The organism is Curtobacterium sp. Arg-1 (genome assembly GCF_025643395.1).
In the GTDB taxonomy this organism is placed as follows: Bacteria; Actinomycetota; Actinomycetes; order Actinomycetales; family Microbacteriaceae; genus Curtobacterium; species Curtobacterium poinsettiae.
Genome location: NZ_CP095731.1, coordinates 1764043 through 1876313 on the forward strand (window position 1 = coordinate 1764043; position 112271 = coordinate 1876313).

A 112271-nucleotide genomic window follows, 5' to 3' on the forward strand; every position below is an offset into this window, starting at 1 on the left:
GGGCGCGCACAAGCCGCACAACCCGCCCTTCGTCCTGCTCGGTGCCGCCATCCTGTGGTTCGGCTGGTTCGGCTTCAACGCCGGCTCCGCCGGTGCCGCGAACGGCGTCGCGTCGCTCGCCTGGATCAACACGCTCGCCGCTCCCGCAGCCGCGGTCCTCGGCTGGTTGCTCGTCGAGAAGCTCAAGGACGGCAAGGCCACCTCTGTCGGTGCCGCCTCGGGTGCCGTCACCGGCCTGGTCGCGATCACCCCGGCCTGTGCCAACCTGACCCCGGGCTGGGGCATCCTGCTCGGCTTCCTCGCCGGCATCGTCTGCTGCTTCGCCATCGACTGGAAGTACCGCCTGGGCTTCGACGACTCGCTCGACGTGGTCGGCGTGCACCTGGTCGGCGGCATCTTCGGCACCCTGTTCCTCGGGTTCTTCGCCAACGACACCGGCCTGATCTACTCCGGCTCGTTCGAGCAGCTCGGCAAGCAGGCGGCCGCAGCCGGTGCCGTCGGCGCCTACTCGTTCGTCCTGGCCTTCCTCATCGGCTGGATCATCGAGAAGACCATGGGCTTCCGCGTCAAGACCGAGGACGAGGTCGCGGGCATCGACACCGCCGTCCACGGCGAGGAGGGCTACGTCCTGTACGAGCAGACCGACGACAGCCCGGTCAGCGTCCGCTAGTCACCAGGCACCACCCGTACGACGACGGGCCCCGCGCACACAGCAGCGCGGGGCCCGTCGTCGTGTCGCTGGGTCGCGTGTTCGACGTGACCACGGACGGGAGGCTCTCCACCGGTCACGGTCGGTCCGCCGCTGGCGCGTCGGCACGGAAGCGGCTTCGGAGGCGCGGTGCGGGTCGGACCCGCACCGCGCCTCCAGGCAGCTGGGCGCGTCAGCGACCCGTTGGTTCCGTTGGTTCCGCCGGTTCGGTTGGTTCCGCCGGTTCGGTTGGTTCCGCCGGTTCGGTTGGTTCCGCCGGCGACGTCACCAGGCGTAGTCCTCCGGCGAGGTCGTGTGCCCCGGGAAGATCTCGTCGAGCCGGTCGAGTGCACGCTGGTCGAGGCGGATGTCGACAGCGCGGACCGCGGACTCCCACTGCTCCATCGTGCGCGGGCCGGTGATCGGCGCGGTGACGCCGGGCTGGTGCAGCAGCCAAGCGAGGGCGAGCTCCCCGGGGGTGTGCCCGAGTTCCTTCGCGAAGGACTCGTACGCGGTGAGCTGGTCACGGTGCGAATCGACGTACTCGGCGCTGCGGCCGGACAGGCGACGCGAGCCGTTCTCCGTCTTCTCGATGACGCCGCCGAGCAGGCCGCCCTGCAGCGGCGACCACGGGATCACGCCGAGGCCGTACGCACGGGCGGCGGGCAGGACCTCGCGCTCGACGTCGCGGACCACGAGGTTGTAGATCGACTGCTCGCTGACCAGGCCGAAGGTGTTGCGGCGCTTCGCGGCCTCCTGCGCCTGGGCGATGTGCCAGCCGGCGAAGTTCGACGAGCCGACGTAGAGCACCTTGCCCTGCTGCACGGCGACGTCGATCGCCTGCCAGATCTCGTCCCACGGCGTCGCACGGTCGACGTGGTGGAACTGGTACAGGTCGATGTGGTCGGTCTGCAGCCGCTGCAGACTCGCGTCGAGCGACTGCCGGATGTTCAGGGCGCTGAGCTTGCCGCCGTTCGGCCAGTCGATCATCTCGCCGTAGACCTTCGTGGCGAGGACGGTCTTCTCGCGACGCCCGCCGCCCTCGGCGAACCAGCGGCCGATGATCTCCTCGGTGGCACCCTTGCCCACCGAGCCGCCGTACCCGTTGGCGGTGTCGAAGAAGTTGACGCCGAGCTCGTGGGCCCGGTCCATGATCGCGTGCGAGTCGTCCTCGCTGGTCTCCGGGCCGAAGTTCATCGTGCCGAGCACTGCTCGTGAAACCGACAGCCCTGTCCGTCCGAGGTGTGTGTAGTCCATGAGACGGGTCTACTCGTGACGCGCTGGTGGCGCCAGGCCCTGGGAGTACCGGTCGAGGGGTGGGGAGTAGTCAGGGAGGACCACTCGAGAGGAGCAGCCATGCCAGCCAAGGACGAGATCCCCAGCACCCTGCAGCGGTCCCCGGAGCACGCGCAGGAGATCTTCGAGAAGGCGCTCGACTCGGCGAACGAGTCGTACGGACCGGGCGAGCGCGCGCACCGCACCGCGTTCGCCGCGGTGAAGCACGAGTACGAGAAGGTCGGCGACCACTGGGAGGAGAAGGAGTCCTCCGGCCCGTCCGACTCCGGTGCCGCGGGTTCGCGTGGTGCTGGCTCGGACTCATCCGGGAAGACCGAGGGCGGTGTCGACGCGAACGCCTCGAAGGCACACCTGATGGACGTCGCGAAGCGGCTCGACGTGCGCGGCCGGTCGAAGATGAACAAGGACGAGCTGGTCGACGCGATCGGCAAGGCCAACGACCGTGCGACCGCCGCCGCGCGGAAGTGACGGTGCGAGGCGGGGCCTGCATTCCTCGGCAGGCATGCTGGCTCGGGGCGAGGGGGTAACGTGCCGACGGTGAACATCCCAGCACTCCGTGGCAGCCGGATCCTCGGGTTCGGACACCACCAGCCCGAACGCATCCTGACCAACGACGAACTGTCGACGATGGTCGACACGAACGACGAGTGGATCCGCACCCGCACCGGCATCCAGACCCGACGGATCGCCGGGCCCGACGACACCGTCACGTCGATGGCGATCGAGGCGGGCCGCCGTGCCCTCGCCGACGCCGGGGTGTCGCCCTCGGCCGTCGGACTCGTCATCGTCGCGTCCACCACGCACCAGGACCGCGCTCCGTACACGGCCGGCCGGGTCGCCGCCGCACTCGGCATGACGAACGGCCCAGCGCCGATCGACATCAACACCGCGTGCAGTGGCTTCGAGTACGCGCTCGGGCTCGCCGACCAGTCCATCCGGACCGGCTCGGCCGACGTCGCGCTCGTGATCGGGTCCGAGGTGCTGTCCGGCATCGCCGACTGGACCGACCGGTCGACCTGTGTGCTCGTCGGTGACGGAGCCGGCGCCGCCGTGCTCGGTGTCGCCGAGACGCCCGAGATCGGGCCGGTGTCGTGGGGGAGCGTGCCGCACCTGCTCGATGCCGTCCGCGTGGAGGGGTCGCCGGGGCGCTTCAACCAGGAGGGTCGCTCGATCTACCGCTGGGCCATCACCGAGGCGGAGGGACACGCCCGCAAGGTCGTCGAAGCCGCGGGGCTCTCGATGGACGACATCGAGGTGTTCGCGTTCCACCAGGCGAACCTGCGGATCATCGAGCCGCTCGTGACCGCGCTCGGCGGGGAGTCCAAGTTCGTCATCCGCGACGTCGTCGAGTCCGGGAACACCTCGGCGGCGAGTGTGCCGCTCGGGCTGTCGAAGGCGTGGGAGCGTGGTGACCTGCCCGAGGGGGTGCCGGCGCTGCTGTTCGGCTTCGGGGGCGGGTTCGCGCACGCTGGACAGGTCGTGACGACGCCCGTGCGGTCCTTCTAGGACACGGCCTGCAACAGACACAGACACAGACGCAGGAACGGCCCGGGCACGCTGCCCGGGCCGTTCCTGTGTCAGTGCTTGGTGCCCTGGTCCGGCGCTTCGTGCCGGGGTTCAGGGCGTCGTGCCGGGGTTCAGGGCGTCGTGCCGGGGTTGAGCGCGTCGTGCCGGGGTTCAGCGTTTCGTGCCGTGGTCGTCGTTGCCCGGCTCGGTCCAGAGGTCCTGGTCCTTGCCCGCGCCACGCTTCCACGGCAGGACACGCCGGGTCTTCTCGGCCGCGGGGGTCACGGTCAGGACGATCGGGAACTGCGCCGGCGGCATGCCGAAGCCCGTCCGTGACGCCTGGATGACCTTGCGACCCAGCGCGTGGTTACCGAGGCCACCGACGGCCGCTCCGATGCCGAACGGCAGGGCCCGACCGAGCACCGACCCGCCCTGTCGGATGGCGAAGCGCTTGATGAACTGGTCTCGGACCTGTCCGCCGATGCCGTTCACCATCTGCTTCGGGAGGGACGAGGTCACCATCTCGCCCCAGAACGCGGTCCGGACCTGGCCACCGGCGATCTGTCCACCGAGTTGCTTGATCAGCTGCGTCCCCGGGGCGCCGAGGATCATCGCCATCACCAGGGTGCGAGCGCGCTCGGGGTCGTCCAGGGCGATCCCGTGCACCTCGGTCACCGACTGGGCGAACAGCGCCGTGGTCTCGAGGAACCCGATCGTCTCCGCACCGCTCAGTCCGAGCGCGGCAACCATCCCGACGCCCGGGATCACGGCGCTCGCACCGACCGCGGCACCACCGGTCGTCACGGCCGTGAGGTACTGCCGCTCGAGGATCTGGATGACCTCGGCCGGCGTGGCATCGGGCTTGCGGCGGCGGATCGCCTTGACGTGCGCCACGACCGCCGGCCGCTGCACACTGATGGCGCGGTCGAGCAACTTGACCCATCCTGCGGGTTGTTGCGGTTGTGGTTGCGGGGTTCTGGAGTCGTCTGACGTGGGGGAGACCTGGGCGTTCGGCAGCGGCACGATCGCCTGGTCCTTCGGGGAGCGGGCCATGCGCTCACCGTACGCCGGGCATGTGGGAGGCTCGCTGGATGGGCGGCGACCGGACAGCGCGACCCCTCGACGTGGCTCGCCGCGCGGCCGGGTTCCTGCCCGTCCACGAGGTCACCGCGCTCGCACCGGACGTCCGCGTGCTCGACCCCGGGTCCGTCCTGATCGGGGCGGGCGTGACCGTCCTGCCCGGAGCCGTGCTGTACCCGTCCACGACCCTGGAGACCCGCGACGGCGGCCTGATCTCGGTCGCTTCCGGAGCACGACTCGGCCCCGGGCCGGTGACCATCGTCGCGTCCGCGGCGACCGTGCACGTCGGCGAGGACGCCGAACTCGGGCCCGGACCGGTGACGATCATCGCGACGGGATCCGACGTGGTGGTGGGTGGTCGCGCTCGCCTGACGGCCGGGTGTCTCGTCGAGGGGCCGGCGCGCATCGGCTCCGGCGCGCAGGTGCTCGGGCCGGTGTCCGTCCGGGACGTCGAACTGGCGGACGGCGGCGACCACCGCGAACCCGACCCGGACCACCGCGGCGGTGTGGTCAAGGGCACGGGGCCCGTCCGTGGTGTGCGCGTGGGGGTCGGCGAGGTCGTGGTCGGCGGGGTGTTGAACGGCCGCGGAGTCTCCGGTTCGCCGACGGTGGAGCGCCAGCGGGAGTACCACCCCGAGGCACCGCACCGCCCGCGCTGACCGTCCGTGGTGGGTCACCCGCACGGGACACCCGCACGCCGGAGGGCAGCCCGCACCCGGTCGGGCTGCATCAGGTCGGCCCACGAGAGCCGCACGACCGCGCGGACACCGGGGCACGACCGGATGAAGTCCTCACGCCGTTTCTCGCGCCAGTGCGCGTCCGCGGTGGAGCGCCCGTCGAGCATCACCGGGTCCTCGTACTTCGCGCGGCCGTCGACCTCGACCACGACGCCCTGGTCCGGGAACCAGAAGTCCACCACCGCCGTTGCCGATCCGGCCCGGGCGAACACGTGCTGCTGCACCGGCTCGGGCACGCCGAGCTCGCGGAACCGCACCCGGCACACCGACTCGGCCGGCGACCCCGACAGTGCCGACCCCATCGCGATCGCGAGGCCCGCCTTGCTGCGGGCTGCTGTCAGCGCTGCGAACTCCGCCTCGAGCGTCGCGCGATCGCTGAGCCGACGCGAGAGCACGGAGTCGACGACGGGCAGCGCCTCGAACAACGCGCGCGTCGCAGCGACGTCGATCGCGGTCCTCGCCGGGGTCGTCGTGGGTATCGAGTCCTCGTCGATCCTGACCGCGGGCGGCCGCATCTGCGAGCCGTGCCGGACGAACCACGCCGTGACACGAGTGTGCGTCGTGGTCGGATCGGAGAGGTGCACCTTCGGCGGTGCCGCTGCGACCAACGGCAGACCGAGGACGGCGCAGGCAGACTGGTGTGAGACGACGTCCGTGTCACGGATCCGGTGCGCCGAGGCCCGGACGAGCACATGGTGCTGCTCGCCGGGGTGCAGCCCGTCGAGGGCACCCGGGTGGACGAGGACGCCCGGACGGAGGCGTTCGAAGCGTCCGCGGTGAACGTCGCGTTCGAGGGCACGGCGTTCGGCGGAGGTCGCGCCCGATGTGCGGATCAGTTCGACGTCGTTCGCTCTGGACATGACACCAGGCTCGCCGAACGCGGAGATCCAGCACGCTCCGGACGCCGATCTGTGGAGACTCTGGCGGTAACAGCGCCCTGTGGAGGACTGACCGCCTGCAGTGCGTGTGCATGTTCCGACGATCCACGCGTCGAACGACTCGTGTGTTGTCGCCTGATGTGCGCGCAACTACTGCGTGTGCATGTTCCGACGATGCACGACGCGAACGACTGGTGGAATGTCGCAGAACGGGTGCGCCCGGCGCGACCGCGCGCGCTACACCCGCGCGAGCTCCGCCCGCAGCGGCAGGTCCTGCTCCTCGAGGATGATCTGCGCGCCCACGGCGGTGCGGGCGTTCACGACGATCGGCGCGAGCAGGTTGACCGTGGTGCCGGACGCCCCGGGGTTCGCGACCACCAGCAGCATCGCGTCCGCGGGGTCGGTCAGCCCGAGCGCGGCGGCCTGCTCGTCGGTGAGCTCGGGCGCGTACGACGGCAGGTGCACCGCGGCGTCGAGCAGGAACAGCCGCGCGTCGTCGCCGACGAGCGTGAACAGCCCCTCGGCGCCGTCGACGGGCGACAGGGCGAAGGCCGGCGCGGCAGCGAGTCCGAACGGCGGGACGGCGAAGGTCAGGGAGATGCTCATCGGAGGTAGTCCATCAGGGTCGGCTGCAGGACCTTCGCGGTGACGGCGAGGGCTGCCTGGTAGTTGGTCTGCTGCACCTGCAGGTCGAGGACGGCCTTGGCGAGGTCCACGTCCTCGATGCCGGCGCGGCGGCTCTCGAGCGAGACGGTCGCGGACTTCAGTGAGTCCTGCGCCGCGAGCGCGGCGGCGTGCCGGACCCCGACGTCGGCCTGGGCGCCGCGGACGGTCCCGAGCGCGCCGTCCACGTCGTTGATCCGCGCGTTCACGTTCACCCCGTTCTGCAGGTCGCTGACGATGGAGTCGATCACGGCGAACACCGAGTCGTCACCGGATCCGAAGACCGCGGTGCCGGTGGTGTCGACGCGGACGGTCGTGCCGTCACCGATCCGCCGGGACACGTCGGTGCCCGAGGCCGCCCAACCCGTGGCCGGGTCGTGGGCGGCAGCGGCGGTCGCCGACCCCGCGAACACCGAACGGGTGCCGTAGGTGGTGTTGGCTCGTGCCTCGAGGTCGGCCTTGAGCGACCGGAACTGCGTGACGAAGGCGTCGCGGTTCGTCTCGCTCATGGTGCCCGAGTTCGCGGCCTGGACCGTGAGGTCGCGGACGTTGTTGAGCACCCCGTACACGCTCGACAGTGCACTGTCGGTGGTCGCGAGCCACGCCGCGGCGTCGTCTGCGTTCCGCGAGTACTGCGCCGCAGCGGCCTGCTCCTTGCGCACCTGCATCGACGACGCGGTGCCGACGGGGTCGTCTGACGGCTTCTGGATGGCGCGCAGCGTCGTGGCCTGGTCGGTGAGCTCGGCGACCTTCGCGGCACCGGCCTGCAGCCGGGCCGAGGCGGCCGCCATCGACATCTGGGTGGTCACACGGGTGATCACGATCAGCCCCTCCCGACGAGTCCGACTCGGTTGATGATGGTGTCGAGCATCTCGTCGACGGCGGTCAGGACGCGCGCGGCGCCCTGGTACGCGTGCTGGTAGCTCAGCAGGTTCACGTTCTCCTCGTCGAGGTCGACGCCGGCGCTCGACTGCTGCTGGGTGCGTGCGTTGGTGAGCGCGAGTCCGGTCAGCGTCGATTCCGACGTCGCCGACCTGGAGGCGGTGCCCACCCCCGTCACGAACGTCGCCCAGACCTGGTCGGCACCGTCGGACGACGCCCCGAGTCGCGCGAGCGCGTCGGCGAACGAGTCGTCGAGTTCGCCCGCCGCGTTCCGCGTCGCCAGGCCGCCGGCGTCCGTGGGGACGACGCCGAGCGCCTGGGCGGCGGGCACACCGGTCGCGAGTGAGAAGAACGGTGCGCCCGTGGCGCCGGCCGGGGTGGTCCCGGTGGCGTGCAGGGCGTTCACGGTGGTGGCGAGTCGGGTGGCCACGGCGTCGTAGGACGCGGACGCCTCGGCGAGTGCCCCGCCGGTGCCGGTGCCGGACGCGGGCGCCAGGACGGCGAGGGCTCCGCCGATCGACCCGCCGCTCAGCCCGACGGCCCCGGTCGTGCCGGTGGTCCAGGTCAGGGTGACCGCGGTGCCGTCGGCCAGACGCTCGCCGCCGCCGAGGGCGACCGAGCGGGCGTCGGTGCCCTGCACGAGCGGGTTGCCACCGAGGAGCACGTCGACCGTGCCGTCGGCGTTGGTCCGGGTGGTGCCGCCGGCGAGCGTGGCGATCTGCTGCGTGAGCTGGTCGCGCTGGTCGAGCAGCTCGTTGGCGGTGCCGCCCGACGCCAGTGCGGTGCGGATCCGGCCGTTCAGGTCCGCGACCTGCTCCGCGGCGCCGTTCAGCTGGGCGACCTGGCCGGTCAGGGAGCCGCGCACCGACGACCACTGCGCATCGACGGCCTTCGATCCGGCGGCCAGGGCGGAGACGACGGTGCCCGCGGCCCCGAGCACCGCGCTCGCGGCACCGGGGTCGTCGGGGTGGCTGGCGAGCTCGCTCCAGGACGACCAGAACGCATCCAGCTTGGCGCTCAGACCGTCCTTGCCGGGCTCGTGCAATCCGGTCTCGAGGGCGGAGAGTGCGCTGGCGCGGGCGTCGGCGTACGCCGACGAACCGGCGGCGACGCGGACGCCGGCGTCGAGCGTCAGGGACGCCAGGCGGGCGATGCCGTCGACGGAGACGCCCTGGCCGGCGAGGGCCGCGGTGCCCCGCATGAAGCCGGTCTGGGTCGCGGGGACCGAGTTCTGCGTGACGCGCTGCCGCGTGTACCCGGCGGTGCCGGCGTTGGCGATGTTCTGGCCGGTGACGTCGATGCCGGCCCGGGCCGCGGCGAGGCCGGAGTACGCCGTCGCGAGGGATCCGAAGGTGCTGACCACGGTGTTACAGCGTCCCCTCGAACAGGCGGGCGCCGTCCGCGCCGGCACCCGACGTGCCGGTGGCGTCGTAGGTGGCGGCGCCGGTGACGGTCCCGGCCAGGGTCTCCTCGGTGGCCTGGGCGGCGGCACGGAGGAACCGGTCGTTCTCGTCGCGCAGCGCGCCGATCTGGGTGGTCAGCTCGACCATCGCGGTGAGGTGCGACGACAGGATCTCGCCCCACGGGCCGTTCGGCGCCGCGGCGACGACGTCCCGCAGGGGAGCGTCGGCGGGCACGCCCCACTCCTCGGCGACCTCGGCACTCTGCGCGGCGCGCTCGAGTCCGGTGCTGCGGAGCCGGTCGAGGACCTGCTCGACCTCGCGGCTGGCGTGCGACACCCAGCGGGAGCGGCCCGCGGTGAGCAGGAGCTGCTCCTCCTCGAGCTTGAAGGTGAGCAGTTCGAGCAGCTCGCGTTCGCGCCAGAGCACGGCGGACAGGTCGTTCACGCTCATCAGCTCCTCCCAGGTGGTGGTTCGTCGGGGTGGCCCCCGGTCCGTCATCCTGCGGACACCGGGACCTATCGACTCGGTGGTCGCGACCGTAAGCCCCGGCGGCCGAGTGCCGACTCAGTACTCGCCGAGACTGTGACCCGATGAGCCCTGTCGGGGGACAAGAACGGTCGTTCCCCACCCGGAGTCCCCAGAAATGCCGACCGGATCCGGGCCCTGACACCCCCGCACTGGGGACGCATGTGGACCCACTCAGCCCATTGCCAGCCGATACATTCAGAACGCACCCCGGGGGACGCCCGGAACTGCTCGGGAACGACACGGGGTGCTCCGCTCGGAGGGACCCGGGCGGTTCTTCGGCGTACGCACCGGCCATCCGAGGCCGGCGCTCGTCGCGCCCACGGACGGGTGAGCCGACACACGTCAGGTCGACCAGGGGATGAGCATGGACCGCACCGAACGCAACGCGATGATCGTGGAGCACCTCCCGCTCGTGGGCTACATCGTGGCCGACGTCCGCTCCCGGGCGACGCACCTGGACCGCGACGACCTCGCCGCCGTCGGGTCCCTCGCCCTCGTCGCCGCGGCCGATGCGTTCGACCCCACCCTCGGCGTCCCGTTCGGCGCCTACGCCCGCACCCGGATCACCGGGGCACTGGCCGACGACATGCGCTCGGCCGACTGGGCCTCCCGCGGCACCCGCAAGCGCATCCGCGAGACCCTGGCCACGCAGGAGGCCCTGTCGGCGCGACTCGGCCGGACCGTCGGTGCGCAGGAGATCGCCGACGCGATGGGCGTCGACAAGCAGACCGCGGTGGACGCGATGAGCGACGCCGCCCGCACCGTCGCGCCCCTCGACGAGACCGTGCACGACCTGGTCGCGGCAGACCTGCCGCTCCCGGGGGACGACCTGCTCGAGACCGAGAAACGCCGGTACCTCCGCGCCGCGGTCGAGGCCCTGCCCGAGCGGATGCGCTTCATCGTCGAGGCCGTGTACTTCGGCGACCGATCGGTCACCGACGTCGCCGCCGAGCTCGGCATCACGCACTCCGCCGTCTCGCAGCAGCGCTCCGAGGCGATGCGCCTGCTCCACGACGGTCTCGCCGCCCACTACGGCGACGGCACCACCGTCGAGCCCGCCAGCCGCACCACCGCGGCCCGTCGCAGTGCGTACCTGGCCCGTGTCGCCACGAACGCCGCCGCCGGTGTCGCCCGCGCGGTGCACGACGCTGCAGCAGGACCGGCCGTCGCGGCGAGTTGAGACGTCGGCGGAAACTTCTCCGCCGATCCCCTAACGACTCCCGGCGACCGGCCGAGAGTCATCCATGTCAGCCCACGGACGGGCAGACGCACGACCCACGTTCACGGAGGAAACCACCATGGGTATGTCCATCAACACCAACCTCTCGGCACTCAACACGTACCGGAACCTGAACTCGACGCAGAACGACCTGTCGAAGTCCCTCGAGAAGCTCTCGAGCGGCCTCCGCATCAACCGTGCTGCCGACGACGCTTCCGGTCTGACGATCTCCGAGGGGCTGAAGTCCCAGGTCGGTGGCCTCACGGTCGCCGCCCGCAACGCGCAGGACGGCATCTCCGTCGTGCAGACCGCTGAAGGTGGCCTCACCGAGACCCACTCGATCCTCCAGCGCATGCGCGACCTGGCCGTCCAGGCCGGCAACGACTCGAACAACGAGGACTCGCGGAAGGCGATCACCACCGAGGTCGGCGAGCTCACCAAGGAGCTCACCCGCATCTCGGCGTCGACCAACTTCAACGGCATCAAGCTGCTCGACGGCTCCGCCGGCGCCGCAGGGGTGCTGAAGTTCCAGGTCGGCGCGAACGGTGACGCGGCGAGCCAGATCGACGTGGACCTGTCGAAGTCGAACGTGGAGTCCGTGTCGACCGCGGTCGGCGCGCTCACCTTCGACTCGGCCACGAACGCTCAGGCTGCCATCACCGCGATCGACGAGCAGATCAAGTACGTCTCCTCCGCTCGTTCGACCATCGGTGCCATCCAGAACCGCTTCGACCACGCCATCAACGTGACGAACGTGGCCAAGGAGAACCTGACGGCTGCCGGTTCGCGCATCACCGACGTCGACATGGCACAGGAGATGGTCAAGTACACGCGCGACAACATCCTGAGCCAGGCCGGCACCTCGATGCTCGCGCAGGCGAACCAGAGCACCCAGGGCGTGCTCTCGCTCCTGCGCTAGCCATCACGCGGTCCGCCCTCCGGGCCCCCTGCGGGCACGGAGGGCGGACCTCGCCGTCCTGACCACCTCCACGACGCCAGGGAGTGTCGACGATGTCCTCGTCCGTGTCCTCGAGCACCAGCCTCGCGATCGACGGTCTGGTCAGCGGTCTCAAGACGACCGACCTCATCAACTCGCTGATGAGCGTCGAGGGCGTCCCGCAGACCCTGCTCAAGAACAAGCTCACCACCACCAACTCGTTCATCTCGTCACTGCAGACGCTCAACGGGTTGATCCAGGGGCTCGCCACCAAGGCCGCGGACGCCGCGAAGGCCTCGTCGCTGGACCTCTTCGCCGCGACGAGCAGCGCTGCCGGCGTCACGGCCCTCACCGGCACCGGCGCGACCGCCGGGTCCATCAGCTTCACCGTCGGATCGACCGCCTCGGCCCAGGTCGGTGTCACGGCTGCGATGTCGACGTGGTCCAGCGATGCGCAGCCGATCACGATCGTCGGCGCGGACGGCAAGTCGACCACGGTGACGCCGACGTCCGGCTCCCTCGACGACGTCGTGTCCGCCCTGAACAAGTCCGGTGCGGGCGTCACCGCGACGAAGGTCTCCGCCGGTACCGACGCCGACGGCACCAAGCTCTCCCGCCTGCAGCTCACGTCCGCGAAGACCGGGGCGGCCGGCGGGTTCCAGGTGTACCGGGGTGGCGCGGACGCCGTGGCAGCAGGCACCGCGACGAACGTCCTGACCGAGACCGGTGCCGCGGTCGTGACCGCGGCGACCGATGCCAGTGTCACCCTCTGGGCCGGCACCGCCGCCGCGCAGACGGTCACGAGCGCCACCAACACCTTCACGGGCCTCGTCCCCGGGGTCGACGTCACGGTGTCGAAGACCACCGCCGAGCCGGTCACCGTCACCGTCGCGCAGGACACCACGAAGGCCCAGTCCGTGGCCTCCGGGCTCGTCGACGCGATGAACGCGATCGCGGCCTACTACAAGACGAACACCACGGTCTCGAGCACGACCAGTGCCACGTCCGGCACCACGACGACCAAGGCCGGTGTCCTGACCGGCGACGGCGCCTCCCGCGACGCGGTGCAGCGCCTGACGAGCACGATGTCCGCCCCCGTCGACGGCAAGTCGCCGTCGACCATCGGCATCGTGATCATGAAGGACGGCACCTTCACCTTCGACCCCGAGGTCTTCCAGAAAGCCCTCGCGACCGACCCGAAGGCCACCCAGGCGATGCTCTCCGGCGTGGCCGCCAACGTCGGCGCCGCAGCCACCGCCGCGTCCGACAAGTACGACGGCTCCGTCACGACCTCCATCACCGGCCAGCAGGCCGTCGCGAAGGACCTGACCACCCAGATCGACAGCTGGACCGACCGGTTGGCGATGCGCCGGGCCTCGCTGCAGACCCTCTACGCATCACTCGAGACCAGCCTCAGCAAGCTCCAGTCGCAGTCGAGCTGGCTCGCCAGCCAGCTCGCCTCGACGTCGAGCTGACGGGAACGACCATGACCTTCGACTTCCAGGCCGCCGCCTTCCGCCAGGCCGCCCAGCCCCGCACCGTCACCGACCAGCGACGTGCCCAGTACACGAACGAGGCCGTGCTCTCGGCGACCCCGGCCCAGCTCGTGACGATGCTCTACGACCGACTGCTGCTCGACCTGCACCGGGCCGAGGCTGCGCAGGTCGCCGCCGACTGGGCGGCGGCACGCGAACAGCTCCTGCACGCCCAGGCCATCGTGGGGGAGCTGTCCAGCACGCTCCGGATCGACGTCTGGGACGGCGGCGAGGGCCTGCTCGCCGTGTACAACTACGCGTCCACCTCGCTCATCACCGCCAACGTGCACCGCGACGTGCAGGCGACCCGCGACTGCATCCGGATCCTCGAGCCGCTGCGTCAGTCGTGGCACGAGGCGGCCGCGTCGCTGCCAGCGACGCCCGCCACGCAGCAGCCGACCGGGGGAGCCCTCGGTGTCGCCTGAGCAGCCCGACGGGCGAGCCGTCTGGGAGGCCCTGCTCACGTCCCTGGAACGCGACGCCGCCGGGCAGGCGGCCGGTTCCACGGCCGTGGCCGGGTGGTCGGAGCCAGCCGGGCTGGGACCGCTGCCGCGCGACCTGGTGGGACGGGCCTCCCGGCTGCTCGCCGCGCAGCGGGACCGCATGACGGCGCTCGAGGCGGACCGCCGCTCGACGCTGGAGCACCTCGGCGCCCTGCGCGCCGTCGACGCCACGCGCGAGCCCCGCGGATCCGTGTACCTCGACGCGTCCGCCTGACCCGCACCCCCGCACCAGTTCTGCGACAGAGCACCCGTCGATCGACGGGTGCTCTGTCGCATCTCGGGTGCTCCGCCCCGCGCAGCGCCGACCGCCCCCCCCGTTCGGGGCGACGCCTAACGCGGCCGACGACGGGCTCCGATAGCGCCCCACGAGCACGGATCGCTCACCAGTTCGGCCAGGGATCGGCCACCACCGCACGGCGACGTCGTCAGCACGACGACACGCCCTGACGAGGGGGACCCTTCCGTGTTCGATTCCGTGACGAGCGTCGCGCTGCAGAGTGCACTCGACGGCCTGTCGATGCGTCAGAAGGTGATCGCGAACAACATCGCGAACATCAACACGACGAACTACCACGCCGAGAAGGTCCAGTTCGAGGACGCCCTGGCGAAGTCGATCGTGGACGGCGACGGCGCCACCACGCCGACGATGGCGCGCAGCCTCGAGCCGACGAACACGAACGGCAACAACGTCAACCTCGACGAGGAGACGCTGTCGAACATCGACACGGTGCTGCGGTACCAGTTCGCGACGCAGGCGATGAACTCCGAGCTCACCAGCGTCCGTGCGGCGATGCGGACGAACTCGTGACGACCTTCGACGCGATCGGCATCGCGAGCACCGGTCTGACCGTGCACCGGAAGTGGCTCGACGCCGTCTCGGACAACATCGCCAACGCGAACACCGTGAAGTCGATGGACGACACCGCGTTCCAGGCGCGGTACGTCGAGGTGCAGGAAGGCGCCGGCGTCTCCGGTGCCTACGTCAAGGGCGCCGCGTTCGGCAGCGCCGCCGGCCGTGTCACCTACGACCCGGACAACCCGCTCGCGAACGAGGAGGGCTACGTCCGCATGCCCGACATCGACCTCGGCACGCAGATGGCGGACCTCATCATGGCCCAGCGCGGCTACCAGGCGAACGCCGCCGTGGTCGACCGTGCCAAGACCGCCTACGAGGCGGCACTGCAGATCGGGAAGAACTGATGCCCATCGACGCCGTCAACGGTGTGACCACCAACGCGATGACGAACGCACTGACCGGTGTGTCCGGCACGTCCAGCGACGTCGCCGGCGCTGCGGGCGCGACGAGCACCGACGGCAGCGGGTTCGCCGCGAGCCTCGGCAACGCCGTCGACGGGCTGCAGTCGCTGCAGAGCGACTCGAAGACCCTCGCGCTCAAGGCCGTCACCGGCAACCTCGACGACATCCACGACGCCACGATCGCCGCCACCCGCGCGCAGGTCACGCTCGAGCTCGTCTCCGCCGTCCGCAACAAGGGCGTCGACGCCTTCAACGAGATCATGAGGATGCAGGCCTGATGCCCGTCGCCGTCAAGAACGTCCTCGCACGCCTGTCCGCGTACGTCAAGGGCTTCTCCGCCGCCCAGCGCACCATCGCGATCCTGGCGATCGCGGCACTCGTGCTCGGCGGGATCGCCCTGGCGTCCTGGCTCGGCAAGGCGTCCTACGCGCCGCTCTTCACCGGGCTCGCCGCGGCCGACGCGAGCTCCATCACAGACCAGCTGCAGACCGACGGCGTGCCGTTCCAGCTCACCGACGGCGGTGCGACGATCCTCGTGCCGCAGGCGCAGGTGTACTCCGAGCGGCTCAAGGCGGCGTCGAACGGCCTGCCGTCGTCGAACGAGGGCGGCTACTCGCTGCTCGACAAGATGGGCGTGACGAGCTCGGAGTTCCAGCAGGACGTCACGTACAAGCGTGCGATGGAGGGCGAGCTCGCCAAGACCATCGGCGCGATGGACGGCGTGCAGACCGCCACCGTGCAGCTCGCGATCCCGGAGAAGTCCGTGTTCGTGTCCGAGGAGAAGGACCCGACCGCGTCGGTGTTCATCGCGACCGAGAACGGCACGCAGCTCAGCACCGACCAGGTGCAGGCCGTCGTGCACCTGACGAGCGCCTCGGTCGAGGGCATGCAGCCCACCGACGTCTCCGTCGTCGACGCGAAGGGCCAGACCCTGTCGGCCGTGGGCACCGGTGCGACCGGCAGCGGCGCGGACCAGGCCGCCGACTACGACGCGGCGACGAGCAAGAAGATCCAGGACCTGCTCGACACCACGCTCGGGGCCGGCAACGCGACCGTCGTGGTCTCGGGGACGATGAACCAGGAGTCCGGCACCCGGACGTCGGAGAGCTACACGAGCCCGACCTCGGGCCCGGTCGCGCTGAACGAGTCGAGCACCACCGAGGAGTACGGCGCCGGTGCCGGCGCAGGGAAGGGTGCCACCGGCGTCCTCGGCCCGGACAACATCGCCGTCCCGAACGGCACCGCCACGAGCGGCGCCGGCGACGACGGGTACAAGAACGAGTCGGCGACGAAGAACAACGCCGTCGACCACACCACCGAGACCACGCAGATCCCCTCGGGCGGGCTCGACCGGCAGACCATCTCGGTCGCGCTGAACTCGAAGGCCGACGCCGTGCAGAACGCGAACCTGCAGAGCATCAACGACCTGGTGTCCGCCGCTGCAGGGGTCGACCAGGCCCGTGGCGACCAGGTCAAGGTGGCGATGATGGACTTCGACACGAGTGCCTCCGACCAGGCCGCGAAGGCGCTCGAGGAGCAGCAGAAGGCCGACCAGCAGGAAGCACTGTGGTCGTCGATCCGCACCGCCGGCATCGTGATCGGCATCGTCCTGGCCGTCATCGCGATCATGTTCTTCGTCGCCCGCCGCAACCGCAAGCAGGAGCGCGAGGCCGTCGACCTCGGCGAGCTCGACGCCTTCGCCGGCGAGACGTTCCAGCTGCCCCTCGCGATGGACGGGCTCGACGACCGGGCGACGCTCGGTGCCGGTGACGCCCCGACCGCCGTGCTCTCGGCGATGCCCGCCGGGGACGCCCCGACCGAGGTGCTGACCACCGAGGAGATCACGGCCGAGCGCCGCCGTCAGGACATCTCCGCCCTGGCCGAGCGCGACCCGAAGCGCACCGCCGAGCTCCTGCGCGGGCTGCTGGACGACCGGGCGCCGGTGTGAGCGCGCTGATGCCGAGCCCCGGCGGCGGAACCGGCCCGAGCGACCGTGCCCTGACCGGCGCGCAGAAGGTCGCGCTCATCCTCATGCAGATGGAGACCGAGCGCGCGAGCGCGGTGATGAAGCAGTTCACCGAGATGGAGGCCGAGGAGATCTCCGCCGAGATCGTCCGGATGCGCCGCCTCGAGGACACCGTCGTCGACCAGACCATGAGCGAGTTCCACCGCCTCACGATGAGCGGCCGCACGCAGAAGCGCGGCGGCAAGGAGACCGCCCTCGGGCTGCTCGAGGCGTCGTTCGGCGCCGAGCGGGCCGCCGGCGTGATGGACCGTCTGGCCTCGAACCTCGCCGGGCAGTCGTTCGACTTCCTCGACGACGCCGAACCAGGCCAGGTCGTCACCCTGCTCGAGGGCGAGCTGCCGCAGACCATCGCCCTCGTGCTGGCGCACCTGGGCCCGGGGCAGGCCAGCGCCGTGCTCGCCGGCGTCGACGAGCGTGTCCGCACCGACGTCGCCCAGGCGTTCGCCACCATGGGCAGCGCGACGCCCGAGGCCGTCGGCATCGTGGCCGGGGTGCTGCGCCAGCGTGCCGGTGCGGTCGTCTCGCCGCGCGAGAGCGTCGAGGTCGTCGGCGGCATCGCACCCCTGGTCGACATCATCAACCGCTCCGACGTCGCGACCGAGAAGGCCGTGCTCGAGGGACTCGAGGCCCGCGACCCGGAGCTCGCCGAGGACATCCGCTCCCGCATGCTCACCTTCGAGGACATCGTGAAGCTCGAGTCCCGCGACATCCAGCAGGTGCTGCGCGGCATCGACTCCAAGATCCTCGCGACCGCCATGAAGGGCGCCGCCGGGCCGGTCGTCGAGACCATCCGCGCGAACGTGTCCGAGCGCAACCGCGAACTGCTCGACGACGAGCTGCAGGCCATGGGCCCGGTGCGGGTCTCGCAGGTCGAGGAAGCGCGTGCCGAGGTCGTCCGTTCCGTGCGGGAACTCGAGGCCCAGGGCATCGTCACCGTGCACCGCGCCGAGGAGGACGAGCTCGTTGACTGACACCGTCGTGCACCGCGTCGCCTTCCCGGCGATCACCGCCACCGCCGGACGCGACCGCGCGTCGAGCGCCGACGTCCGCGGGCACGCGGCCGGCTACACCGCCGGGCTGCGTGCTGCGCAGGCCGAGACCGAGGCCCTGCGCGCCCGGCTCGAAGCCGAGCACGCCGCCCGGGTCACCGCGTTGCAGGCCGACACGGCACGTCGCATCGCGGTCCTCGACGCCGCCACGAACGCCCTGCTGTCCGCGGTCGCACCCGTCCTGGCGGACGCCGAGGCGTCGGTCGCGAGCGCGGCAGTCGACCTGGCCGAGGCGATCGTCGGCAACGTGGTCCGCGCCTCCAGGCCCGCACACGACGCGACCGTCCTCGACGGACCGGGCAGCCGGGAGGCCCGGATCACCTCCGGTGCCGAGGCCACCGTCCGGCGGGCGCTCGCGTCCGTCGACCGCACGGTCCCGGTGGCCGTCCGGCTCAGCCCGGCGGACGCTGCGCGCGTCGCCGGGCTCGACCTGCCGGTCCCGGTGATGGCGGACGGCACGCTGCGCGACGGCGACGCCGTCGTCGACCTGCCGGACGGCATCCTCGACGCGCGCATCGCGACGGCGCTCGACCGCGCACGCACCGCGCTCGGTGTCGACGCGACGGGAGCCGACCGGTGACCGCCACCCTGCTCCGCCCGCGCGGCCTCGACGAGGCGCTGCTGCGCGCCGCACCCCAGCGGGTGGGCGTCGTGACGAGCGCCGTCGGCCTGGGGCTGACGATCGCCGGGCTCGACGCCCGCGTCGGCGACGTCGTCACGGTGGGCGCCGAGGACGGCGAACAGACCGCGGTCGAGGTCGTCGCCACGGATGCCTCGGGCATCCGCTGCATGCCGCTCGGCCGTCTGATCGGGGTCACCGCCGGCACACCGGCGCGTCCGACCGGCCGCCCGGTGCTCGTGCCGACCGGTTCCGGACTGTTCGGCCGGGTGCTCGACGGGCTCGGCCGGCCGATCGACGACCGCGGCCCGCTCGAAGGCCCCCGGGGCGAACCCGTCACCTGGGTCCCGCTCGACCACGACACCCCGAGCGCGATGGCGCGGACCCGCATCGACACGCCCATGCAGCTCGGCGTGCGGGTCCTCGACACCCTGACCACGGTCGGCCGTGGGCAGCGCATGGGCCTGTTCGCCGGGTCCGGCGTGGGCAAGTCCTCGCTGCTCTCGATGATCGCGCGGGGCAGCGACGCGGCCGTCAACGTCATCGCCCTGGTGGGGGAGCGCGGCCGCGAGGTCCGCGAGTTCCTGGAGGACGACCTGGGACCCGAGGGGCTCGCCCGCTCGATCGTCGTCGTGTCGACCTCGGACGAACCCGCGCTCATGCGCCTGCGTGCCGCGTTCGTGGCCACCCGCATCGCGGAGTCGTTCCGCGACGCCGGCCAGGACGTCGTGCTCATGATGGACTCACTCACGCGCGTCGCCATGGCGCAGCGCGAGATCGGCCTGTCGGTGGGGGAGCCGCCGGCCACCCGGGGCTACCCACCGTCGACGTTCTCGGTGCTCGCCGGCCTGCTCGAGCGCGCCGGGACCGACCGCGTCGGCAGCATCACCGGCATGTACACCGTGCTGGTCGACGGCGACGACCACAACGAGCCGATCGCGGACGCCGCCCGCAGCATCCTGGACGGTCACGTCGTGCTCGACCGCAAGCTCGCGATCACCGGGCACTTCCCGTCGGTCGACGCCCTCGGCTCGGTCTCCCGTGTCGCCTCGAAGGTCACCCGACCCGAGCAGCGAGCCGCGGCCACCGTGCTGCGGAAGGTGATGGCCGCGCGCGCCGGTGCCCAGGACCTGCTCGACGTCGGCGCCTACCAGCGCGGATCGAACCCCCTGGTGGACGCCGCGGTCGACCACCAGGGATCGATCGACGCCTTCCTGCGCCAGGGCATGGACGAGCGTGCCACCGCAGATGCGTCCTGGCAGCGCCTCGGCGGCCTCGTGCAGCAGCTGGGGGTGTCGTGATGGCCCGCCGTTTCCCGCTCGCCGGGCTCCTGCGCCTGCGGCACACCCAGCAGGACCGTGCCGCCGCCACGCTCGCCACCGCGAACGAGCGTGTGCGTGACGCGGCCGACGCCCGGATCGCCGCACGCCGGAGCCTCGCCGACAGCGAGGACGCCCAACCGATCCAGGACGCCGCCACCCTGAGCGCCGTCGCCGCAGCACGTGCCGCGACGCGCGGGATGCTCGAGGAGCTCGACGCCGTCGTGCAGAACCGCCGCGCGGACGCCGACCGGGCGCAGCAGGACTACACCGCCGCCCGCCGTGCCGCCGTCGGACTCGAGAAGCTCGAGGGCAAGCACACCGAGCAGCAGGCGGCCGAGGAACTCCGGACCGAACAGAACGCCCTCGACGAGATCGCGGCACGACGCCGCACGGAAGGTGGTGCCCGATGACCGTCGAAGCGGTGCTCTCCCGGATCTCGGAGATCCGGTCCCAGATCGACACGCTGCGCGGCGGGACGGCCACGGCTGCCCCGAGCGCCTCCGCCGCCAGCGGTGCCGCGGGGTCCGCGGCCTTCGCGGACGCCCTCGCCACCGCCGACGGCACGACCGGCGCCGCGACCGCTGCCGGTGCGACGGCCTCGGCCACCCCGACGGCCACCCGTGCCCCCGCGACCTCGGTCGACGCCGGGGCCGGCACCCTCGCCACCGGCAGCGGTGCCACCGGGGCTGACGTCGTGGCCGACGCGAAGAAGTACCTCGGCGTGCCGTACGTGTTCGGCGGGGAGACGACCGCGGGCATGGACTGCTCGGGCCTGGTGCAGACGGTCTTCAAGGACCTCGGGGTCACGATGCCCCGGGTCGTGCCGGACCAGGCGAAGATGGGCGTCGAGGTCGGCTCCCTCAAGGACGCCCAGCCCGGGGACCTGATCATCCCGAAGGGCGAGGGCCACGTCGTCATCTACGTCGGCGACGGCAAGGTGCTGCACGCGCCGCGCCCCGGCAAGGACGTCCGGATCGTCGACAACTGGTACTCCGACGGCGACATCGCGACGATCCGGCGGATCGTCCCCGCGCAGGCGGCCCCGGCGGCCGTCACCGCGCCGAGCGCCTCGGTTGCGCGTTCCGCGACCGACCTGCAGACCGCCGCGCTGCTGTCCATGATGCAGTCCGGGAGCGCCGCATGAGCCTGACCATCGCCACCCAGCCGTCCGTGCCCACCGCACCGAGCCCCACCCGGGGTGCAGCGTCCGACCCTGCGGCTGCCGGGTCCTTCGGTGCGGCACTGACCGCCGCCGTCGCGACCGAGCGGCGAGCCGGCGACGGTGCTGCCGAGCGGGACGACACCGAGGGCCGCACAGCGGACGGTTCGGCCGCGACGCCGAGCACCGCTGTCACGCCGTCCGCGTCGACCTCGACCTCGACGTCGGACCGGTCGGTGCCGGCGACCGATCCCACGTCCGTCGACGCGCAGTCGCTGCTCGCCGTCGGGCTCACGGCCACGCCAGCCGCGCCGGCCGCTCCGGCTGCCGTCGCCACGAGCACGACGGCGGGCCAGGCCGCCGTCCGCACGGGGGAGCCGTCCGTGGCGGGCCCGCACGCAACCGACGGGACCGCTGCGATCCCGACGACCACACCGAAGCCGGTGCCGGTGCCGGCCGCGGACACGGCGTCACAGACCTCGTCCGCCCCGACGCCGACGAGCGGAACCGCTTCCGTCGCCCCGCAGCAGGCACCGGCGACGGCGCCGGCCGTGCCCGCGGTGACGGCGACCGCTCCGTCGGCGCCCGCGGTGCCGCCGAGGGGCACCGCGTCGCCGGCAGCTGCCTCCGAGGCCGCTCCGGGCACCGCCCCCGCGCCGACCGCGGTCGCCGGCGCCACCGTCGCTGTCCCGGCGGCGGCGATCCCGGCCGCGGCACCGACGCGGACCGACGAAGCCACCTCCACCGGCACCCCGGCCCCGCTGCCGGCCGTCGCAGCGGGTGCCGCCCCGGCAGCCGGCACCGGCTCCCGAGCCGGCCACGGGACCCAGCAGCAGGCGTCGACGCCGGGCGATCCGGGCCTCCCGGCCGTCGTCCCCAGCCGCGGTGGCGAGACCCCGTTCGTCATGTCGACGACGCCGACCGCCGCGCCCGCCGCGGCGACCGCGCCGGCCCCGGCGCCGCTCGCCCAGCAGCTGGCGCGACCGGTGTTCACGCTCGCACAGGCCGGCCCCGGCGAGCACGTCGTCACCGTGCAGGTCGTGCCGGACAGCCTCGGCCCGGTCACGGTGCGCGCGCACGTCACCGCGCACGGCATGCACGTCGAGCTGTTCGCCGCGTCGGACGCCGGCCGCGAGGCCGTCCGCCAGGTGCTGCCGGACCTGCGACGCGACGCCGGCGGCACCGGTGTGAGCACCACGCTCGACCTGTCGTCGCAGAACCAGCCGCAGGACGCGCCGGGTCGCGACGAGCGCCCGGCCGCACGTGTGCTGCCTGGCGACCCCGGACTGGAGGCGCGGGGCACCCCGCGCACGCAGCCCGCCACCCACACGCCCTCCATCCGCACCGCGGGACTCGACGTCCTCGCCTGATCCGGCTCACGAACAGGAACGCACCATGCCCATCGACGGCATCACCGGCAGCGTGGACCCGACCGCGCAGGCCGCGGCCCTCGCCGCGAACTCCACCGCACAGAAGTCCCAGACGATGGACTCCGAGGTCTTCATGAAGCTGCTCGTCACGCAGCTGCGCAACCAGGACCCGTCGTCGCCGATGGACACCAACCAGATGATCGGCCAGCAGACGCAGCTCGCGATGATGGAGCAGATCACCAACCAGACCACGACGGGGAACGAGAACTTCTCGCTCCAGATGCGCATCGCCGCGGCGAACCTCGTCGGCAAGCAGGTCAGTTACACCGACGCCGACTCGGGCGGGTCCGTCACCGGGACCGCCTCGGCCGTGTCGTACGCGAAGAGCGTGCCCACGGTCACCGTGAACGGGAAGGAGGTCGCTCTCGACGTGATCTCCGGCATCACCACCACCGCTCCGGCGTCCTGACGCCCGTTCTTTCCTTCCTCGATCTTCCTGCCTCTCCGAAAGGACGCACCATGCTCCGCTCGCTCTACTCCGGGATCTCCGGCCTCCGCTCCCACCAGCAGATGCTCGACGTCACCGGCAACAACATCGCCAACGTCAACACCGTCGGCTTCAAGTCGTCGACCACGGTCTTCCAGGACACCCTGTCGCAGATGACCCAGGGTGCCGGCGGACCGCAGACCGGCATCGGCGGCACGAACCCGGCCCAGATCGGCCTGGGCGTGCAGGTCGCCGGGGTCTCCACGAACTTCTCGCAGGGCTCGGCGCAGGCCACCGGCAAGGCCACCGACCTGATGATCTCGGGCGACGGGTTCTTCGTCACCCGCCTGGGCAACGACACCGTCTACACCCGCGCCGGGGCGTTCGACTTCGACGCGAACGGCCGCCTGGTCACCGCCGACGGCAAGATCGTGCAGGGCTACCCGGCCACGAACGGCGTCGTCAACGAGAACGGGCAGCTGTCCGACATCACGCTGCCGCTCGAAGCAGCAGCCCCGGCGGTCCGCACCACCGCCGCCACCGTCGCGGGCAACCTGCCGTCCGAGACCGCCGTCGGCCAGACCATCACGCGCGAGGCCACCGTGTACGACGCCTCCGGTGCCAAGCACACGATGTCGCTCGCCTACACGCGCACCGCCGGCGGCTGGGACGTCACCGGGCGCAACGGACAGGGCACCACGGCGACCACCTCGCTGACCTTCGGCACCGACGGCAAGCTGACCGCCGGCGGGACCCTCGCTGTCGGCGGCATCCGGGTCGACATGGGTGACCTGACCGGGTTCGCCTCGCTCAACACCGCGGCGATCGGCTCGCAGAACGGCCGCGAGGCCGGGGCGCTGCAGGGCTACTCGATCTCGAAGGACGGCACCGTGACCGGCACGTTCTCGAACGGTGCGTCGCTCGCGCTCGGCCGCATCGCGCTGGCCACGTTCGCCAACCCCGCCGGCCTCGAGAAGACCGGGGCGTCGGGCTACCGCGCGACCGCGAACTCGGGCGGTGCGACGGTCGGGGGCCCCGGTTCGGCCGGCGTCGGTTCGCTCGCGGCAGGGACGCTCGAGATGTCGAACGTCGACCTGTCGCAGGAGTTCACGAACCTGATCGTGGCGCAGCGTGGGTTCCAGGCGAACGCCCGCATCATCACGACCTCGGACGAGGTGCTGCAGGAGCTCACGAACCTCAAGCGCTAGGCGCTAGGCGCGGGGTCGCGGGCGCGGGCTTCGCTCGCGTCGCGAGCGGTTGGTGAGCAGGAACGGTCGGGTGCTGAAGGGGGACTCGACCGTTCCTGCTCACCATCGTTCGTGGTGCAGGGAGTTCGGCGCCGGTTCGTGACGAAACGCTGCGTCGTGACGTCTCATCGGTGCGATGCACGAGAACCACGACACCGACCACCGACCCGACCACCGCTGCTGCAGCGTCTTCGACCGCTGGCGCTGCGATCGACCGAGCGGCCACGACGGCGTGCACGAGTCGCGTGCTCCCGGCGGACGCACGAGCTGGAACGACGGGCTGACCGGGCGGCGGCTCGGGGACGTCTGAGCTCGCGCGATGTCCGAGGGCGAGACGTGTCGTCCGGACTTGTGGCGGTCTGGGCGCGGCCCGATGTATGGTCAGCGCATGCTGACCATTGCCCCGCGGCTCGATGTCCTGAACCGGCTCGGACGGGCACTGTCCGACCCGACCCGAGCGCGGATCCTGCTCCGACTGCTCGACGACCCCGGCTACCCGGCGCGGCTGTCCGAGGAACTCGAGCTGACCCGGACCAACGTGTCGAACCACCTGGCGTGCCTGCGCGGCTGCGGGATCGTCGTCGCCGTGCCCGAGGGACGGCGGACCCGCTACGAGATAGCGGACGGCAACATCACCCGCGCGCTCGAGTCCCTGGTCGACGTGGTGCTGGCAGTCGACGGCGATGGTGACGGTGACGGCTGCGCCGTGGACGTCGGCTGCGGGGCCGAGCGGTGACCGCCGCCGTGGTTTCGCTCACGCCGGTCCGTGCTGGCGTCCTCCGGCGACGGATCCGCTGGATCGTCGCGGCGACCATCGCCTACAACGTGCTCGAGGCCGTCGTGGCGATCGCCGCCGGTTCGGTGGCGTCGTCCACCGCGCTGATCGGCTTCGGGCTCGACTCGATCGTCGAGGTCCTGTCGGCAGCGGCCGTCGCGTGGCAGTTCGCCGCGCGGGACCCGGAGGCGCGGGAGCGGACGGCGCTCCGGGTGATCGCGGTCTCGTTCTTCGGGCTCGCTGCCGTAGTCAGCATCGACGCCGTCCTGACGTTCACGGGTGTCCGCTCACCGGAGCACAGCCCGGTCGGCATCGTCCTCGCCGCGGTGAGCCTGGCGGTCATGCCGTTCCTGAGCCTCGTCGAACGGCGGACCGGACGCGAACTCGGCTCGGCGTCGGCGATCGCCGACTCGAAGCAGACGCTGATCTGCAGCTACCTGTCGGCGGCGGTGCTGCTCGGCCTGCTGGCGAACACGCTGTTCGGCTGGTGGTGGGCCGATCCGCTCGCCGGCCTCGTCGTGGTCGGGTTCGCCGTGCGTGAGGGGCTCGAAGCCTGGCGCGGCGACGCGTGCAAGCAGCCCGTCGCCGCGCTGACGGGGGAGCGTGCAGCTGCCGGTTGCGAGTGCTGCTGAGCGGTGTCTGGCAGCAGCAGCCGGTTCAGTCGGTGTCGGTTCCGGCTTCGCTGACGTGACTGACCGCGTCGCCGACGATGTGGGCGATGTGCTCGTCGTGGAGCGAGTAGACGGCGTTCCGCCCGATGCGCTCGACCTGCACGATGCCTGCGAGCCGCAGCGTGCGCAGGTGCTGGGAGACGAGCGGCTGCGAGAGCTCGGTCGCGTCGGCGAGCGAGCCGACGTCGGACGGTCCGGCGATCAACGCGGAGAGGATCCGCAGTCGCGCCGGCGAGGAGAGCGCCTTGAAGAGGTCCGCCGCTGCTTCGATCCCGTCTGACATGGACTCATGTAAGCGCACGCGCATACTTGCATGCAACACGACGGCCCCGGCGCGGTGCGTCGGGGCCGTCGTGCAGGTCCGTTGATCGGTGCTGATCACGGGCCTGCGCTGATCGGGAGATCAGTGCTCGTCGTAGTGGTCGCCGTGCTGGGCGTGCTTGTGGCCGTCGTGGACGAAGTCCACGTGGTCCTCGTGCTGGACCGTCTCGTGGCCGCAGCCGTCCTGGTGGGTGTGCTCGGCGACGGTGTGCTCTGCGCTGTTCTCGTGCTCGGCCATGGTGACCTCCTGCTGATCGACGGTTGGGATGCCCTCAGTGTAGGCCACGCATGCAGAAGTTGCAATACATTTATAGATGAGAACGGATGTCAGTTCCGGGGGATCCGGTGCACGGTCCGCTCGACCACCTCCGATACCCAGTGCGACGGTCGGTCGATCCCGTCGGGCAGCATCGTGGCGGTGTCACCGCCTGCCGCGTTCACCTGCGCCTGCGTGAGGAACAGCGCGGTGGACAGATCCGCTCCGTCGAGCCGGGCGTCCCGCAGATCGACCCCGAGCAAGTCGACGCCGGACAGGTCCACGCCGCGCAGGTCCGCCCCGATCGCGGTGGCACCCCGCAGGTCGGCGCCGGCCATCGGCCGGCCCCGCAGATCACGACCGGCGAGGTCGGCCCCCGGTCGCAGCAATCCGGCCCGTGAATCGTCCTGGCCGGCGCGGTACCTGGCCCGGACCTCGCCGCTCAGCTCGACCAGGACGTCCCGGACGCGTTCGTGCAGCGGCTCGACGTCGAGCGCCAGGAGCGTCGGGCGACCTGCGACGAGCACGCGCCGGATCTCCCGCGTCAGGAGCCCGGCGTCCTCCGCCGAGTCGGGCGTGACCGCACGGTCCTGCGCCTCGGCGAGGTGCCAGAGCATCTCGTGCAGCAGGCGGACGATCGGGAACACCCGGAACATCTCCGCGCGGGAGTCAGGGTGGTCACGCCAACTGACCCCGTCGTAGAGGGTCTGCGACACGTACTGGCCCGCACCGGAGCAGTCGAAGACGGTGCACCCCCGGAACCCCCGCGGCCGGAGCGTCTGGTGGATGGTGCAGGAGAAGTCGTCAGCGAGGTTCCCGCACGGGGTGCCGGCGGGCTTGTCGATCGGGAAGTCGGCGGAACGCTGGAACCCGAAGGCGGTGCAGCAGAGCGCGAAGCAGTTGCCGCAGTCCGCGCGCAGGGCGGACCGGTCGGTGGTCGTCATGGAGTGGTCTTCCTCTGGTGGTCTGGATGGTGTGCCGGGTGTGGGGGAGCTCCTGATGGAGTTCCCCGTCCGGGCGCACGAGACCACCCCCGCGCGTCGGCGGGGCGAACCGGTGGTGCTGGGCGACCAGTGGGTCACCGAGAGAGACGGAGGATCACTGTGGCCAGGCTAGCGTTCCCGCTGCGACGGGAACCGGAAACGGGCGTCCCTGGTGAGCACAACAGACCGGGTACGCCCGCTTCGACCAGGTGTGCCCGGGGGCGCCCTACGACGACGCGGGCGGTGACGCCACCGACTCGATGCCGTCCAACCGCGCCTCCTCCGCGTCGTACCCGGCGCGCACCTGCCGCAGCACCAGGTCGTCGATCTCGTCGGCGTCGCGCAGGCGCAGCAGGGTCTTCGCCTTGTGCTGCACCAGTGCGAGCTCGAGGGCGACCGCGTTGTCGTGCCGCTGGAGTGCGGGGTGGTCGTCGTCGTCCCCCTCGCGGGCCTCGATCACGTCGAGGTGGGCCTCGTAGTCCTTCCGCAGACGAGCGACCGTCGCACGGTCGGCGCCTGTCGACCGTGCGAGGCGGGGGAGTGCGTCGAGGGCCTCCTCGATCGCGGTGCGTTCGGCGTAGCGACGTTCGTCGCTGACGGATTCGTCCTCGGGCAGCGCGGCGCGGCGCAGGACGGCCGGCAGCACCAGGGCCTGCCCGACGATCGTGACGATGACCACCCCGGCGGTGACGAAGACGATGAGGTCGCGCTCGGGGAAGCCCCCGCCGGACTCGAGGGTGCGCGGCACGGCCACGGCCATGGCGAGCGACACGGCGCCGCGGAACCCGGCGAAGCCGCTGACCAGCCGGTCACGGTGTCCCTCACGGGGTTCTCCGCCGGTGCGTCGGGTGACGAGCCAGATCGTCCCACCCGCAGCGTTCAGGAACGCGAAGCGCACGATCACCAGCAGCACCGCGACCGCGAAGACGATCCCCGTCCCGCGCAGCAGGTCCGCGGGGTCGAGCGCGCGTGCGGCGACCATCGCCTCGATGCCGACCAGGACGAACAGTGCCCCGTTGAGCAGGAAGGTCAGGAACGACCAGAAGGCCCGGACCTGCTGCCGGGTCTCGGCGCGGTCGAGCTTCGGCCCGACCTGGCTGACGACGATGCCCGCTGCGACGACGGCCAGCACGCCGGAGGCGCCGATCGCCTCGGCGGCCAGGAAGGCCGCGAACGGCACGAGCAGGGTGACGAGGTTCTCGAGCACGACGGTGTCGACCCGGCGCAGCACCATCGTGCCGATCCAGGCGGCGGCGAGCCCGGCGGCGACCCCGCCGACGTACGACAGCGCGAGCATGCCAGAAACACCCCAGAACGTGAGCTCCTGCGTGCCGACGGTGACGGCCACCGCGATGCCGTAGACCACCAGCGTCGTGCCGTCGTTCACCAGGCTCTCGGCGCGGAGCACCGTGACGTTCCGGCGCGGCAGCATCTTGGTGAGCACGCCGACCGCGGTCGCGTCGGTCGGCGCGACCGCGGCGCCGAGCACCCATGCGGGGCCCCAGGGCATGCCGAGCAGGTGCAGCAGGGTGGCGACGGCACCGGCGGTGACCACGACGAGCAGGGTGCCCATCAGGACGATGCCGCGCAGGTTCTTCCGGATCTCGCGGAGCGACGTCGTCAGGCTCTCCCAGTACAGCAGCGCCGGCAGGAACAGCAGCAGGACCGCCTCGGCGGGGAGCTCGACGTCCGCGAACTCGGGGACGAGCCCCAGCAGTGCGCCGAAGACCAGGAGCAGCACGGGCGGCGCGATCCGGATCCGGTCGGCGACCGCCGCCGTCAGCGCGATGGCTAGGCCGAGCACGACCACCAGTTCCGGTCCCAGCACGTACACTCCGATCGTCGTCCGACCCGCAAGTCAACGCCGATCCACGGTGGATCCTTCCAGAACAGCCGGACGACGCGCCGCACCGCTGCGCGGTACCGATCGCACCGGGACGGGACGGGACGACGCGCTCAGAGCCAGCCGCGTCCGCGTCAGACCGTCCGCGGCCGACGCACCACCCGTCGCCACCACGCGCGCCACGGCAGGCTGCTCACCAGCGCGGACCCGATCACGACGGTCCCGAACCACCCGACGACCACGCCCGGGATCGGCACGAGCAGGCTCGCCCAGAGCAGGACCGACAGCACCCCGAGGACGTACGCCGCCCCGGCCTTCAGGTACCGCAACCGCTTCAGCCCCGCGGCCTGGTCGACCCGCGACGTCAGGCGGGCCAGGAACACCGCGCCGACACCGATCGCCCCGACCGCCACGGCGGCCTGCTCGAGCGCCCCGAGCCCGTCCGACCCGAGCGGCCCGGACCCCGACAGGCTGTACACGCCGTCGAGGATCTCGAAGAGCATGAACACCACGAGCCCCCGCTCGAACACGACGGTCGACGCGTACAGGTGGATCCGCCAGGCACCGCGGCCGATCCCGATCGACTCCGTGTCCGACGTGCCACCCCCGGACCCGGGGCGCAGCGCCCACGCCGCGGTCCACTTCGACACGAGGTACGCGGCGATCCCGGCAGCCCCGCCGATCGCGACCGGCAACAGCACACCGGGCGCCCACCCGGCACGCGACCCGACGAGGACGGACGTGACGACGACCCCCGTCGTGGCGGTGACCAGCGACCAGACGCGCGGTCGCGCGACGGAGGCGAGTCGCGCCTCCAGGCTGCCCAGCCACGACCTGCGGGACGCGCGGTCGGTGTTGAACAGGTACTCGGCGAAGACCTGCCAGATGAACGCGGCGCCGAAGGCGGCCAGGGCGGGACGCACCTCGGCCAGGTGCGCGGAGAACGAGCCGGGTGCGAAGACGGCCTCCTCGACGGAGCTCGCCGGGTCGGTCGCGTCACCGACCGCGACGGCGGCCGGCGGCAGCAGCAGCCGCATCGCGAGCACGCCCGCGACGATCCCGAGCGACAGGAACAGCCGGCGGGCGGGGGAGTGCAGGCGTCCGGCGATGCCGGCCATCGGCACGGACGAGTCCGCAGCCATCGCGATCTCGAGGAACGCGAGGGCGACGAAGGCGAGCGCGCCGGCGGGGCCGAGCACCAGCCAGGCCGCCGCGGCGGCCGCGACGGTGATGAGCAGGGGGACGGTCAGGAGCGATCTCGTGGCCATCTGCCCATCCAGCCCGTCCGGGCTGGGCGGCGCATGGAGCGCTCCTGGGCATCGGCCTGGAGGCCCGTGGGGACCCCGTCAGACGGGTGACGGCCCGTCCCCACTTGCGGGGACGGGCCGTCAGGTCGGGCTCGCAGAACACCGGTGTTCGCGTGCCGAACCGCGTTCTGCGCGTGTTCGACCGGCGAACACCGGTGTCTTGCGGGGGCCCGCGTCAGTCGTGGAACGTCTCGATGGACGCACCGAGCGAGTTGAGGCGCTCCTGCAGCTGCTCGTAGCCACGGGCGATGATGCCCACGTTGCGCAGGACGCTCTCACCCTTGGCCGCGAGCATCGCCAGCAGGATCACGACGGCGGGCCGCAGTGCCGGCGGGCAGCTGATCTCGGCGCCGGAGAAGTGCGTCGGACCGGTCACGTCGAGGCGGTGCGGGTCACGCAGGGTGACGCTGGCGCCCAGGCGGGTGAGGTCGAGCAGGTGGATCGCCCGGCCCTCGTACACCCAGTCGTGCACGAGCGTGGTGCCCTCGGCCATGGCCGCGATCACGACGAAGAAGGGCAGGTTGTCGATGTTCAGGCCCGGGAACGGCATCGCGTGGATCTTGTCGATCGGCGCGTGCAGTTCGGACGGGTGGACCGTGATGTCGACGAGGCGGGTGCGACCGTTGGCGGCGGCGTACTCCTCGGTGACGTCGAAGCGCAGGCCCATCTCGGCCAGGGTCGCGAGCTCGATCTCGAGGAACTCGATCGGCGCCCGGGTCACGGTGAGGGTCGAGGCGGTGACGATGCCGGCGGTCAGCAGGCTCATGGCCTCGACCGGGTCCTCGCTCGGCCAGTAGTCCACGACCTCGTCGATGCGGCTCTTGCCCGTGATGCGGAGCGTGGTGGTGCCGATGCCCTCGATCTGCACCCCGAGCAGCTCGAGGAAGAAGCAGAGGTCCTGCACCATGTAGTTGGGGCTGGCGTTCCGGATGACGGTCTCACCGTCGCGGGCGGCGGCGGCGAGGATCGCGTTCTCGGTCACGGTGTCGCCGCGCTCGGTCAGCACGACCGACTTGGTGGGGACGGCCTGGTTGGCGACGTCGACCTCGTACCAGCCGGACGTCGCTTCGACGTCGACGCCGAACGGACGCAGCGCGATGAGGTGCGGCTCGACCGTGCGGGTGCCGAGGTCACAACCGCCGGCGTAGGGCAGGCGGAAGGACTCGAACCGGCCGCTGAGCGGGCCGAGGAACATGAGCACGCTGCGGGTGCGACGGGCGGCGTCGGCGTCGATCGCGTCGAGGCGCAGGTCCTCGGGGGCGACGATCTCGAGGGTCTCACCGTCCTCGGACCACGTGACGCTCGCGCCGAGGCTGCGGAGCACGTCGATGATGCGGTCGACCTCGACGATCCGGGCGACCTTGTGCAGACGGGTCACGCCGCGGTTCAGCAGCGAGGCGCAGAGCAGTGCCACGGCGGCGTTCTTGCTCGAGTTCACCGCGATGGAGCCACTGAGCTTCCGGCCGCCCTGCACCCGAAGGTGGGCACGCTGCGGAGCGCCGCCGATCGAGACGATCTGCTGGTCGAGGGCGTCGCTGATGCGGGTGAGCATCTCGAGGGACAGGTTCTGCCCACCCTGCTCGATGCGGTTGATCGCGCTCTGGCTGGTGCCGACGCGTTCGGCGAGCTGGGCCTGCGTCATGCTGCGGCCCTTGCGGGCGCCCCGGATCAGGGCGCCGACCTCACGGAGGGGTGCTGCGGTCGCCGGAGATGCCGGCGAGACGACGGTGGTGGTGTCAGTCATGTGCGCCACGCTAACACGCTCATGAGATAAACCAGCGGAAGATCGGCACCCTTTGCGCGCCTCGAGGTCTCGAATACGTCACAGTTGGGAATTTCGGGGGACGAACGCTCAGGCATCGGTCAGGCGGCCGTCGACGACGGTGACCAGGCGGTCGAGCGCGTCGCGGTGGACGAGGTCGTGCGTGACGAGCATCGTCGCCGTGCCCTGCTCGTGCGTGAGACGCGCGATCAGCGCCATGATCTCGGCGCCCCGCTCCTGGTCGAGTGCGCTGGTGGGTTCGTCGACCAGCAGGACGGACGGGGTGTTCACCAGGGCGCGGGCGATGGCGACCCGTTGCCGCTGGCCACCGGAGAGCTGCGCGGGACGTTTGCCGCGGTGCTCGGCGAGACCGACCGCTGCCAGCAGCGCATCGGCACGGGTGTGCACCGCGGTCCGGTCTCGGCGGCCGCCACCGAGCTCCGCCATGACGAGCAGCTGTTCCCGCGCGGTGAGCGACTCGATGAGGTTCGACTGCTGGAACACGATGCCGACCTGGTCGCGGCGGAGCGTCGTCGCCTCGTTCCGGCTCAGGGTCGCTGCGTCGACGTCGTCGATCCACACGTGCCCGGAGTCCGGGCGGATCAGGGTCGCAGCGACGGCGAGGAGCGAGGACTTCCCGGAGCCGGAGGGCCCGGTGATGCCCGTGACCACCCCGTTCGGAGCGGTCAGGGACACGCGGTCCACCGCCGTGATGCGGGAGTCGCCGTCGGGGAAGGTGAGGGTGACGTCGTCGAGGGTGATCATCGGTTGCTCCCGAGTGCGGTGAGGGGGTCGGCCTTGGTGACGGTGCGGAGTGCGACAGCGGCACCGGCGAGGCCGAGGACGACCATCACGGCGGCCGGCAGCAGGGTGGTGAGCGGACTGAGCAGGAACGGCAGGACACCGGTCGCGAGCGTCCCCAGGACCGACACGAGACCGATCCCGACCCCGACGCCCACGGCCAGGACGACGAGTGCCTGGCCGAGGGCATCGCCGACGAGCGACGCGTCGGAGGCGCCGAGGGCCTTCAGGACGGCGATGTCGTCGGCACGCTGCAGCGTCCACACGGTGAAGAACGCCCCGACGACGAGTGCGGAGACACCGAAGAGCATCACGATCATGAGCCCGAGTGACCCGACCTCCGACTTGAACGTGTCGAGCGCGGTGAGGCTGGCGAGCGGTGACGCGGCGACGGTGTGCGTGCGGTCCGCCGTGCTGCCCCAGTCCGGCGCACCGGAGACGGCGAGCACGGTCGCTTCGCCGTCCCCGCCGAGGCGCCGGTCGGTCGACGCCCACGCGGTCGGGGAGAGCGCGACGACGGGGGTGTGGCTGTACCAGGCGTCTCCGCCGACGGTGGCGACCCGAAAGGTCGTCCCGGCGATCGTGACGGCGTCCCCGACGGCGACGTCGAGGTCCTTCGCTGCGCCGGCGGACAGGCCCACCGTGTCGTCGGACCGCGGAGCCAGGTCGGTGACCGTCGACGCGGGGGCTCCCCGCGGCACGCCGAACAGGGCGACGGCCACCGCTGGTGCGGTCTCGGCGTGCGCTTCGGCCCGCCCCTGTGCGATCCCGATCGGCGTGACGTGCTCGACGCCCGAGGACTGCCGCCACGCGGAGACCGTCGCGGCGTCGATCGTCGACTGCGAGAACGACGGCTGTCCGGTCGAGGGCTCCTGCAGGACGAGGCGGTTCCCGGGGAGGCCGAGGACCGCGGACACGTCCTGTGCGCCGAGCCCACCGGTCAGACCGGCGAGGAAACCGACGAGCAGGGTGATCAACGACACCACGGACCCGATCAGCACGAACCTGCCACGGGCGGCTCGGAGGTCACGCCAAGCGACGAACACGATGGTTCCTTCCCGACAGCAGGGACGCTCCCCGCCGTCCAGACGAGCCTCGCCGTCGCCGGTCGCGGTGCCATCGCCGGGAGGTTGACTGCTCTCGTCCGACTTCTGGTTGATGCCAGGTGGGCCGTGGCCGCCGTACGCTGCAACGGACATGGCACACAGCACCCTCACGCCCGTGTTCGTCGGGCTCCGCACCGGACTGCACGTGCTGTTCGCCGCGCTCGTGGCGCTCGTGGTCGTCCGCGTCCTCGTCGTCCGCGACCCGACCATGTGGGCGGCGATCGCCCTGGTGGTCGGGTTCGCGGTCCTCTACCTGCTCGGTGCCGGTGTCGCCGCCGCGCCGGAGACACGCCGAGCCGTGGTGGGTGCGGCTTGGATCACCGCCTTGACCGCCGTGTGGGTGGCCTTGCTCGTCCTGGTGCCGGAAGCGGCGTACCTGGTGTTCCCGCTGTTCTTCCTCTACCTGCACGTCCTGCCAAGGATCGTCGGGCCGGCCGCAGTGGTCGCAGCCACCCTGATCGCGGTCCTCGCCCTGGGCCTGCACGGCGGATTCACCGTGGGCGGGGTGATCGGCCCCCTCGTCGGTGCCGGGGTCGCGTTGCTCATCGGCCTCGGCTACCGCGCGCTCGCCCGTGAGTCCGTCGAGCGGGAGGCACTCCTGGCGGAACTGCTCGCCACCCGCGACCGACTCGCCGCGACCGAACGGCAGCAGGGTGTCCTCACCGAACGCGCCCGCCTGGCACGCGAGATCCACGACACCGTCGCGCAGGACCTCTCGAGCATCCAGATGCTCCTCCACGCCGCCGAAGCAGCCGACAGCGACCGCCCGGGCATCGAGCACATCCGCCTCGCACGCGCCACCGCGGCCGACGGTCTCGCAGACACCCGGCGGTTCATCCGGGAGCTCGCACCGCCGTCCCTCGACGCGGGACTCCCCGCGGCGCTGCGCCGCCTCAGCGACCAGTGGCACCGCGAGGGACTCGGCATCACCGTGACCGCAGCACCCGAATCGTCGGAGTTGACGATGGACGTGCAGACCGCTCTGCTGCGCATCGCCCAGGGTGCCGTGGCGAACGTCGCCCAGCACGCCGGCGCCACGACCGTCGACATCACCCTCGACGTCACCGCGACGCACGCGTCCCTGCGGGTGCAGGACGACGGCACCGGGTTCGACCCCGACCACACCGGCACCCGCTCCGGCACGTCCGACGCGTTCGGGCTCCGCGCGATGGGTGAACGCGTCGACCAGCTCGGTGGCCGTCTCACCATCGACAGCGCACCCGGGCACGGCACCACCATCACCGCGACCGTGGAGGTCGGTGAGCCGTGATCCGACTCCTCATCGCCGATGACCACCCCGTCGTCCGCGCCGGCCTGCGCGCACTCCTCGACGGGGCCGTCGACATCGACGTCGTCGGGGAGGCCGCGACCCCCGACGAAGCCGCCGCCCTCGTGGCGTCCGTGGACCCGGACCTCGTGCTCATGGACCTGCAGTTCGGGCAGGACCGCACCGGTGCCGACGCCACCCGGCAGATCCGGTCGACCGACTCCGCGCCGTACGTCCTGGTCCTCACCAACTACGACAGCGACGGCGACATCCTGGGCGCCGTCGAAGCGGGGGCCAGCGGGTACCTGCTCAAGGACACGCCACCCGACGAGTTGCTCGCCGCGATCCGCGCCGCAGCCGCCGGTGAGAGCGCCCTCGCACCGGCGGTCGCGAGCCGCCTGATGGCACGGATGCGTGCGCCACGGGTCAGCCTGTCCGCTCGCGAGATCGAGGTCCTCGGGCTCGTCGCCGAGGGCGCCTCGAACGTCGATGTTGCGGCACGCCTGCACATCACCGACGCCACCGTGAAGTCACACCTGGTGCACGTGTTCTCCAAGCTCGGCGTCGGTTCCCGCACCGCCGCGGTGTCCGAGGCCCGGGCGCTCGGCATCCTGCGCTGACGGCCCGTGCTGGTGCTGGTGCTGGTGCCGGTGCCCGCTGGTTCCGGTGCTGGTGCGCGCTCCGGTGCTCGTGCCGGGGTCAGCGCGTCCGGATCGTCAACCGCTCGAGGGTGAAGGCGCCGTCCTGCACGAACAGCCCCACCCGACCGGCGGGCCGGTCGTAGAGCCGCGTGCTCAGAGCGACGCTGCCGTCCACCACGGCCACGCAGACGTCGCCGTCGAGGTGGACGTCGACCCGGTGCGTGCCCGGGGCGAGCTGCACGGCACGTTCCAGTTCCACGGCGTGCGGCACGTCACCGAGGATCTGCCACTGCTCGGTGCCGGTGCTGCCGCGCGGCCACCGGTCCAGGACGAGCCGGTTCCGATCGGGTTCGAGACGCAGTGCGTAGCCGTCCTCGGTGTCGTCGCTGGTGCGCAGGAGCAGTCCGAGCGACTTCGTGTCCGCCGCGAGGTCGATGTCCATGCTGACCAGCGCCTCCGTGGGGAGTTCCGGACCGACCCACGACGCGTACCGCGTGGCGGCGCCGGCACCGACCGTCGGATCTGAGCCGTTGCGCGGTTGGAAGGCCGAGGTCACGTCGACCTCGTCGGAGTACGCGGCCTTCACGGCTTCGGGCAGGTCGAAGCGCAACGACCCGTCCACCCGCTGGTGTGCCTGGAGGGTGGCCATGGTCCCGGCCCACTGCCAGGCCCCGTCGTCGCGGTCGCCCTCCTTCGACGCGATCCAACCGACGAAGTACCGCTCGCCGTCGAGCGCCAGCGTCTTCGAGGCGTAGAACGCGCGCCCGTCGACGGTGTCGTCCGCCGGAGCGAGCCACGGCCCGTCCGGGGACGTCGCGATGCGGTAGCGCGTGCAGAACGCGTCCGAGAACTCCGAGTACACGAGGTACCACCATCCGCCCCACTGGAAGACGTCGGGGCACTCCTGGGTGATGAAGCGGTGGGGTTCCCAGAGCGGTGACGCGTCGCGCCAGGTCACGAGGTCGTCGGACTCGAGTCGCGCGACCAGACCGGATCGTCGGTACGGTTCGTCGCGTCGACGCGCTGCCAGGAGCATCTGCCACGGCCCCTCGGCAGACGGACGGAACACGAAGGGGTCGCGCCAGTCCTCGGGCGAGTACCCGGCGAGTGCGGGGAGATCCCATCCGGGGTGCTTCGTCCAGTCCGTGAGATCACCCGAGGACGTCGCGTGGCAGACGACCTGGGCATCCTTGGTGACGCCGTCGACCTCGGTCGTGATCCGCGGGTTGTGCCCGGTGTAGAACAGGTGCAGGGTGCCGGAGTCGTCCTGCACGACGCTTCCGGTGTAGCAGTCGAAGTCGCCGGCATCGGCGCCGCCCGAAGGCAGGACCACGCCCTTGCTCTCGAACCCGACGAAGTCGGTCGTGGTCACGGCTCCCCACGGCATCCCGGTCGCTCGCTCGAGCGGGGGGACACCCGGACGCTCGTCGAGCAGGTAGAACAGCCACGCCGTGCCGTCGTGCTCGAACGGGATCACGTCCCCGACGAAGCCGTTCGGGGGCCGGAAGTGGGTGCTGGGTGTGGCGGCCAATCAGGTTCCTTCGGGTCGGGGAGCTGCGAGTGAGCTCCGGGGGACGTACCCGCACGGCACGAGGTGCCGACCGGGCTGCTCCGTCTCCGCCAGCAGCAGGGTTCCGGCGTCGAAACCCATCTGCTGGTGGGGGAGCGCGACGGTGGTCAACGGTGGGTGCATCTGATCGGCGAGGTCCGGCTGGTCGTCGAACCCCACGATGCTGACGTCCTCGGGACAGCGCATGCCGAGCGACTGCGCCGCCATCAGTGCGCCGACCGCCATGCGGTCGTTCCCGCAGATGATCCCGGTCGGCCGCTCGGTCGTCAGGACCTCCATCGCGAGGTCGTAGCCCGAACCCACCTGGAAGGTCCCGAACTCGACGCGGATGGAGTCCGGAGCGATCCCTGCATCCGCGGCGGCGCGCTCGAGGCCACGCTTGCGCTCCTGGCAGGCGTAGTCGTCCTCGGGGCCTCCGAGGAACGCGACCCTGGTGTGGCCGGCGGCGAAGACCGCGGCGGCGACGTCACGGCCGCCTTGGAACTCGTCGGCCAGGACGGTCACGGCGTCGGTGTCGCCGGGCGGGAAGCAGTTGACGAACACGGTGGGCACACGGTCGAGCCCTGCGACCGGGGTGACGTACTCCGGTCCGGGCGCCGCGTAGACGAGGCCGGCGACACCCTGCCGGACGAGGTTCTCGACCGCTGCCTTGCCGCCGTCGGTGGTCTGGGCGGTCTCGACCACGAAGCAGACGTACCCGGCCTCCTGCACCGCCTGCTGCACACCGAGCACGATGTGCCCGGCGTACGGCTGGGACACGAGCCGGTCAGCGATGACGCCGACCGTGTACGAGCGGTTCGAGCGCAACGACTGCGCAGCCCGGTTCGGTTGGAAGTCCAGTTCCTTCGCAGCCTGGAGCACACGGGCACGGGTCTCGTCAGCGATCGAGACGTCCCGACGGTCGTTGAGCACGAACGACACGGTCGGCTGCGACACCCCTGCACGGCGTGCGACGTCCTTCATCGTGACGCGGTGCGACTGCGCTGTGCGTTCTCGGCTCGCCATCGGATCTCCTTCGTCCCGCTCATCATGCCAGAAGCAAATACGTATTGCCTCCCCGGTGCCCGCTGTGTACGATCGCCTCACAAATACGTATTGGCCCGGCGTGGAGCGGGGTCATCATCGCTCAGAGAGGAGCGACCGTGACGAATGGATTCAGCACTCCCATCAACCGGCGCACGCTGTTCAAGTTCGGTGGGGCCGGGCTCGCGCTGGCCGGCATCGGGTCGTTGGCGGCGTGCTCGACGGCTGGCGGAGGCAGCGACACGGGGACGGTGAAGATGCTCTACTTCGGGGAGCAGAGCGCCGCCACAGCGCTGCAGAAGGCGATCGAGCCGAAGATCAAGCAACTGGACAAGAAGGCGAGTCTCGAGGTCACGGCGATCAACGGCACGGACTGGAACGACTTCCTCGCCAAGGTGCTGACGCAGGTCGCGTCGGGCGACGTCCCGGACATCGTCAGCGTGGCGACCGAAGGCCAGCAGCTCCTGGCGTCGAAGAACCTGCTCGCCCCGCTCGACGACCTCGTCACGAAGAACCTGTCGGATCTGCACGCGTACTTCAGCGGTGCCCATCCGGCGCTGATCGAGTCGACGATGTACCAGGGCCACCTCTACACGCTCCCCGACAGTTTCAACGCGGGCAGCATGTTCTACTCGACCGAACTCTTCGACAAGGCCGGCCTCGCGCGCCCCGCGGCCGACTGGTCGATGGACGACTTCCACTCCTCCGCAGAACGGCTCGCGAAGATCGGTTCCGGCACGTACGCGTTCGACTGGGTCGTGCGCCTCTGGGGCAGCTGGACCTCGTTCCTGTACGCCAACGACGGCAACCTGCTGCAGGAGGGCAAGTACTCCGGTGGCGACTGGTTGTGGAAGAGCAAGGCGTTCGCCGACAACCCGCTCGGCGTCACCGGTCGCAAGGGCGGCTGGAAGTGGGGTGACCCGACCGCCAACTCCGACGCAGCGGTCGAAGCACTCGAGTACGTCATCGAGCTGCAGAAGTCCGGCGCGTCCCCTTCGCCGGACGTCGGCGGTGGTGCCACCCTCCAGGGCCTGATGTCCTCCGGCCGGATCGGCATGACGATCGGCGGCGGCTTCTGGGCCGGCGGTCTCCACAACGCAGGGATGCGGAACGGCAGCTTCGACGTCGTCGAGTTCCCGACCTGGAAGAGCAACAAGTCGCTCTTCGGCGCCGGCGGGTACGGCATCTTCAACTCGTCGAAGCAGAAGGACCTCGCGTTCGAGGTCATCAAGCTCATGGTGCAGCCGGAGAGCTTCGACTCGCTGTGGCCGGGCAACGTGACCACACCCGCGCAGAAGTCGCTGATGACCGCGGAGCGGTACTCCACGACGGGGCCGGAGCACTGGTCGGTGTTCTACGACCAGCTCGACAACTCGGTGCCCATCTCCGCACCGCCGTACTACAACGCCCTCGCGACGGCCCTCAACCAGCGGACCACGCAGGCCATCTCGTCGGGGAACGCGAAGAAGGCGCTCGACGGTCTACAGGCTGACATCGAGCAGGCCGCAGCGCAGGCATCGTGATGACCGCAACGACAGAACGACGCACCCAGCGCGCGGCCGAGGTCGCAGCCCGCCGGCCGGCGGCGAAACGTGCCCGTCGGCGTGAGTCCACGTTCGGCTTCCTCATGATCGGGCTCGCGGTGGTGTTCGTCGCCGTGTTCACCCTCGTCCCGATCCTCGCCTCACTCGGCCTGTCGTTCACCTCGTGGGACGTGATCAGCAGTCCCGAGTGGGTCGGCCTGGACAACTACGTCCGACTGTTCACCGACGGGCCGGTCCTGGCGTCCTTCGGGGTCACCATCGGACTCGCTCTCGCCATCGTCGTCCTGCAGATCTCGCTCGGCTTGCTGCTGGCGGTGCTGGCGAACAACCGGAAGCGCAACACCACCCGCGTGTTCTTCCGCACCGCGTTCTACCTGCCGCTGCTGGCGTCCACAGCAGCAGTGTCGATCTTCATGGGCTACATCTTCGACACGAAGTTCGGCCTCATCAACTACTACCTCAACGAGATCGGCCTTCCCGGGGCGCACTGGCTGAACGACCCGTTCTGGGCCAAGGTCACGATCGTGATGGTCGTGGTCTGGCAACAGGTCGGCTTCACGTTCGTGTTGTTCGTCGCCGCGCTGCTGGCGGTCCCGGTGGACGTCCAGGAAGCCGCCTCGATCGACGGCGCCGGCCTGTGGCGGACACTCTTCCAGATCAAGATCCCCCTGATCAGCCCGACGATCCTGTTCGCGACCGTCATCGCGATGATCAACGCCATGCAGCTGTTCGACCAACCGTTCATCATGACCAAGGGCGGGCCCGGTACAGCGACGACGACGGCCACCATCTCGATGTACCAGGCCGGGTTCCAGAACCTGCAGTTCGGATTCGCCTCCGCCATCGCGATCCTGCTGCTGGTCATCATCGGGATCATCACCGCCGTCCAGTTCATCGCCGCACGAAAGCTGGTGTTCTACCAATGACGACCACACAGACGTTCGATCCACTGCACAGCCCGGAAACCGTGGCACAACCGAGCATCGACCACATCGTGCGCCGGCGACGTCCGGTCGCCACCGTCGGGAGCATCGTCGGCCTGGTCATCCTGATCGTCGCTGCCGTGTTCGCCCTCGGGCCGCTGCTGTGGACGCTCACGACGTCCCTCCGAACGCCGGCTGAGTCCTTCGACAACCCGCCGCAGTGGCTCCCGCTGTCCTGGGACTTCAGCAACTACGCGGCCGTCTTCGACCAGATCCCGATCGGCCAGTTCTTCCTCAACAGCGTCGTCGTCACACTGCTGATCGTCGTCGGCCAGACCGTCACCTGCACCCTGTCCGGCTACGCGTTCGCCATGATCAGCTTCCCGGGGAAGAACACCGTCTTCGGGATCTTCCTCGCCACGATGATGGTCCCGATCCAGACGATCATCATCCCGGTCTTCGTCATCCTCAAGGACATCGGGCTGACGGGGTCGATCGCGTCCCTGATCGTCCCCGCCCTCGGGAGCGCGTTCGGCACGTTCCTGATGCGGCAGTACTTCATGCAGATGCCCAAGGAGCTCGGCGAAGCAGCGCGCATCGACGGTGCCAGCCAGTTCGGCGTGTTCTGGCACGTCTACTCCAGGATGGCCAGCCCCGCGATCGCGACGCTCGCGATCCTGAACTTCTCCGGCTTCTGGGCCGAGTACTACCGGCCGTTGATCTTCCTCAACCAGCAGGACACGTTCACCCTGCCGCTGGGGTTGGTCGGTCTGCAGGGCAACCTCGGGACCGGGTCCATCTCGGTCGTCCTCGCGGGCGTGGTGCTGACGATGATCCCGAGTGTCCTGCTCTTCGTCTTCGCCCAGCGGTACTTCATCGAGGGCGTCACGGCTGGGTCCTCCCGATGACCGACCACCACCTCCCGCAGTTCCACGTCCGGCTGCCCCGTGGCTACCTCAACGACCCGAACGGACCGATCGACATCGGCGGACGGGCGCACCTGTACTTCCAGTCGAGGCCGCTCGTCGACCTCGAGATCCCGGTCGAGTGGGGACACGCCACCAGCGAGGACCTGGTGCACTGGAGCCTGCACCGGCCCGCGATCGTCCCCGTCCCCGGGGGCGCGGACTCCGGGGGCGCGTGGTCGGGCAACACGGTGCTCCACGACGACGTCGTCCGCGCGTACTACTCCGGCAAGGTCGACCACAGCCCGTTCCAGTCGGTGCTCCTCGCCGAGTCCTCCGACGGCGGCACCAGCTTCGGTCCACCCGTCCAGGTCGTGGCAGACCCGGCGGCCGACGAGGGGATCACGATGTTCCGCGACCCGTTCGTCTGGCAGGACGAGGACGGCTGGTCGATGGTTGTCGGAGCAGCGGCTGCGAACCAGACCGCGGCGGTCCGTCACTACCGATCCGCCGACGGCGTCACCTGGGCGTCCGCCGGCGACCTGGTCGCGATGACCCGTGCCACGGTCGAGGGCATCGACACCGGCGCAGGCTGGGAGTGCCCGCAGATCCTCACGGTCGACGGCACCGACGTCGCCCTCATGGCGTCCTGGTCACACGAGGACGGACCGGGCGAGGTCATCGCGGTCCCGTTGACCGGCACGCTGCACCCCGACCGGGTCGACCACGGGCAGCACTTCTACGCGCCGTCCGTGATGCGGACCGGGTCGTGGGGTGCGGTGCTCTTCGGGTGGGTCACGGAAGGTCGTCCTCTGGAAGCGACCGCGCAGGCGGGCTGGTCCGGTGCCGTCTCCCTGCCCAGGAGGGTGTGGCTCACCGACGGACGACTCGCGAGTGCACCGCACCCCGCGGTGGAGTCACTGCGAGCAGGCACGTCGCGTCCGGGCCACGGGGCGACGGTCGGCGCGCAGGTGGAGATCGTGCTCCCGACCCCGGTCACCGGGGTCGTCCGTCTCCGGTTCTCGGAGGCCGAGTACCTCGACGTCCGTGTCGACCTGGAGGCCGACACCCTCACCGTCGATCGGAGTCGTGCCAGCGGGGACGCTCGCGCGGACACGAGCCCTGCCGTGGTCCGGGCGCCGTTCGGACCGCGGAGCGAGCTGCCGGCGGTGCGGGTGTTCGTGGACGGGTCCGTCGTCGAGGTCTTCACCAGCGCCGGCCGATCCGTCACGACGCGCGTCTACCCCGAGCAGGCACCACCCTGGACTGTGGAAGCTCCTCCCGAGGCGTCGGTCTGGGAACTGCGGAGCGCTGTGACGGTGGCGGGTCCGAGATGACCCGGCCCCTGATCACCGTTGCCGGCGAGTCGTTGGTCGACGTCGTGCACGACGGATCACAGCGTGAGGTACCCGGTGGGAGCCCGGCGAACGTGGCACTCGGGTTGGGGAGGCTCGGTGCACCGGTCGAGTTCGCGACGTGGCTCGGGGACGACGTCCGAGGACACCGCATCGCCGATCACCTCCGGGCCTCCGGCGTCCGACTCGTCGACGGGACGTTCCGAGCCAGCCGGACGTCCTCCGCCTCCGTCCGGCTCGACGCGGACGGCCAGCCGACGTACGAGTTCGACGTCGAGTGGGACCTGCCGGAGCTGCCACGCACGCCGAGCTGGCTGCACGTCGGATCGATCGGCGTCTTCCTCGAACCCGGGGCGAGCAAGGTGTCGGAACTCGCGCGACGCACCGCGGCGGCCGGGGGAGTCGTCTCGTTCGACCCGAACATCCGTCCCGCGCTCCTCGGCGCGGCTGCCGACGAGCGACTCACCTTCGAGCACCGTGCAGCGACGGCGAACGTCGTGAAGCTCTCCGACGAAGACGGTGCGTGGCTCTACCCGGGGCTGTCCGAGGAGTCCGTCCTCGATCGCGTGCTCGGCTGCGGCGCCCAGCTCGCGGTCCTCACCACGGGCGCCACCGGCTCGCTCCTGGCGACCGCGACCGAGCGGGTCCGGGTCCCCGGTGAACGCGTCGACGTCGTCGACACCGTCGGAGCGGGCGACACCTACATGGCAACGCTCGTCTGGCAGCTGCGGGACCACGCCACCGTTCTCGACTCGCTCGGCGAACCGACCCTCACGGAACTCGGACGTGTCTGCACCCGTGCCGCGGCGATCACCGTCGCCCGGCGGGGAGCCGATCTGCCGAGCGCCACCGACCTGATCCCCGTGCGGGGAGCGACTCCCGAAGCGCACGATCCGACGCAATCCCGACCTCGAACCGGAGTGGACCATGACCTCTGAATTCCGACGACGCGCACTCCTCCAGGGTGCAGGCATCAGTGCGCTCGCGCTGTTCGCCGCGACCGCGCCAGGCGAAGCAGCACGCGCCGCATCACTGTCCCGACCCGGGGCTCCGTCCGCAGCATCCGCAGTGACCGGCACCTCGCTCCGTGCCAGGTACCACATGACACCGCCTGCCGGATGGCTGTCCGATCCGCAGCGTCCGGTGTTCACCAGGGGCGCGTACCAGCTGTACTACCTGCACTCCGACGTGGACAACGGCGACGGCGGCTGGGACCACGTCTCCACCACCGACGGTGTCGACTTCACCTTCGAGGGAACGGTCATCCCGCTGCAGACCAACCTGCCCACGTGGACGGGGTGCACCCTGATCGACACCGACGACACCGCCGGCTACGGTGCCGGTGCCGTCATCGCCCTCGCGACCCGCCCGACAGGGGGTGTGCGGAAGTACCAGGAGCAGTACCTGTTCTTCTCCACCGACGGCGGCTTCACCTTCACCGCCCGACCGGATCCCGTCATCGTCAACACCGACGGCCGCGCAGCGACCACCGACGCAGAGGTCTCGAACGCCGAGTGGTTCCGTGACCCGAAGGTCGCCTGGGACGCCGCCCGCAGCGAATGGGTCTGCGTCATCGGGCGGCAGCGGTACGCCGCGTTCTACACGTCGAAGAACCTCGTCGACTGGACCCTGCAACGGAACTTCGACTACCCCGACCACGACCTCGGAGGCATCGAGTGCCCCGACCTGTTCCAGATCACCGCCGACGACGGGACGACGCACTGGGTCCTGGCCGGCAGCATGGACGCCTACAACGTGGGTCTGCCCTGCACCTACGCCTACTGGACCGGCTCGTGGGACGGCACCTTCTTCACCGCTGACGACCTCACACCGCAGTGGCTCGACTGGGGCTGGGACTGGTACGCGGCCGTCACGTGGCCTGCGGTCGAAGCGCCGGACACGAAGCGCTACGGCATCGGGTGGATGAACAACTGGAAGTACGCCGACCGGCAGGTCCCGACCGACGCCTCGGACGGGTACAACGGTCAGAACTCGATCGTCCGCGAGATCACGCTGCGCCGTCGGTCCACTGGCGGCTACGCGCTCATCAGCGAGCCCGTCGCAGCGCTCCGGACCGCGGCGACCCGGACCGTCCCGATCGCTGACCAGTCGGTCAACGGATCCACGGTCCTGCCCTACGACGGGCGGGCCTACGAGATCGAACTCGACGTGACGTGGTCCGACGCCACGAACGTCGGGGTGTCGGTCGGACGCTCCGCTGACGCCACTCGGTCCACGAACATCGGCACGGCCGGTGGCGACCTCTACGTCGACCGCGCGCGATCCGATCGTGCCGGGTTCGCGCTCTCGCCGTACACCCGCGCCGCGGCTCCCGTCGATCCTGCGACACGGTCCTCGCACCTGCGGATCCTCGTGGACACGCAGAGCGTGGAGGTGTTCGTCGACGACGGCGCGACGGTCCTCTCGAACCAGGTGAACTTCGACACGGGCGACACGGGCATCTCGTTGTTCTCCGACGGCGGCACCGCGACCTTCTCCGGCATCACCATCCGCGAGTACGGGGGCGAGTAGAGACGCAGGTCCGGGAGCTGCGACAGTGCCGGGCGTCGGTGCGGACGGCGGGCGAACGGAGGGCCGACGGGGGGCGGTCGGACGGCGGTCGGAGGTTCGTCCGAGGGAGATGGTGTGTCCTGGGACCCGGACCGGACGACCGAGCAACCAGCGGTCGCCGCGGTTCTCCGACTCGACCCGAACGGACCGCATGACACACTCCTCCACCGTCGCGCTCGGAAGTCCCACGCACTGCTTCGTGGAGCAGTACACGGACCTCGTGTACTCGCAGTTCCGCGACGGAGCCCTGTTCCCGGGCGGACGACAGCTGCACTTCGACCTCCTGAAGCCCGTGACCGCGACACCGACGCCCCTGGTCGTCTTCATCAAGGGCGGCGGGTTCCGGAACGTCCACCGAGCCCGGTACGTCCCCGCGCTGGTGGCCCTGGCCGAGCGCGGGGTCGCCGTCGCCAGTGTCGAGTACCGGACCAGCAACGAGGCGCGGTTCCCTGCCCCGGTCGACGACGTGCGGGAAGCGCTCCGTTTCCTCCGCGCACACGCGGACGAGTTCAACCTGGATCCGGGTGCGGTCGCGCTCTGGGGCAACTCCGCCGGCGCGACCATCGCGACGATCGTCGGCGCCTCCGCTCCCTCGGAACCGGAGCGGGTGTGCGCGGTCGCCAGCTGGTACGGCATGCACGATCCGCTCCGCTCACCGGAGCTCCGTGCCCCCGGGTCGCCCCTGTACACCGCGTTCGGGGCACCCGGTGCGGACGGCAGTCGGTGGTTCCGACCCGCAGACCACATCACGGCCGAGTCTGCGCCGACGTTCCTCCTCCACGGGACCGACGACCGGGTCGTGCCCGTCGAGCAGAGCGTGTCCCTCGCCGCGACGCTCGCAGAACAGGGTGTTCCCCACGAGTTCATGCTCGTCGACGGTGGCCACCACGACTTCGCCGAGATGAGCACGCGGACCGATGCCCTCACCAGGACCTACGACTTCCTCCACGGGCACCTGCTCGCGCGCGTCGAGCGACACGGCACGTCCGAGTGACCGCACGGTCCGGTCAGGTCAGGGATCGCTGAGGGTGCCACGGACGATCGAGTCGCCGGAGCGCGCATTCGAGTTCGGCGCGGCCGGTCGTCCCGGACGAGCGGGGCGGCGCGGCGACGGTCTCGGCGTCACCGCGGGGGAGTCCGGGCACGACACCGGTCGCCACACCGACGCCGAGGACCACGGCGAGCACGCCGACGCCAGCGAGCACGACCGCGAGCGGACGGCGACGACGCGGACGGCGAGGCACCGCACGGCGCTGCGCCTGGGACCCTGGCGCGCCGCTCGTGTGCCCCCGGCGCTCGCCCTGCTCCGGGTCCGGGTTCGGTGGCCCGCGCTGCCTGTTGCGGCGTCCGTGCGATCTCGGCCGCGATCCACTCCCACACGTGCTCCGGGGGCGCGATCAGCCCGACGCCCTCGGACGCCCGGGTCACCGCGGCGACCCGCTGCAGCGCGGCCACCTCGTCGCGGCACCGGTCGCAGGACGCCAGGTGCTCGGCGACCCCGTCCGAGGCCACCTGATCGGAGACCGCGAGCATCGCCAGCGTCTCGTCGTCGACGTGCTTCATTCGATCACCTCGAGACGTGTTCGGAGCCGAGCGAGGCTTCGGTGGATGTGGCTCTCGAGCCGTTCGGCGATCTCACGATGGTTGAGGTCGTCGGAGGACGGCAGTCGTGCGACCGCGGTGGAGTTGCCACCGGCGTCGTCCTCGACGTCGCACCCCCACTACCGGTGGAGCACCTCGATCGGATGCAGCGGTTTGCTGGGGATCAGCTGAGACGGCGCCAGACCCCGGCGTTGCCGGGACGCGACCAGGTCTCCGGATCGCCCGTGACGGCGTCGTCCCCGGCGCCCCGGTCGGTGAGCCGGTACGCGGAGTCCGGCGTCCACCCGGCGACGACACTCGCCCGGTCGTCGTCGACCCGCACCGCGAGCCCGGACGTGCGGAACCAACCAGCGACGGTCAGGTGCACAACGTCGAACTCGGTGGCCACCGCGGACCAGTCCGGCAGCACCCAGTCGCCCTGCCGTCCGGTCGCCAGGGCCCAGTCGTTCCGCCGGGTGGTCCGTGTCACGTCGAGCGGCCAGCGGCGGCACAGCGCAGCCCAGTCGTCGGGCCCGTCGACGGTGCACACCCGCGCGGCGACATCTGCGGGCACGGCCGAGACGACGGCGCGTTCCTGCCCGAAGGAGTCCTCGACTGCCCAGAGCGCCAGCGGCCCGGCGGACGGGAACGGCGCTCGCGTGTGCTGCGCGAGCGGCCACGGCGGAGTCGTCCACCACACCCCGCTGGTCACCCCCGGGTTCCCCTCGGCGTCCTCGTGGCGCAGCTCCCGGGACCAGTCGGCGAGCGCCTCTGCCGCTCCCGGGCGTCGGGGCTGCTCGTCCTGGTCGAACTCGACGGTCCATGCTCCGCCCTGCGGGTCGAAGAGCCGGCGCACGACCGGGCTGTCGACCGCCCACCGAGCGAGCCGCCGGAGCGCGGCCTGCAGTTCCGTCCGAGCGAGGAGCGCGTCCAGCGCATCGGGTTGCTGCCACCACAGCGCGCTGTCCGCAGTCGACTCGAGCGCGACCACGACGTCGTCCTCGCCCACGGACGGCAGGGGCACCGCCGCGAGTGCGCTCGCCACCGCTGCCAGGTCCGGAGCCGGCTCGGGTTCGATCGCGGCACCGATGCCGAAGAGCGTTCGGTCGTCGCCGCGTTCGACGCCGAGGTGGTAGTCCGCCCAGAAGAGCAGGTGGCCGAGCTGCACGGCGGCCGGGTCGTCGGAGTCCTGGACACCGCTGACGAGCTCGAGGCAGAAACGCCGGCCACGCGGGTGCGCGAGCAGGTCCGAGGCATCGATCACGGAACCAGGCTACTGACGGCCACTAACGCACGCGCCGCATCCGCCGATAGCCCTGGGTGCAGGCCCACGGACGGGCCCGCATCCCGCCCCACGGACGGCGGCGGGACGATCGAGAACCAGGACGGGCCATGATCGTCGTCACACGACTGAACGGCAGCGGATTCGCTGTGAACCCCGATCTCGTGGAGCGCATCCAGGAGACGCCGGACACGACGCTGATCATGGTCGACGGTGCGAAGTACATCGTGCGGGAGTCGATGGCCGACGTCATCGACCTGATCGCCGCGTACCGCGCACGCATCGTGGGCATGGCCTACGGCACCGACCAGGCCCCGCGCGCGAGCACGAACACCGGTTCGCAGCCGACGCTCGCCCCGGTCGCCGCCATCCGCTCGACGCAGCACGGCCGCGCGCTGGACGGGGGTCGCTGACGTGGACATCGCAACGATCGTCGGGATCCTGCTCGCCTTCGGCGCCCTGTTCGGCATGGTCCAGATGGAGCACGTCGAGCTCGGTGGGCTCTTCCTGCCCGCTCCGATGCTGCTCGTGTTCGGTGCCACCATCGGCTGCGGCATCGCCAGCACCACCCTGAAGGACGCGATCGCCAGCTTCAAGGCCGTGCCGAAGGCGTTCACCGGCAAGGTCACCCCGCCGGCGTCGGTCATCGACGACGTCGTGGGGCTCGCCGAGACGGCGCGTTCGAACGGCCTGCTCGCCCTCGAGCAGGAGGCCGACAAGCACGACGACCCGTTCATGAAGAAGGCGCTGCAGAACATCGCGGACGGCACCGACGGTGACGAGCTGCGGATCCTGCTCGAGGACGAGATCGAGTCGAACGCGGCCCCGACGCGCAGCGCGAGCGCGTTCTTCATGGGCCTGGGCGGCTTCGCTCCGACCGTCGGCATCATCGGCACCGTCGTCTCGCTGACCCACGTGCTCGCGAACCTCGGCAAGCCCGACGAGCTCGGACCCCTGATCGCCAGCGCGTTCGTCGCCACCCTGTGGGGCCTGCTCACCGCGAACTTCATGTGGTTGCCGATCGGCGGGAAGCTCCGCAAGCTCGCCCAGCTCGAGTCGGACCGCCAGACGCTCCTGATGGAGGGGCTGCTCGCGGTGCAGGCGGGCAGCCAGCCTCGTCTGCTCGGTGAGCGCCTGAAGGCCATGGTGCCGCCCGGCGCCCGCGCCGACACCGGCGGCAAGGGCGGCAAGGGCACCAAGGCCGGTGGCAAGGCCGACGCGGCCGACGACCAGCAGCTGGCGGCCTGACGGTGAACGCCAACCCCCGTGGCCGCGGCCGAGGTCGCGCGAAGAAGTCCCACGACGAGGCTGAGCACCCCGACGAGCGCTGGATGGCGTCGTACATGGACATGATCACGGTGCTGATGTGCATGTTCCTCGTGCTGTTCGCGATGTCCACCGTCGACCAGCAGAAGTACATCCAGCTGAAGCAGTCGCTCGCCACCGGCTTCGGCGAGGTCGACTCGCAGAAGATCGACACCGCGAGCGGCACCGTCGTGACGAAGGACCAGGTCGAGGACGGCTCCGGCTACTCGACCGACAAGTCGCAGGCCGACCACTCCACCGCCTCGTCGGGCACGAAGGACACGAACGTCGATCCCGCGTCGACCGTGGTGCCGACGACCGCGTCGAAGCGGGACCTCACCGAGGCGAAGCGTGAGCTCGACGACCTGACGGCGATCAAGAGCGCGATCCAGGAGAACCTGACCGAGGCCGGCCAGACCGCCAACGTGCAGTTCACCGTCGATGCCCGCGGTCTGATCGTCCGGCTGGTCGGCAGCGAGACCTACTTCGGGACGAACAGCGCCGACCTGTCCGACCAGGCGCGCCGGATCATGGACGCGATCGCCCCGGTCCTGCGGACGAGCCACCACGACGTCAGCGTCGAGGGGCACGCCGACCAGCGGAACTCGACCGCCCCGTACGCGACGAACTGGGAGCTCAGCGCGGCACGGGCGACCGGGGTCCTGCGCGACCTGGTCGAGCGGGGCGGGATGCCCGGCGACCACGTGCAGAGCGTCGGGTTCGGGTCGAGCCGGCCGCTGGCGAAGGGCGGCACCGACCAGGACCTCGCCCTGAACCGGCGGGTCGACATCGTGGTCCTGTCGAACGCCGACCAGGACGTCAGCGCCCTGATGCCGGCGCTGGCGAAGGCGCAGGACGGAGCGCAGCAGGGCTGAGACACACACCGCACGGAGCGCAGCAGGGCTGAGACACACACCGCACGGAGCGCAGCAGGACTGAGACACACACCGCGCGGAGCGCACCAGCGCTGCCCCCACCGCCCCACTACGGGGTACAGCACTGACGGGTGCCCCACAGGTGACCGATAGACGCACCCGTGACCGAGACCCTGCCAGCGCCCGAGGTGTACGACTTCGCGCGCCCGTCGACGCTGGCCCGTGAGCACGCCCGGGTGCTCGAGCTCGCTTTCGAGACCTTCGCGCGCCAGTGGGGCACGCAGCTGACGGCGAAGGTCCGTGCGGTCAGCCAGGTCACCTGCGAGCAGGTGCAGATGACGACGTACGACGAGTACGCCGCGTCGCTGCCCGCGCTCACCGGCATGGTGCTGCTGCCGATCACCGAGCTCACCTCGAAGGGCGTGCTGCAGCTCCCGCTCGACGCCGCCCTGACGTGGGTGTCGCACGCGCTGGGCGCCTCGAAGCCGCTGCCGACCCCGGACCGCACCTTCACGCCCATCGAGCAGGCCCTGGTGCGCAAGATCGTCGAGGACGCCCTCGACGACCTGCGGTACTCGTTCGGCGGGCTGCTCGCGCAGGACGTCACGGTCGGCGGGTTCCAGTTCAACAGCCAGTTCGCCCAGGCCGCTCAGAAGGGCGACCTGATGATCGTCGCCTCGTTCTCGATCCGGGTCGGCGACCGCATCGCTCCGGGCACGCTGGCCCTGCCGGCCGAGGCCGTCCTGCCGCAGCTCGGCGAGGCCGCCGCGCACGTGTCGCCCGCCGACGCCCGCGCCCTGCTCGACGCGCAGCTCGAGAGCGTGCCGGTCGGCGTCAGCCTGCGCTTCGCCCCGGCCGCGGTCCTGCCGACGCAGGTCCTGCGGCTCGCCGTCGGCGACGTCCTGCCGCTGCCGCACCCGCAGCACCGGCCCCTCACCATCGCGGTCGACGGCGAACCCGTCGGCACCGCCGCGGTCGGCGCGAACGGCTCGCGCCTCGCCGGCATCGTCGTCACCACCACGAGCACGGAGCAGCACTGATGACCGAAACGACCACCCTCCACACCGCAGCGGCCGAGTCGCTCGCGGCGCAGCTCCCGACGGCCGCCCCCTTGACCGCGGTGCTCCTGCCTGGAGGCGCGACACCGGTCGTGCTCGACGCGGCGACCGACGCCGTGGTCGCGTCGTTCGTCGGCGGCCTGTCGGCCGACCTGGCACTCGTGCTCACCGACCTCGAGGCGATCACGGCCGCAGGCGGCACCGACCACGGGATCGTGGCCGTCACGGACGTGTTGCGTCCGTCGCTCGAGGCCGCGGCCGGGGTCCTCGGCGTCGGGGTGCTCGGCGAGGCGGGCCGCGAGTCGGCGGCGTCGCTGCTGGCCGACCCGGACACCGTCGTGTTCGAACTGACCGCCGGTGGGCTGCCCGCCGGGTGGTTCGGCATCCGGATCCGCGAGAACGGCACGGTGTCGGCGCCCGTCGTGGCGAACCTGCCCGCGGGCAACCTCGGCCGGATCAACAACGTCGAGATGACCCTGACGGTCGAGATCGGCCGCACCCGGATGTCGGTCCGTGACGTGCTCGGCATGGAGCCCGGCGCCGTCGTCGAGCTCGACCGCAGTGCCGGTGCCCCCGCCGACGTCCTGCTGAACGGCCGCCTCATCGCGCACGGCGAGGTCGTCGTCGTCGACCAGGACTACGCGGTCCGGATCACCCGCATCCTCGACGTCGCCGAAACGGTCTGACCCGCACGTGGACACCCTCGTCGTCACCCTCCGCGTCGCGCTCTCGCTCGGCGTCGTGCTCGCCCTGATGTGGGTGCTGCACCGCGCGAGCCGCAAGCGCTTCTCGGGCAAGCCGTCGGGCCGTCGCGCCGCGACCGTCGAGGTCGTCGGTCGGCAGGGCATCGGCGGCAAGGCGAGCGTCGTCGTGGTCGACGTCGAAGGGGAGCGGCTCGTGCTCGGCGTCTCCGAGCACGGGGTCGCCCTGCTCACCAGCGGGCAGGCGCCCGCGCCGGAACTCACGATCGTGACCGGACCGGTCGCGCTGCCGGTGCGCCCCGCACCGTCGGCCGACGTGTTCGGTCAGGAACTCGCGCTGCAGTCGGACGCCACCACGTCCCTCCAGGCACGGCCGGAGCGCCGCGGGCGCGTCGATCCGGAACCGGCTGGTGGGGCCGGCCTCCCGGCAGCCGCTGCCGACGCGACCGACGCGCCCGCGGTGGCCGGCGCCGTCGCGCCGTTGCCGATGCGCCCGCGCAACCGTCGTCCGCAGCGTGCCGTGCCGAGCGCGCAACAGCTGCAGGGCTCGATCCTGTCGGTCGACACCTGGCGCCAGGCCGCGGCCGCGCTGCGGAACCGGCGGGCCGGGTGACGGCGGCAGGGCAGCACCGGCTGGCACGGTCGGGTCGACTCGTCGCCCTCGTCCTGCTCGGCCTGGCGGTCGTCGCCGGGTTCCTGATGCTCACGACCACCGGTGCGCACGCCGCCGGCGTCGTCGAACCCACCGCCCCGGCGACCCCGACAGCCCCCGCGACCGGTGACTTCAGCGTCAGCGTGAACGGCCCGGACGGCACGCCGTCGTCCGCCGTGGTGACCCTCATCGGCATCACGCTGCTGAGCGTCGCGCCCGCGTTGATGCTCATGATGACGTCGTTCACCAAGATCTTCGTCGTGCTCGCGATGACCCGGAACGCGCTCGGGCTGCAGTCGATCCCGCCGAACCAGGTCATCGCCGGACTGGCACTGTTCCTGTCGTTGTTCGTGATGGCACCGGTGCTCGGGCACATCAACGACGACGCCCTGCAGCCCTACCTGGCCGGCCACCTCGACTTCAACCAGGCCGTCGAGATCGGCACGAAGCCGCTGCGGACCTTCATGCTCCACCAGACCCGCGACGAGGACGTCGCCCTGATCACCCGCGCCGCCGGGCTCGACAACCCGAAGTCGATGGCGGACGTGCCGATGACGACGGTGATCCCGGCGTTCATCATCTCGGAGCTGCGCAGCGCGTTCATCATCGGGTTCGTCATCTTCATCCCGTTCCTGGTGATCGACCTCGTCGTCTCCGCGGCCCTGATGTCGATGGGCATGATGATGCTCCCGCCGGTCATGATCTCGCTGCCGTTCAAGATCCTGCTCTTCGTGCTGGTCGACGGTTGGGGCCTCATCATCACGTCGCTCATCGAGAGCTACCACGTTGTCTAGGGGGCACGCATGAACCAGCAGGCCGTCATCGACCTCGTGCTCCAGGCGCTCCTGGTGTCCGGCAAGCTCGCCGCCCCGGTCCTGGTGACCTCGCTCGTCGTCGGCTTCGCGATCTCGCTGTTCCAGTCGGTGACGCAGATCCAGGAGGTCACCCTGTCGTTCGTGCCGAAGGCCGTCGCCGTCGCGATCGCCCTGGTGGTCTGCGGCAACTGGATGATCTCGGAGATGATCGCCTTCACGCACGTCGCCTTCGACATGATCCCGAAGCTGCTCGGGGCCGGTTGATGGAGCTCGCCATCGACGCCGACCGTCTGGAGGCGACCATGCTCGCCGGCGTCCGGCTCGTCGCGTTCTTCGTCATCGCGCCGCCGTTCTCGTACCGGGCGTTCCCGGGCACCGTGAAGGTGATCCTCGGCCTGGGGCTCGCCATCGGCGTCGCGCCGCGCGTCGCCGTCGGCTACGAATCGCTCGACACGGGGCCGTTCCTGCTCGCCCTGCTCACCCAGCTCGTGGTCGGGCTGTCCCTCGGGTTCCTGGTGTTCCTGGTGTTCGCCGCCGTGCAGTCGGCGGGTGCGCTCATCGACCTGTTCGGCGGGTTCACGCTCGCGCAGGCGTTCGACCCGCAGTCGCAGGTCAACGGCGCCCAGTTCACCCGCCTGTTCCAGATGACCGCACTCGCACTGCTCTTCACCTCGGGCGGCTACCAGCTCATCGTCGGTGGGCTGGTGCGGTCGTTCGACGCCGTGCCGCTCACCGGCACGTTCGCGGTCGACGGGCTCGCCTCGATGCTCGTCGCGGCGATGTCCCAGATGTTCCTCGCCACCCTGCAGATCGCCGGGCCGCTCGTCGTCGTGCTGTTCCTGGCGGACGTCGGCCTCGGGCTGCTCACCCGCGTCGCACCGGCCCTCAACGCGTTCCAGATGGGGTTCCCGATCAAGATCGGTCTGACCGTCCTGTTCGCCGGCGCGCTCTTCATGGCCCTGCCGTCGGTGGTGTCGTCGCTGACCGGCGACGCCGTCGAGGCGATCACCGGACGGGGGTGACGACGTGTCCGACAGCGGAGAACGCTCCGAACAGGCGACCCAACAGCGGATGCGCGAGGTCCACGAGAAGGGCCAGGTCGGCCGCTCGCAGGACCTCGGCGCGTGGATCGGCATCGCCGTCGCGGCGCTCATGATCCCCGCCGCGATCGGCAACGCCGCCGCCGCCGGGCAGGACCAGCTGCTCGCCGTGCAGCGGGTCATCGAGGACCCAGAGATCGGTGCCGTGCGGGCACTGCTCGCGGACGCCCTCGGTTCGATGGGTGCGACCCTCGGCCCGATGCTCGCCGTGGTCGCGGTCGCCGTGCTGGCCGCCGCCGTCACCCAGGGCGGGGTGCACTTCCGGAAGATGACACCGCAGCCCGACCACTTCGATCCCGTGGCCGGACTGAAGCGCGTGTTCGGTACCCAGGCGCTCTGGAACGGCGCGAAGGCGCTGCTGAAGACCGCCGTCGTCGGGCTCGTCCTCTGGTTCGCGGTGCAGGGACTCATGCCGGTCCTGATGTCGAGCGGCTCGCTGCCGCTGTCGGCCGTGCTCGAGGCCGCCGCAGCCGGTTCGGGCACGCTGCTGCGCGCTGCGATCGTCGCCGGGCTCGTCCTCGCAGCACTCGACGTGTTCGTCGTCATCCGCCGCAACCGGAAGCGCACGATGATGACCAAGCGCGAGGTCAAGGACGAGAACAAGCGGAGCGACGGCGACCCCCTGGTGAAGTCGCAGCGCCGGTCCCGTCAGCTCGCGATGAGCCGCAACCGGATGATCCAGGCCATCGGCACCGCGGACGTCGTGATGACGAACCCGACCCACTACGCCGTCGCGATCAAGTACGAGCCGGGGAAGTCCGCGCCCCGGGTGGTCGCGAAGGGCGCCGGCCCGGTCGCCGACGTCATCCGTGCGCGTGCCGAGGAAGAGCGGGTGCCGATCGTCCGCGACGTCCCGCTCACCCGAGCGCTGCACGCCGCCTGCGAGCTCGGACACGAGATCCCCGTCGACCTGTACACCCCGGTGGCCCGCGTCCTGTCCTTCGTGATGGCACTCAAGGCCCGCGGCACCGCCGCCGGCACGCACGCACCGCCGCGGCCGACCACCCCGGACGAGGTCGCGAGCGTCATCGACCCGGCCACCCTGACCGGTGACCTCCGCCCCCGCAAGCTCCGCCCACCGCGCATCGCAGAGAACCAGACCGAAGGACTCCCCGCATGAACCGCAAGGACCTGCCGAAGCTCGTCGTCCCGGTGTTCATCGTCGGCATCATCCTGCTGCTGATCCTGCCGGTGCCGTCGTTCCTGCTCGACTTCCTGATCATCATCAACATCCTGCTGGCGCTGGTGATCCTGCTCACGACGCTGTTCGTGAAGAAGCCGCTCGACTTCTCGGTGTTCCCGTCGCTGCTGCTCGTCGCGACGCTGTTCCGACTCGGCCTCAACGTCGCGTCGACCCGGCTGGTGCTCGGCGAGGGCTTCGCCGGCGACGTCATCCAGGCGTTCGGCCACGTCGCCGTCTCCGGGTCGATCATCATCGGCGCGGTCATCTTCCTGATCCTCATCGTCATCCAGTTCGTCGTCGTGACGAAGGGCGCGGAACGCGTCGCCGAGGTCGGGGCACGGTTCACCCTCGACGCGATGCCGGGCAAGCAGATGGCGATCGACGCCGACCTCAACGCCGGGCTGATCACCGACCAGGAAGCCAAGGAGCGCCGCGCCGCCGTCTCCGCCGAGGCCGACTTCTACGGCGCGATGGACGGTGCGTCGAAGTTCGTCAAGGGCGACGCGATCGCCGGCATCCTCATCATCATCATCAACCTGGTCGGCGGCATCGCGATCGGCATGCTGCAGAACGGACTGTCCGCCACCGACGCCCTGTCGAAGTACGGCATCCTGACGATCGGCGACGGCCTGGTCACGCAGATCCCGGCGCTGCTCATGGCGGTCTCGACGGGCATGATCGTCACCCGTTCCGGCGCGGAGTCCGAGATGGGGTCCTCGGCCGCGACCCAGCTGTCGCAGTCGCGGAACGCCCTGATGATCGCCGGCGTCGCCGCGATCGCGATGGGCTTCATCCCCGGCATGCCGATCCTGCCCTTCCTGCTCGTCGGCGCCACCCTGCTGTTCACGGGCTGGCGCATCGGCCGGAACGCCGCCCGCGCCGAGGCTGACGCCGCCCAGCAGCAGGCGCTCGAGGCGGCGGCACCGACCGGTGACACCCCCGAGGACCTGCTCGAGCAGATGCGCGTCCACGCCCTCGAGATCCTGCTCGCCCCCGACCTGGTCGACATGGTGTCCGGCGCGTCCGACGACCTGCTCGGCCGCGTGCGGGCACTCCGCCGCAAGATCGCGATCGACATGGGCATCGTCGTCCCGCCGGTCCGGACCCGCGACTCGATCGACCTGCCGCCGTCGACCTACGCCATCCGCATCGCCGGTGTCGAGGCCGGTCGGGGCACCGCCCCCGCCCGCAGCGTCCTGGCGCTCGGCGACCACCTGGACGGCCTGCCCGGCACCTCGACCGTCGAGCCGGTGTTCGGTCTGACCGGCAAGTGGGTGCCCGCCGAACTCCGGCACGCCGCCGAGATGACCGGCGCGACCGTGATCGACCGTGTCTCCGTGCTCGTCACCCACCTGCAGGCCGTCATCGGCGACAACGCCGCACGCCTGCTCACCCGCGAGGACGTCAAGGTCCTGACCGAGGGCGTCAAGCAGGTCAACCCCGCGGCCGTCGAGGAACTCGTCCCCGGCATGCTCTCGATGGCCGAACTGCAGCGGGTGCTGCAGGGCCTGCTCGCCGAGCGCGTGCCGATCAACGACCTCGGCCGGATCTGCGAAGCCCTCACGCTCCGCGCCAAGGTGTCGACCGACCCCGAGGGGCTCGTCGAGTCCGCCCGCGCCGCCCTCGGACCGGCCCTCGCCGCCCGCCACACCGACGCCGGCACGCTGCGCGTCATCATGATCGACCCGATGCTCGAGCAGTCGATGCTCGAGGGGCTCCGGCCGTCCGAGCAGGGCAGCCAGATCGTCCTCGACGCCCACCGCATCGAGCAGGTCCTGGGCTCCGTCCGCGACGCCGTGCGCTCGGTGGAGGACCAGGGGCTCTCCGCCGTCCTGGTCTGCGCCCCGCAGCTCCGCCCGGCCGTGCACCGCATGGTCGCCGCCCAGTCGAACGGGCTCCCGGTGCTGTCGTACCAGGAGGCCACCGCCGCGGGCTCCACCATCGAGACCGTGGGAGTGGTCCGTGCCGCCGACCCGATTGCAGCGTAGCGGCGCCACGCTCGAGTCCCTCCGCGACGCGGTCCGGACCGAGTTCGGCGCGGGTGCACGGATCGTCGCGGCCGAACGCGTGACCACGCCGGGCTTCGGCGGGCTGTTCCGCAAGGCGCACGTCGAGGCCACCGTCGAGGTGCCGGAACCGGGGGACCAGCCCACCGCCCGGGTGGTCATCGCCGACTCGCCCGAGCAGCGCGTCGGCATCGCCGCGCTGCTCGCCGACGCCGAGGCGGCCGAGGCACGCATCGCCGGCACCGACGGCACCAGGGCGACGCGGGCCGACGCGTTCGCGTCGGTGCTCGACGGGTTCCAGGCGGACGGCATCACGACGAGCGCCCCGCGCCCGACGCGCGCCCCGTCCGAGCCGGACGTGCCCGCGGGGGTCGACCCGCGCCTCCAGGCCGCCGTCGACGCGGTCACCGAGACCCGGTCGGGAGGCCCGTCCCGCGTCCTCGACGCGCCCTCGCCGGCACCGGTGGCCCGGCCCACCGCACCGGCGGTGCGGTCCGCGGACGGCGACCTGGTGCTCCTGGTCGGGCGGCCGAACGACGTCGACGCGGCCGCCGGACTCTTCGCGGTGCGGCACGCGCTCCGGCCGACGGACGCCGCCGACCGCCGGGCAGCCATCTTGGCGCGGGCGGACGGCGTCCGTGACGGGCACGCCGTGCTCGCGGTCGCCGCGTGGGACGACCTCGCGACGAGCGACGGGCTGCAGGCCGACCAGGTGTGGGTCGTGGTCGACGTCGGGCGGAAGCCCGAGGACTCGGCCGCGATGGTGTCCGCGGTGGCGTCGCGGCTGCCCGTGGTCGGGGTGGTCGCGATCGGTGCGGGGGAGACCGCCACGCCCGGGTCGGCGGACCTGCTGGGGCTCCCCGTCGTGTCGCTAGGCTGAACGGGTGCTGGTACTCACGCGGAAGGTCGGCGAGCGGATCCTCGTCGGCGACGACATCGTCATCACGGTGCTCGACTCCCGGGGCGACGGCGTCCGGATCGGCATCGACGCCCCGCGCGGCGTGAAGATCCAGCGGGAAGAGGTCGTGCGTGCGGTCGCCGAGGCGAACGCCGAGGCCGCTGCCGCCGGCGACGACGCCGAGGCGCAGCTGCGCGCGGCGCTCGGGGCACGTGGCGGGGCTGCCGCGGACGGCCCGGCCTCGTCCGCGCCGTCCGACTCCGCGCCGACCGACTCCTAGTCGTCCGGAGCAGCCACGCCCGTCACGGGCGCGGCCGCTCCTCCGATACGGGCGCGGCTGCGCGTCCGTCACGGACGGGGCTTCTTCTCCTGCTCCGGCAGGCGGCCGGCCGCGGCCTCGGCGGCGAACCAGGCACGAGCCTCGTCCTGTCGGGCCTGCTCGGCGCCGAGCGCGATCGGCGCACGGACGTGGCCCGGCTCGTAGCCGAAGGTCTCGAGCAGCTGCGGCACGATCGGACGCACCCGGGCGACGAGCCGGTCGACGTACGCCGACACCGCACGGGCACGCTGCGCCGACAGCCGGCCGTGCAGCAGGTACCAGTCCAGGTGCTGCTCGAGCAGGCCGAGCGCGAACAGGTCCCGCAGCCAGACGAGCACGCGGCGGGTGTCGCCCTCGGTCACCTCGTCGAGCGCCTCGGTGAAGGCGTCCCACTGCATGAGTTCGGCGTGGGCCTTGGACGCCTCGATGAGCTCGTGCTGCGAGCGGTTGAGCAGTCTGGCCGCGCGGGCGCGGTCCTTGCCGGCCGACGCCAGGCGCATCCCGATCTCGGCGACCATGGTGTCGACCCGACCGGCGAGCAGTTCGCGCTGCGTCCGGGGGTCCTGCAGGTCGGCGACGCTCGCGGCCAGCGAGCCGCGGTCGGCCACGGTCTGGCCGAGCCGACGGATGCCCGACGCGTCGGCGAGCTTCGACGCGGCGACGGCCGCCACGAACTTCGCGGTGGACGCCGGGTCCTTCGGGGCCTTCGCGCGGAACTCGGTGAGCAGGCGCTTGCCGACGAGCTGCAGCAGCACGGTGTTGTCGCCCTCGAACGTCACGTAGACGTCGAGGTCGGCGCGGAGCCCGGTCAGACGGTTCTCGGCGAGGAACCCGGCACCGCCGCAGGCCTCACGGGCTTCCTGCAGGGTGTCGAGCGCCGACCAGGTCGACATCGACTTGAACGCGGCCGCCTGGGTCTCCAGGTCCTCGCGTCGCTCCGGGGTGTCCTTCCGCCCGCTGAAGACGTCGTCGAAGGTGCGCAGGAGCTTCTCGTGCGCGAACGACTGCGCGAACACCGTCGCCAGGCGCGGGATCAGACGACGCTGGTGTCGGCCGTAGTCGAGCAGGACGCCCTCGGTGCCGTCGCCGGTCGGGAACTGGCGGCGCTGCATCGCGTAGGTCAGGGCGATCTGCAGCGCGATCTTCTGCGCGACGACCGCGGCGCCGTCGAGCGACACCCGTCCCTGCACCAGGGTGCCGAGCATCGTGAAGAACCGGCGGCCGGGCGAGGCGATCGGTGACGAGTAGGTGCCGTCCGCGGCGACGTCGCCGTAGCGGTTCAGCAGGTTCGTGCGGGGGACACGAACGTGGTCGAACGCGAGCCGACCGTTGTCGATGCCGTTCAGGCCGCCCTTCGGCCCGTCGTCCTCACCGCTCACACCGGGCAGGAACGCCCCCTCAGCGTCGCGGAGCGGCACGTAGAACGCGTGCACGCCGTGGTCGACACCCGCGGTCACGAGCTTCGCGAACACGACGGCGGCGTGACCGTGCAGGGCCGCGTTGCCGATGTAGTCCTTCCACGCGCCACGGAACGGCGTGTGGATCTCGAACTCCTGGGTCGCGGGGTCGTACGTGGCCGTCGTCGCGATGCTCTGGACGTCCGAGCCGTGGCCGGTCTCGGTCATCGCGAAGCAGCCGGGGACCTCGAACGAGACGATGCCCGGCAGGAACTCACGGTGGTTCGCCTCGGTGCCCAGGTGGTGCACGGCGGAGCCGAACAGCCCCCACTGCACCCCGGCCTTGATCTGCATCGACGGGTCGGCGACGACGAGTTCCTCGAATGCCGCGATGTTGCCGCCGTGGTTGTCCTGGCCGCCGAACTCGGCGGGGTAGGGGCGCTGGATGGCACCGGCGTCGACCAGGGTGCGGAGCTGCTCGAGCACGCGTGCCCGGTGCTCGGGGATCGGCTGGCCCTCGATCTTCTGCATCGCGGGGTCGAGCGCCAGGCGGCGGGAGATCCGGCGGTCCTCGGCCCAGCGTCCGAGCAGGAGCTCCTGCACCAGTTCGACGTCGATGTGGACATCGGTGTCGGTGCCGGCGGTCGGGGTGCCCGCTGCCGGGTCGCCGGCGGCGTCGGCGTTCGGCGCGGCGTGCTGCGCGGCGTTCTTCGCGTCGACGTCCGGCGCGGTGTCGCTGCCGCTGGCGGGGGTGGTGCGCTGGGCGGGTGCGGTGTCGACCATGGGCGGAGTCCTCCTGAACTGCGGTGTCCGTGTTGCACCGTCCACGCTAGACACCCCTGCCGACAGTGGCGGGAACGCCGTGCGGGCCGCACAACCCCGTGTCGTCGGTGCCGTCACGGCGTCGTGGGAACCCTCCAAAGAGATGAGGCGTGTTCGACGATTGGGCGCGCCCGGCCGCCCGGGGGCAGACTTGCCGCCATGTCACGTACCACCCCCGCGGACCGCGAAGCCCGTCCCGGACGCACCTTCTTCGGGCAACCGTTCGAGCTGTCGACACCGTTCGCGGTGGAACTCTGGGAGCGGTTCTCGTTCTACGGGATGCAGGGCATCGTCCTCATTTACATGTACTACTCCCTGACGCAGGGCGGTCTGGGGATCGACAAGGGCATCGCCACCGGCATCATGGGTGCCTACGGCGGCGCGGTCTACCTGTTCACGATCATCGGGGCGTGGATCGCCGACCGGCTGATCGGCGCGGACCGCACGCTGTTCGGCAGCGCGATCGTCGTGATGCTCGGGCACATCGCCCTCGCGCTCATCCCCGGGGTGGCCGGGGTCGGGGTCGGCCTCGTCCTGATCGCGCTCGGCTCCGGCGGACTCAAGGCCACCGCCACCACGATCGTCGGCGGTCTGTACAGCCGCGAGGACCCCCGACGCGACGCCGGCTTCTCGCTCTACTACCTCGGCGTGAACCTCGGCGCGTTCTTCGGGCCGCTGCTCACCGGGCTGCTGCAGAGCTCGCTCGGCTTCCACTGGGGCTTCGGCCTGGCCGCGGTCGGCATGGCCGCCGGCCTGGTGCAGTACGCGATCCGGCGGAGGAAGCTGCCCGAGGTGGTCCGGCACGTCGCCAACCCCGTCGACCGTCGCCGGCTGCCCCTGATCGGTGCGGGCGTCATCGTCGCACTCGTCGTCATCGTCATCGCCGTGCTGACCGGCCTGCTGAACGTCGGCAACCTGCCCACCGTCGTCGTGGTCGTCGTCGTGCTGGCCACCATCGGGTACTTCGTCGTCATCCTGTCGAGCGGCATCACCCGCGACGAGCGGTCGCGCGTCTTCGCGTTCATCCCGCTGTTCATCGGCAGCGCCGTGTTCTGGTCGCTGTACCAGCAGCAGTTCACCGTCGTGACGGTCTACTCGGACCAGCGGCTCGACCGCTCCCTGTTCGGGTGGGAGATGCCGGTGTCGTGGGTGCAGTCCATCAACCCGATCTTCATCATCGTGCTGTCCGGCGTCTTCGCGGCCCTGTGGACCAAGCTCGGCGACCGCCAGCCGTCCACCCCGACGAAGTTCGCGCTCGGCACCGGGATCATGGGGCTCGCGTTCCTGCTGTTCCTGCCGTTCGTCGGCTCGGGCGAGAACGGCACGCCGCTGCTCGCACTCGTCGGCATCCTGCTGGTGTTCACCCTCGCCGAACTGCTGCTCTCGCCCGTCGGTCAGTCCGTCGCCACGAAGCTCGCGCCGCCGAAGTTCCAGACCCAGATGGTCGCGCTGTTCTTCCTGTCGGTGTCACTCGGCACCGCCGTCACCGGGGTGCTGTCCCGGTACTACGACCCGTCGAACGAGGCCCCGTACTTCACGATCCTCGGCCTGGTCGCCGTCGCGGTGGGCGTGGTCCTGCTGATCCTGGCCAAGCCGGTGCTGCGGCTCATGCGCGGCATCCGGTAACCTGAGCGGAGCCACACGCCGAAGCAACCAAGGAGTCACCACCCATGCTCGAACTCATCGCAGGGATCATCATCGGCGTCGGCGTCCTCGGCGGCGTCGGGTGCTGCATGGCCGTCGCAGCCATGATGAAGAGCGGCTCCGAAGAGTACTGAGTCCCTGACCCGGACTACTCGCCGCTGTCGGTCGTGACCGGCACCAGCTGACGACTCAGGACGGTCGCGCGCTCGAAGGGGCCGCGGCCGTCCTTCGTGTACACGGGCTCCTCGAACGCGACAATCCACGTGCGCTGTGTCCCGCCGATCTGACTCCCGCCGGGAGCCACGATCACCCCGATCGGCTCGTCGGCCCACTGCTCGCCACCCTTATCGGTATCGATGACCTGCACGAGGGCACCGATGCCGAGACCGGCAGCATCGTCGGGGCGGGGACTGGGGGAGCGGCGGCGTCCGAACACGCCATCACCGTAGCGTCGGGCGGTCAAGGAACGTCTGTGCGGCGCCTGCCGACACGCTGACGGCCCCGCTGCCGGGTGGTCAGGACACCCCGCCGTGCGGGCGCCGAGCGGTCGCAGACCGTCGGCGACAAGGCCTCCATCCGACGGTTTGTGACCAGCGCGCGAAGGTGAGCGGGGTGTTGCGACCTGCGGGACGACGGCCGGGAGGTGCGTGGCGGGCCCGCGCCGCGCCTCCCGTCGGTCGGCGGTCACCCCCCAGGACCCCCCGCCGGCATCTCGTCGGCCGGTCACGAAGTGTCGACAGCGGCGCCGCGAGGCGTCACTTCGTGACCAGCGCGCGAAGGTGAGCGGGGTGTTGCGACCGGCGGGACGACGGTCGGGAGGCGCGTGGCGGGCCCGCGCCGCGCCTCCGGGCCACTGTTGGGCGCGTCCAGAGCGCGGCCCGGGTGGTCAGGACACCCCGCCTGGAGCGCGTCGGCCGGTCACGAAGTGTCGGCTGCGGCGCCGCCAGGCGACGGTTCGTGACCACTCGGCCAACCTGAGCGGGGTGTTGCGACCAGCCCGCGACCACCCCGCGACCAGCCCGCGGCCACCCCGCGACCAGCCCGCGACCACCCCGCGACCACCCCCGCCCGCGTCAGACGGCTGCCGGCTCCACCCGGGCGATCTCGGTGATGGACGAGTGGCCCGTCTCGGGGTGCTTCCGCATCGACAGCAGCCGCTCCATCGACGGTTCGAGCGCCGTGACCTTGTCGAGCGGCGCGCTCACGACGAGCTGGAACCCGAGCCGGAGCCACGCGGTGACCGCACGGCCGGCGAACTCCGAGTCCGCCTTGATGAACGCCTCGTCGAGGAACACCGGCGCGAACCGGGGCCGGGGACGGGTCTCGTCACCGAGCTGGTAGCGCAGCGCGGCGCCGACGATGAACGCCACGAGCTCCTGCGTCTCACCACCGGACTTGTCACCGAGCGACGAGTACACGCCGAGGTCGTTGCCGTCGGTGTCGTACCGGACCGCCGTGATCTCCATGTGCCGCCGGACGTCGAGCACCGCGTCGCGCTGGGTGGTGCGGCCACGGGCGGCGTCCGGGTCGGGCCGGATGACGGCCATGAAGCGCCGGAGCCGTCGGAACCGGGTCTCGAGCACGTCGTCGGTCAGCTCGGTGTCGACCGAGGCGGACAGGGCGCGGAGCTCGCGGCGGAACGCGGTGACGTCCTCGCGGGTGACCCGGCGGATCTGGATCTTCAGGCGGTCCCGGTTCGCGCCGAACGGCAGCTCCCGCAGGATCTCGTTGACCGGCTCGAGGCGCTCCTCGATCTCGACGACGGCGCGGTCGAAGGCGCCGGCGAGCGGGACGAGGTCCTCGCCGCTCCACTGCGACAGGCGCCGACGCCATTCGCTCCGACGCGCGTGCAGGCCGGTCGCCACGATCTGTTCGAGGATCGCGTGGTAATCGGGGTACGACGCGACGCCGGTGCCGAGGTTCGGGTCGGGCCAGGCATCCTGGTACCGCTGGAACGTCAGCGTCAACGAGGTCGAGGCTGCCGCAGCGCCGTCGAGGGCCTGGGAGAGCCGCTCCTCGAGCCGACGCTTCAGCCGTCGCGTGGCGTCGTCGAACCCGTCGACGCCGTCCGGCGCACCGATCTCCTCGAAGGTCTCCTCGAGCAGGCGGGCCTGCTGGTCGTCCGGCAGCGAACCGGGCGAGGACTCGAAGCGCTCCAGGATCTCGGCGGCGGCGTCCTGGCCGTCGACGAGCACCGCGTGGCGCTCCTCGAGCCGCTGCACGGACAGCCGTGCGGCGGAGCGGCGGTCGGCAGCCTCGTCCAGCGACTTGCGCAGCCGGGCGACCGAGGCCCGGAGCGTCCGGAGGCCGTCGTCGGCGGCGAGCAGTGCCTGCCGTTCCTCGTCGAGCCGGGCGAGGGAGGCGCCCAACCCGTCGACGTCGATCGCGGCCCACGTGGCGTCGACCACGTGCTGGTGGGCGGCGCGGAGCACGTCGAGCGCGGTGAGGTCCTGTGCGACGTCGGTGCGGCGTGCCTCGAGCGTCGCGAGGTCCTCGGCGATCGAGGCGAGCTCCTGCTCGACCGCGGCGACACGGGCCTCGTTCGTGAACCCGATGACGTTCGACTGCCGGCGGTCACCGTGCGCGCCACGACGGCCGTCGCGCAGCTGCCCGGACTCGGTGACCCGGCGGCCACCACCGCCCAGGTCCGATGCCGAGGCGACACAGCGGGCATCGGTGCGGTCCGACTCGATCCGCTCGCGCACCCACGTGCTGAACGGCGACGGCTTGATCGCGAGCTTGCCGGAGACCATGGCCGGGTCGCCGTCGAGGTCCAGGTGCGGGCCGGTCGGCACACCCTCGAACTGCACGCGGACGGGCAGGCGGAGTGCGTCGATCGCCTCGCTGAAGTCGCCGAGGCGGTCCTGGTCGACGAGCAGCGTGCGGGCGACGGGCGCCAGGACGGACTCGATGGCCGTGCGCCAGCGCTCCTCGACGGGCAGCACGTCGAGCAGTTCCGCCACGAAGGGCAGCTCGGCCGGGTCGATGCCGGCGGCACGCGCCATCGCGAGCCGGGCCTCGTGCATCGGCAGCGGCATGGCGCCCTGCCGGTGCTCGAGCGACTGGCGCTCCTGGCGCAGGGACCGTTCGCGGTCGAGGAGCGGGTACTCCTCGCGCGTCAGGGCGTCGCGCCGCTCATCGAGCGCGGTGCGGGCGTCGGCGTACGACCCGAGGAACTCGTGCGAGCTGCGCTGCGCGGCAGTGAAGTCGGCCTCGGTCGCGACGGACGTGCCCAGCACGGCGGTCCGTTCGTCGAACGTCGCCCGGGTCCGGACGACCCCGTCGCGCTCCCGGGTGAGCCGCTCGATGCGGTCCTCGAGCTGGGCGAGCGCGTTGCCGCCCTGGTCGCGGAGTCGGGCCTCGGCGTCGCGCAGCTCGATCTCGACGGCGGCGTGCCGGGCTTCAGCCGCGGCCACCTCGGCGCGCGATGCCGTGCGCTCGCGAGCGTTGCGCGACACCTCGGCGTCGAGCAGGTCACGCTTCCGCGAGGCCGTCCAGTGCGCGAACGGCGACACCTCGGCACCGGTGGCGATGCCGTCCAGGGCCGCTGCGGCCTCGGTCGCGCGCGAGATCTCGTCGTGCAGGTCGGTGATGGGGGAGAGGATGCGGACCTTGCGCTCCTCGGTGTCCATCGCCTCGTACGCCTCGTCGAGGGCGGAGAAGTGCGCGAGCGCCCGGTCGGCCGCCTCGTACGTGCCGGGGGTCTCGAGCACGAGCGACTTGTACAGCGCGTCGACCGTCGGCAGGTGCTGGCCGGCCTGGATCCGCGCGAGCAGGCGCATCGCCCGGTTGCCGCCACCGGAGTCACCGATGCCGAGCCGCGTCTGCAGCGTGTACGCGAGCTCCTGGTAGGTGTCGCGGATGACGAGCCCCGGCACGCGGCCGGTCAGCTCGAGGTGGTGGAACCGCGACGGCACGAACTCCTCGAGCCGGCGCAGGTCGAAGGTGTCGTCGACCGTCGCCATGGTCATCTGGATGTCACCGACCCCGCGGGCACGCTTCGGCACGATGTACGCGCGCAGCACCGTGAAGCGTCGCTCGTCGTCGTTCCGGAACGTGACCGCCGCCGCGCCCCACGTGGTCTGGTCGTCGCCGCGCAGGTTCACGTCGCGCAGGCTGCCGGTCTCCGGGTCGCGCCGGGTGTCGACCTTGCCGCGCAGGTACGTGAGCAGGTTGCGCTGGTCGGCGCTGCGGGCGCGGCCGGTGGTGGCGTCGTTCGAGGCGCCGTTGAACGGCACGTCGGACGGCATCATCACGGCCAGGTAGGCGTCCATCAGCGTGGACTTGCCGGTGCCCGAGGCACCGGAGATGAGCGTCGCCGTGCCGGACAGTTCGACCTGCCGGTGGCCGTGGAACCCACCCCAGTTGACGACCTGCATCGACTCGGCGCGCCACTGCGCGACCGTGTCGAAGAGCGCCGGGATCTCGAACGTGTCGGTCACGCTTCCGTCTCGCCTTCGTCGTCGGTGTCGGTCTCGGCTTCGCCGTCTGCCGGGAGGCCCGGGTCGTCCCCGTCGGTCGGCTCGCCGCCCGGGGCGGTCGCCTCGTCCTGTGCGGTGGTGGTCCGCAACCAGGCGTCCAGTTCGAGCAAGCGCTCCAGGGGGAGCAGCACCTCGACGACGCTCGCCACCCGGAAGCGGTCCGGGTCTGACGTGCGGATCAGGATGCGCGCCGTCACGAGGCGCTCGATCGCCTTCGCGACCCGGCCCTCGTCGCGGGTGCGGTCCGTCGCGGTCGCCGGACGGAAGCCCGCCACGTGCCCGAGGATCTCGGAGCGGTCGACGACGACCTGGTCCGGGCCCGGTCGGGCGTCGGCGCGCAGACGCATCCGCAGGTAGACGAGGACGATCGTCTCCTCGCGGGTGTACGGCAGGTCGCGGAGCAGGGTCGGGAACGTGCGGCGCTGGCTCTCCGACCGGGCCTGGCGCTTCCAGGCGACCTCGCGGTCACGGTCGACGTGCAGCTCGAGGAACAGGTCGTTCAGGCGCGACCGCAGCTGGTACTCGGCGTCGAGCACGGCACGCCACTCGTCGGGGTGCGTGCGGGAGCTGACGTACGAGTGCCGGAGCAGCGCCACCAGGGCGCGCCGCTGGTGCTCGTCGAGCCGGCCCTCGTCGCCCTCGAAGAGGGCGAAGCTGGACTCGTCACGCTCGTCGTCCTGCATCACGGATGCGGGGTCATCGTAGGGGACCGTGTCGTCGACCGGTGCCGGCGTCGTGTCGCTCACCGTGCCTCCTGTGCGTTCTCGTCGTGTGCGTCGCCGACCGGAGTGCGCTCGTCGTCGAGCGCAGCGGTGGGCATCTGGAAGGTGATCGCGGTGCCGTCGGGACGCACCGTCCGGTGCTCGGCGACGTGGGCGGCCGACTCGAAGTCCTCGTGCCCCGTCAGCAGGTGCGCGAGGCCGAACAGCTCGACCGGCCGGCGCTGCTCGGGTGGCAGCCCGTGGAACGCGTCGACGCTGGAGTCGGCCTCGGCGAAGCGCAGCGCAGCGCGCAGCTCGGTCAGCAGCGGCCCGCCGTGCTTGCGGAGCATCTCGACGTCGAGGTCCTCGAAGACGTCGTCGTCGGGCTCCTCGATCGGCGGCGGTACGGACTCGGCGTCCGGGTCGTAGAAGCGCTCGCGCAGCGTGCCGACCTCGGCCGCCGCCGGCAGGAGCGGCAGCGGGATCCGGTCACGCGCGCCGCCCTGGTCCATCAGGGTGGCGAGGCCGCGGTTGATCGAGCGGAGCACGGCGTCGAGTTCGCGGTCGCGCACCACGTCGTGGGCGACGATCTGGTCGCGGAGCGTGGCGGTGAGCTGACGGCGCTGGGCGAGCACGTCCTCGATGCCCTGGCGCAGGATCGTCACGGTGTTGCGGAAGGCCCGACGCTCGCTAGCTCCGAGGCCCTGCGCGAACGGGTGCGCCAGGATCGTCGCGATGTCGTCCCGGAGCCGCAGGAGCAGGGCATCGTCGCGCAGGAGCTCGAAGGCACCCTCGAAGGCACGGCCCTCGGGTGTTGCCTCCATCAGGTTGTCGGTGCGGGCCAGGTAGTCGTCGAGGATCTCGCCGATCGGGCGGACCTCTTGCCGGAAGTCCTCGACGATCGAGCGGTGCATCGTCGCGACCGCCTCTTCCACGCGCTTGAAGTCGCTCGGGAGCTGCCGGATCAGGTCGGAGATGTTGGTGTACCCGTCGCGCATCCGGTCGTCGTCCACCGCCACGACGTCGTCACCGTGCTCCAGGCGTGCACGCTCGGACTGCAGCTCGGCGATCTGGGCGTCGATCCGGCGGATCTGCACGTCGGGGTCCGGCTCGGCACGGGCCGCCCACCGGTGCACCGCGTCGACGATCATCGCCAGCCGGCTCTCGCTGATCAGGGCGCGGTCGGCCGACAGGGCGTCGACGAGGCTCAGCGCTTCGAGCGCGTGGCTCGTCAGGGAGTACTGCTCGTCGCCGTCGGGGGAGTTCGAGCGGACGAGCCACTGGGCGCCGACCCACTCGCGGCACAGGGCGCGGCCGTTCGGGCGGGCCTCCTGCTCACCCTCGGACTGTTCGGTGTCGGCTTGTCTACTGGCCGTCGGCACCGCCTGGTCGCTGGCGGGCACGCGGGCACCCGCTGCCTGCAGGCGCGCGACGTGCTCCTCGACCTGCAGGTGCATGCGGTCGGCGGGGACGTACTGCACGTCGCGGTCGAAGACCGTGCGGAACACGGCGAGGACCGTGGCGCTGGTCGGCCGGGACATGAGCCGCAGGGTCGGACGGTCGAGGACCGCTCGGACCCGGGCGAACTCGAGGTCGACGTCGGTCATGCGCCCCTTCGTCCGATCGTGCTGGTGGTCTGGCCCGCGTGCTGCGGCCTGATGAGATGACAAGAGCCCGACGCTGCTGCGTCGGGCTCTTGTCAGTGGTGTTCGTGTTGCTGTGTGGGCGATACCAGACTCGAACTGATGACCTCTTCGGTGTGAACGAAGCGCGCTACCAACTGCGCCAATCGCCCCCTGCACTGTTCGTGCGGATCGATACTAGCGGAAGTCCGGCGACGCATCGAACACATCGCGCGGCCCGGGTGTGGCGCGCTGTCCGCAGGGGGTGCCGAACCGCCCCGATCCGCATGAACTCGGGGGACACGCCCGGTGAACGGGAAGGATTTTGGTGGAAGTGCCCCGGTGCGTATAGAGTTTACGTCGTCGCCGCGACAGCGGAACGACAAGTGCGGATGTGGCGCAGTGGTAGCGCATCACCTTGCCAAGGTGAGGGTCGCGAGTTCGAATCTCGTCATCCGCTCGAGTGTGGGTCTTCTCGAAGGCCCGCGACTCACCAGAGGGTATCCCACCGTTCGGGTACTCACGGAGACGTGAACCTCGATGGTGGGGTGGCCGAGAGGCTAGGCAGCGGCCTGCAAAGCCGTCCACGCGGGTTCGAATCCCGTCCCCACCTCCAGATCCACCCTCCAAGACCTTGATGGACTCCGGTCCACGCAGGGACTTGGGCGATTGGCGCAGCGGTAGCGCGCTTCCCTGACACGGAAGAGGTCACTGGTTCGATCCCAGTATCGCCCACCACCACGAAGCCCCCGGCAGGACCACCAGGTCCGGTCGGGGGCTTTCGTCGTTCCAAGGGTGGCCGGATGGGCCGGTCCGCGGACCCGGCACGGATCCAGCGACGGCGACCCCGTCGGCTGTCTTCGCTGCATCGGTCCGACTCGAGCTGTTGTGCTCGTGTCGGCCCGTTGCTCCCCGACATCTGACCAGCGACTGCGTGGGTGGAGCGCTCGAGTGGGGTGGGCAGGCGACCACCGGCATGGCGGTAGCGTGGAGGGACAGCACTCTCGGGGGAGCAGCATGAGCACGTACCGTCCACACCGACACCGTCCGTCCGCGGGTGTCCTCACCGGTGCAGACGCCGCCGCATTGTTCGTCGGCGTGGCAGTCTCCGCCGTCGTCTCGCGTCACACGCTCGGTCCCCGCCGTTGACAGCGGATCTGCCGCCGGACGTCATCATCGACACCAGCGCTGCTGCTGCGGTGCGCACCCCGCCGGGCCTGCGGGTGTTCGGCGCCGTGTACACACTCGTGTACACCTTCGGCGTCATCGCCTACATCGCCCTCTCCGTGTACTACGACGCGTTCGACTACCGCAGTCAGAGCGAGTCGTCCCTCCTCGCGGCCGTGTGGGTACTCCCGTTCCCCATCGTCGCGCACCTGCTCCATTTCGTCCTGTACCGGAGCGGCCGCCAGCGCCGGCAGGCGATCGCTCGGCGAACCGCAACCCGGATCGTCTCCGAGGCAACTGGCGCCGGGTACCCACTCCTGGACGCCTGGCAGGTCGAGCGGATGCTCCTGGCGGAGGACAACGGCCCTGCCCCGTACACCGGGACAGGGAAGGAGCCCTACCAGTCCCTCCTGCGATGGGACCTCCCCACCGACGACCCGTCCTTCGTCGTCGCCGCCATCCGCAGCGGCACGCCGGAGAGCATCCGCCTCAGCGCCGCGTCGTCGTCGACCCGGAGCCACGACGCTGTCGCAGTACGTCGAACCCGAGCCGGTGTTCGGCTCCTCGGCGCGTACCGGTCGGACCTCACCGCACAGTTGGTGTCCTCACGACTCGGCGGGCAGCCCAGCGTTCCCGACGGCTTCGACTGGCCGACGTGCGCTGAACACCACGAGCCGATGCAGTTCACCGCGCAGCTCGAGCACGACGGCAGCCTCATCCTCGTCTTCATCTGCCAGGCAGACCCGGGCTCCTGCCCGTCCTGGGACCCGGACGCCGGGTGCAACGCTGCCATCGTCGTCGGTGGACGCGACCTGCACCCGGCCGGACGACCGGCATCACCGTCCGGCACCGCCGTGATGGCCGGTGAACCGTGGCTCCTCGGCGTGCACCAGGCAGCCGCGGACGACTACTCCGACGCGTTGGCCGAGGCGCGCGCCGACGGTGTCACCGTCGCCGGCCAGTGGGGCGGGAGACCGGCGTGGATCCAGAACGACGAGACTCCGGACGGATACCGGTTCGTCGCGATGCTCGACGAGGACCCCCTCGGCTCGAACTTCGGCGGCGGATCCGCGTACGTCTTCGCCGACGGCCACGGTCACGCGAAGGTCCTCACGCAGACGTAGACCGCGAACCGCAAGATTCCGCTCCGGTCGACCGTCTCGAGCCAGCGGCACCGGCCTGCCGGTGCAGGACCTCGAGCTGCTGCACCACACTCCCGGACCGGTCCGCGTCCCGGCGGCGCGACACCAGCGCCGCATAGGATCCGTCCGTGGGGATCTTCGACAAGTGGCGGCGGCGGAAGCCGGACGACAGCATCGACCAGACCGACTCCGACATCCTCGACGAGGTCGAACCCGACGAGCAGATGATCGACGAAACGGTCACCGAGCAGATGCTGCCCGGGTTCCGCCGCTTCGACGACGTCGTCGAGACAGTCGTCGAATGGTACGAGGACGACGTACCGGACGTCGACGAGCTCCGCCGCACCGTCCTCGCGCGCACCCGGCTCATCTGGGATGCACGCCGGCAGGAGGAGGCAACCTGGGACTGGCGCAGCAGCCAGTACGACCGTCTCCAGTTCGCCTTCGCGGAGCTCGCCCGTGACGGCTTCGTCACCGGGATGAACCTCGGCGTCGACCAGAGCGACGGGTTCCTGGAAGCGCGTGACCGGCGAACACCGGACCAGACAGCGCCCGACGGACAGCGAGAGTGGGCGTACGTGTTCTTCCATGAGCAGGACACGGACGGGCTCGCCCTGGAACGGTGCGTTCTGCGCCTCGCGTACGGGTCGTTCCGCCCAGCGCCTGACATCGACCCCGACCTGGTCGCGAAGTCGATGCTCTCCACCCGCGGTGAAGCAGCCGTCAACGAACGCTCCCAGCTCACCGCAGGGGAACGGGTCGCCAGCGTCCTCACCGACCGAGGAATCGACATCGACTGGGACGGCACCCCCAGCAAGCGCATCGGCGTCGTCATCGACCATTGGCGGAAACCGCTGCCGTTCACCGACCTGGACGAAGCCCGCGCGGTGGTCGCCGACGAACGCCTGCGGGTCCTCTGGCCCGGCGAGCGGGGAACCGCCGACGCGACAGCGCTTGACGAAGAGGGTGACCGCTGGCACGTCTGGGCAACCGACGAGAAAGCCGGCGCCTGGTCCGACGGCTCCTGGCACGACGACGTCGGCGACGCACTCGACCGGTTCATCAGCACCGCCCGGTCGACCCAGCGACGTCCGCTGCGCTAGCTTCGGCGAGCTCGACCAGCAGCACGCCCCCACATCGCAGCAACGCTGACGAGGACGACTGCTCCAGCAACGGTTGCCCACAGCATGCTGTCGGAGAACATGCCGACGATGAGCCACGTCACGACTGCGAACGTCACCGCGATCGCCACCATCCAGTGCCACGGCCACACGTTCGCCTGCGCTCGGGCCTTCCGAGCTGCGGCCGAGGCCGCGACCTGCCAGAGGTCCTCACCATGGATTCCGTAGCGGCCGGCCCACTGCCGCTCGTTGATCCACGAAGGTCTCGGCACCCGAGGCGTCTCCGCCTGACGGTCGACGCGCGCCTCCTGCGGAGCCGATGGTGCCGCCCGGCTCGGAGCCGGCAACGGCGCCGGTTCGTCACGCGGCAACGAAGACCCGCCGTACATCCATTCACCACCGAGCAGGAACGACCGGCCTGGCTCGTCTGCTGTCGCTGCCCGGTGGAAGTCGGACACCCGACCCTCAGCGGTCCGTCGAGGGTCGTCCCATTGGTCCACGTCAGCGAGGACGTCGGCGACGTACCGGCTGAGTTCCGTTTCATCGCCCCACGACGCCGTGACCAGCTCGTCGAGCCGCAGTCGGATGACGGGGTTCGTCGTCCGCTCCGCCACCGAGGTGACATCCGAGAGGAACCGGTTCGCGGGCTCAGCGAACTCCGGCCACACGGCGACCACCGCTGGCAGCCGCGTTCGGAACGCCTCAGCAGCGGTGGGCCAGGGCACGACGACATCGGTGAGGCCCGGGCTCTCGTCTTCACCAGCTGCAAGCGCTGCGAGGAGCCGGCCAGCGTGCGCTGCAAACCAGGGTTCGGGAACGAGCCCCATCCACAGGAACGGCAGGAGCCACTGCACTTCCCACTCACCGGCGACCGCATCCAGGTCGACCTCGCCGGCGCGGACAGCCGGATCGGCGCCCACCATCGGCGACGAAGCGGCCAGCACGTTCAGCGTCACGGAGTTCCCCACGAACCGACCCTATCGACCGGTCGGACGTGGCCGTCGCCACCTCAGACGAACTCGAGTACATCCCCCGGCACCGGCGCCGACACCCCTCTTTCCCGTTGACAGTCCCGACGGGCGCTGGTCGTGGTCCGGCTAGGCCCCGGCGTCGTCGACGACGTCCGCTGCTGTCGGCTCTGCCGTCGTCCTGGTGCGGTCGAGCCGCCACCGTGCGATCGCCGCGGCGATGCCGGCGGCTACGGACGCGATGAGCGGCCACGTCGAGAGGTCGTCCCCATCGTTCATGACGAGGAAGAGCGCGAGGCAGGCTGCCGCGAGCGCGCCGGCGAGCAGGGAGTGTGCGATGGCATGGACGAGGCGGCTCCGGACTCGCATCAGGGCTCGGCCGAGTCCGTGGGAGAAGGGGATGGAGGCGATGCCGCCGATGGCTGCTCCGATGCCGGTGAAGATGAGCGAGGCCGGCACGAAGAGGGAGAGGGCGATGGGGTTCCACCACGCGACGGCGATGACGGTGGCGACCGGCGCGGTGAGGAGCGTCATCCACAACCAGCTCTTGACGATGAGCTCGGTGGTCTCTGCGGAAGTCCACTGTTTCATGCCACCCATCATGCGTCGCGGTCGCTGACGATTCGTCAACGTCATGTCGATCGAGGCCGAACAGTGAGGGTTTCGACACGCTTGATCCGAGGCTGCGCCACCCCGTGGACACCGCAGACACACCGGCAAAGGGATGGCCGATCGTGGACGAGGCAGAGCGTCACGCAGTCACGAGGAATGATCGTGAGCGTTGGCGGTCCGGCCCGTGGTCGGCCAAGGTGAGCACGTGACCGCCCCGTCGACGACCACTGCCCCTCGGCTCGCGCCGCTGTACGCCGCAGGGTTCGTGACCGCCTTCGGGGCGAACAGCATCGCCGCAGCGGTCGGCGGCGAGCACCTCGAACTCGGCCTGACGCTCGCGTGGCTCGGGCTCTTCCTGGCGCTCTACGACGTCGCCGAACTCGTCCTCAAGCCGGTCTTCGGCGCACTGTCCGACCGCATCGGGCCGCGACCGGTGATCGTTGGCGGACTCGTCGTGTTCGCAGCGGCCTCACTCATCGGCGTCTTCGGGACCGGACCGTTCTGGCTCCGCCTCGCGCGTCTGCTGCAGGGTGCCGGCGCCTCCGCGTTCTCGCCGGCATCGTCCGCCGCGGTCGCCCGTCTCGTGCCGGCGAACCGTCGGGGGACGTACTTCGGTCGGTACGGCTCGTGGAAGGGTCTCGGCTACGCCGGGGGACCGGTCATCGGTGCACTCGTGGTGCAGTTCGGCAGCACGCAGTGGCTCTTCGGGATCCTCGTCGTGATGGCCCTGGTGACCGCGGTGGCGGTGTTCGTCGCCGTCGAGCCGATCGTGCCCCTGCCCCGGCAGCGGGCCACGCTCGCCGTGATGGTCCGAGCGGCCACGGACCGCCAGTTCCTGATCCCGGTCGTCGTGCTGGCCGTCGGCAGCGCTGCGATCGGCGCGCTGACCGGGATGCTCCCGGCGCTCGGCACCGATGTCGGCATCCCGCTCCTGGTTTCGACGCTCGCGGTCGCCGTCCTCGCGGTCGCCGTCCTCGCCGTGACGTCGTCGCTCGTGCAGCCCGTCGCCGGTCGACTGCACGACGCCGGGGGCCTCGGTACCGGGGTCGCGGGTGTGGCCGGGACGGCCGCGGTTGCCGCGGCCTTCCTGGTGGTCGCCGTGGCACCCTCGGTGGTGGCCGTCTTCATCGCGGCCCTGCTCGCCGGGGCCGGTGTCGCCACGCTGACGCCCGTTGCGTTCGCGCACCTCGCCGGGACGACTCCGCCGGATCGGTTCGGTCGCACCATGGGCTCCGCGGAGCTCGGGCGCGAGACCGGGGACGCCGTCGGACCGCTCGTCGTCGGTGGTGTCGGCAGCGCGATCGGGCTGCCGTTCGGGTTCGCGGCCTTCGCGGTGGTGGCGCTGGTCGGGACGCTCGTGGCATCGCGGTTGCCGTCGAAGACCGACTCGGCACAGGACGCGTAGGGATCGACGAACCCCATCGGGAGCTACGCGTAGGGGTCAGCGGACACCGTCCCGTACGCATTCGTCCGACGTCGACGATCGCGGTGGGCAGCGCCCCAGCGAGCCACTGCGAGCGCGAGCAGCGCGGCGGACACCCCGGCGAGCAGCCACAACCACGCGTCGTCGTCCTCGATGAGCAGCCGCAGGGCCAGCACCCCGAGCGGTGCCGCGACCAGGATCCGTCGGAGCTCGCGCCAGGACGGCTTCCACAGCGTGGTGAGACCCTTCTTCCACCGACCGACCACGACGTACGCGATCACACATCCCGGGATGCAGAGGCCGAGCCAGTTCACGATCGCCTCGACCCCGTCGTCGTAGAACGGATGCGCCACTTCGCGGAGGACGCCGCCAGCAGCAGCAGCGACGAGCAGCACCCACATGCGCGCTTCCCAGCGGCGAGGGTGCCACCAGGGCGTGCGCCACAACGGCACTCGCTCGCGGACCACCGGCATCGCGGCTCCTCCCCGGTCGGGCGTCCAGCCTATGCGCGACGACGATCGACGACGGGCCCGAGAGTCTGCCGTCCCTGGCGGGGGCACGGCCTTCCGCGTACGGTGTGACGGGAAGAGTCCGACACCGCAGGTCGGTCCGACGAGGGGGCACCATGAGGATCTTGAGCGCCGCGGCACGGGGGCTGGGCTGGTTGCTGACGACGGTCGCCAAGACGCTGGGTGGGATGCGGGGCGCAAAGCCGTTCACCGACTCACACGCGGCGCAGGTCCCACCACGTCGGGAGGACTACCGCCCCTAGGGGCTCGCACCAGGCCACTGGTTGGATGGTCGCATGACCAACGCCCCCGGGACGGCTCCGCACCGGGGCGCGGTCATCTTGCTCTCGGTGTTGGTGATCGCCTCGTGGACGGCCGCCGTCGTGGTGCCGTTGCTCACGCTTCGGCTGCTCCTGGGTGTCGGTGCGCCGCACGACCGGCTGGTGACGATCGGGTTCGCGTCGTTCCTGACCTTCGCCTTACTCGCAGCCGGACTGACCGTGGGACTGGTCATCCTCCGCCGATCGCGCATGGCCGGAGTGCGTCAGCCGTCACCGTAGGATCGTCGTGCCGGATCCGGCACGACGGGGGAGCACCTGATGGAACAGCGCACCGAACAGCGCACGCGACCGCGGGTCGTCACGGTCGCCGTGGCGCTCTGGTGGGTTTCCGTCGTCATCAGCCTCGCGGCCGCGGCGCCCGGCATCGTCGTGTCCATGCGCGAAGCCGGCGGCGCGATCATCGGGGCGTCGCTCGGGCTCCTCTTCGTCCTCGCCTGGTCGGCACTGTTCCTGTGGCTTGCGACGCTGATGGGACGAGGCTCCGGGAACGCGCGACTCTGGCTCGCGATCATCGCCGGGCTGACCGCCTGCAGCGCGGTGATCACCATCGCCACCGACGGCATGGACCGGAGCCTCGTCGACGCCGTCTGCATCGTCGTCGCGGCGGTGCTCAGCTACCTGCCGAGCGCACGACCGTTCTTCCCGCGGGCTGCACGGCGTCCTCGAGCAGCCGAACCCCGCACGGTCGGATGGGACCCGACGACGGGTGACCGCATCGTCGAGACGCCTGGAACAGGCGACCGCGCAACCTGACGTGCGCCACGTGCGCCAAGTGCGCCACGAGCGACCGCCGGAGAACGAGCGTTCCCCGTAGTGGGGGTACCGCCGAGGACCGTCGGATGGTTCCATTCAGAGGTCGGCATCCTCCGGGTGCCGGACAGCCACGGACCGTCTTGCGTCGCAGTGAAGGTGGTCGCCGCTGGTTACGGTGACCACGAGGTGCCGTCGAGTCGATTCGGGTTCGACACGGCGGCGCCTCCCACACACCGGGGGACCGTCCGACCAGGAAGCAGCACCATGCGATCGCTCGTCTACACCAGCACCCAGACCCGTCCGATCACGAATTCCGAACTCGCCCAGATCCTGGCGGTCGGCCGCGAGAAGAACACACGACTCGGTGTCACGGGCATGCTCGCGCACCGCGACGACAACTGCATCGGGATCATCGAGGGCGAGGACGACGTCGTCCGGCAGCGCTTCGACCAGGTCCAGGCCGACCCGCGGCACACGAACGTCCGGGTGCTGCTCGACGAGCCGATCGCCCGGCGCTCGTTCCCGGACTGGTCGATGGCGTTCCAGTCGCTCGACCCGCTGATGCAGGACGTTCCCGGGTTCAGCGACCTGTTCACCGCCGGTCGTCCGACCGACCCGGCGTTCGGGGCGTCCCGCGCACGTGCGCTGCTGGACTGGTTCCGGAAGCACCCGCTCGCACCGCTGACGAACCAGAACGCCGCGGACGAGGAAGTCCCGCGCACCCGGGCGATCAACGGCGCCATCGCCGTCCTGCACGACGGTGGACTCTCACGCTTCTCGCTCGAGGACGTCGCGTCCCGGTCGGGGATGGGGCAGGCGGAGATCCTCGAGCTGTTCCCGTCCGAGCCCGCGCTGCTCGCTGCCGCCGTGATGCGGTGGACCCGGGCAGTGTCGGCCCCGCTGCTCCCGCTCGCCGGCGAGAAGGGGACGGTGGCGTTCCTGCACGCGCTGCTCGCGGCCCACGCCGAGGATCCGGCCCTCATGCGCTTGATCGCCGCCACGCTGGCCGTCTCCACCGACCCGTCCACCGACGGTGCCGACTACTACCGGTCGGCCTACCTGCAGTTCCGCGAGACGGTCCGGACCGCGCTGCAGCGAGACGTCCACGCCGGCCGTGAGCCCGCGACCATGGACCCGATCCGCGGCGCGCAGCAGCTCGTCGCACTGTTCGACGGGCTCCGCCTGCAGGCGCTCCTGACGCCGGACACCGACGTCGTCGACGCCTTCGACCGCGCCGCCGCCCGGATGCGGCGCGGTTGGTCCGAGCAGTACGAGGCCGACACCGTCTGGGACCTGTCGGCTCCCGTGGCGGACTGAGCCTCAGCGCACCAGCCGGACCGTCAGCGGGATCGGTCCGAACGCCGACTCCGCGCCGTCGGGCGTGAAGCCGTTCCGCTGGTAGAAGGCGTGTGCCCGAGGATTGTCCGCGGCCACCCACAGCGACGCCGGACGATCGGCGAGCACGTCGTCGAGCAGCGCCTGGCCGGTGCCGGCTCCGTGCGCGCGGGCGAGGACGTACAGCATCGTCAGTTCCTCGGGTCGGGCGGCCTCGGGTCCGGGCGTCGGCTGCACGGCAGCGAAGCCGATGACGCCGGTGTCGTCCAGCGCAACACGCACGCCCCGGCACGTCGAGGGGTCGGCGAGCATCGACCGCCACATGTCGACCCGCCGATCCACGTCGAACCACGGGTTCGTGTCCGGATCGTCGACGAACCGGCCGTAGGTCTCACGCCACGAGGCCGCGTGCACGTGGGCGATCGCCCCGGCATCGTGGACCGTCGCCGATCGGATGGGCATCGCGCCGTCGTGGTTCCCCATGCCGGAAGGCTAGCGATCAGAGCCGCAGGTCCAGGTCGAGGATCCCCGCGCCGCCGAGGAACAGCGGCACGATGATCCCGAACAACGTCAGCGTCGCCCCGATCAGGATCGCCGCGAACGCGATGCCGTCACCCCGCTCACCGGTCAGCCGCACGTCGCGGCGCGCGATGAACCCGACGACGAGACCGCCGATCGGCGCGACGAACGCGAGGGCGATCGCCACCACCGCGAGCAGGCTGAGGGGCGGTAGCGGCACGGCTGCCGATGCGGGGAACCCTGCGGCGTTCGGCGCGGTCTGGTCAGGAGCGAGGTCGGTCACGTCGGTCAGCCTAGGGTCGACGAGGATCCCTCCGCTCACCCCTGACCGAGGTTCGTCACCAGGTTGATGGCCACCGCGATGAGCACCGTTCCGAAGAAGTACGACAGCAGCGCGTGCGGCAACGCCTTCCGCCGGGTCTCACTGTCGTCCGGCTCGACCTCTGGTGCCGCGTACGACATGCCGATCGTGAAGGCGAAGTAGGCGAAGTCGCTGTAGGTCGGTCGCCCGTCCTGCTTGACGTCGAACCCGCCGCCCCGGTGGTCGAGGAAGAAGGTCCGGGCGTACTTCAGGGCGTAGACCGTGTTGACCAACGCCCACGCGACCATCGTGCCGAGCACACCCAGGATGACCGCCGCGACCGAAGCCGGATCTCGCGCCTGGCTGGCTTCGCTCAGCGCCAGCACAACGGCGGCGAGACTCGCGAAACAGGCCACGATGATCGCGTTGTCACTGACCCGTGTCTCGGAACTCCTCGCGTGCGAGACGCTCGGTGCCGTCGGCGTCCTGGCGCCAGCACTTGTGCCAGACCTGGACCAGCGCGATCAGGCCGGCCGTGCACCAGGCCGCGAGCGGCCCGAGGGACGGAGTCCCGGTGAGGGTCAACGCGACCCCGACCAGGACCCCGATCCCCACGGTGACGAGCGCCCGGCGCGTGGAGAGAATCCGATCGTTCATCGTCGTGCCCTCATGATCGTTCCTTCCTCCGCTCCGTTGCGTGGTCGGTCATCACATGCCGGGGGTGAAGACGGCGCGGACGCAACCGTCGTCCTTGTTCTTGAACATCTCGTACCCGCGCGGCCCTTGCGACAGTGGCATCACGTGCGTGGCGAGGTGCTCGGTGCTGAGCTCTCCCGCGGCGATGCGGTCGAGGATCATCGGGATGTAGCGGTGCCCGTGCTGCTGGGCGCCGCGGACCGTCATGCCCTTGTTCATGATCGCGCCGAACGGGAACTTGTCGACGAGCCCACCGAAGACCCCGAGCGAGAACAGGCTGCCGCCCTTCCGGCAGGCGTAGATCGCCTCGCGCAGGGCGGTCGGCCGGTCGGTCTGCAACCGAAGCTGCTGCTTGGCCTGGTCGTACAGGTACAGCGGTCCGGTACCGTGCGCTTCCATGCCGACGGCCTCGATGCAGACGTCGGGACCCCGACCGCCGGTGCGTTCCTTGAGTTCCGGGAGCACGGCGTCGCTCGTGTAGTCGAGCATCTCGGCACCGATGTGCTCGCGCACCTGTCGCAGCCGTTCGGGCAGGCGGTCGATCACGATCACCTGCTCGACGCCGAGGAGCATCGCCGCACGAGCGGCCATCTGGCCCACACCTCCGGCGCCCCACACTGCGACGGTGTCACCCGGGGTGATCCCGGCCAGGTCGGCTCCGGTCCACCCGGTGGGTGCGGCATCGGAGGCGAACAGGGCGGCCGTGTCGGACACGCCGTCGGGGACCGTGAACGCCCCCTGATCGGCGTAGGGCACGCGGACGTACTCGGCGTGGCTGCCCGCGAACCCGCCGAGCGCGTGGCTGTAGGCGAAGCATCCGCCGATCGACGATCCCCACATCGCCTCGGTCAAGCCCGGGTTCGGGTTGCCGTCGTCGCAGAGTGAGAACTGCCCGTGGGTGCAGTACCAGCACTGCCCGCAGGCGATGAACGAGCAGACGACGACCCGGTCGCCCACCTTGTGCTTCGTGACGGCCGATCCCGTCTCGACGACCTCGCCCATGAACTCGTGCCCCAGGACGTCACCGGATCGCATGGTCGGGATGTACCCGCCGAGCAGGTGCAGGTCCGACCCGCAGGTGGTGCTCAGACGCACCTTCAGGATCACGTCGTGATCGTTGAGGATCTTCGGGTCCTCCACCGTCTCCACCGCGGTCTCGTTGACCCCGGTCCAACAGAGCGCCTTCACAGCACACCCTCCTCGTTGCTCCGTCTCGTCGCCACGTCCACCAACGCGCCGGTGGGTGTGGCCTTCCGTCGGCCGTGGGGGACCGGATCCACCCGGAGCACCTCGCCGACCTCGATGAGTTGCTTCGCCTCGCGCAGCGCGGCCCGCAACCGGCCTCGTGCATCCGGGGCGCCGCCTCGGAACCGGGCACGGAGCTCGGTGCCGCGATCGCCGGGCGCGGGACGGGCCTCCACCTCGACGTCCTGCCCGAACGCCGTGAGCGGCGCGGGGACTCGTCCGCCTGGCAGCACCGCGTCCCGACCGCGGTTCACCGTGACCGCGTGCCAGCCGGAACGCGGTTCGGCCAGCACCTTCCGTGCGGGCCCGGGTGCGCCGCGTCGGCGGCGCGAGACCACGATGCCGACAGCAGCCGTCACCATCGCAGCGGCGGCGAGGTTCCGGGCCCTCATCGTGGTGTCCCAGCGAAGAGTCGGTCAGCAGCGGGCGCGTTCGCGCCCCACCGCCGGGGGTTCGTGTGTTCCATCGCGGCCTCCTTGAGTCGCATCGGTGCGGATCACGGGACGGGAGCGACGACCGCGCGATCGTGCCGGTCGGGTCGCGGAGTCGCTCCTGTCGATCCACGATGAGCGTGGCCTCCCTGGCGCCGTCCCGGGATTGTCCGTGATGCGCTGACCGTTCAACGGCGGGGATGTCGGTCGCCGGTGACGGCCGCGGCTCCCGGTTATCGACGCGCCCGTCGCGGTGACCGACGAGGTCGCGGTGTTCGTCGCGAAGCGCGCCGAACGCGCCGAGCGCGCCGAGCGCTCCGGGCTGACGACCGACCGATCGGAGTGCTGTGGCAGGTGACGGCAGCGAGACGGACGGGAGGCCCGGTTCCAGCCGGCACCGGGCCTCCCGTCCGTCCCGGGGTCGCGTCGCAGAGCCGCACCGTCAGTGCCCGACGCTGCCCGCGCTCGCTCAGGGTCCTCGGACGCTTCAGTCGTGCCGGTACTCGTACGTCGGGTCGGGGCGTTCACGATCCCCGACCCGGAAGCCGAGGCTCCTGCCGCCGCAGGACGATGGTGCTGCCCCCGTCCGGCGTCAGGGTCCAGGTCCCGACCGGGTCGGCCATCGGCTCGAAGAACGACGAAGAACAGCCCGTCGCCGTGAGCAGCGTCGCCGCAGCGAGCACTGCGGCCGTCGGCAACGTGGTGCGCATCGCACCCCCTCGCCACCCCCGACGGCGAGGCTGCGGGTTGATGCGCTGGTCGCCGTCCGCGTGGCGCTGCCGATCGCACCGGTACCGTTGCATCCGTGAACGACGACCCCGATGCCGCCATCGCCCAGCACGTCCACGACGCCTGGGACGGTTCCCTGCGCCTGGTGCACATCACGATCTCGGACGAGGACGGTGACGCCTACCCCGGGCAGGACGTCGACCGGTGGGTGATCGACGTCCGCGTCCCGATCACCGACGACGACGAGACCGAGGCGGTCTCCGTCGCCGAGGTCACCGCGTTCACGAGCCGGGCGCCGGAGTCGCTCGAGGCGCTGGTGCTCGGCTACCAGGTCTCCGACGTCGCCGGGGCGTTCGCCTCTGCCGTCGCTGCGCAGGACGCGACGGGGGAGACGTTCTTCTCGCTGCAGACCCACGCAGCCGAGATGCTCGGCAAGCCCGACCTGCTCGCCGTCGACCGGCTCACGGTCCGCCCGGCGTACCGGCAGCTGCCCGGACTGGTGCCGGCGATCGTCGACGCCGTCCGCCACGGACCGGCCGGCCGCACCGCATCGTGGGTGCTCGCCGACCCGACGGCGTGGGACGTGCCGTTCGGCGAGGACGACCGGTCGGCCGGTGCGTTCGTCCAGTGGGCGGACACCGTGGTGTTCACGTCGATGAACGCGGCGCCGGACGACCTGGAACGCCTGTCGCTGGTGCCACCGACCGGGGGCATCGTGATGGGTGCACGGTCGGACGAGGTGCACCTCGGCGACGCCATCGACCACGCGATGACGCAGCCGGCGATCGCGGTGCCCTTCGACCTGCCACCGAAGCTCCCCGCCAGCATCTGGGCCGCCGCGCCCGAGGACGTCCACGGCGTGCACCCCGACGAGACCACGGGGTCGATCACGGTCGAGACGCACGACGAACAGCTCGAGGTCGTCGGTTCGCCCGGCACCGCACCGCAGCTCGTGGGGATCTCGGCCTCGGCCGACGCCGCGACCCAGGAGTGGCTCCGCACCGTGCACCAGCGCTGGTGGCAGTACGAGCCGGACCTGCACGCCCGCATCCACGACGTCGTCGACGAGTACCTGTCCACCGGGCACATCGAGTCGGCGTCGGACGAGCTCGCCGGGCACCTGCACGCCCCCGACCTACCGCCGTACCGGACGGAGTGGCCGGGCACCGGCACCGTCCTGCTCGAGGAACTCGGCGAGGACACCGAACCCATCGTCTTCGACGCCGTGCTCGAGGACGGCACCCGGCACGAGCACATCGGCGTGGTCGTCGTGCACGAGTCCGGACACGTCCGCGCGTTCCTGCACGACGAGTGGGAGCCCGGGTTCCCGGCGGCGGAGGCCGCGGTCGCGCACCTCATCAGCCTGGGTGCCGGCGAGTTCTTCGCGGACGCCCTGCACGACGAGCTGTCAGCGGGTGTCGAGCACGCGATCCTGACGGGCGACGTCCGCGGTCACTGACCGGGCCGCCCTGGGTCGGTTCAGACCGGGCGGTAGATCGCGATCGGCGGGGTGTCGTCGGTGCCGGCGTCGTGGGCGTCGCCCGTGGCGAGCCAGGTGCGGCCCTCGTGCTCGATCGTGGTCGGCAGGTCGCCGTGCACCAGGATCCGGATGGCGGGGGCGTCGCCGTCGACCAGGTCGACGCCGTGGGCCTCGGTCCCGCCCGGGTTGTCGTGCACGTAGCTCATGGTCTGATCGAACTCCGTCGACCTGACGGACCGCCCGCGCCGCGCCGGACACGCCGGGAACCAGGGTGGAACCGGTGATGCCGCCCGTCATCGGGTAGAGTCATCTCCGCACGGCCAGCACGGCGTGTGGAATGCGGATGTGGCGCAGTGGTAGCGCATCACCTTGCCAAGGTGAGGGTCGCGAGTTCGAATCTCGTCATCCGCTCAGAACAGGAAGACCGGAACCCCCGTCGCTCGGAAGAGCGGCGGGGGTTCTGTCGTTGCGGGGCGTCGCAGCACCGAAGGCGTGCGGGATCACCGTGGCCGAAGGCGTGGGGGCCCAGTGGGCGCAGGCTTCGGGTACCCGCGCCCACCGGGCGCGGAGGCGACCCTGCCCCCACCGGCACGCACCGGGTGGGTGGCCCGGCGCAGTTCCGAGGATGTATCCGGAGCCGACCCCCGTTCGGGTGGGGACCGGATCCAGGGTTGCGGGAACCCGCAAGAACCCCGCACGACCCGCCGCGCGAGCCTTGTGCTACTCGATGCCGTCCGGTAGCGACGCCGACATCGTGCGAGCACCGGGCAACCCCACCCACCGCCGGGCACCGGACTCGACGACCGTGACGAGCACCGCGTCGCACCCGCGGCAGCGCGCCACCGCCCCCATCGCGGTGCGGTGGACGGTGGTCTGCCCGAGCACCCCGAGCGAACCGCACCCGGCGCAGCGCAGGGCGACCACGGTCGGCTCGGGCCCCAGACTGTCGGCCAGCGTCCCCGCCAGTGCGTTGCCGTCCACGACGACCATCAGCTGCCCCCGAACCGTTCGGCGCGGACGTCGCTCGTGTCGTGCCCGAGCTCGGTGAGCCAGCGCAGCACCTGCTCGACGAACGGCGTCGACCCGCACACGTAGACCAGGGCACCCGCGTCCGGCGGGAACACCGCCGCAGCGAGCGCGTCCCGCGTCAGCCGCCCGGCCGGCACGGACGAGCCTGGAGGCGCGGTGCGGCTGTACACGTGGGTCACCTCGAGCGGTGCCCGGCTCGCGAGCGCCTGGTCGAGTTCCGCACGGAAGAACACGTCGTCCGGCGTGCGGACGGCTGCGAGGAGCCGGAAGGGCGCCGGGTCGTCCGCCTCGGCGTGGGCGGTCACCATCGCGACGAGCGGCACGATGCCGGAGCCGCCGGCGATAAGCTGCACGGGCCTGGTGGACTCGCCCGGCCGCCAGACGAACCAGCCGCCCAGGGGTCCGTGGACATCGAGCGCGTCGCCGACCTCGACAGCGTCGACGAGGAACGGGGAGACCTCGCCGCCGTCCACGCGGTCGACCGCGAGCACGACATCGGTCGTGGGGCCGGCCGACGCGATGGAGTACGAGCGCTGGGCCTGGTAGCCGTCCTCGGCGGTCAGCCGCAGGTCCAGGTGCTGCCCGGGGTCGTTGCCCGGCCAGGTGGGGACGTCGAGGACGATCCGGCGCGCGTTCGTCGTCTCGCGGACGACGGACGCGACGGTGGCGGCGTGCCAGGCCGGCCGCCTGCGTGCGGCGGGTCGCGTGGCGGGGGTGATCCGTGCCTCCAGGCCGGTGTCGGGGAGCGTCACCAGTACCGCTCTTCCTTCCACGGGTCGCCGTGCAGGTTGTAGCCCGCGTTCTCCCAGAAGCCGGGCTCGTCGTCGGACTGCATGACGATGCCGCGTACCCACTTGGCGCTCTTCCAGAAGTACAGGTGGGGGACCAGCAGGCGGGCCGGCCCGCCGTGCTCGGGCGTCAGGGGCGCACCGTCGGCCTCGAACGCGATCCAGGACTTGCCGTCGAGCAGCTCGTCGAGCGGCACGTTGGTCGTGTAGCCGCCGTGGCTGTGCACCATGCAGTAGTCGAGTTCGGTCTCGACGTCCTCGAACAGGCGGTCGAGCGGGACGCCCCGCCACGGCATGTCGAGCTTGGTCCAGTGCGTGACGCAGTGGATGTCGACGGTGACGTCCTCGACGCCGAGCGCGTGCACCTCGTCCCAGGTCCACTGGTGCAGGCCGGACTCGGTGCGGATCGAGAAGGCCCAGTCGGTCGGCTCGATGTCGGGCGTCGCGCCGGCGGACAGGACGGGCCAGTCACGGACCAGGGTCTGCCCGGGCGGGATGCGGGTGTCGTCGCGGTCGGCACGGCGACCGCCGAACCCGCGGGTGAACGTGGCCATGGTCCTCCTCGGGAACGTCGGTGCGTTCCCGATCATGCCGCGTGCCGGAGCGCGCCGTGTAACGGGTTGGTAAACGTTCCACCCGTGCACGGAACGGTCGTCCTCGGGGGCGGATCCGCACCGGTCCGCCGTTCCCGGCGCCCCTGGTCCCGCGTCGACCGCCGGGAGCGGGCTTGGGGGATCGGCCGGGGACCTCTATCGTTCACCGGAACGATTACAGGAGGGGTCACCCCGAATGCAGCCCATCGTCCCCGAACCCCGAGGCGCCCACGGTCCGAGCCGTCGGGCGCTCATCACCGGCGCCGCCGGTCTGGCCGGCCTCGGCCTGCTCACGCTCGCCGGGTGCAGCTCCGGCGCGTCCGCCGGCACCCCCACGATCCCCGAAACCGCAGCCACCGGCGTCGCCCGTCGCGGCGGACGCCTGCGCATCGCCCGGCCGGCGGCCTCGGCCGCCGAGACCCTCGACTCCGCCAGCTCGCTGTCGGCCTACGAGTACCTCGGTGCGCTGTACAACCGGCTCGTCAAGCTCGACCAGCAGGGCACCCCGGTGCCGGACCTGGCCGAGGAGTGGTCCGCGAACGCCGACGGCACCGAGTGGACCTTCGCGCTCCGCCGTGGCGTGACCTTCCACGACGGCTCCCGCTTCACCGCCGACGACGCCATCGCGAGCATCCGGCACATCCTCGACGAGAAGACCGGCAGCCCGCAGGCCGGCGTGCTCGGCGAGGTCATGGACGCCGACTCGATGCGCGCCGTCGATCCGTACACGCTCCGCTTCTCGCTGACGAAGCCGAACGCCGAGTTCCCCTCGCTGCTCACCGCGTACCAGTGCTACATCGTGCCAGCAGACGCCGTCGCCGACATCGGTCGCACCGGGATCGGGACGGGGCCGTTCCGGCTGTCGTCCTTCACCCCGGCCGGCGCGGGCAGCGTCGAGGCCTACGCGGACCACTTCGCCGGCCGCCCGGCACTCGACGGCATCGACTTCTACTCGATCCAGGACACCACGGCGCGGGTGAACGCCCTGCTCGCCGGGCAGATCGACCTCATCTCGCAGACGAACCTGGACTTCGCGACCGCCCGGGTGGTGTCGGCGTCCGGCCGGGCCACCGTCGCCCGGTCGAAGAACGCCCAGTGGTACACGATCCCGATGCTCGCCACGAGCGACGAGTTCAGCGACCCACGGGTGCGGCAGGCGATGAAGCTCGCCTACGACCCCCGGAAGATCGTCGACACGGCGCTGCAGGGGACCGGTTCGGCGGGCTGGGACAACCCCGTGCCGCCGCAGCTCGCCGCGTTCGTCGACGACCACCGCGAGTACGACCCGGACAAGGCCCGGGCGCTGCTCAAGCAGGCCGGGCGTGCGGACTTCCGCGCCGAGATCTACACGTCGAGCTACGAGTCGGTGTTCACCCCGATGGCCGTGGCCTACCGGGACGCCGTCGCCGACGCGGGCATCCGCCTGACCGTCCGCAACGCGAGCTCCGACTCGTACTACACGCAGATCTGGATGCAGAAGCCGCTCATGGTGAGCTACTGGTTCACGGGGCGGCCGATCGACCAGCTGCTCAACCAGATCTTCCGCTCGGGCTCGTCGTACAACGAGAGCGCGTGGTCGAACGAGACCTTCGACGGGCTGCTCGACGACGCCCGAGCCGAGATGGACGACGCCAAGCGGCTCACCCTGTACCAGGACGCCCAGCGGCTCGTCGTCGAGCAGGGAGCGGACATGACGCCGATGTTCGGCGACCGGCTCGTGGGGTTGTCCCGCGACGTCGTGAACTACTCGGAGTACGGCTTCGAGTTCGACTACCTGCGGATCGGACTGCGCCGATGACGACCACGAACACACCGTCGGACGTCCTCGTCCCCGTCCTCCGCCGCGTCGGGATCGCCCTGCTGACCGTGGTGCTCGCCTCGCTCTTCGTGTTCCTGGCGGTGCAGGCGCTCCCCGGTGACGTCGCCCAGCAGCTGCTCGGGCAGAACGCCACCCCCGACGCCGTCAAGCAACTCCGCGAGACGCTCGGCCTCGACCAGAACGTCTGGCTCCGCTACCTGCAGTGGCTCGGCGGTGCGGTGCACGGTGACTTCGGCACCTCGCTCGTCAGCGGCGAACCGGTCGCCCCGACCCTGTTCACGGCCTTCCGGAACAGCATGCTCATCGCCGTGCCCGCGATGCTCGTCGGCGTCACGGTGTCCCTGACGCTCGGTGTCGTCGCCGGTGTCCGCCGCGGCCGTCCGAGCGACAAGGTCATCTCGATCGTCAGCCTGGTCGTGATGAGCGTGCCGGAGTTCATGGTCGCCACCGTCCTGGTGCTGCTGTTCGCGATCGGCCTGCCGGTCTTCCCCGCCGTCGTGCTGCGGGGGAGCGACGCCACCGTCGCCGAGCTGCTGCCCACGATCTGGCTGCCGATCATCGTCCTGACGCTCGCGATGGCCGCCTACATCGTGCGGACGGCCCGCTCGTCGACCATCGACGTGATGGCGTCGGAGTTCGTCACGACGGCCGAGCTCAAGGGCCTGACCATGCGCCGAGTGGTCTGGAAGCACGCGGTGCCGAGCGCCCTGCTGCCGACGCTCAACGTCGTCGCGCTCAACGTCGCGTGGCTGCTCGGCGGTGTCGTGGTGGTCGAGAACGTCTTCAACTACCCGGGCATGGGCAAGCTCATGCTCGAGTCCGTGTTCAACCGCGACCTGCCCACGATCGAGGCGATCGCCCTGCTGAGCGCCCTGATCTACGTCGTGTGCAACCTGGCCGCCGACCTCGTCGCGCTCGCACTCGACCCGAAGCTGCGGACCCGCCAGCGGCGCCCGCGCACGCGCACCCGCAGCGCCCGCAGCACCAGGAAGGCCGCCGCATGACCGCCACCGCACCCCGCCGCCGCACCGGACGCGACGTCCTCGCCGGCGCGCTCGCACCCCTGCGCGGGTCGACGGCGCTGAGCATCGGGCTCGGCCTCATCGCCCTGCACGTCGTCCTCGCCCTGCTCGCACCGGTCATCGCCGGACACGACCCGGTCGCCACGAACGCCGGCGACGTGCTCGCCGGTCCGACGTGGACGCACTGGCTCGGCACCGACCAGTACGGGCGCGACGTGCTCTCCCGCACCCTGAACGGCGGCCGGTACGCGCTGTCGGTGACGTTCCTCGCCACCACGATCGCCGTCGCGGTCGGCACCGTGCTCGGCTGCGTCACGGCGTACGCCGACAACTGGTTCGACGAGGTCGTCATGCGCGTCGTCGACGCCCTGCTCAGCGTGCCGTCGATCCTGGCGCTCCTGGTGGTCGTCACGGTGTTCGACGCCGGCCTGTGGGTCATCGTCCTCGCCGTCACCGTCGTCTACGCCCCCGCGGTGACCCGGGTCGTCCGCGGCGCCGCCCGCACCGTGATCACCCAGGACTACGTCACCGCTGCCCGCGCCCGGGGCGAGCGGCCGCTGTCGATCGTGTTCCGCGAGATCCTGCCGAACGTGCTCGACGTCGTGCTCGTCGAGTACGCGATGCGGGCCTCGTGGATCGTCCTGCTCGTCGCGTCGCTGTCCTTCCTGGGCTTCGGCGCGAACCCCCCGACCCCGGACTGGGGCCTGATGGTGCAGGAGAACCGCACCGCGCTCACCGTGGTGCCGCTCGGCACCCTCGCCCCGATCGTGGCACTCGCCACGCTGGTGATCGGACTGAACCTCGCGGCCGACGGCCTGAGCAAGTCGCTCGGCGTCGACCGCGCCAAGCAGGGAGTCAGCGCATGACCCGCACCGACACCGGCACGACGTCCGCAGCGACAGCGACAGCGACCGTGCCCGACGCGATCGTCCGCGTGGACGACCTGTCCATCTCGTACGCCGCCGGCAAGCGACGCGTCCCCGTCGTCCGGGGAGTCTCGTTCGCGATCGAGGCCGGTCGCACCCTGGGCCTGGTCGGCGAGTCCGGCAGCGGCAAGTCCACCGTCGCGCGGACGCTGCTCGCGCACCTGCGGGCCGGGTCGGCGATCGACGGCGGGACGGTCCGCGTCGACGGCGCCGACGTCTTCGCCCTGTCGCCGTCCGGTCGCCGGGAACTCCGCGGCGGCACCGCCTCGGTCGTCGCCCAGAACGCCGGCCAGGCGCTCACCCCGTCGATGCGCGTCGGGGAGCAGATCCGCGAGGCCCTCCGCGCGCACGGCGAGCCCGACGGCCCGGAGCGCGTCGCCGAGCTGGTCCGGCTGGTCCGGCTGCCGGACCCCGACGCGATCGTCCGCCGGTACCCGCACCAGCTGTCCGGTGGGCAGCAGCAGCGCATCGCCATCGCGATGGCCGTCGCCGCCCGGCCGCGCGTGCTCGTCCTCGACGAACCGACCACCGCCCTCGACGTCGTCACGCAGGCTGCGGTCCTCGACCTGGTCGCCGACCTCGGCGAGCAGCTCGGCATGGCCGTCCTGCTCGTCAGCCACGACCTCGGGGTCGTGTCCGCCATGGCGGACGAGATCGCCGTGATGCGCGACGGTGAGGTCGTCGAGCACGCCGCCACGGCGGCGCTCTTCGCCGCGCCGCAGCACGAGTACACGCGCGCCCTGCTGGCCGCAGTGCCGGACGGGCGACGGCCGGGAGGATCGGGGCACGTGCCCGAGACGGCGACCGTCTCGTCGACGGTCGCCTCCATGGCCGGCCGAACCGTTCCTCCCGAACCGCTCGCCCGCCCTGTGGTGACCGCCGAGGACCTGGTGATCCGCTACGGCCGCGGCCTGCCGGCCGCCGTCGACGGCGTCTCGTTCACGATCGCCGCACACGAGACGCTCGCCGTCGTCGGCGAGTCCGGCAGCGGCAAGTCGACGCTGGCGACGGCGCTGGCCGGGCTGGTGCCCGCCGAGTCGGGGACCTTCACCTACGACGACGGCACGACCCACGGCGACCTGCGCGTGCCGATCGCCGGTCGTGCGGCCGACCTGCGGCGCGCGGTGCAGCTCGTGTTCCAGAACGCGGACACGTCGCTCAACCCGCGGCGCACCGTGGGCGCCGCGATCGCACGGCCACTCCGGTTGTTCAGCGGCTCGTCCTCTCGAGAGCGGGTCGGGACGCTCCTGACGCAGGTCGGGCTCGGGCCGGAGTTCGCCGACCGACTGCCCGCGCAGCTGTCCGGCGGGCAGCGGCAGCGCGTCGGGATCGCGCGCGCACTGGCAGCGGAGCCGTCGCTCGTGATCGCCGACGAGATCACCACCGCGCTCGACGTGCAGGTGCAGGCGGGGATCCTCGCGCTGCTGGCCGACCTGCAGCGCGAGCGGGGCCTCGCCTGCCTGTTCATCAGCCACGACCTCGCCGTGGTGCGGGGCGTGGCCGACCGGGTCGCGGTGATGACCGGCGGCCGGATCGTCGAGACCGGACCGACCGAACGCGTGTTCACCGGCCCGAACCACCCGTACACGTCGACGCTGCTCGCGGCGACGCTCGAACCCGGCAGCACGACCCTGCCCGACGTCGGTGACGGCGTGCCGCGCTGGCGGCACGCCGACGGCTGGACCGACCACGGCGACGGACACCGCACCCGCAACTGGGAGGACGCATGACCACCGACGACGGCACCCACCACGGCACCGCCGCCGCCAGCTTCACCGCCATCGGCGACCCCGGCTCGCTGCCCGCGGGCGTGACGGTCCGCGACGAGTGGATCCCGATGCCCGACGGCGTGCGGCTGCACGCCCGGATCTGGGCGCCGGCGCAGTCGCAGCCCGGGGCGCCGAGCGACCCGACCCCGGTGCTGCTCGAGTACCTGCCGTACCGGCTCGACGACTGGACCGCGCCGCGCGACTCGGAGCGGCACCCCTGGTACGCCCAGCACGGGTACGCCTCGGTCCGCGTGGACATCCGCGGGACCGGCTCGTCCGACGGGTTCTTCGACGACGAGTACAGCGAGCAGGAGCTGCTCGACGGCGAGTCCGTGATCGCGTGGCTCGCTGAGCAGCCCTGGTCGACCGGTGCGGTCGGCATGTTCGGCATCTCGTGGGGCGGCTTCAACGCGCTGCAGCTCGCGGCCCGGGCACCCGCCGCGCTCAAGGCCATCGTGACCGTCTGCTCGACCGACGACCGGTACGACAACGACGTGCACTACGTCGGCGGCGCCGTGCTCGGCATCGACATGGCGGCCTGGGGTGCGACGATGTTCGCCTTCAACTCTCGCCCGCCCCGGCCCGAGGTCGTCGGCTCCGGCTGGGTCGACCGCTGGCGGGAACGGCTCGAGGCGAACCGACCGATGACGCCGGTGTGGCTCGCGCACCAGGAGCGCGACGACTACTGGCGGCACGGCAGCGCCGCCGAGGACTACGACGGCATCCGCGCCGCGGTGCTCGCCGTCGGTGGCTGGGCGGACCCCTACCGGGACGCCGTGCTCCGGCTCGTCGACCACGTCAGCGCCCCCGTGAAGGGCATCGTCGGCCCGTGGTCGCACCAGTACCCGGACCGTGGGCTGGCGCCGGGTCCGTCGATCGGGTTCCTGCAGGAGACCCTGCGCTGGTGGGACCGCTGGCTGCTCGGGGTGGACACCGGTGTCGAGGACGACCCCGCGCTGCGGGCCTGGATCAACGAGGGCGAGGCCCCCGCGCCGTACTACGCCGGTCGCCGCGGTCGCTGGATCGGTGCCGAGGCATGGCCCTCCGCCGCGACCCACGAGCGCGTCCTGCCCCTCGCCGCACTCCGGGGCGGGGACCTCGGGCCCGTCGTCGTGCGGTCCCCGCAGCACACCGGGATGGACGCAGGCCGGTTCTTCCCGTTCGGCAACGCCACCGACCTGCCGCCGGACCAGCGCGCCGAGGACGGCCGGTCGGTCACGTTCGACCTGCCCGTCGGCAAGGCGTTCGACCTGCTCGGCAACGTGCTCGTGCGGTTGTCGGTCACGAGCGACCAGCCCCGGGCCACCCTGACCGTCCGGCTCTGCGACGTCGCCCCGGACGGCTCGTCGACGCTCGTCACCCGCGGGGTGCTGAACGCCGCGAAACGCGACGGCATGGACCGCGACGACGTGCTCGTGCCCGGGACGCCGGCCGAGCTGCCCGTGCGCCTGGTCTCGACCGGCCACCGGTTCGCCGCCGGACACCGGCTGCGCATCGCCGTCTCGTCGTCCTACTGGCCGTGGGTGTGGCCGCACGGCGTCGAGGCCACGGTGACGATCGACCCGACCGCCTCGAGCGTCACCCTGCCCACCTGGACCCGGACGACCGACGACGGCGTGGCCTTCGCCGAGCCCGAACGGTCCGAGCCCCTGGTGATCGAGCGCGTCGCCCCCGCCGATCCGCTGCCGCAGCGCACGGTGACGCACGACGTGGAGACGGGGGAGTGGACGCTCGACGTCGACCCCGGGTACGGCGGCGGGCGCGTCTACCCGGACGGCCTGGTGTTCACCGAGGACGCCCGTGAGACCTACCGGATCCGCTCCGACGACCCGACCAGCGCACGGGCGAGTTCCCGCTGGGCGATCGGGCTGATGAAGCCCGCGTGGGCCGCGCGCCTCGAGACCACGTCCGAGGTCACCGCCGACGCCGACGCCTTCCACGTCGTCAACACCGTGCGCGCCTGGGCCCGCGACGGCGGACCCGACGAACCCGAGGTGCTCGTCACCGAGCGCACCTTCGTCGACGACGTGCCGAGGACCTCGGCGTGACCGCGGCAGCACGGGTCCGGCAGCGGCCGGAGGTCCGACGCGCGATGATCGTCGAGGCCGCCCGCGCGGTGATCGTCCGGAACGGCGTCGGTGCCACGGGACTCCGGGACATCGCGGCCGAGGCAGGGGTCTCGGTCGGCACCGTGACGTACCACTTCGGCAGTGTGGCGGAGATCCTCAACGAGGTCGTGGTGCTCGAGACGGAGCGCTTCTACGGCGCGATCGTCACGGCCGTCGACGCCGAACCCGACGTGCTGGTGGGACTCCGGATGCTCGTGGCGCCGCTGTTCGGCGACACCGAGCAGGTCCGGCAGCACTGGCGGATCTGGTCCGACTACTGGACCGCGGTGGTGCGTCGGCCCGAGGTCGCCGCCGAGTACGCCGAACGGATCCGCGTCTGGGAGGCCTGCCTGGTGCGGGTCATCCGGCGCGGGGTGGACGCCGGCGTGTTCGGGGGCGCGCGCGACAGCACGGGCAGCGCCGACCCGGTCGACGCCGACACCGTCGCGCTGCAGCTCGCCGCGTACAGCGACGGCGTCGCGACGCAGATCGCCCAGGGCGTGCCTGGCCTCACCAACACGGTCGCCCTGTCGTGGATGTGGCGGTTCCTGTCGCACGAACTCGGTGTGCCCGCTGTGGACATCGCCGGAACCGGCCGTTCCCCCTTGTGATGAGGTAAGGCTTCCCTTACCGTGGGCACATGGCACGGACCCGGCGACAGCCCAGCGAACGCATCCTCATCGCGGGCGGTGCCGAAGACCTGGTCGAGATCCACCGCCAGCTCGCGGAACTCCCCGAGAACGCGTACGGACAGGTCTTCGTCGAGGTCGCCCTCGCCGAGCAGATCCGCCTGCTGCCGGCCCCGCCGCGCGTCACCGTGACGTGGCTGGTCCGGAGCGCCCGCAGCTCGGCCGTCGCCCCGCTGGTCTTCGCCGACCACGGTGAAGCGCTGGCACACGCCCTGACCGGGTGGGCCGCCGAGTGGTGCGTGACGGACTGCGAGCCCCGCACCTCGGTCTGGATCGGGTGCGCCGACAGCCCGTGGATCGAGCGCGCACGGTCCATGGTGCAGCTCGAACTCACCGACGCCGGCCAGCAGGTCCAGGTCGAGTACGGCGGGTAAGGGCAGCCTGCTCTTCCTTGCGGTGTGCAAAAGACGGGGGCATGGTTGTCCCATGACCACGCAGAGCACGACCACCACGAGCACCACGTCCCCGTTCTCGACCACGCCGGAGCTCGCTGCCGGGGTCGCCCAGTTCCTCGCCCCCGTCGTCATCGACCTCGAGGCACTCGTCGTCAACGGCAAGCAGGCGCACTGGCACGTCCGTGGCCGCAACTTCGTCGGCGTGCACGAGCTCCTCGACGAGATCGTCGAGCACGCGCAGGACTACGCGGACAAGGCTGCGGAGCGCATCGTCGCCCTCGGCCTGCCGGTCGACTCGCGCATCGCGACCGTCGCAGCGAACACCACCCTGCCGCCGCTGTCGCAGGGCTTCCAGAACTCCGACGTCACCGTCACCGAGGTGATCGCCCAGATCGACGCGGCACTGCTGCAGGTCCGCCGTGCCGTCGACGGCCTCGACGAGGTCGACCTCAACAGCCAGGACGTCGCGATCGAGATCGAGCGCGCACTGACCAAGGACCGCTGGTTCCTGCAGGCGCACCTCGCCGCCTGAGTCGCGACCACAGCGCTGACGGGAGGCCCGGTGCCAGCTGGCACCGGGCCTCCCGTCCGTCTGCGGTCGCGTCCCGCGCCCGCACATCACGCCGACGGCGTGACCAACCCGCTCTCGTAGGCCAGCACGACGGCGTGCACCCGGTCCCGCAGCTGCAGCTTCGCCAGGACCCGACCGACGTGGGTCTTCACGGTCTGCTCGGCGATGAACAGCTCCGCCGCGATCTCGCCGTTCGACCGCCCCCGCGCCATCAGCAGGAACACGTCCCGCTCACGGTCGGTCAGCACGTCGAGCACCTCGGTCCGGGGTGCCGCCGGCTGCGGACCGGCGACGAACGCCTCCACCAGGTGCCGGGTCACCCGCGGAGCGAGCAGGGAGTCGCCGGCCGCCACGGTCCGGACGGCCTGCACGAGCTCCTCGGCGCTGGCGTCCTTGAGCAGGAACCCGCTCGCCCCGGCACGGAGCGCGTCGAACACGTAGTCGTCGATGTCGAACGTCGTGAGCATCACCACGCGGACCGGCGACGCCGTGGGCGCCGCGGTGATCCGGCGGGTCGCCTCGATGCCGTCGAGTTCCGGCATCCGCACGTCCATCAGGATCACGTCGGGCCGCAGCACGGTCACCATCGCGACCGCTTCGGCGCCGTTCGCTGCCTCGCCGACGACGTCGACGTCGTCCTGGGCCTGGAGGATCGCCCGCAGTCCGACACGGAACATCTGCTGGTCGTCCACCACCATCACCCGCGTCATCGCGATCCTCCTTCGGCCGTCGGCTGCGACGTGGTCGCGGTGGGCTGGGCGGGCAGGCTGACCGCGACGCGGAAGCCGCCGTCCGGGTCGGGTCCGTGGTCGATGGTGCCGCCCAGCGCGGCGACCCGCTCGCGCATGCCCGCCAGACCGAAGCCGCCGTCGTCCGGCGGCGCACCGGCCACGCTGCCGGCCGGGGGTGCGGTGTTGGCGACCTCGACCGTGAGGGCCGACCCGTGCCTGTCGACCGTCACGACGGTTGCCGCACCGGGCGCGTGCCGGGCCACGTTGCCGAGCGCCTCCTGCACGACCCGGTACACGGTGAGCTGCGCGAGCCGCCCGACGTGGTCGATGTCGTCGTCGTCGGCGAGGCTGAGGTCGTCGCCGAGGCGGAGCTCGACGGGGATGCCGGCCGCGCGGGTGGCCTGCACCAGTGCCGGCAGGTCGGCGAGCCGCGGCTGCGGCGCACGCTCGGCGTCGGCGTCGGCGCGCAGGGTGCCGAGCAGCTGCCGCATCTCCCGCAGGGCCGTGCGCGACGTCTCGGCGATCGCCGCGAACTCAGCTCGGGCCGCGGGCGGCAGGTCGGCCACGCGGTACGGGGCGGACTCGGCCTGCATGTGCACGACGGACATGCTGTGTGCGACGACGTCGTGCAGTTCACGGGCGATCCGGGAGCGTTCCTCGACCGTCCGGCGCCGCGCCTGCTCGAGCTCGGTGTCGCGGCGGGCCGCTGCGAGTTCCTCGCGCACGGACCGGCGCTGCCCGATGACGACCGCCGCGGCGGCCAGGACGAGGGTGTCGCCGGCGCTCACCACGAAGCTCGTCGCCCAGACGTCGACCTGACCCCACCGGCCGGGCGTCACACCGATGAGCACCAGGGGGAGCAGCGTCGCCGCGACCCAGACCACGGCGGTCAGCCGCCAGGTGGTGCGGACGCCCAGCACCACGAGCAACAGGCTGAGTCCGATGATGCTCGTCACCGAGATCGGCCAGGGTCCGCCGGACCCGTCCGCCGTCAGGACCCCGAGGCCGGCGAGGGCGGCGAGGTGCACGACCGACGCGGTCCGGGGGAAGAGGGGCGCGAGGCCGATGCTCGCCGACAGCACGGCGGTGACGAGCAGGGCGAGCGGCACCGGGACGCCGTCGTGCACGGCGGTGACCGGGGCCGCGACGGCGAACAGGGAGACCGCGACGAGCACGAACCCGATCCGGAGCGCCAGGGTGCCCCGGGTCGGTCGGTCGGGCCGGGGTGGATCGGGGACGACGGTCACGGGCGGGCGATCTCTCCGGTTCGGGCGAGGCGAGGTGCGGGGGAGGGGGACGACGACTGCACGGCCTTCGTGACGGCCTTCGTCGAAGCCATCGTGGCAGGCTTCGTCGCCGTCGGGGTGCTCGGGGTGCTCGGGGCTGCTGCTCGGGCTGCGGCACGTGCGTCGCGCCTGCGGCTGATGCTCCCGAGCAACCGGTCGACGACGACCCCGAGCCCGGCGGCGACCACCATCGACACCAGGGCCGCGACGATGGGTTCGTGCAGCACGCTCGATGCGGCCAGCGCGATCCCGATCGACACCGCCGACCACGCGAGCCCCGCGATCGCGCTGATCGCGAGGAACCGGCGGTAGGGCAGGCCGGTGGCACCGGCCGTCATGTTGACCGCGACCCGGCCGACGGGGATGAAACGACCGGTCAGGATGAGGCTGGCGGACCGGCGCTGCATCTGCCGTTCCGCGAAGGCGAACGCCGCCGCGATCCGTGGTCGCTTCGACCGGGCCAACCGGGCGAACCCGATCCGGCGGCCGATCCAGTACGCGATCGAGTCCCCCGCGATCGCACCGAGGGCGGCGGCGACGAGCACCACCGCGAGCACGGGCTGCCCCGACGTCGCGGCGATCGCGGCGACCGCGACCAGGGCGGACTCGCTCGGCACCGGCGGGAAGAAGCCGTCGAGCAGGCACAGGGCGAACAGGATGACGTAGACGAGCGGACTCGCGGCCAACTCGACGACGAGCGGGGTGATCTGGTCGAACACGGGGTGTTCCCTCCCGCCGACGGCGTTCGTCGACGAGGACGACGCTACGGAGCCGCGGCGCCGCTGCCATCCCGCTGCGGTCTCGACCACCCCCTACCGCGGTATGACTCCACCGTGGTCGAACAGCACGTCGGGCGCGTCCACCCGACGGTCGACGACGGTGGTCGGTGCCTCCAGGTGCACCGCGCCGGAGGGCAGGATGCCGGCGCCGCCGAACCGCTCCATCACCCGCCACTGGGCGACGACGTCCTCGCCGGCGTGCTCGGGCGGCAGGGCGTCCCAGAACCGGAAGCCGCCGACCTCCTCGAGTGCACGGCGGTCGTACAGGGCGCACGCGCCGACCCAGGCGACCCGGTAGGGCACCCACTCGCCGGGGTGCAGGTCGAGGTCGGCGGCGACGTGCGTCGGGTTCGCGGCGTTGTGGAGCGACCACCGGTCGAACCCCGGGGTCCCTCGGCGCACCACCTCGGGCACCACGGGGCCGTCCCACCGCTCGAACACGGCGGTCTCGTGCGGGCGACGGTCCTGCAGGTACGACAGCCCCTGCACGGCGCTGCCGACGAACCCGCAACCCAGGGTCCGCAGCGCGTCGAGCATCCGCGCGACCGAGCCCGGTTCGAGCCAGACGTCGTCGTCGAGGAACAGCACCGCGGCTGCCTCGGCGTGGTCGAGCAGGAACTGCCGGTGCTCGGCCAGGCCACGCCGTTCCGGGTGGGTGAGGAGCGTGACGGGCCGGCCCTGGGCCTCCAGGACGCGGAGCATCGCGGCGACCGCCGGCGCGCTGGCGGCGTCCCCGTCCGCGGACTGGTCGCTCAGCACGACGCACATGTCCACGTCGGTCTGGGCGGCGAGGCCGGCGAGCGTCGTGGCGAGCTCGGCCGGCCGGCCGACGGTCGGGATGAGCACGTCGACGTCGACCGTGCTCGTGTCCGCTGGATCGGGGGCCTTCGCCCAGGACCCGGACCAGCGGGCGGTCACGGTGCGGGGTCCGGTTCGGGCCGCGCGGCGGCTTCGCGGATCCGGCGCACCACGGCGCTGGTGGAGTGCTCGGGAACGTAGTCGACCATGACGACCTCGCCGCCGTAGCCGCGGACGACCTCGGTCTCGGACAGCATCTCGGGGGAGTAGTCGCCACCCTTGACGTAGACCTCGGGGCGCAGCCGTTCGATGAGCGGGATCGGGGTGTCCGTCGCGAACACCGTGACCAGGTCGACGCAGGCGAGTGCGGCGAGCACGCCGGCGCGGTCCTCGGCCGGGTTGATCGGCCGCTCCGGGCCCTTCAAGCGGCGCACCGAGTCGTCGTCGTTCAGCGCGACGACGAGCAGGTCGCCCAGGTCCCGGGCCTGCCGCAGGTAGGTGGTGTGGCCGCGGTGCACGACGTCGAAGCAACCGTTCGTGAAGACCACCCGACGCCCGGCCTGCCGTGCAGCCTCGACCGCGGTGGCGAGTTCGTCGTGGTCCACCACGGTCGCCGCCGGTGCGGTCACCGAGTCCAGCAGGGCGGCGGCGGTGCAGACCGATGTGCCGGCCTCGCGGACGACGACGTCGGCGGCGGCCTGCGCGACCGCCACGGCGTCGCGCAGGGGCGCCTGCACGGCGAGGGCGACCGTCGCGGCGGCGCAGAAGGTGTCTCCGGCGCCGGAGGCCTGCTGCTCCGAGGCGGGCGTCGCACGCGTGCGGAAGCCCTGGTCGGAGCCGGGCTCGAGCAGCACGGTACCGTCACGGTCGAGCGTCACCACGGCGGCGCGCGCACCGCTGCGGGCGAGCACGTCGGCGCGCGCGGCGACGACGGTGCCGACCCGGTCGGCACCGGTGCCGAGGTCCGTGCCGAGCAGCGCGGCCGTCTCGCCGGCGTTCGGTGTGACGAGATCCGGGTGCAGTGCGGCCCACCGTGTCAGGTCGTGCGCGTCCACCACGACGGCACCGGGGCGGTCGCGGTCGAGCATCGGCACGACGTCCTCGGCGCGGACGCCCAGACCGTAGTCGCAGACCACGGCGGCGTCGGCGCACCGGACGGCTCGGGCGACCGAGCGGGCGAGGCGTTCGCCGTGTTCGGCGGTCGGGGTCGCAGCCAGTTCGTCGACCCGGACCACGACGCGGTCACCGCCGACGACGCGCGACTTCGTCGTGGTGCGGGCGCCGGGGATCTCGACCAGGAACGACGTGTCGACGCCTGCTGCCTCGAGCCGCTGGCGCAGGACGTCGCCGGCCTCGTCGTCGCCGATGAGCCCGACCATGCGGACCCGGGCGCCGAGGGCGCGGGCGTTCACGGCGGTGTTCGCAGCACCACCGGGCACCGCGATGGTCTCGGTCACGCGGACGACGGGGGCCGGGGCCTCGCGGGAGACCCGCTCGGCCTCACCGACGGTCCAGCGGTCCAGGATGCAGTCGCCGATGACGACGACCAGGGGTTCGCGGTCGTCGACGGTGGCGACGAGGTCGCGCACCAGGCGGACGTCGGCGGTCATCGGGTGCCTCCCACGGTGTCGGCGCTGCCGGCGGTGGCGCCGGCAGCGGCTGCGGGGCCGGTGGCACCTGCGGCGGCGCCGGTGTCGGCGGTGGTGCTGCTGGTGGCTGCGGTGTTGCCGGCTGCTGCGGTGCTGCCGGCTGCTGCGGTCGCCGGCTCGACGGTGCGCCGCGGCGGGGCTGCCTCCAGGTGCACGACCGTCGTGGTCGTCATCTCGTCGAGCAGGTGCGGGCCGTACCCGAACCCGGCACCCGAGGCACCGCGGGGCTGGGCGCTGCCGCCCGGAGCACCACCGAACACCGCGTTCACCTTCACGGTGCCGACGGGCAGCTCGGCCGCGGCACGGAGCGCGTGCGCGGTGTCGTTCGTCAGGACGGTGGCGGCGAGCCCGTAGCGGTCGGTCGCGGCGAGCCGGAGCCCCTCCGCGAAGTCCGACACGATGCGCACCGGGGCGATCGGGCCGAAGGTCTCCTCGGTCAGCACGAGCATGTCGTCCGTGCAGCCGGTCAGGACGGTCGCCGGGTAGAACGAGCCGAGCCCGCCGGGCGTGACACCGCCCGTTCGTGCGGAGGCACCGCGGGCGATCGCGTCGTCCACGTGGGTCTGGACGAGCTCGCGCAGCCGGTCGTCCACGAGCGGCCCGAACTCGGTGGCGGGTGCTGCGGTGCGGCGCTCCGCCTCGGCGACGAGCGCTGCGACGAAGGGCTCGGCGACGTCCTGGTGCACGTACACCCGCTCGACGCTGGTGCAGATCTGGCCGGTGTTCGCGAAGGCGCCGAGGGCGACCTGTGCGGCGGCCCACTCCGGGTCGACGTCGGCGTCGACGATCACCGGGTCGTTGCCGCCGTTCTCACGGATGACGTGGGCGCGGGTGGTCGCGGCCACCTCGCTCAGGCGGTCACCGGTCGCGGTCGAGCCGACGTGCGCGTAGACGTCGATGCCCTGCTGCGCCAGGAGCAGCTCGCCGGTGGTCGCGTCGCCGTCGACCCCGATGAGCACGCCGTCCGGCAGGACCTCGGCGAACAGGGCGTTCAGGCGGGCGAAGGTCGCCGGGCACCGCTCGCTGCCCTTGTGCACGACGGTGTTGCCGGTCACGATCGCCGCACCGAGCATCCCGCACGCCACGGCGACCGGGTCGTTCCACGGCGTCAGCGCGAGCACCACGCCGCGCGGGTGCGGCACCGACCAGTCGGCAGCACCGAACTGCCCGCGCAGCGCTTCGCCGCGGTGCACCGGCCCGAGCTCGGCGTACTGCACGAGCGTCCCGATGCCGGCCTCGACCCCGCCGATCGCGTCGCCGGGCACCTTGCCGGTCTCGCGGGTGTTCAGGTCCGCCAGCTCCTGCGCGTGGGCACGGAGGTGCTCGGCCGCAGCGTGCAGCAGGGCGCCACGCTCGGCCGGTGCCGTCCGGGCCCACGCGCCGGCAGCGGCTCGGGCGCGAGCGACGGCGTTGCGGACGTCGTCCTCGGTCGAGCGGCGCACGGTGGACGCGATCGACCCGTTGACGGGGTCGGTCACCACGAGGTCGTAAGCGGCGGGGGGTGCGATCGTCATGGGGTCCTTCCGGAGCGGGCGGGGCCTCACACGGTGCTCGGGCTCCGCTGTGTGCGGTCACGGCATCGCGCTTCTCGTCCATCCGGGGTCGCTGCTGGACGTCCGACCGGGTCCGACCGGTAGACGTGGAGCCGTGCAACAGATCGGTGTGGGCGGAGAACGGTTCGACGGTGTCGGCGAGATCGCGGTGCTCCGCGGCGGGGGACTGGGCGACCTGATGTTCGCCCTGCCGGCGGTCGAGGCCCTCGCCGCCGCCTACCCCGGGGCCCGGATCACGCTGCTCGGGGCACCGTCGGCGCGCCCGGTGCTCGAGGGACGCACCGACGCGGTCCACGCCTTCGAGGAGCTCCCCGTCGTGCCCGGTGTCCGGGACTCGGGCCGCGGAGCGCCGACCGAGCAGGACTTCTTCGACCGGCTGCGCGGGCGCTTCGACCTCGCGGTGCAGCTGCACGGCGGCGGTCGGAACTCGAACCCGTTCCTGCTCCGGCTCGGTGCGCGTCACACCGTGGGCACCGCCACCGAGGACGCACGGGTGCTGGAGCGCTGGGTCCGCTACGTGTACTACCAGCACGAGGTCGTCCGGGCGCTCGAGGTGGCCTCGCTCGCGGGCGCCGAGCCGGTCACCCTCGACCCGCGACTGCACGTTTCCGGAGCCGCACGGGCCGACGTTCGGCAGCGCCTCGGCGTCGGGAGCGGGGCACGACTCGTCGCGATCCACCCCGGCGCCACCGACCCACGTCGCCGCTGGAGCCCCTCGCGCTTCGCCGAGGTCGCCCGTGCCCGGCTCGCCGCCGGGGACGACGTGGTGCTCATGGGTGACGACTCGGACGTGCCGGCGTCGTCCGCCATCGTCGCGTCGCTGCCGCTGGAGCTTCGGGAGCGCGTCCACGACCGCACCGGGTCACTGCCGCTGCGGGAACTCCCCGACGTCCTGGCCGCCGCCGACGTCATGGTCGGCGACGACTCCGGTCCGCGCCACCTCGCCGTGGCCGTCGGCACGCCGACCGTCGGGGTGTTCTGGTTCGGCAACGTCATCAACGCCGGACCCTTCGACCGCGGTCGGCACCGGGTGCACCTGTCCTTCGTGACGCGGTGCCCGGTGTGCGGCATCGACGTCACGCAGGTCGGCTGGACCGCCGAGCGGTGCGAGCACGACCCGTCCTACGTCGACCAGGTCGAGCCGGAGGCCGTCCTCGCCGACGTCGAGGACCTGCTCCGCACGACCTGACGAGCCTCGCACCGTGCGAGCTTCGGTCCCGTGCGCACGCCGTCGCCCCGTGCGCGGTTGCCCGCTGCGTGCGGCGCTGCAAGCGCGCACCCAGCCGTCAACGCTGCACCAGGCGACGCACCGCGCACCGTGCACGGAACGCGACCGGACGCCGGGCGGGAGGCCCGCTGCCAGCCCGCAACGCGCCTCCCGGCCGCACCGGCCGCACCGTGCGCACGCCGTCGCCCCGTGCGCGGTTGCCCGCTGCGTGCGGCGCTGCAAGCGCGCACCCAGCCGTCAACGCTGCACCAGGCGACGCACCGCGCACCGTGCACCGTGCACCGTGCACGAAACGCGGCCGGACGCCGGACGGGAGGCCCGCTGCCAGCCCGCAACGCGCCTCCCGGCCGCACCGTGCGCACCGTGCGCGCGCCGTCACCCCGTGCGCGGTTGCCCGCTGCGTGCGGCGCTGCAAGCGCGCACCCCGCCGTCAACGCTGCACCAGGCGACGCACCGCGCACGGTGCACGGAACGCGACCGGACGTCGGACGGGAGGCCGGCTGCCAGCCCGCAACGCGCCTCCCGGCCGCACCGTGCGCGCGCCGTCACCCCGTGCGCGGTTGCCCGCTGCGTGCGGCGCTGCAAGCGCGCACCCAGCCGTCAACGCTGCACCACGCGACGCACCGCGCACCGCGCACCGTGCACCGTGCACGGAACGCGACCGGACGCCGGACGGGAGGCCCGCTGCCAGCCCGCAACGCGCCTCCCGGCCGCACCGTGCGCACGCCGTCGCCCCGTGCGCGGTTCACCGCTGCGTGCGGCGCTGCAAGCGCGCACCCAGCCGTCAACGCTGCACCAGGTGACGCACCGTGCACCGTGCTCGGGACACGCGACCGCCGGCACCGCGCCTCCCGCCCGTCAGCGGCGAGCGGCTACGGCCAGCTCGGCTCCGTCGCCGGCATGATCGACAGCTCGCGGATCTCGCAGCCGGCCGGCTGCGACAGCGCGAAGACGATCGAGTTCGCGACGTACTCCGGCTCGATGAGCTGCGCGTCCGGACCGGGCTTGTACTGCTCGGTGCGGTCGGCGAAGAAGTTCGTGCGCATCCCGGCGGGGATGATGTTGGTGACGCCGATGCGACCGGCGGTCTCGGCGGCCAGCGCCTGCGAGAACCCGCGGACGCCGAACTTCGACGCCGAGTACGCGGTGCCGTCGCCGACGCCGCGCAGGGCGAGCGACGACGAGATGGTGACGACGCGGCCGTGCGTAACCTCGAGCGCGGGCAGGGCGGCGCGCACGGTCGAGGCGGTGCCGATCAGGTTGACGCCGACGATCTGCTCCCACTTGCCGGAGGAGATCGCGTCGATCGGGGCGGGGGTGTCGATGCCCGCGGCGGTGACGACGGCGTCGAGGCCACCGTGGCGCTCGGCGGCGTCACGGACCGCCTGCTCGACGGCGTCGGTGTCCGAGACGTCCACGGCGACGGCGTCGACGCCCTCGGGCACCGCGTCGATCCGCAGGTCGAGGACGATCGGGGTGCCGCCGGCCTCGGTGACGGCGGCCACGACGGCGGCGCCGAGTCCGGAGGCACCGCCGGTGACGAGGACGCGGCCGATGGGGGTGGTGGGGACGGGCATGGATGTCCTTTGCGTAGTGGAGCGGGAAGTGGTCGAGCAGGTGCGGGACGGCGAGCGGACGCTCAGCCGACGCGTTCGATCGCGGCGGCGAGTCGGGTGGTCGACCGGCCCGGGTGGAACGGCACGGTGACGACGCGGCCACCCCACTCGGCGAGGGTCGCCGTCTCGGGCAGTTCGCTCGCGGTGTAGTCGCCGCCCTTCGCCCAGACGTCCGGGCGGAAGCGGCGCAGTGCCTCGTCGGGGGTCGACTCGTCGAACACGACGACGGCGTCGACGCAGTCGAGCGCCAGGAGCAGCTCGACCCGGTCGTCCTGGGTCATGATCGGCCGGTCGGGGCCCTTCAGACCGCGGACCGACGAGTCCGAGTTGAGACACACGACCAGGCAGTCGCCGAGTGCACGGGCGGCCGACAGGGTGCGGGCGTGCCCGGCGTGCAGCAGGTCGAAGCAGCCTCCGGTCGCGACGACGGTGCCACCGCCACTCCGGACGTCGTGCACCAGGCGCATCGCGTCCCGGTCGGCCCCGGGCACGGCGAGCGGCGCGGGGCCGTCATCGGCGAAGAGCGCGGTGACGCCACCGGCTGCCAGGTACTCGGACGCGGCGACCACACCGGCGGAGACCGCGTCGGGGACGTCCGCCCCCGAGGCCAGTGCGACGGCGACGCCCGCGGCGAGCCGGTCGCCGGCTCCGCAGGGGTCCCCTGCACTGACGGACGGCGCCCGCACGAAGCGGCTGTCGCCCTGGGCGTCGGCGAGGAGCGCACCGCGGTCCCCCATCGTCACGGCGACGGCACCGGCCTGCCACTGTTCGACGAGCCGGGCGGCGGCGACGGTCGCGAAGGGCACACCGTGTCCCTCGACGTCGGTGAAGCGTCGCGCCTCGGCCGAGTTGGGGGTGGCGACGGTGGTGCCGGGGACGGGGGCTGCGCCCTTGGGGTGCGGGTCCCAGACCACCGGGAGGTGCTCGGCCGCACGGGTGAGCGCATCGCGGAGGGCCGGCGCGGCGGCGACCCCGCGGCCGTAGTCGGCGACGACGATCGCGTCGACACCGTCGAGCGCGGCGGTCATAGTCTCGGTGGCCCCGGGGACGGGCGGGGTCGCGCAGCCCTCGTCGATGCGCACGAGGGCATGGTCGACGACGCGCACGCGGGTCTTCACGGGGGTGGGGACACCCGACGGCCCGGCGACGATCGTGACGTCGGGCAGCAGGTCGCGGATCTCCTGGGCACGACCGTCGTCGCTCAGGACGGTGACCAGGGTGACGTCGTGGCCGTCGCGGGCGAGCATCGTCGCGACGAGTCCTGCGCCACCGGCGCGGCGGTCGTCGGTGGCGACGTCCACGACGGGCACGGGCGCGTCCGGGCTCAGCCGCTCGCTCGTGCCGGACACGTCGACGTCGAGCAGGGTGTCCCCGACAACGGCGATGCGGAACCGCGGGGCGGCGGCACGGCCAGCGGCACCGCCGGCACCCCGACCGCCGACGGCTGGAGCGGCCCCGCTCATCGACGACCCCCGCGACGCAGCGCCGGCTCCATCGCCTTGCACAGCGCGTGCACCAGGACGAGCTGCGCCTCCTGCACGTTGGCGGACGGCCCCTCGATGCAGATCGCGTCGTCGACCAGGTCGGCGAGCGGGTTCGGCCCGGATCCGGTCAGTGCGAGTGACCGCGCACCGACGGCCCGTGCGGCCTCGGCGGCGCGGAGCAGGTTCGGGCTCTTCCCGCTCGTCGACAGCAGGACGAGGACGTCACCGGCCCGGGCGTGCGCCGACACCTGGCGTGCGAAGACCTGGTCGTAGCCGTAGTCGTTCCCGATCGCCGTCACGGCCGAGGTCTCGGCGTGCAGCGAGATGGCCGAGTACGCGGGCCGGTCGCCCTCGAACCGGCCGGTGAGCTCGGACGTCAGGTGCTGGGCCTCGGCAGCCGAGCCGCCGTTGCCCGCGGCGAGCAACCGTCGACCGGCAACGAGCCGCCCGGCGATGTCGTCCGCCCAGGCGGCGATGTGGTCCTTGTGGTCGACGAGGGAGGCGATCACGGGGACCGACGCCGCGACGTGGTCGACGACGACGCGTGCGCTGTCGGTGACCGCGCGGTCCTCGACCCCGGTCTGCTGGTCGATGGTCATCGTGCGGTCCTCTCCGTCGGCTGCGCGGCACGGGTGACCCGGCCGGCGTGGGTGGTACGCGAGCGGGCGGCGGTGGGCACGGCGGTGCTGGCGGACGACGTCGCGCCGGCGAGCAGCCGCTCGTAGACGCGCTCGCTGTCGGCCGCGACCTTCTGCCACGTGTAGCGGGACTCGGCCCGCTGCCGTCCGGCGCGGCCGTACGCCTCACGGCGCTCGGGGTCGTCGAGCAGGGCACAGACGGCCTCGGCGACCGCGCGCTCGTCGCGCGGCGGCACGTGCAGACCGGTGGCGTCCTCGACGACGGTGTCGATGAGCCCACCGACGCTCGACGCGACCACGGGGCGGCCGCAGGCCATCGCCTCGAGCGGCACGATGCCGAACGGCTCGTACCAGGGGGCGCAGACGACGACGTCGGCGCTCCGGTAGACGGGCGGCATGTCCTGCTGCCCGAGCTGCCCGCGGAACGTGACGTGGTCGCGCACGCCGAGTGACCGGGCGAGCGCGTCGAGGCGCTGGTACTCGGGGTCGTCCACCAGGTCGGCACCGGCGACACCGGCCCCGCCGACGACGACCAGTTCGACGTCACGGCCCTGTTCGACCAGCGCTGCGAGTGCGGCGATCGTCGTCCCGACGCCCTTCCGCTGCACGAGTCGTGACGCGGTGAGCACCCGGAGCGGACGGTCGCGCTCCTCGACGGGGCCGTCCGGACGGAAGAGCGACACGTCGACCCCGCACGGCACGACGGAGATGCGGTGCAGCGGGACGCCGAGGGTCTTGAGTTCGAACGCCTCGTCCGAGCAGGTGGCGACGACCTGGTCGACGCTGCGCCCGACGGCGGGTTCGACCCATTCGCGCTCGGTCGGGCTGGTGTCCGCGGCGCCCTGGTGTCGGCGCTTCACGACGCCCAGGGCGTGGAAGGTCTGCACCACCGGGATCCGCACGCCGCCGGTCCGCGCCTGCACCTGGGTCACCGCGTCGAGCGCGGCGTGGCCCGACATCCAGAAGTGCGCGTGCACCACGTCGGGACGGTCGAGGAACCACTCGGCGGCGAGCACCGACGCGAACGTCCCCATGAACGGGAACAGCTCGTCCTTCGGGACGGCTCGGGCGGGCCCGGCGTCGACGTGCACGACGTCCACGCCGGGACGCAGGGGCACGCGGACCGGCTGCGACGCGTCGTCGCGCCGCGTGTAGACGGTCACGTGATGGCCGCGGTCGGCCAACGCAGCGGACAGTTCGGCGACGTGGACGTTCTGTCCACCGGCGTCGACCCCGCCGAGCACGGCGAGTGGACTCGCGTGCTCGGACACCATGGCGATCTTCATCCGAGGCTCCCTTCGAGCGCGGCTGCCGCCGCACGGTCCCGTCGCGCACCGCGCGCGACGGCGTCGTCGAGCAGGTCGTCCCAGTCGGCCAGGAACCGACCGAGCGCGTGCCGTGCGAGCACGGCCTCCCGCGCCACGAGCCCCCGTCGACGCGCTTCGTCCGGGTCCTCCAGCAGGAGCCTGGAGGCCCGCACCAGCTCCTCGACGTCGGTCGCGATCGCCCCGGCCTCACCAGGGACCGTGCGGGCTGCGTCCGTCGTCGCCAGCACCAGGACCGGCATGGCCATGTGCATCGACTCGATGAGCGACAGGCCGAGCGAGGTCCAGCGGTTCGGGTGCACGTAGGCCCGCCGTTCGGCCAGGGCCGCGTGCATGGGGTCGGCCTGGACGTCGCCCCGCGCGACCACACGGTCACCGAAGCCGAGCTCCGGCAGCCGTTCGGTGCCGATGCCCCAGACGTCGACCGGGGCGACCTCGGCGAAGCGGGGGAGCAGGTCGGTGCCGACGACACGGTTGCGCCGGACGGGTTCGTTGATGACGACGCCGAGCCGTTCGAGCGATCCGGTGTACAGCGGGCCGGGGTCGACGACGCCGTGCTCGACGACGGTGGTCCGGGTGGTGCCGCAGTCCCACATCAGGGCGTTCCAGTGCGTCACGTGCGCGATCGTCAGGTCGTCGCGGTCGCGCATCGGGTGCAGGCTGTCCGGCACGTCGACCCGGGGCGCGTTGTGCTCCACGAAGACGATCGGGACGTCGCGGCCACCGAGCAGGCGGCGGGCTTCCTCGAGCTCCTCGGTGCGCTGCAGGACGACCACGTCGACCTCTGCCTCGGCGACCTCGGCCGGGTCGATCTCGATCGCGGAGTCCGGCCAGGCGCGCCCGCCGCGGCCGAGTCCCCAGGCGTCGCGCGCCGGGGTGGTCGGGATGAGGTACTCGTGCTGGCCGCGGACGAAGGCGTCCATCCAGCCGCCGTGCACGTGCCACACGAGGATCCGCATGCGGGGCCTTCCGGTCGGGTCGAACAGGTCACTCCGGGCCGCTGCCGGAGCAGCAGCAGAAGGAGCAGGAGAAGCAGTGGCGCACGCTACGCAGCGCCTTCTGGGCCGCACCGCAGACTTCTCCGATCAGTCCGCGAAACGCGGTCGAGCAGCCGTTCGTGGGCCGCCAGGACGTCCTCGATGCGCACTCCGGACAGGCAGGGGTGGCCGGGGACGGGGCACTCCCGGGCACGGCTCAGTCGGCACGGTGCGGCCTGGTCGCCGAGCAGTTCGACGAGCGGTGCGTACGGCGCCCACTTGACGGCGGGGACGACGGGCGAGAACAGGCTGACGATGGGCGCCCCGACGGCGGCGGCGAGGTGTGCCGGGCCGGTGTTCCCGACCACGACGACCTCGGCTCCGGCCAGCACGGCGGCGAGTTCGGCCGGCGTGGTGCGTCCGCCGAGGTCGATGCCGGTGTCGCCCGCCACGGCTGCGGTGAGCGTGCGTTCGCCGGGGGAGCCGGTGACGACGACGGGGACGCCGCGCTCGGCGTAGGCGGCGACGAGCGCGCGGTGGTGCGACTCCGGCCACGACCGTGCCGGGACGCTGGCTCCGGGGTGGACGACCACGTAGCGGTCGAGGCCGGCCACGGGCGGGGGCAGGACGGCGTCGTGGCGCACCGCGAGCCTCCCGTCGTCGTCCGGCGGCAGCCGGAACCCGGCCGCCTGGGCGATCCGCAGCGCGCGCTCGGGTTCGGGGAGGTCCTCGGGCAGGTCCTCGCCGGGGCGCAGCCGCACGTCGAGCAGGGAACCGGGGTGGTCGACCGAGGCCCCGGAGACCCGGGGGACCCCGGCCAGGCGCAGGAGCAGCGCGAGGGGCAGCGGCGACTGGTGGAAGGACGTCAGGACGACTGCCTCGTCGGGCTGTTCCTCGGCGATCAACGCGCGGAACCCGGCGAGCAGGGTGTCGTCGATCGGGCGTGCGGTCTCGGTCACCCACGGCGCCGCCCACACCCGCACCCGGTCGATGCCGGGCAGCAGGTCGGCGGCCGGGGCACCCTGCGGTCCGCACAGCATCGTCACGTGCGCGGCCCCGGCGGCGACCGCGCGGACCGCGGGCCCGGCGACCAGGACGTCGCCGAACGAGTCGAGCCGGGCGACGAGGACGCGTCGAGCGGCGCTCACGCCCGGTCCGCCACGCTGCCGACGTGTTCGAGCACCAGGGTGACGGCCTCGTCCAGGTCGGCGGCGACGGTCTCGGCGGCGTCCACTTCCTGGCGGCGGGTGCGCGGGGTGGGCACGAGGA

114 protein-coding genes and 5 tRNA genes (2 of these 119 only partly in view) are annotated in these 112271 nt (G+C 71.8%); 67 read left to right on the top strand and 52 right to left on the bottom strand.

What is annotated here, in order from left to right; translation table 11 throughout:
- Positions 1–670: the 3' portion of an ammonium transporter gene (locus MXD64_RS08465; protein ID WP_017886119.1), read on the top strand. 575 nt of this gene lie to the left of the window's left edge; only the last 670 of its 1245 coding nucleotides appear in the window; its start codon lies beyond the left edge, outside the window; the stop codon is at positions 668–670.
- Between the two features lie 303 nt (positions 671–973).
- Here MXD64_RS08465 and MXD64_RS08470 read toward each other — a convergent pair whose 3' ends face one another.
- Positions 974–1945: an aldo/keto reductase gene (locus tag MXD64_RS08470; protein WP_031259266.1), complete on the bottom strand. Its 972-nt coding sequence runs from the start codon at positions 1943–1945 to the stop codon at positions 974–976.
- Between the two features lie 99 nt (positions 1946–2044).
- On the opposite strand from MXD64_RS08470, the gene MXD64_RS08475 reads away from it, so the two are divergent.
- Both MXD64_RS08475 and MXD64_RS08480 read left to right on the top strand, forming a co-directional pair.
- Entirely contained in the window at positions 2045–2452 is a 408-nt protein-coding gene (locus tag MXD64_RS08475; RefSeq protein WP_042537067.1) for a ChaB family protein, read from the top strand.
- 69 nt (positions 2453–2521) lie between these two features.
- Positions 2522–3490: a beta-ketoacyl-ACP synthase III gene (locus tag MXD64_RS08480; RefSeq protein WP_082046796.1), complete on the top strand. Its 969-nt coding sequence runs from the start codon at positions 2522–2524 to the stop codon at positions 3488–3490.
- A gap of 171 nt (positions 3491–3661) precedes the next feature.
- On the opposite strand, the gene MXD64_RS08485 is transcribed toward MXD64_RS08480, so the two are convergent.
- Positions 3662–4543 (bottom strand): hypothetical protein, encoded by an 882-nt coding sequence (locus tag MXD64_RS08485; RefSeq protein WP_201300430.1) that lies wholly within the window; start codon positions 4541–4543, stop codon positions 3662–3664.
- Between the two features lie 20 nt (positions 4544–4563).
- On the opposite strand from MXD64_RS08485, the gene MXD64_RS08490 reads away from it, so the two are divergent.
- Positions 4564–5229, top strand: a complete 666-nt coding sequence (locus MXD64_RS08490; RefSeq protein ID WP_263137410.1) for a hypothetical protein — start codon at positions 4564–4566, stop codon at positions 5227–5229.
- A gap of 14 nt (positions 5230–5243) precedes the next feature.
- On the opposite strand, the gene MXD64_RS08495 is transcribed toward MXD64_RS08490, so the two are convergent.
- The 5 genes from MXD64_RS08495 to MXD64_RS08515 all read right to left on the bottom strand — a co-directional run bounded on the left by MXD64_RS08495 (position 5244) and on the right by MXD64_RS08515 (position 9583).
- The gene (locus MXD64_RS08495; RefSeq protein WP_263137412.1) at positions 5244–6167 is read right to left on the bottom strand and encodes a hypothetical protein; all 924 of its coding nucleotides are present in this window, start codon (positions 6165–6167) and stop codon (positions 5244–5246) included.
- Between the two features lie 255 nt (positions 6168–6422).
- Positions 6423–6791 (bottom strand): flagellar assembly protein FliW, encoded by a 369-nt coding sequence (gene fliW / locus MXD64_RS08500; protein WP_017886126.1) that lies wholly within the window; start codon positions 6789–6791, stop codon positions 6423–6425.
- Positions 6788–7669, bottom strand: coding sequence for a flagellin N-terminal helical domain-containing protein (locus MXD64_RS08505; protein WP_263137414.1), 882 nt, complete (start codon positions 7667–7669; stop codon positions 6788–6790). Before MXD64_RS08505 ends, fliW begins: the two co-directional genes overlap by 4 nt.
- A 2-nt stretch (positions 7670–7671) precedes the next feature.
- Positions 7672–9093, bottom strand: a complete 1422-nt coding sequence (gene flgK / locus MXD64_RS08510) for a flagellar hook-associated protein FlgK (protein ID WP_263137415.1) — start codon at positions 9091–9093, stop codon at positions 7672–7674.
- A gap of 4 nt (positions 9094–9097) precedes the next feature.
- Positions 9098–9583, bottom strand: coding sequence for a flagellar protein FlgN (locus MXD64_RS08515; RefSeq protein ID WP_017886129.1), 486 nt, complete (start codon positions 9581–9583; stop codon positions 9098–9100).
- A 442-nt stretch (positions 9584–10025) separates the two neighbouring features.
- Here MXD64_RS08515 and MXD64_RS08520 point away from each other — a divergent pair, with 442 nt between their 5' ends.
- The 20 genes from MXD64_RS08520 to MXD64_RS08615 all read left to right on the top strand — a co-directional run bounded on the left by MXD64_RS08520 (position 10026) and on the right by MXD64_RS08615 (position 25798).
- On the top strand, positions 10026–10841 hold the full coding sequence (locus MXD64_RS08520; protein WP_040419087.1) for a sigma-70 family RNA polymerase sigma factor: 816 nt from the start codon (positions 10026–10028) through the stop codon (positions 10839–10841).
- A gap of 118 nt (positions 10842–10959) precedes the next feature.
- Positions 10960–11799: a flagellin N-terminal helical domain-containing protein gene (locus MXD64_RS08525; protein ID WP_031259268.1), complete on the top strand. Its 840-nt coding sequence runs from the start codon at positions 10960–10962 to the stop codon at positions 11797–11799.
- A gap of 104 nt (positions 11800–11903) precedes the next feature.
- Positions 11904–13292 carry a flagellar filament capping protein FliD gene (gene fliD, locus MXD64_RS08530; RefSeq protein WP_231564021.1) on the top strand — a complete coding sequence of 463 codons (1389 nt, stop codon included), beginning with the start codon at positions 11904–11906 and terminating at the stop codon, positions 13290–13292.
- Between the two features lie 11 nt (positions 13293–13303).
- Positions 13304–13777, top strand: a complete 474-nt coding sequence (locus tag MXD64_RS08535) for a flagellar export chaperone FliS (RefSeq protein ID WP_017886133.1) — start codon at positions 13304–13306, stop codon at positions 13775–13777.
- On the top strand, positions 13767–14069 hold the full coding sequence (locus MXD64_RS08540) for a hypothetical protein (RefSeq protein WP_017886134.1): 303 nt from the start codon (positions 13767–13769) through the stop codon (positions 14067–14069). The genes MXD64_RS08535 and MXD64_RS08540 overlap by 11 nt, the downstream gene beginning before the upstream one ends.
- A gap of 249 nt (positions 14070–14318) precedes the next feature.
- On the top strand, positions 14319–14663 hold the full coding sequence (locus MXD64_RS08545) for a flagellar basal body protein (protein WP_017886135.1): 345 nt from the start codon (positions 14319–14321) through the stop codon (positions 14661–14663).
- Entirely contained in the window at positions 14660–15055 is a 396-nt protein-coding gene (locus MXD64_RS08550; protein WP_017886136.1) for a flagellar basal body rod protein FlgC, read from the top strand. The genes MXD64_RS08545 and MXD64_RS08550 overlap by 4 nt, the downstream gene beginning before the upstream one ends.
- Complete coding sequence (gene fliE / locus MXD64_RS08555; protein ID WP_042537074.1) at positions 15055–15390, top strand: flagellar hook-basal body complex protein FliE; 336 nt, start codon at positions 15055–15057, stop codon at positions 15388–15390. The genes MXD64_RS08550 and fliE overlap by 1 nt, the downstream gene beginning before the upstream one ends.
- Entirely contained in the window at positions 15390–17060 is a 1671-nt protein-coding gene (fliF, locus tag MXD64_RS08560; RefSeq protein ID WP_042537076.1) for a flagellar basal-body MS-ring/collar protein FliF, read from the top strand. The genes fliE and fliF overlap by 1 nt, the downstream gene beginning before the upstream one ends.
- Before the next feature lie 8 nt (positions 17061–17068).
- Complete coding sequence (gene fliG / locus MXD64_RS08565) at positions 17069–18109, top strand: flagellar motor switch protein FliG (RefSeq protein ID WP_042537259.1); 1041 nt, start codon at positions 17069–17071, stop codon at positions 18107–18109.
- A complete protein-coding gene (locus MXD64_RS08570) occupies positions 18102–18767 on the top strand; it encodes a FliH/SctL family protein (protein WP_042537077.1) in 666 nt (221 codons plus the stop codon). The genes fliG and MXD64_RS08570 overlap by 8 nt, the downstream gene beginning before the upstream one ends.
- Positions 18764–20107: a FliI/YscN family ATPase gene (locus MXD64_RS08575; protein WP_056068508.1), complete on the top strand. Its 1344-nt coding sequence runs from the start codon at positions 18764–18766 to the stop codon at positions 20105–20107. The genes MXD64_RS08570 and MXD64_RS08575 overlap by 4 nt, the downstream gene beginning before the upstream one ends.
- Positions 20107–20538, top strand: a complete 432-nt coding sequence (locus MXD64_RS08580) for a flagellar FliJ family protein (RefSeq protein WP_056068510.1) — start codon at positions 20107–20109, stop codon at positions 20536–20538. The genes MXD64_RS08575 and MXD64_RS08580 overlap by 1 nt, the downstream gene beginning before the upstream one ends.
- Positions 20535–21272 carry a C40 family peptidase gene (locus MXD64_RS08585; RefSeq protein ID WP_259552489.1) on the top strand — a complete coding sequence of 246 codons (738 nt, stop codon included), beginning with the start codon at positions 20535–20537 and terminating at the stop codon, positions 21270–21272. Before MXD64_RS08580 ends, MXD64_RS08585 begins: the two co-directional genes overlap by 4 nt.
- Positions 21269–22657 (top strand): flagellar hook-length control protein FliK, encoded by a 1389-nt coding sequence (locus MXD64_RS08590; RefSeq protein ID WP_056068512.1) that lies wholly within the window; start codon positions 21269–21271, stop codon positions 22655–22657. Before MXD64_RS08585 ends, MXD64_RS08590 begins: the two co-directional genes overlap by 4 nt.
- A 25-nt stretch (positions 22658–22682) precedes the next feature.
- On the top strand, positions 22683–23126 hold the full coding sequence (locus MXD64_RS08595) for a flagellar hook assembly protein FlgD (RefSeq protein WP_042537086.1): 444 nt from the start codon (positions 22683–22685) through the stop codon (positions 23124–23126).
- A 50-nt stretch (positions 23127–23176) separates the two neighbouring features.
- Positions 23177–24352 (top strand): flagellar hook protein FlgE, encoded by a 1176-nt coding sequence (locus MXD64_RS08600; protein ID WP_017887465.1) that lies wholly within the window; start codon positions 23177–23179, stop codon positions 24350–24352.
- A 175-nt stretch (positions 24353–24527) separates the two neighbouring features.
- Positions 24528–24701, top strand: coding sequence for a hypothetical protein (locus MXD64_RS08605; protein ID WP_156155264.1), 174 nt, complete (start codon positions 24528–24530; stop codon positions 24699–24701).
- A gap of 78 nt (positions 24702–24779) precedes the next feature.
- Positions 24780–25127, top strand: coding sequence for a Cd(II)/Pb(II)-sensing metalloregulatory transcriptional regulator CmtR (gene cmtR / locus MXD64_RS08610; protein ID WP_042537088.1), 348 nt, complete (start codon positions 24780–24782; stop codon positions 25125–25127).
- Complete coding sequence (locus MXD64_RS08615) at positions 25124–25798, top strand: cation transporter (RefSeq protein ID WP_263137418.1); 675 nt, start codon at positions 25124–25126, stop codon at positions 25796–25798. Before cmtR ends, MXD64_RS08615 begins: the two co-directional genes overlap by 4 nt.
- Before the next feature lie 25 nt (positions 25799–25823).
- Here the strand turns inward: MXD64_RS08615 and MXD64_RS08620 are convergent, their stop codons facing one another.
- The 8 genes from MXD64_RS08620 to MXD64_RS08655 all read right to left on the bottom strand — a co-directional run bounded on the left by MXD64_RS08620 (position 25824) and on the right by MXD64_RS08655 (position 34156).
- Positions 25824–26120, bottom strand: coding sequence for an ArsR/SmtB family transcription factor (locus MXD64_RS08620; protein ID WP_017887461.1), 297 nt, complete (start codon positions 26118–26120; stop codon positions 25824–25826).
- 120 nt (positions 26121–26240) lie between these two features.
- The gene (locus MXD64_RS08625) at positions 26241–26396 is read right to left on the bottom strand and encodes a hypothetical protein (protein WP_017887460.1); all 156 of its coding nucleotides are present in this window, start codon (positions 26394–26396) and stop codon (positions 26241–26243) included.
- Positions 26397–26485: 89 nt separating this feature from the next.
- On the bottom strand, positions 26486–27358 hold the full coding sequence (locus MXD64_RS08630; RefSeq protein WP_140448026.1) for a pentapeptide repeat-containing protein: 873 nt from the start codon (positions 27356–27358) through the stop codon (positions 26486–26488).
- Between the two features lie 265 nt (positions 27359–27623).
- Positions 27624–29225 carry a Na+/H+ antiporter gene (locus tag MXD64_RS08635; protein WP_031259878.1) on the bottom strand — a complete coding sequence of 534 codons (1602 nt, stop codon included), beginning with the start codon at positions 29223–29225 and terminating at the stop codon, positions 27624–27626.
- Between the two features lie 149 nt (positions 29226–29374).
- Positions 29375–30508 (bottom strand): DUF475 domain-containing protein, encoded by a 1134-nt coding sequence (locus tag MXD64_RS08640; RefSeq protein WP_017887457.1) that lies wholly within the window; start codon positions 30506–30508, stop codon positions 29375–29377.
- Between the two features lie 214 nt (positions 30509–30722).
- Positions 30723–32291, bottom strand: a complete 1569-nt coding sequence (locus MXD64_RS08645) for a helix-turn-helix domain-containing protein (protein ID WP_017887456.1) — start codon at positions 32289–32291, stop codon at positions 30723–30725.
- 108 nt (positions 32292–32399) lie between these two features.
- Entirely contained in the window at positions 32400–33074 is a 675-nt protein-coding gene (locus MXD64_RS08650; protein ID WP_017887455.1) for an ABC transporter ATP-binding protein, read from the bottom strand.
- Positions 33071–34156 carry an FtsX-like permease family protein gene (locus MXD64_RS08655; protein ID WP_263137419.1) on the bottom strand — a complete coding sequence of 362 codons (1086 nt, stop codon included), beginning with the start codon at positions 34154–34156 and terminating at the stop codon, positions 33071–33073. The genes MXD64_RS08650 and MXD64_RS08655 overlap by 4 nt, the downstream gene beginning before the upstream one ends.
- 151 nt (positions 34157–34307) lie before the next feature.
- Between MXD64_RS08655 and MXD64_RS08660 the strand changes: the two genes are divergently transcribed.
- Positions 34308–35486, top strand: a complete 1179-nt coding sequence (locus MXD64_RS08660; protein ID WP_017887453.1) for a sensor histidine kinase — start codon at positions 34308–34310, stop codon at positions 35484–35486.
- Positions 35483–36103: a response regulator gene (locus MXD64_RS08665; protein WP_017887452.1), complete on the top strand. Its 621-nt coding sequence runs from the start codon at positions 35483–35485 to the stop codon at positions 36101–36103. The genes MXD64_RS08660 and MXD64_RS08665 overlap by 4 nt, the downstream gene beginning before the upstream one ends.
- A 79-nt stretch (positions 36104–36182) precedes the next feature.
- Here MXD64_RS08665 and MXD64_RS08670 read toward each other — a convergent pair whose 3' ends face one another.
- Positions 36183–37655 (bottom strand): GH32 C-terminal domain-containing protein, encoded by a 1473-nt coding sequence (locus MXD64_RS08670; protein ID WP_017887451.1) that lies wholly within the window; start codon positions 37653–37655, stop codon positions 36183–36185.
- Positions 37656–38699, bottom strand: a complete 1044-nt coding sequence (locus tag MXD64_RS08675; protein ID WP_017887450.1) for a LacI family DNA-binding transcriptional regulator — start codon at positions 38697–38699, stop codon at positions 37656–37658.
- Positions 38700–38836: 137 nt separating this feature from the next.
- Between MXD64_RS08675 and MXD64_RS08680 the strand changes: the two genes are divergently transcribed.
- From MXD64_RS08680 to MXD64_RS08710, 7 genes are all read left to right on the top strand, one after another.
- Positions 38837–40240 carry an ABC transporter substrate-binding protein gene (locus tag MXD64_RS08680; protein ID WP_042537096.1) on the top strand — a complete coding sequence of 468 codons (1404 nt, stop codon included), beginning with the start codon at positions 38837–38839 and terminating at the stop codon, positions 40238–40240.
- On the top strand, positions 40240–41187 hold the full coding sequence (locus MXD64_RS08685; protein WP_263137420.1) for a carbohydrate ABC transporter permease: 948 nt from the start codon (positions 40240–40242) through the stop codon (positions 41185–41187). The genes MXD64_RS08680 and MXD64_RS08685 overlap by 1 nt, the downstream gene beginning before the upstream one ends.
- Positions 41184–42092 (top strand): carbohydrate ABC transporter permease, encoded by a 909-nt coding sequence (locus MXD64_RS08690; protein WP_017887447.1) that lies wholly within the window; start codon positions 41184–41186, stop codon positions 42090–42092. Before MXD64_RS08685 ends, MXD64_RS08690 begins: the two co-directional genes overlap by 4 nt.
- Positions 42089–43426, top strand: coding sequence for a glycoside hydrolase family 32 protein (locus tag MXD64_RS08695; protein WP_263137421.1), 1338 nt, complete (start codon positions 42089–42091; stop codon positions 43424–43426). Before MXD64_RS08690 ends, MXD64_RS08695 begins: the two co-directional genes overlap by 4 nt.
- A complete protein-coding gene (locus tag MXD64_RS08700; protein WP_263137422.1) occupies positions 43423–44382 on the top strand; it encodes a carbohydrate kinase family protein in 960 nt (319 codons plus the stop codon). Before MXD64_RS08695 ends, MXD64_RS08700 begins: the two co-directional genes overlap by 4 nt.
- Positions 44372–45976: a glycoside hydrolase family 32 protein gene (locus tag MXD64_RS08705; protein WP_263137423.1), complete on the top strand. Its 1605-nt coding sequence runs from the start codon at positions 44372–44374 to the stop codon at positions 45974–45976. The genes MXD64_RS08700 and MXD64_RS08705 overlap by 11 nt, the downstream gene beginning before the upstream one ends.
- 238 nt (positions 45977–46214) lie before the next feature.
- A complete protein-coding gene (locus tag MXD64_RS08710; RefSeq protein WP_263137424.1) occupies positions 46215–47009 on the top strand; it encodes an alpha/beta hydrolase in 795 nt (264 codons plus the stop codon).
- A gap of 13 nt (positions 47010–47022) precedes the next feature.
- Here MXD64_RS08710 and MXD64_RS08715 read toward each other — a convergent pair whose 3' ends face one another.
- Both MXD64_RS08715 and MXD64_RS08720 read right to left on the bottom strand, forming a co-directional pair.
- Positions 47023–47220: a hypothetical protein gene (locus MXD64_RS08715; RefSeq protein ID WP_139179668.1), complete on the bottom strand. Its 198-nt coding sequence runs from the start codon at positions 47218–47220 to the stop codon at positions 47023–47025.
- A gap of 560 nt (positions 47221–47780) precedes the next feature.
- Positions 47781–48860 carry a hypothetical protein gene (locus MXD64_RS08720; RefSeq protein ID WP_263137425.1) on the bottom strand — a complete coding sequence of 360 codons (1080 nt, stop codon included), beginning with the start codon at positions 48858–48860 and terminating at the stop codon, positions 47781–47783.
- Positions 48861–49027: 167 nt separating this feature from the next.
- Here MXD64_RS08720 and MXD64_RS08725 point away from each other — a divergent pair, with 167 nt between their 5' ends.
- From MXD64_RS08725 to csrA, 13 genes are all read left to right on the top strand, one after another.
- The gene (locus MXD64_RS08725) at positions 49028–49291 is read left to right on the top strand and encodes a flagellar FlbD family protein (RefSeq protein ID WP_411512259.1); all 264 of its coding nucleotides are present in this window, start codon (positions 49028–49030) and stop codon (positions 49289–49291) included.
- 1 nt (position 49292) lies between these two features.
- Positions 49293–50126, top strand: a complete 834-nt coding sequence (locus MXD64_RS08730) for a motility protein A (RefSeq protein WP_263137427.1) — start codon at positions 49293–49295, stop codon at positions 50124–50126.
- A 2-nt stretch (positions 50127–50128) separates the two neighbouring features.
- Positions 50129–51058, top strand: a complete 930-nt coding sequence (locus tag MXD64_RS08735) for an OmpA/MotB family protein (RefSeq protein ID WP_263137428.1) — start codon at positions 50129–50131, stop codon at positions 51056–51058.
- 161 nt (positions 51059–51219) lie between these two features.
- Positions 51220–52098 carry a flagellar motor switch protein FliM gene (locus MXD64_RS08740; protein WP_017887437.1) on the top strand — a complete coding sequence of 293 codons (879 nt, stop codon included), beginning with the start codon at positions 51220–51222 and terminating at the stop codon, positions 52096–52098.
- Positions 52098–52802: a flagellar motor switch protein FliN gene (fliN, locus tag MXD64_RS08745; protein WP_017887436.1), complete on the top strand. Its 705-nt coding sequence runs from the start codon at positions 52098–52100 to the stop codon at positions 52800–52802. The genes MXD64_RS08740 and fliN overlap by 1 nt, the downstream gene beginning before the upstream one ends.
- Positions 52803–52809: 7 nt before the next feature.
- Entirely contained in the window at positions 52810–53430 is a 621-nt protein-coding gene (locus MXD64_RS08750) for a FliO/MopB family protein (RefSeq protein WP_017887435.1), read from the top strand.
- Positions 53427–54263 carry a flagellar type III secretion system pore protein FliP gene (gene fliP, locus MXD64_RS08755; protein WP_017887434.1) on the top strand — a complete coding sequence of 279 codons (837 nt, stop codon included), beginning with the start codon at positions 53427–53429 and terminating at the stop codon, positions 54261–54263. Before MXD64_RS08750 ends, fliP begins: the two co-directional genes overlap by 4 nt.
- 9 nt (positions 54264–54272) lie before the next feature.
- Positions 54273–54548, top strand: a complete 276-nt coding sequence (locus MXD64_RS08760; protein WP_017887433.1) for a flagellar biosynthetic protein FliQ — start codon at positions 54273–54275, stop codon at positions 54546–54548.
- Complete coding sequence (locus tag MXD64_RS08765; RefSeq protein WP_017887432.1) at positions 54548–55306, top strand: flagellar biosynthetic protein FliR; 759 nt, start codon at positions 54548–54550, stop codon at positions 55304–55306. The genes MXD64_RS08760 and MXD64_RS08765 overlap by 1 nt, the downstream gene beginning before the upstream one ends.
- 4 nt (positions 55307–55310) lie before the next feature.
- Positions 55311–56504, top strand: coding sequence for an EscU/YscU/HrcU family type III secretion system export apparatus switch protein (locus MXD64_RS08770; protein ID WP_017887431.1), 1194 nt, complete (start codon positions 55311–55313; stop codon positions 56502–56504).
- Complete coding sequence (locus MXD64_RS08775) at positions 56501–58555, top strand: flagellar biosynthesis protein FlhA (RefSeq protein ID WP_214532420.1); 2055 nt, start codon at positions 56501–56503, stop codon at positions 58553–58555. The genes MXD64_RS08770 and MXD64_RS08775 overlap by 4 nt, the downstream gene beginning before the upstream one ends.
- Entirely contained in the window at positions 58545–59453 is a 909-nt protein-coding gene (locus MXD64_RS08780; protein ID WP_263137429.1) for a hypothetical protein, read from the top strand. The genes MXD64_RS08775 and MXD64_RS08780 overlap by 11 nt, the downstream gene beginning before the upstream one ends.
- Positions 59454–59457: 4 nt before the next feature.
- Positions 59458–59751 carry a carbon storage regulator CsrA gene (gene csrA / locus MXD64_RS08785; protein ID WP_056068561.1) on the top strand — a complete coding sequence of 98 codons (294 nt, stop codon included), beginning with the start codon at positions 59458–59460 and terminating at the stop codon, positions 59749–59751.
- Between the two features lie 68 nt (positions 59752–59819).
- Here csrA and MXD64_RS08790 read toward each other — a convergent pair whose 3' ends face one another.
- The gene (locus tag MXD64_RS08790) at positions 59820–61970 is read right to left on the bottom strand and encodes an acyl-CoA dehydrogenase family protein (protein WP_017887428.1); all 2151 of its coding nucleotides are present in this window, start codon (positions 61968–61970) and stop codon (positions 59820–59822) included.
- 198 nt (positions 61971–62168) lie between these two features.
- Here MXD64_RS08790 and MXD64_RS08795 point away from each other — a divergent pair, with 198 nt between their 5' ends.
- Positions 62169–63635, top strand: a complete 1467-nt coding sequence (locus MXD64_RS08795) for a peptide MFS transporter (protein WP_017887427.1) — start codon at positions 62169–62171, stop codon at positions 63633–63635.
- 166 nt (positions 63636–63801) lie between these two features.
- On the opposite strand, the gene MXD64_RS08800 is transcribed toward MXD64_RS08795, so the two are convergent.
- The 5 genes from MXD64_RS08800 to MXD64_RS08820 form a co-directional block, all read right to left on the bottom strand.
- The gene (locus tag MXD64_RS08800; protein WP_263137430.1) at positions 63802–64089 is read right to left on the bottom strand and encodes a hypothetical protein; all 288 of its coding nucleotides are present in this window, start codon (positions 64087–64089) and stop codon (positions 63802–63804) included.
- Positions 64090–64726: 637 nt separating this feature from the next.
- On the bottom strand, positions 64727–68095 hold the full coding sequence (locus MXD64_RS08805) for an ATP-binding protein (RefSeq protein ID WP_263137431.1): 3369 nt from the start codon (positions 68093–68095) through the stop codon (positions 64727–64729).
- Positions 68092–68880, bottom strand: a complete 789-nt coding sequence (locus MXD64_RS08810) for a DUF4194 domain-containing protein (protein WP_017887423.1) — start codon at positions 68878–68880, stop codon at positions 68092–68094. The genes MXD64_RS08805 and MXD64_RS08810 overlap by 4 nt, the downstream gene beginning before the upstream one ends.
- Complete coding sequence (locus MXD64_RS08815; protein ID WP_259552503.1) at positions 68877–70442, bottom strand: DUF3375 domain-containing protein; 1566 nt, start codon at positions 70440–70442, stop codon at positions 68877–68879. Before MXD64_RS08815 ends, MXD64_RS08810 begins: the two co-directional genes overlap by 4 nt.
- Positions 70443–70557: 115 nt before the next feature.
- Positions 70558–70630: transfer RNA gene (locus MXD64_RS08820), tRNA-Val, on the bottom strand.
- 215 nt (positions 70631–70845) lie between these two features.
- On the opposite strand from MXD64_RS08820, the gene MXD64_RS08825 reads away from it, so the two are divergent.
- The 5 genes from MXD64_RS08825 to MXD64_RS08845 all read left to right on the top strand — a co-directional run bounded on the left by MXD64_RS08825 (position 70846) and on the right by MXD64_RS08845 (position 73869).
- Positions 70846–70917: transfer RNA gene (locus tag MXD64_RS08825), tRNA-Gly, on the top strand.
- 82 nt (positions 70918–70999) lie between these two features.
- Positions 71000–71073 (top strand) — tRNA-Cys (locus tag MXD64_RS08830).
- 47 nt (positions 71074–71120) lie between these two features.
- Positions 71121–71195: transfer RNA gene (locus MXD64_RS08835), tRNA-Val, on the top strand.
- 407 nt (positions 71196–71602) lie between these two features.
- Positions 71603–72748 (top strand): YwqG family protein, encoded by a 1146-nt coding sequence (locus tag MXD64_RS08840; RefSeq protein ID WP_263137432.1) that lies wholly within the window; start codon positions 71603–71605, stop codon positions 72746–72748.
- 146 nt (positions 72749–72894) lie between these two features.
- On the top strand, positions 72895–73869 hold the full coding sequence (locus MXD64_RS08845; RefSeq protein ID WP_259495808.1) for a DUF6891 domain-containing protein: 975 nt from the start codon (positions 72895–72897) through the stop codon (positions 73867–73869).
- Here the strand turns inward: MXD64_RS08845 and MXD64_RS08850 are convergent.
- Together MXD64_RS08850 and MXD64_RS08855 are read right to left on the bottom strand one after the other, a co-directional pair.
- Positions 73866–74855 carry a hypothetical protein gene (locus MXD64_RS08850; protein WP_263137433.1) on the bottom strand — a complete coding sequence of 330 codons (990 nt, stop codon included), beginning with the start codon at positions 74853–74855 and terminating at the stop codon, positions 73866–73868. The genes MXD64_RS08845 and MXD64_RS08850 overlap by 4 nt on opposite strands.
- A gap of 129 nt (positions 74856–74984) precedes the next feature.
- Positions 74985–75446 carry a hypothetical protein gene (locus MXD64_RS08855; RefSeq protein ID WP_152427273.1) on the bottom strand — a complete coding sequence of 154 codons (462 nt, stop codon included), beginning with the start codon at positions 75444–75446 and terminating at the stop codon, positions 74985–74987.
- Between the two features lie 226 nt (positions 75447–75672).
- Here MXD64_RS08855 and MXD64_RS08860 point away from each other — a divergent pair, with 226 nt between their 5' ends.
- The gene (locus MXD64_RS08860) at positions 75673–76872 is read left to right on the top strand and encodes an MFS transporter (protein ID WP_259495803.1); all 1200 of its coding nucleotides are present in this window, start codon (positions 75673–75675) and stop codon (positions 76870–76872) included.
- A gap of 23 nt (positions 76873–76895) precedes the next feature.
- Here the strand turns inward: MXD64_RS08860 and MXD64_RS08865 are convergent, their stop codons facing one another.
- Entirely contained in the window at positions 76896–77291 is a 396-nt protein-coding gene (locus MXD64_RS08865) for a hypothetical protein (protein WP_042537128.1), read from the bottom strand.
- Between the two features lie 404 nt (positions 77292–77695).
- Between MXD64_RS08865 and MXD64_RS08870 the strand changes: the two genes are divergently transcribed.
- From MXD64_RS08870 to MXD64_RS08880, 3 genes are all read left to right on the top strand, one after another.
- Positions 77696–77959 carry a hypothetical protein gene (locus MXD64_RS08870; protein WP_056068584.1) on the top strand — a complete coding sequence of 88 codons (264 nt, stop codon included), beginning with the start codon at positions 77696–77698 and terminating at the stop codon, positions 77957–77959.
- A 39-nt stretch (positions 77960–77998) separates the two neighbouring features.
- Positions 77999–78493: a hypothetical protein gene (locus MXD64_RS08875; RefSeq protein ID WP_262117548.1), complete on the top strand. Its 495-nt coding sequence runs from the start codon at positions 77999–78001 to the stop codon at positions 78491–78493.
- Between the two features lie 264 nt (positions 78494–78757).
- Positions 78758–79810, top strand: a complete 1053-nt coding sequence (locus MXD64_RS08880) for a BLUF domain-containing protein (RefSeq protein ID WP_263136319.1) — start codon at positions 78758–78760, stop codon at positions 79808–79810.
- 3 nt (positions 79811–79813) lie between these two features.
- Here the strand turns inward: MXD64_RS08880 and MXD64_RS08885 are convergent, their stop codons facing one another.
- From MXD64_RS08885 to MXD64_RS08915, 7 genes are all read right to left on the bottom strand, one after another.
- Positions 79814–80311 carry a GNAT family N-acetyltransferase gene (locus tag MXD64_RS08885; RefSeq protein ID WP_263136320.1) on the bottom strand — a complete coding sequence of 166 codons (498 nt, stop codon included), beginning with the start codon at positions 80309–80311 and terminating at the stop codon, positions 79814–79816.
- Between the two features lie 16 nt (positions 80312–80327).
- Complete coding sequence (locus MXD64_RS08890; protein WP_017887409.1) at positions 80328–80630, bottom strand: DUF4190 domain-containing protein; 303 nt, start codon at positions 80628–80630, stop codon at positions 80328–80330.
- A gap of 35 nt (positions 80631–80665) precedes the next feature.
- Positions 80666–81064 (bottom strand): DUF1345 domain-containing protein, encoded by a 399-nt coding sequence (locus tag MXD64_RS08895; protein WP_263136321.1) that lies wholly within the window; start codon positions 81062–81064, stop codon positions 80666–80668.
- 13 nt (positions 81065–81077) lie between these two features.
- Entirely contained in the window at positions 81078–81305 is a 228-nt protein-coding gene (locus MXD64_RS08900; protein ID WP_263136322.1) for a hypothetical protein, read from the bottom strand.
- Positions 81306–81356: 51 nt separating this feature from the next.
- A complete protein-coding gene (locus MXD64_RS08905) occupies positions 81357–82532 on the bottom strand; it encodes a zinc-dependent alcohol dehydrogenase (protein ID WP_259495791.1) in 1176 nt (391 codons plus the stop codon).
- A complete protein-coding gene (locus MXD64_RS08910) occupies positions 82529–82981 on the bottom strand; it encodes a hypothetical protein (RefSeq protein WP_156463747.1) in 453 nt (150 codons plus the stop codon). Before MXD64_RS08910 ends, MXD64_RS08905 begins: the two co-directional genes overlap by 4 nt.
- A gap of 563 nt (positions 82982–83544) precedes the next feature.
- Positions 83545–83730, bottom strand: a complete 186-nt coding sequence (locus MXD64_RS08915; protein WP_139179664.1) for a hypothetical protein — start codon at positions 83728–83730, stop codon at positions 83545–83547.
- 95 nt (positions 83731–83825) lie between these two features.
- On the opposite strand from MXD64_RS08915, the gene MXD64_RS08920 reads away from it, so the two are divergent.
- Positions 83826–85208: a hypothetical protein gene (locus tag MXD64_RS08920; protein WP_259575301.1), complete on the top strand. Its 1383-nt coding sequence runs from the start codon at positions 83826–83828 to the stop codon at positions 85206–85208.
- Between the two features lie 20 nt (positions 85209–85228).
- Here the strand turns inward: MXD64_RS08920 and MXD64_RS08925 are convergent, their stop codons facing one another.
- Positions 85229–85435 (bottom strand): hypothetical protein, encoded by a 207-nt coding sequence (locus tag MXD64_RS08925; protein ID WP_017887403.1) that lies wholly within the window; start codon positions 85433–85435, stop codon positions 85229–85231.
- Between the two features lie 133 nt (positions 85436–85568).
- Here MXD64_RS08925 and MXD64_RS08930 point away from each other — a divergent pair.
- Positions 85569–85640: transfer RNA gene (locus MXD64_RS08930), tRNA-Gly, on the top strand.
- Positions 85641–85949: 309 nt separating this feature from the next.
- Here the strand turns inward: MXD64_RS08930 and MXD64_RS08935 are convergent.
- Genes MXD64_RS08935 through MXD64_RS08945 form a run of 3 tightly spaced genes read right to left on the bottom strand, consistent with a single transcriptional unit; the run spans position 85950 to position 87600 of the window.
- The gene (locus MXD64_RS08935) at positions 85950–86219 is read right to left on the bottom strand and encodes a DUF6510 family protein (RefSeq protein WP_214532438.1); all 270 of its coding nucleotides are present in this window, start codon (positions 86217–86219) and stop codon (positions 85950–85952) included.
- Complete coding sequence (locus tag MXD64_RS08940; RefSeq protein ID WP_259552516.1) at positions 86219–87010, bottom strand: ferredoxin reductase; 792 nt, start codon at positions 87008–87010, stop codon at positions 86219–86221. The genes MXD64_RS08935 and MXD64_RS08940 overlap by 1 nt, the downstream gene beginning before the upstream one ends.
- A complete protein-coding gene (locus tag MXD64_RS08945; protein WP_042537144.1) occupies positions 87007–87600 on the bottom strand; it encodes a molybdopterin-dependent oxidoreductase in 594 nt (197 codons plus the stop codon). The genes MXD64_RS08940 and MXD64_RS08945 overlap by 4 nt, the downstream gene beginning before the upstream one ends.
- Positions 87601–87835: 235 nt before the next feature.
- On the opposite strand from MXD64_RS08945, the gene MXD64_RS08950 reads away from it, so the two are divergent.
- Genes MXD64_RS08950 through MXD64_RS08985 form a run of 8 tightly spaced genes read left to right on the top strand, consistent with a single transcriptional unit; the run spans position 87836 to position 96899 of the window.
- Positions 87836–89437, top strand: coding sequence for an ABC transporter substrate-binding protein (locus MXD64_RS08950; protein WP_042537146.1), 1602 nt, complete (start codon positions 87836–87838; stop codon positions 89435–89437).
- The gene (locus MXD64_RS08955) at positions 89434–90462 is read left to right on the top strand and encodes an ABC transporter permease (RefSeq protein ID WP_017887398.1); all 1029 of its coding nucleotides are present in this window, start codon (positions 89434–89436) and stop codon (positions 90460–90462) included. The genes MXD64_RS08950 and MXD64_RS08955 overlap by 4 nt, the downstream gene beginning before the upstream one ends.
- Positions 90459–91346 carry an ABC transporter permease gene (locus MXD64_RS08960; protein ID WP_042537148.1) on the top strand — a complete coding sequence of 296 codons (888 nt, stop codon included), beginning with the start codon at positions 90459–90461 and terminating at the stop codon, positions 91344–91346. The genes MXD64_RS08955 and MXD64_RS08960 overlap by 4 nt, the downstream gene beginning before the upstream one ends.
- Positions 91343–93136: a dipeptide ABC transporter ATP-binding protein gene (locus tag MXD64_RS08965; RefSeq protein WP_263136323.1), complete on the top strand. Its 1794-nt coding sequence runs from the start codon at positions 91343–91345 to the stop codon at positions 93134–93136. The genes MXD64_RS08960 and MXD64_RS08965 overlap by 4 nt, the downstream gene beginning before the upstream one ends.
- Positions 93133–95223, top strand: a complete 2091-nt coding sequence (locus MXD64_RS08970; RefSeq protein ID WP_263136324.1) for a CocE/NonD family hydrolase — start codon at positions 93133–93135, stop codon at positions 95221–95223. The genes MXD64_RS08965 and MXD64_RS08970 overlap by 4 nt, the downstream gene beginning before the upstream one ends.
- Positions 95220–95894 carry a TetR/AcrR family transcriptional regulator gene (locus tag MXD64_RS08975; RefSeq protein ID WP_071250759.1) on the top strand — a complete coding sequence of 225 codons (675 nt, stop codon included), beginning with the start codon at positions 95220–95222 and terminating at the stop codon, positions 95892–95894. Before MXD64_RS08970 ends, MXD64_RS08975 begins: the two co-directional genes overlap by 4 nt.
- Positions 95895–95923: 29 nt before the next feature.
- A complete protein-coding gene (locus MXD64_RS08980; protein ID WP_017887393.1) occupies positions 95924–96346 on the top strand; it encodes an SIP domain-containing protein in 423 nt (140 codons plus the stop codon).
- A gap of 52 nt (positions 96347–96398) precedes the next feature.
- The gene (locus MXD64_RS08985) at positions 96399–96899 is read left to right on the top strand and encodes a Dps family protein (RefSeq protein ID WP_056068605.1); all 501 of its coding nucleotides are present in this window, start codon (positions 96399–96401) and stop codon (positions 96897–96899) included.
- A gap of 86 nt (positions 96900–96985) precedes the next feature.
- Here MXD64_RS08985 and MXD64_RS08990 read toward each other — a convergent pair whose 3' ends face one another.
- The 6 genes from MXD64_RS08990 to MXD64_RS09015 all read right to left on the bottom strand — a co-directional run bounded on the left by MXD64_RS08990 (position 96986) and on the right by MXD64_RS09015 (position 103695).
- On the bottom strand, positions 96986–97648 hold the full coding sequence (locus MXD64_RS08990; protein WP_042537158.1) for a response regulator: 663 nt from the start codon (positions 97646–97648) through the stop codon (positions 96986–96988).
- Positions 97645–98916 (bottom strand): sensor histidine kinase, encoded by a 1272-nt coding sequence (locus tag MXD64_RS08995; RefSeq protein ID WP_263136325.1) that lies wholly within the window; start codon positions 98914–98916, stop codon positions 97645–97647. Before MXD64_RS08995 ends, MXD64_RS08990 begins: the two co-directional genes overlap by 4 nt.
- Complete coding sequence (locus tag MXD64_RS09000) at positions 98913–99674, bottom strand: DedA family protein (protein WP_263136326.1); 762 nt, start codon at positions 99672–99674, stop codon at positions 98913–98915. Before MXD64_RS09000 ends, MXD64_RS08995 begins: the two co-directional genes overlap by 4 nt.
- Positions 99675–99767: 93 nt before the next feature.
- Complete coding sequence (locus MXD64_RS09005; protein ID WP_259495767.1) at positions 99768–100652, bottom strand: glycosyltransferase family 2 protein; 885 nt, start codon at positions 100650–100652, stop codon at positions 99768–99770.
- On the bottom strand, positions 100649–102142 hold the full coding sequence (rfaE2, locus tag MXD64_RS09010) for a D-glycero-beta-D-manno-heptose 1-phosphate adenylyltransferase (protein ID WP_017887387.1): 1494 nt from the start codon (positions 102140–102142) through the stop codon (positions 100649–100651). Before rfaE2 ends, MXD64_RS09005 begins: the two co-directional genes overlap by 4 nt.
- Positions 102139–103695, bottom strand: a complete 1557-nt coding sequence (locus tag MXD64_RS09015) for an aldehyde dehydrogenase family protein (RefSeq protein WP_259495765.1) — start codon at positions 103693–103695, stop codon at positions 102139–102141. Before MXD64_RS09015 ends, rfaE2 begins: the two co-directional genes overlap by 4 nt.
- Positions 103696–103828: 133 nt before the next feature.
- Between MXD64_RS09015 and MXD64_RS09020 the strand changes: the two genes are divergently transcribed.
- Entirely contained in the window at positions 103829–104923 is a 1095-nt protein-coding gene (locus MXD64_RS09020; RefSeq protein ID WP_194590912.1) for a glycosyltransferase family 9 protein, read from the top strand.
- Positions 104924–105834: 911 nt separating this feature from the next.
- Here MXD64_RS09020 and MXD64_RS09025 read toward each other — a convergent pair.
- The 7 genes from MXD64_RS09025 to MXD64_RS09055 all read right to left on the bottom strand — a co-directional run.
- A complete protein-coding gene (locus MXD64_RS09025) occupies positions 105835–106539 on the bottom strand; it encodes an SDR family oxidoreductase (protein ID WP_263136327.1) in 705 nt (234 codons plus the stop codon).
- A gap of 62 nt (positions 106540–106601) precedes the next feature.
- On the bottom strand, positions 106602–108041 hold the full coding sequence (locus MXD64_RS09030) for a PfkB family carbohydrate kinase (protein ID WP_263136328.1): 1440 nt from the start codon (positions 108039–108041) through the stop codon (positions 106602–106604).
- A complete protein-coding gene (locus MXD64_RS09035) occupies positions 108038–108661 on the bottom strand; it encodes a D-sedoheptulose-7-phosphate isomerase (protein WP_017887382.1) in 624 nt (207 codons plus the stop codon). The genes MXD64_RS09030 and MXD64_RS09035 overlap by 4 nt, the downstream gene beginning before the upstream one ends.
- Entirely contained in the window at positions 108658–109986 is a 1329-nt protein-coding gene (locus MXD64_RS09040) for a glycosyltransferase (protein WP_017887381.1), read from the bottom strand. The genes MXD64_RS09035 and MXD64_RS09040 overlap by 4 nt, the downstream gene beginning before the upstream one ends.
- Entirely contained in the window at positions 109983–110984 is a 1002-nt protein-coding gene (locus MXD64_RS09045) for a glycosyltransferase (RefSeq protein WP_071250741.1), read from the bottom strand. The genes MXD64_RS09040 and MXD64_RS09045 overlap by 4 nt, the downstream gene beginning before the upstream one ends.
- Positions 110985–111070: 86 nt before the next feature.
- The gene (locus MXD64_RS09050) at positions 111071–112150 is read right to left on the bottom strand and encodes a glycosyltransferase family 9 protein (protein WP_259575288.1); all 1080 of its coding nucleotides are present in this window, start codon (positions 112148–112150) and stop codon (positions 111071–111073) included.
- A protein-coding gene (locus MXD64_RS09055; RefSeq protein WP_017887379.1) for a D-glycero-alpha-D-manno-heptose-1,7-bisphosphate 7-phosphatase crosses the window boundary here: on the bottom strand, positions 112147–112271 show its 3' portion. It continues 433 nt past the right edge of the window; 125 of the gene's 558 nt are visible here — the last part of the coding sequence; its start codon lies beyond the right edge, outside the window — the gene reads right to left on this strand; the stop codon is at positions 112147–112149. The genes MXD64_RS09050 and MXD64_RS09055 overlap by 4 nt, the downstream gene beginning before the upstream one ends.

Excerpts from the sequence above, each read along its gene's own strand:
- MXD64_RS08470 (WP_031259266.1), bottom strand. The coding sequence starts at position 1,945 with ATGGACTACACACACCTCGGACGGACAGGGCTGTCGGTTTCACGAGCA.
- MXD64_RS08475 (WP_042537067.1), top strand. The coding sequence starts at position 2,045 with ATGCCAGCCAAGGACGAGATCCCCAGCACCCTGCAGCGGTCCCCGGAG.
- MXD64_RS08485 (WP_201300430.1), bottom strand. The coding sequence starts at position 4,543 with ATGGCCCGCTCCCCGAAGGACCAGGCGATCGTGCCGCTGCCGAACGCC.
- MXD64_RS08490 (WP_263137410.1), top strand. The coding sequence starts at position 4,564 with ATGTGGGAGGCTCGCTGGATGGGCGGCGACCGGACAGCGCGACCCCTC.
- MXD64_RS08495 (WP_263137412.1), bottom strand. The coding sequence starts at position 6,167 with ATGTCCAGAGCGAACGACGTCGAACTGATCCGCACATCGGGCGCGACC.
- fliW (WP_017886126.1), bottom strand. The coding sequence starts at position 6,791 with ATGAGCATCTCCCTGACCTTCGCCGTCCCGCCGTTCGGACTCGCTGCC.
- MXD64_RS08515 (WP_017886129.1), bottom strand. The coding sequence starts at position 9,583 with ATGAGCGTGAACGACCTGTCCGCCGTGCTCTGGCGCGAACGCGAGCTG.
- MXD64_RS08520 (WP_040419087.1), top strand. The coding sequence starts at position 10,026 with ATGGACCGCACCGAACGCAACGCGATGATCGTGGAGCACCTCCCGCTC.
- MXD64_RS08525 (WP_031259268.1), top strand. The coding sequence starts at position 10,960 with ATGGGTATGTCCATCAACACCAACCTCTCGGCACTCAACACGTACCGG.
- MXD64_RS08535 (WP_017886133.1), top strand. The coding sequence starts at position 13,304 with ATGACCTTCGACTTCCAGGCCGCCGCCTTCCGCCAGGCCGCCCAGCCC.
- fliE (WP_042537074.1), top strand. The coding sequence starts at position 15,055 with ATGCCCATCGACGCCGTCAACGGTGTGACCACCAACGCGATGACGAAC.
- fliF (WP_042537076.1), top strand. The coding sequence starts at position 15,390 with ATGCCCGTCGCCGTCAAGAACGTCCTCGCACGCCTGTCCGCGTACGTC.
- fliG (WP_042537259.1), top strand. The coding sequence starts at position 17,069 with ATGCCGAGCCCCGGCGGCGGAACCGGCCCGAGCGACCGTGCCCTGACC.
- MXD64_RS08580 (WP_056068510.1), top strand. The coding sequence starts at position 20,107 with ATGGCCCGCCGTTTCCCGCTCGCCGGGCTCCTGCGCCTGCGGCACACC.
- MXD64_RS08585 (WP_259552489.1), top strand. The coding sequence starts at position 20,535 with ATGACCGTCGAAGCGGTGCTCTCCCGGATCTCGGAGATCCGGTCCCAG.
- MXD64_RS08590 (WP_056068512.1), top strand. The coding sequence starts at position 21,269 with ATGAGCCTGACCATCGCCACCCAGCCGTCCGTGCCCACCGCACCGAGC.
- MXD64_RS08595 (WP_042537086.1), top strand. The coding sequence starts at position 22,683 with ATGCCCATCGACGGCATCACCGGCAGCGTGGACCCGACCGCGCAGGCC.
- MXD64_RS08600 (WP_017887465.1), top strand. The coding sequence starts at position 23,177 with ATGCTCCGCTCGCTCTACTCCGGGATCTCCGGCCTCCGCTCCCACCAG.
- MXD64_RS08605 (WP_156155264.1), top strand. The coding sequence starts at position 24,528 with ATGCACGAGAACCACGACACCGACCACCGACCCGACCACCGCTGCTGC.
- cmtR (WP_042537088.1), top strand. The coding sequence starts at position 24,780 with ATGCTGACCATTGCCCCGCGGCTCGATGTCCTGAACCGGCTCGGACGG.
- MXD64_RS08620 (WP_017887461.1), bottom strand. The coding sequence starts at position 26,120 with ATGTCAGACGGGATCGAAGCAGCGGCGGACCTCTTCAAGGCGCTCTCC.
- MXD64_RS08625 (WP_017887460.1), bottom strand. The coding sequence starts at position 26,396 with ATGGCCGAGCACGAGAACAGCGCAGAGCACACCGTCGCCGAGCACACC.
- MXD64_RS08630 (WP_140448026.1), bottom strand. The coding sequence starts at position 27,358 with ATGACGACCACCGACCGGTCCGCCCTGCGCGCGGACTGCGGCAACTGC.
- MXD64_RS08640 (WP_017887457.1), bottom strand. The coding sequence starts at position 30,508 with ATGGCCACGAGATCGCTCCTGACCGTCCCCCTGCTCATCACCGTCGCG.
- MXD64_RS08645 (WP_017887456.1), bottom strand. The coding sequence starts at position 32,291 with ATGACTGACACCACCACCGTCGTCTCGCCGGCATCTCCGGCGACCGCA.
- MXD64_RS08650 (WP_017887455.1), bottom strand. The coding sequence starts at position 33,074 with ATGATCACCCTCGACGACGTCACCCTCACCTTCCCCGACGGCGACTCC.
- MXD64_RS08660 (WP_017887453.1), top strand. The coding sequence starts at position 34,308 with ATGGCACACAGCACCCTCACGCCCGTGTTCGTCGGGCTCCGCACCGGA.
- MXD64_RS08675 (WP_017887450.1), bottom strand. The coding sequence starts at position 38,699 with ATGGCGAGCCGAGAACGCACAGCGCAGTCGCACCGCGTCACGATGAAG.
- MXD64_RS08685 (WP_263137420.1), top strand. The coding sequence starts at position 40,240 with ATGACCGCAACGACAGAACGACGCACCCAGCGCGCGGCCGAGGTCGCA.
- MXD64_RS08690 (WP_017887447.1), top strand. The coding sequence starts at position 41,184 with ATGACGACCACACAGACGTTCGATCCACTGCACAGCCCGGAAACCGTG.
- MXD64_RS08695 (WP_263137421.1), top strand. The coding sequence starts at position 42,089 with ATGACCGACCACCACCTCCCGCAGTTCCACGTCCGGCTGCCCCGTGGC.
- MXD64_RS08700 (WP_263137422.1), top strand. The coding sequence starts at position 43,423 with ATGACCCGGCCCCTGATCACCGTTGCCGGCGAGTCGTTGGTCGACGTC.
- MXD64_RS08705 (WP_263137423.1), top strand. The coding sequence starts at position 44,372 with ATGACCTCTGAATTCCGACGACGCGCACTCCTCCAGGGTGCAGGCATC.
- fliN (WP_017887436.1), top strand. The coding sequence starts at position 52,098 with ATGACCGAAACGACCACCCTCCACACCGCAGCGGCCGAGTCGCTCGCG.
- MXD64_RS08760 (WP_017887433.1), top strand. The coding sequence starts at position 54,273 with ATGAACCAGCAGGCCGTCATCGACCTCGTGCTCCAGGCGCTCCTGGTG.
- MXD64_RS08765 (WP_017887432.1), top strand. The coding sequence starts at position 54,548 with ATGGAGCTCGCCATCGACGCCGACCGTCTGGAGGCGACCATGCTCGCC.
- MXD64_RS08775 (WP_214532420.1), top strand. The coding sequence starts at position 56,501 with ATGAACCGCAAGGACCTGCCGAAGCTCGTCGTCCCGGTGTTCATCGTC.
- MXD64_RS08790 (WP_017887428.1), bottom strand. The coding sequence starts at position 61,970 with ATGGTCGACACCGCACCCGCCCAGCGCACCACCCCCGCCAGCGGCAGC.
- MXD64_RS08795 (WP_017887427.1), top strand. The coding sequence starts at position 62,169 with ATGTCACGTACCACCCCCGCGGACCGCGAAGCCCGTCCCGGACGCACC.
- MXD64_RS08815 (WP_259552503.1), bottom strand. The coding sequence starts at position 70,442 with ATGACCGACGTCGACCTCGAGTTCGCCCGGGTCCGAGCGGTCCTCGAC.
- MXD64_RS08855 (WP_152427273.1), bottom strand. The coding sequence starts at position 75,446 with ATGAAACAGTGGACTTCCGCAGAGACCACCGAGCTCATCGTCAAGAGC.
- MXD64_RS08865 (WP_042537128.1), bottom strand. The coding sequence starts at position 77,291 with ATGTGGGTGCTGCTCGTCGCTGCTGCTGCTGGCGGCGTCCTCCGCGAA.
- MXD64_RS08870 (WP_056068584.1), top strand. The coding sequence starts at position 77,696 with ATGACCAACGCCCCCGGGACGGCTCCGCACCGGGGCGCGGTCATCTTG.
- MXD64_RS08875 (WP_262117548.1), top strand. The coding sequence starts at position 77,999 with ATGGAACAGCGCACCGAACAGCGCACGCGACCGCGGGTCGTCACGGTC.
- MXD64_RS08880 (WP_263136319.1), top strand. The coding sequence starts at position 78,758 with ATGCGATCGCTCGTCTACACCAGCACCCAGACCCGTCCGATCACGAAT.
- MXD64_RS08885 (WP_263136320.1), bottom strand. The coding sequence starts at position 80,311 with ATGGGGAACCACGACGGCGCGATGCCCATCCGATCGGCGACGGTCCAC.
- MXD64_RS08900 (WP_263136322.1), bottom strand. The coding sequence starts at position 81,305 with ATGAACGATCGGATTCTCTCCACGCGCCGGGCGCTCGTCACCGTGGGG.
- MXD64_RS08910 (WP_156463747.1), bottom strand. The coding sequence starts at position 82,981 with ATGAGGGCCCGGAACCTCGCCGCCGCTGCGATGGTGACGGCTGCTGTC.
- MXD64_RS08915 (WP_139179664.1), bottom strand. The coding sequence starts at position 83,730 with ATGCGCACCACGTTGCCGACGGCCGCAGTGCTCGCTGCGGCGACGCTG.
- MXD64_RS08925 (WP_017887403.1), bottom strand. The coding sequence starts at position 85,435 with ATGAGCTACGTGCACGACAACCCGGGCGGGACCGAGGCCCACGGCGTC.
- MXD64_RS08935 (WP_214532438.1), bottom strand. The coding sequence starts at position 86,219 with ATGGTCGTCGTGGACGGCAACGCACTGGCGGGGACGCTGGCCGACAGT.
- MXD64_RS08945 (WP_042537144.1), bottom strand. The coding sequence starts at position 87,600 with ATGGCCACGTTCACCCGCGGGTTCGGCGGTCGCCGTGCCGACCGCGAC.
- MXD64_RS08950 (WP_042537146.1), top strand. The coding sequence starts at position 87,836 with ATGCAGCCCATCGTCCCCGAACCCCGAGGCGCCCACGGTCCGAGCCGT.
- MXD64_RS08955 (WP_017887398.1), top strand. The coding sequence starts at position 89,434 with ATGACGACCACGAACACACCGTCGGACGTCCTCGTCCCCGTCCTCCGC.
- MXD64_RS08960 (WP_042537148.1), top strand. The coding sequence starts at position 90,459 with ATGACCGCCACCGCACCCCGCCGCCGCACCGGACGCGACGTCCTCGCC.
- MXD64_RS08965 (WP_263136323.1), top strand. The coding sequence starts at position 91,343 with ATGACCCGCACCGACACCGGCACGACGTCCGCAGCGACAGCGACAGCG.
- MXD64_RS08970 (WP_263136324.1), top strand. The coding sequence starts at position 93,133 with ATGACCACCGACGACGGCACCCACCACGGCACCGCCGCCGCCAGCTTC.
- MXD64_RS08980 (WP_017887393.1), top strand. The coding sequence starts at position 95,924 with ATGGCACGGACCCGGCGACAGCCCAGCGAACGCATCCTCATCGCGGGC.
- MXD64_RS08985 (WP_056068605.1), top strand. The coding sequence starts at position 96,399 with ATGACCACGCAGAGCACGACCACCACGAGCACCACGTCCCCGTTCTCG.
- MXD64_RS08990 (WP_042537158.1), bottom strand. The coding sequence starts at position 97,648 with ATGACGCGGGTGATGGTGGTGGACGACCAGCAGATGTTCCGTGTCGGA.
- rfaE2 (WP_017887387.1), bottom strand. The coding sequence starts at position 102,142 with ATGACCGCCGACGTCCGCCTGGTGCGCGACCTCGTCGCCACCGTCGAC.
- MXD64_RS09015 (WP_259495765.1), bottom strand. The coding sequence starts at position 103,695 with ATGACGATCGCACCCCCCGCCGCTTACGACCTCGTGGTGACCGACCCC.
- MXD64_RS09025 (WP_263136327.1), bottom strand. The coding sequence starts at position 106,539 with ATGCCCGTCCCCACCACCCCCATCGGCCGCGTCCTCGTCACCGGCGGT.
- MXD64_RS09030 (WP_263136328.1), bottom strand. The coding sequence starts at position 108,041 with ATGAGCGGGGCCGCTCCAGCCGTCGGCGGTCGGGGTGCCGGCGGTGCC.
- MXD64_RS09035 (WP_017887382.1), bottom strand. The coding sequence starts at position 108,661 with ATGACCATCGACCAGCAGACCGGGGTCGAGGACCGCGCGGTCACCGAC.
- MXD64_RS09040 (WP_017887381.1), bottom strand. The coding sequence starts at position 109,986 with ATGAAGATCGCCATGGTGTCCGAGCACGCGAGTCCACTCGCCGTGCTC.
- MXD64_RS09045 (WP_071250741.1), bottom strand. The coding sequence starts at position 110,984 with ATGCGGATCCTCGTGTGGCACGTGCACGGCGGCTGGATGGACGCCTTC.